A 98,257-nucleotide genomic window follows, 5' to 3' on the forward strand; every position below is an offset into this window, starting at 1 on the left:
TGGGTTCCGGTAACCCAGAAGAAGGTGAACTGCGTCCCCAATTGCTCGATCGCTTCGGAATGCACGCCGAAATACGCACAGTGAAAGAACCCGCTTTACGGGTAAAAATTGTCGAGGAACGCTCAGGATTTGACCAAAATCCTCAAACCTATTTGGAACAACATGAAGAAGAACAACAGGCGTTACAACAAAAGCTGATTGATGCTCAAACCCTGTTACCTTCGGTGAATTTGGATTATGAAATGCGCGTCCAAATTTCCCAGGTTTGTTCTGAGTTGGATGTGGATGGGTTGCGCGGAGATATTGTCACCAACCGCGCTGCCAAGGCGATCGCTGCTTTAGAAGGTCGCACCGAAGTCACCCTAGATGATATTAGCCGAGTGATTACCCTTTGTCTCCGTCACCGCCTCCGCAAAGACCCCTTAGAATCCATTGATAGTGGTTATAAGGTTAAAAAAGTCTTTAGTAGTGTGTTTGGTGTAGAAATGCCAACCGAAGGTTAAATTGGTGTAGTGGCGCTAGGGTAAAGTTTATCAAAAAACCCCTCAAGCGCCTCTACATCCACCCGTTATGGAAAAGCGAATTTTAGGATTAGATCCCGGTTTAGCTACTTTAGGATTTGGGGCGATCGCGGCTCAAACTGGAGGAACTGGCAGAAGTCGTAGCGAGACCGTTTCTCTGCTCGATTTTGGCATTATTCAAACTCCCGCCAAAACTGACCTCGGTCAGCGGTTATGTACAATTTATGAAGATATGCACGCCCTCATTGAGCAGTTTAAACCCGACTTAGTGGCGGCAGAAAAATTGTTCTTTTATCGCATGGGAAATACCATTTTAGTCGCCCAAGCCCGAGGGGTGATTTTATTGGTGGTAGCGCAACATCAATTACCCTTGGTTGAATATACTCCCGCCCAAATTAAACAAGGCATTACCGGCTATGGCAATGCGGATAAATATGATGTGCAACAAGCGGTAGCCAGAGAGTTGAATTTAGAGACAATTCCCAAACCTGATGATGCAGCCGATGCCTTAGCTGTCGCCTTAACCGCCTGGTTTCAACTGGAGAAATAAAAGGCCAAACTCTCACAACATGAGATAAAAAATTAGGAGACATGGCGAGAATCCCGGTCACATCGGCTAACAGGGAGGGCATCGGGTCAGGTGTGGCACGTCCGTATCACCTCAATGCTATCACAATACAGCGTTATCACACAAAAGGTAGTTTTACTAAATTTTGTATATTTAAAACCCCATAAAACAAGAATCCATCGGGGTCATTCTCCCGGATTCCTGAGATCACTTCCAGGTAAAGAACGAATCAGCGCCATTGGTAGGGCTTCCGGTGGCATGGCAATCAAGTTGCTGACGGGGGATAACGCTGCCGTCATCCGATCCCCTGCACCACTCTCCCTTCGGTGTCCCCTTAATCCGCATAAGTGGACATCAAAACGCTATTAGCAGAGTCCAGGGATGTGCCACACCAGGGACAACCAAAATCGAGGAGTTTATAATGAGAAATCTTCTGACAATTCGGACATTTTAAACCATAGGTGGGAAGCGGTTTGCGCGGAAGGCGGCGGCGTAGGGGTTGACTGATAGAGGCTTCGGGAGTATCATCCTCTGGGGTAGAAACAGCGACAGTCCGGGAGAACCTAGGGTCAATCCCAATGACTTTGAGTTTGACTTGTCCCAAACAAATGATGCTTCCTGGGGTTAACATTGTCTCACCCTGGGCCAAAATTTGCCCATCCACTTTAGAAGGATTGCTGGGTCGAAGATTTCTCAGATAAAAATGACTTTTCTGCGGGTCATAAAAGATTTCCACGTGCAACCCAGAGACAGTCGGATGGAGCAACACGATATCGCAGCGCGTCGGATCGCGACCGATCCGGACGGTCCCCGGATTTTTGCTCGGTTGCTTATCCCATAAGGTTTGAGTTCTGCACTCACCGGCTTCAATCCACTTTAGGGTTAGTTCATGCATAGCGATCGCAAGTTTCCATAGTAGCAGCACCTGTTTTCCGCCCCTGACGCGGGAAGATTTCTTGATTATCTAGCTTTTTTTACTCCAGCGGCAAGTATAGAAGCACACCATTCTGGGAGTCCCTTCTCCCTTGTCCTTTTCCGGGAAAGGGTGGGGGAGTTGACCGCTATTTCGAGTTTTGTCCAAAACCGATTGAGTTTAAGCCTTCCCCTGCTCTCTACCGGCTCCCGATGTTGTTATCTGGTTGCCGGTTGATCGGTTCTGTTGAAACTTTACCGGGTTCCTTCCCTCAATGGACTGGGTTTAACGAATCTTCATAATCTTCAGACTTAGATCGCCTCCAGTTCCTCTTTGAGCAATGGAAAATTACCCAGATTTCCCTAGGGGACGGTCTCACTCAACTCCTCCCATAGGCTGTTCATCTTGGCAAAAGCATCTTCTAAGGAAATTTTTCCACCCGTTGCCAAACTGCTGAGGATACTGACGCGATTACTAAATTTTTGCAAATTTTGATGAAAAATCAGTTGTTCTGCGTCCCGATTTCCGTGAGCATGATTGGGGGAATCAATAAATTGGAAATGAGCTGTCATGGCAGAACCCTCCCATCGCATTTTATTAACTGCGATCGCTTCTTGAATATGATAATTATCTCCTAGAAACGCCAAGAGCACAGCGATCGCCTAAACCTTCCAGGTGCGATCGCCATCAAATGTTGCTGTGACCCAAATCGGGCCGCAGTGCGATCGCGATCGCATCTGGATGATTGCCTAACTCGAAGCGAGGCGATCGCTAATCCGCGTCGTTTCCGGGAGTCGGTATTTGGGAGTGCAACGCATCACATAGTCCAAGGCAGTGGGTAAACTAATGCGATGACCAATGGAAATATAAAGGGGATTGACATGACTGCGCGATCGCAGGACCGCCCCCACGGTTTCCCCGCGATCGCGCAACGGTTGCCAACTGCCGCGTTCCGGGGGTAAGGCATCATGAGTGCCAATCAATCGAGACTTCGCGACCCCAATGGTCGGCAGGTTCGTCAGTACCCCCAAATGACAAGCAATTCCCAACCGCCGGGGATGGGCCAATCCCTGACCATCACAGAGTAGTAAATCTGGCACAATGGTCAACTGTTCCAGGGCCTCCAAAACCGCCGGAATTTCCCGAAACGAGAGGAATCCGGGAATGTAGGGGAAGTGAGTCGGACAACGGGCGATCGCCTGATCGCACAGTTGCAACTCAGGAAAACTTAACACCGCCACTGCCGCCTGAGTCAAATTATTCTGTTCGGGATATCCTGCATCCACCCCCGCCACATATCTCACCGTTGGCAAGTCATCTTCCCGAATGACCTGTCGCCGTAATTCTTCCTGAATGGCTTTCGCCTCCTCTACCGTCTGTGGCCAACTTTGGGGCTTTTCAATTTTCATAACATTTTATTACTTTTGGGACAATCTTCTTGATTCCGGTTTACCATTTTAATAGTCACTCAATTTGTATCAAGCTTTGGGGGACAGAACTAGCCAACAAGTCCCTGGCAGCCTCAAGGTCAACCCTAGACCCATCTGGACTTAAATGCTTAAAAACTTAAGAAAAATTTCATAAAGGTTCGGGATGGGGTGTTTGCTATAAACCGCCAATTTCAACCTCATTAAAGGTCAATCCAAATGCCAGCTAAAATCAGTTATTCTTACGACTCTAAGACCCTTGTCTGGATTTCCAGTTCCGTGATTGCAGCAATTTTCTTTTTCCTTTTAGCCCCCACTTTAAAGCCTTTTGTGATTATCAACGCCGGAGAACGGGGCGTCCTCATGAAATTTGGAAAAGTCCAGGAAGGCATTCTGGATGAGGGTATCCACGGAATAATACCCTTGGTCAATCGCGTGGAAACCCTCAGCGTTCGGGTCCAAAAAGACGAACTCAAAGCCGATGCTGCTTCTAAAGATTTACAGTATGTTACCATTAACGTCGCCCTGAATTGGCGTGTTGATGCTACCAAAGTCAACAAAGTTTATCAGACCATTGGCAATGAGAGTCAAATTGTCAACTTGATTATTTCCCCCGCCGTTTCTGAAGTGGTTAAAGCGGCTACGGCTAAAAACAATGCCGAAGAAATTATCACCCGACGCCGGGAGTTAAAAGAAGAAATTGATAGAGATATTCGCGAGAGACTTTCCAGCTATGGGGTTTTAGTTGATGATATTTCGTTGGTTAACATCGAATTTTCTCCGGAATTTGCTAAAGCCATTGAAGCCAAACAAATTGCGGAACAAGAAGCCAGACGAGCTTTATTTATTGCCAAAAAAGCTGAACAAGAAGCCGTTGCTGATATTAATCGGGCCAAAGGTCAAGCCGAAGCCCAGCGTTTGTTACGAGAAAACCTAACTCCATCGATTCTTCAAAAAGAAGCAATTGAAAAGTGGAACGGACAGTTTCCAATGGTGATGGGGGGTAACGGAGCCTTGCCTTTTATTAATATTACGCCGCCTGCTTCTACGGCAAATCCCTAACTCTAAAGGAGGGGAGAAATGTCATCAATTTACCTAAAAATATGGAATCAGGTTTCACTTTCCCGCCTTCCAGTGTCAAAATAAAGGCGGAGTAGTTTTGAGACAGACAAACCCATGACTTCCAACGAGACCCGGCGATCGCTTCCCCTCCCTCCCGGAAAATTAGGCTTACCCCTAGTGGGGGAAACCGTGAGCTTTTTGCGCGATCGCGATTTCCAAAAGAAGCGCCGCGAAAAATATGGAACCGTTTATAAAACCCATCTGTTTGGACAACCCACAGTTGTTCTAATTGGCTCCGAAGCAAATCGCTTTTTGTTCACCCATGACAATAGCTATTTTACCGCCACTTGGCCTGAGAGTACACGCATCTTACTAGGTCCTCAATCCCTCGCTATCCAAAGCGGGAATGAACATACCACTAGAAGGCGCTTGATGGCGCAGGCATTTCTTCCCAAGGCGATCGCCGGATACCTTCCCGGCATGGAACAACTCACCCATCGCTATCTAAAACAATGGGAAACCCCAAGAGAAATGACCTGGTATCCCGAACTTAGAACCTATATGTTTGACATTGCCAGTACGTTATTAATTGGCACTGAAACCGGCTCGGAAACCGCCTATCTGGGCCAAATTTTTAAAACCTTTTGTGGGGGATTATTTTCAATTCCCATTAATCTCCCTTGGACCCAATTTGGAAAAGCCCTCCGCTCCCGAACCTTGCTCCTAGAAAAAGTCGAAGAACTTGTCCGCCGCCGTCAACAAGAAACCGAACCGAGAACTGATGCGCTAGGCTTACTTTTAGCCGCCAAAGATGAACAGGGAAATGGATTAACTTTAGACGAAATCAAAGACCAAGTATTGCTCCTCCTCTTTGCCGGTCATGAAACCCTAACCTCCTCCCTTTCTTCCTTCTGTCTCTTGCTGGCACAACATCCCCAAGTCATCACTAAACTGCGAGAGGAGCAGGAACAATTAGGATTTACAGGCTCTCTCACGATGGAGATGCTCAAAGAGATGACCTACTTAGAACAGGTTATCAAAGAAGTGCTCCGATTAATCCCCCCGGTTGGTGGTGGATTTCGACGAGTGGTCAAATCTTGTGAATTTAGCGACTATCAAATCCCCGAAGGTTGGATGGCTTTGTATCAGATTACTCAAACCCATCAAGATAGTTCAATTTATCCGAATCCCAAAGAATTTGACCCGGATCGCTTCAGTTTAAACCGCACGGAAGAGAAGCAAAAAGCCTTTGGATTCATCCCCTTTGGCGGAGGTGCGCGAGAATGCGTGGGTAAGGCATTTGCGATGTTAGTCTTGCGGGTATTCGGAACCCATTTAGTCCACGGTTATGACTGGGAATTACTACCCGACCAAAATTTAGAATTAGTCACCGTACCCACCCCCTCTCCTCGGGATGGATTGCGCGTCAAGTTTAGCCGACGAGGGTAGAAAAAGAGGGAGTTAAGAACGTTTCCGTATAGCTGCACCCTAATGTAGAGTTGATTCGCGAATCAACTCTACCTTGAGCGTTTAATAGTAGTAAATATTGCCTAATTCCTACAGAAATATGGCTGTTATATCGCATCCCATAACCTCTTGACAATTAGGGTAAGATTAGGTAGTATGATAAAGTAATGCTACCAACCCCCAAAAGTTAGACTATGAGCAAAAAAGTTAGCATCACCCTAGATGATGAAGTTTTAAAATTTGTAGACACAATCGCACCCGGACATAACCGTAGCCGGTTTATTAATGAGATTCTTTTAAAAGAAAAACACCAGCGTTTAATTACAGAGCTTGCCGATGCTTATCGAGAACAAAGTAATGACCCAGAATTTCAACAAGAGGTCTTAGCTTGGGACGTTACTGTGAGCGATGGTTTAAATGCCTAACGGAATTTTAAATTATAAACGAGGCGAAATCTGGTGGGTGGATCTTCAGCCAGTTGTTGGGAGTGAAACTGATAAACAGCGTCCTTGTTTGATTTTGCAAAATGATATGGGTAATCAACATGGCTCGACTACAATTGTTGCTCCCTTATTGCCAGGAAGTAAAAAATATCCTTTTGTGGTTAATGTCAAGCCAACTCGACAAAATGGATTGGATGGCGATCGCTATATCAATTTAAGCCAAATCAGAGCAGTAGATGCTCAACGGATCAAGAAAAAGCAGGGAGTTTTAGAGGATGAATATTGGAGTGAAATTGAAAAAGCAATAACAATTGAGCTGGGTTTCTATAAAGAATAGTTCTGAGGTTCTATGGTACTTTGGAGCGGTTATCCTCATCTTTGACTCTTCATCAGCTTGCCGCCACAGCTTTTTATGCAGGAAATTTTGCCAGTTACTATAGTCTAGGCAGTGATCTGATTTCAAATTGTCAATCATAGATTTAAGGAGCGCTAAAAAGAGCGAACCCAAAAATAAAAGAGTTTACAACTTGCTCTAAGCTGTAAACTCTTACTCATAATAGAGTGCGGACGGGGAGACTCGAACTCCCACATCAAAGACACTAGAACCTAAATCTAGCGCGTCTACCAATTCCGCCACGTCCGCATAAGTTCATCTTAGCAGAGGTTGCCTTCTTGCACAAGCATTTTGTGCCAACTCGCCAAAATCTGAACTCCTACCCCTTCATCCCCATCAGGGTGACTTCCCAGACGAGGCGGGGACTGGCGTAACTGAGGAGATAACGCCTTGCGCGATCGAGGAGATGGAGGGGGTTAGGGTTGAAGGTTCCACGCTGTTGGGACGATAACCAGTACGCCTGTTGCAGATATTCAATGAGCCAGAGTTGCGACTCGGTGTCGAGACTGCGATCGATTTCTTTAGCAATTTCTAAGGCTTGTTTGGTGGAGAGGGAGGGTTTTAGGGGTTTTTCCCGAAGTTCGGCAGGGATTTCCTGGAGTTTTTCCCAGCAGGCGATCGCCGTTCCCGGAGACCCCTGCGCCATTGCCAATACTGCCGGATTCTCCAAAATCTGCGGGTATCCCACGGTTGCCAAAACTTCCCCCATCTGTGCATCGGTGAGGCGATAAAAAGGAATGCGCTGACACCGGGAAACTAAGGTGGGGAGGAGAGAATCAATTCCCGGCGCAATTAAAATAATACTTGCGCGTCCCGGTTCTTCCAGGGTTTTGAGCAATCCATTGGCAGCACTTTCTTTCATGGTTTGTGCTTCTTCTAGGACGACAACCTTGCGCAGTGCCTCTAAGGGATGGCGTCCCAAAAATTCCCCGATTTGACGGATTTGTTCCAGGCGAATTTGCGGGGGGGATTTGCGCTTAAATCCGGTTGCTGCCGCTTCGGTGGCGGTGAGCATTTTGCCTTTATCGAGATAGGTGGGTTCTATCCAGAGTAAATCTGGGTGATTTTCCAGTTTGCGAGTAGAGGCAGGGGTTGCGCCAAGATTTCTGGCGGTGAGGAGGAGTTCGAGGAAATACCGCGCTGCCAAACTGCGTCCCACACCGGGAGCACCGGCAAAGAGATAGGCGGGTGCAATGCGATCGCGATACACTGCCTGATTCAGCAGTTCAACAGCCTGGGGTTGTCCGATAAGTTTAGCAAAAACGGTCATAAATTTTAGTTTTTAAAATTTAGATGGGAGAGTGCAAAGATAGTAAGAGATGTCCTAGGGTTCAACCGTTCTATCATGTCAGCGATCGCCCAAACTTTATCGAGTATTCTTGGTTCCGATGGTGTTATCGAGTGGGATAGTCTGGATTCGCCTACTCAACAGCGTCTCCGTCTGGCTTTTCCTGCGTCTTCCCTGCCACATTGCATTGCCTATCCCTCAACTCAAGCTCAATTAACGGAGGCGATCGCCGCTGTTGCTGGTAGTCGGTGTGCCTGGGTCCCTGCTGGGTCCTTGAGTAAAATCGAGTGGGGTGGTGTTCCCTCGGGGGTGCAAGTGATTCTGAGTACCGCACGTCTGAATCGCCTGATTGAACACGCTGTCAATGATTTAACAGTGACGATGGAAGCGGGGATGAGTTTAGCTTCGTTACAATCGATTCTCGCAGATGCGGGGCAGTTTTTGGCTTTAGATCCGGCGTATGGCGATCGCGCTACTTTGGGAGGAATTGTTGCCACGGGAGATGCGGGAAGCTGGCGACAACGGTATGGGGGAGTGCGAGATCAACTTTTGGGAGTTTCTTTCGTGCGATCCGATGGTGAGTTGGCGAAGGCAGGGGGTCGCGTTGTCAAGAATGTGGCGGGATATGACTTGATGAAATTATTTACCGGGTCTTACGGCACATTAGGGATGATTTGTCAAGTCACATTTCGAGTTTATCCGCAAGCGGAGGCATCGGGAACGGTGATGTTATCCGGGGATACAGCAGCGATCGCCTCTGCGAGTCAAACTTTATTGGGTTCGGCCCTCACGCCAACGGCAGCGGATTTGTTGTCTCCCGGATTGGTGAAACAATTGGGGAGAGGGGACGAGATGGGACTGCTAGTGCGCTTTCAAAGTGTAGCAGAAAGTGTGCAAGAACAATCGGTGCGGCTGATGGCGGTGGGGGAAACGTTAGGATTAAAGGGGACTTGTCATACGCAGAAAGACGAGGCGGATTTATGGCAAGGATTGAGAGAACGAATGCAACCGGATGGCACAGAAGGGGCGATCGCCTGCAAAATAGGAGTACGTCCCGCAGAAGCGGTGGCAGCTTTATCCAAATTTGCGGCAATTTCTGATGGCAGCGGGTTGGGTCAAATTCATGTCAGTAGTGGCTTAGGTTGGTTGCGCTTTGCTGAGGAAACGGTGCAGGAGTCGGTTTTATCCCTGCGGCAATTCTGTCAATCTTCTGGAGGCTTTTTAAGTTTAATGGTTGCACCGATTTCCGTTAAAAATCAGCTTGATGTTTGGGGTTATCCGGGAAATAGTGTTGAGGTGATGCGAAAGATTAAGCAGCAGTTTGATTCAGATAATATGTTAAGTCCTCATCGATTTGTTGGGGGAATTTAATAGTTGGGGTTTCCCTATTCGTCCGGAGGAGGTTTGTTGTTTTTTAGTTGGGTGTGATTTAAGGCAGGAATGAGATTTTTAATAGGGATAAGAGGGGATTAAACTGATACAAAATCGGGACATAACAACTTATTTTTCTCTCTATAGCCCGCGCAGGCGGGCTTGGTCCCTGTAGATCCACCCTTTAGGGTGCGTGCCAAAAGCTGTACAAACCGAATTTACCATAAATTCGTGATACCGAACATTGGAGAATATATTGAGTTGATGAGTATTAAACCTGTGGAATCTACTATTGCAGCTAAATCTAGTAACTTTTTGGGTCAAAATCCGCATTTGAATGAGTTAAGCGAGTCGGAAGCATTGCCCGGATTTGATGCCAAACATCCACCGGATCCGAAACTGATTGATACTTGTGTTCATTGTGGCTTTTGTTTGTCTACTTGTCCCAGTTATCGGGTGATTGGGAAGGAAATGGATTCGCCGCGAGGGCGGATTTATTTAATGGATGCGATCGCCAATGGGGAAGCACCTCTGGCAGAGGGAACGGTGGAACATTTCGATACTTGTTTGGGATGTTTAGCTTGTGTCAGCACTTGTCCCTCGGGGGTACAATATGATAAATTGCTGGCGGCAACTCGTCCTCAAGTTGAGCGCAATTATGAACGGTCCCTAGGCGATCGCGTGATTCGCAGTCTCATTTTTAACCTATTCCCCTATCCCAATCGTCTGCGTCCTTTATTGGTTCCCCTTTATGTTTACCAAAAGTTAGGAATTCCCAAATTAGTGCGCCAGACGGGTTTATTAAAGAAACTCTCCCCGCGATTGGCAGCAATGGAGTCAATTTTACCCAATATTACCGGGGAATTTTTCAAGGGTAACTATCCCGATGTGATTGCGGCACAAGGAGAGAAACGGTATCGGGTGGGGATGTTACTCGGATGTGTACAGCGGTTATTTTTTAATCCCGTAAATGAGGCAACGGTAAGGGTTTTAACCGCCAATGGCTGTGAGGTAGTGATTCCGAAAGGACAGGGATGTTGTGCGGCTTTACCGGCACACCAAGGACAAGAAGAACAGGCTATTGCGATCGCCCGTCAGATGATTGATAGTTTTGAAGGCACTGAGGTTGATTTTATCATTATTAATGCCGCCGGATGTGGTCATACTCTCAAAGAATATGGTCACATTCTCCAGGATGACCCCAATTATCGCGACAAAGCTCAAGCCTTTGCCAATCAGGTAAAAGATGTCCAAGAATTCCTAGCAATGGTGGGATTAACCGCTCCACTTTCTCCTTTAACGGAAGGGAAATTAACCGTAGTGTATCAGGATGCTTGTCATCTCTTGCATGGTCAAAAAATTAGTCAGCAACCGCGCCAAATTCTCAAACAAATTCCTGGAGTTGAACTGAAAGAAGCGCTTGATGCGGCGTTATGTTGTGGCAGTGCGGGGGTTTATAATATGCTCCAGCCGGAGGTATCGGAAGAGTTGGGGCAGCAAAAAGTGCAGAATTTGCTCAATACCGGGGCCGAATTAATTGCCTCTCCTAATCCCGGTTGTGCGTTGCAAATTCAAAAGCATTTGCAGTTACAGGGAAAAGATATACCGCTGATGCACCCGATGGAATTATTAGATTTATCAATTCGGGGGGTGCGGCTGAAATAGGAGTGGGGGTGCGTCAGAACATTGAAGTCCTGATGGTTGGAATGAGTGAGATTCTGAGGGGATATCTGACCGTTGGACCCTCATCCCCCAACCCCTTCTCCCTTTCAAGGGAGAAGGGGTTGGGGGATTCAAAGTCCCTCTCCCTTTGAAGGGCCGCCATCGATTTAGGGTGAGGGATGCACTCGATTCTGACCCCCCCATGAGGGCTAAAAAACCAGCAAACGGATAAAAAGTAGACACATTTTGGATGGAGTGGGGGAAATCGGGTTAACTCAAATCTTGGATCAGTTTTTCCAACTCGTTGCGGAGTTGGCGTGTATTGGGGGCAGGTTCGATTTCCAGGGACTTATCAAAGGCGAGGAGGGCTTGTTGCAGCAGGGGAATGGCTTCGTTAGGACTGGGTTTTTCTCCAGCAAAGAGGATGAGGGACCCGCCAAAATTCAGCCAGCCACTGGCTTCGGTTCTTTCTCCCCAGTTGCCATCGCCGGTGAGTGCACGGCGACAGGATTCTACGGCGTCTTGATAGCGATCGAGTTGCAGGAGAGCGACGCAGCGGTTGGTTAACCCAAGGGAATAGTCAGGTTTGAGGGTAATCGCCCGATCGCAAGCGGCGATCGCTTCACTGAAGCGCTGTTGCTCCACCAAATTGCTACATTCGTTCCCCCAGGCGTCATAGGTGTTTTCTGCGGTTTGGGCGATTTGAATACTGGCATTCACCGCCAACTCGGCGTCAAGTTCCGAATAAGCGGCAGTAGTCGCGAAGACTGGCATTTCCAGACACAGACAGGCTGCTGCTGTGAGGAGTCCAGATCCAAGGAGATGGGGTTTCATTGTTACGATTTGTGAACGGAGGAGTTTACTTTGACTATGAAACCACAACTGTTACCTAAAATGTCAAGTTTAATGTTAAAATTTTAGCCCATTTTTCTCTGATTAGAGAAAGTTATAGATAGGAGTGAGGATCACTTATATAGCGTGTCTAAATCATGCTGACCCTAAAAGTTAAGGAAGGGGAGCCAGATGCTCCCTTTTATGGAGACTCGCACTCTTAAAATGACCCCATTTTGGCAATGTTATCCAGTCAGTAGCAGCTAAACCGGAAAGTGCCCCTACTCAGGATCGGGGGAAATGGGACCCGATCCTGGACCCTGAGCGGAAAAAATAACGACTGTATCAGTCGCTATTCCGTGGAGTGAGATAAAAAAGTTTCGATCGCCCGGTAAACAGAGGCGGATCACAGTGGCGATCGCCCTTTCAAGAGATCCGGCGAGGAATCAGCGAGATTCCGCTGGGAATAGCTTACGCGCACACTTTGAGCCATCCGCGACGGACAGCATAAAACAAGCGATGGACGAGCAACGCATCATCCCGACTCAGGGCGTTATTCAGTAACGCAATCTCAAGGGTATGCTGTTCGATCGCAGATAGTTTCCCAGAAAACCAGGCTTGCGCGAACAGATCAGTGAGGTTATCTTCCAGATTCAGAGTAGGTGCTGGCATAAGTTCGGATTCAACTCTACTGCGCTTCTAGTTTGCAGTACCCGGTCCCGGTGAGCGGTGATTTGAGTATTACCCACCCCTTGGATTAATCACCAGCACTTGTGATTCAAATCGCAGCACATTGCGATCGCCTGTAGTTATCTCCAGGGGTTAGGAACAAGAAACCCCCAGTTTTAACCCTCTGACCCTCTGTGCGCATCACTCCGGTAGCATTTCCAAACACAGTTGCCGGAAATGATCCCCCCGTTGCTCAAAGTTTTGATATTGATCGAAACTGGCACAAGCCGGAGACAACAGGACCACCTTTGCCTCCAGTTCTTCTGCTAATTCGGCCCCCCGAATCACCGCCCGTTCCATGCCATAGACGATTTCATAGCGCTCATTCCCCACTTGTTCTAAGCGTTTGGCAAAGGCATCGGCAGCATCGCCAATCAGCAGCACTTGGGCAACTTTCGCCTCAATGGTTTGCAACCAGCTAGTATCATCCCCTTCTTTCGCTTCACCCCCAGCAATTAAAATCACCGGCGCAGCAACAGAAGCTAATCCCACTTGTGCGGCATCGTAGTTGGTGGCTTTACTATCATTAATAAAGTCAATTCCGTGCCAAGTGCGGATCAGTTCCAAACGGTGAGCAACCCCGGGGAAGTTGGCAACAGCATCAGCGATCGCCCCTTTATCAATTCCTGCCAAGCGCGCCACACCCACCGCCATGAGTAGATTGGTGAGGTTATGTTCCCCGGGCATTTTCAAGGCATCAATCGGCACCACTGCCTCGCCCATTGCCACCGCCCAACCGTCTTCAATATAGACGCCCTTATCAGGATTTCCTAATAACTCACTTTTACCTTTAATGCTCGTCCAACAGGCATTCGGCCAGCGATCACTTAAACTTTTTCTTAAGTAAGGGTCATCCCCATTTAAAACTGTTTGCTGCGATCGCTCTAACAAAGACGCCTTAATATTAAAATAATTTTCTAACGTACGATGACGGCTCAAATGATCCGGCGTAAAGGTCGTCCAAACCCCAATTTGCGGCGCAACTGTTTCTGATGCCTCGATTTGATAGCTACTAATTTCCGCAATCACCCAATCGGGATAACCGGGGGTTGCCTGCTCCTCGCCAAACCCTTTTAACGCCAACTCCGTCGCCGCATATCCGATATTGCCACAAGCCGGTGCATTGAGTCCGGCAGCTTGAAAAATTGCAGCAATTAAAGCAGTAGTCGTCGTTTTCCCATTGGTTCCTGTAATCCCCACCCAGGGACAAGCATTGAGATTGCGCCAAGCTAATTCCATTTCCCCCAGGGTGGTAATTCCCATCTGCCGCGCATTTACCAAGGCGGGAATATCCCAGGGAACCCCGGGACTGACGACTATCCAATCCAAAGACTTCTCAGGTTCAAAGGACTGATTTAGGTGTACCTCGATGCCATCAGCAGCCAACAGTTGTTGTTGTTGTCGCAAGGAGTCATTCTCCGAGCGATCGCTCAAGGTGACATCCCATCCTTGCTTTTTTAACAACCGCGCTGCGGCAACCCCTGACCGTCCTAGTCCAATAATATGAGCCTTTGGCATACTTTTATGGATCGCATTTTTTCAAAATCTAACTTTCATCTTACCGTTTGTTGCTGCGTCTAACGGGGGTTTTCTCTGCAAAAAGATTTCACCCAACAACGGACGGGGGTTTAAAGTCCCGTCCGTTGTTGTCACGGTTCCTGGTCCTACTGGGGCTTGACAATGGGGCCGAAATCCGCCAAAACCCGAGCGTGATTTCGCAGTAAACCGATGGAGTTGAGGCGGTTGCGCCGGATTTCTGGAGCTGGATCCATGACCAGTACGCTGTCCTCCCCATCAAAAAACTGGCTGACAATCGGGGTAATTTCAGCTAAGGCATCCACCAACTGCTGATAGTTCCGCTGCGATCGCGCCGCTTGGGTAGTCGGCATTAACCGGATCAAGGCATCATAAAACCCTTGTTCTGAGGATTTTTGGAACAATTCCGGTTTCAGCACTTGAGTCGGATCCAAAACCGAGGTTTCTAAATCCCCCTGTTTCGCCAATCTTGCGGACCGATTCACGGTTTCATAGATGGTATCCAAGCTGCCATTTTTGCGGATGGATTGGAGGAATAAAGCGCGATCGCGAACATCCAAAACATCCTCTAAAGCACGTTGGCTATATTCCTCGTCCTCTTCCCCCAAAACCGCATTCACCAAGTCATAATCTATTCCCCGTTCCTCTTGCAACAGCGTGCGAATTCGTTGTAAGAAAAACTCCTGTAATTGCAAGAGCAACTCCGGGGACGTTTTCGGATGGCTGGCGGTAAATTCAGCCACAATCTTTCCTAATAATTCCCCTAAGTTTAAGGGTAAATTTGCCGTCCAAGTTAGATTAATCACCGCATTGGCGGCCCGTCGCAAGGCAAAGGGGTCCGAGGAACCTGTGGGAATCATCCCCAAGCCAAAAATACTGACTAAGGTATCTAATTTGTCAGCTAATCCCACCACTTGACCCACCGGAGTTTGCGGTAAGTTATCTCCCGCATTCCGAGGTAAATAATGTTCGTAAATTGCAGTAGCAACGGCTTCCGATTCCCCACAGGCCCGGGCATATTTTTCGCCCATCACCCCTTGGAGTTCGGGGAATTCATAGACCATTTGCGTAACTAAATCGGCTTTGCAAAGTAAGGTAGCCCGTGCAATTTCCTCTTTTGGTTCGCCCTGAATTTGCAATTGTTCCGTAATCAAAGCGGCGACCTGGGAGAGGCGATCAACCTTCTGGCGCATTGAGCCTAAATCTTCTTGGAACGTGACTTCTTCTAATTTAGGCAGGTAGGCTTCTAAGGGTTTTGCCCGGTCGGTTTCATAGAAAAATTGACCATCGGCTAATCGGGCGCGGATGACTCGTTCGTTTCCGAGGCCAATTAGGTCCGATTTGGCCGGATCACCGTTAGAAATGGTGATGAAATAAGGGAGAAGTTCGGGAGTTTTGCCGGAGGTTTCGGCGGATTTTAAAACAGGGAAATACCGCTGGTGGCTGACCATGACTGTGGTAATCACTTCAGCGGGTAAAATCAGAAATTCTTCATCAAATTTCCCTAAAACAGCCGTAGGCCATTCTACCAAATTGGTGACTTCTTGCAGTAAATCCGGGGAAATATCGGCGGTTCCTCCAACTTTTTGGGCTGTTGCTTTTACTTGGTCTTGAATAATAGCTTGACGGCGGTCCGGATCTACGGAAACAAATGCCTTTTCTAGGGATTTGACGTAATCTGAGGCAGTGGCAATTTCCACAGGTTGGGGATGTAAGACGCGATGACCCGAGGAAATGCGATCGCTGGTGAGACTTTCGGACCCGTTGTCCAGTTGAATCGGTAAAATATCCTGGTCAAACAGGGCCACCAACCAGCGCAGGGGGCGAGAAAACCGCATTTCTCCATTCCCCCAGCGCATTAAGCGTTTGCCTTCGAGTTTGCTAATCCATTGCGGGACCAACTCCTGCAGCAGGTCCGTAGTGAGACGTCCGGTGATGGTTTTCCGCAGGAAGACAAAATCCCCTTTATCCGTGGGGCGAATTTCTAAGGCATCGAGTTCCACCCCTTGTTTTTTGGCAAATCCTTCTGCCGCTTTGGTGGGTTTGCCGTCTTTATAGGCAGCGGAAGCGGGAGGGCCTTTAATTTCTTCCTCGCGATCGCCTTGTTGAACCGGCAACCCTTCTATCACCACCGCTAACCGACGAGGCGTGCCATATACATAAACTGCGGTATTTGTCAAGTAATTTTCAGCCAGGGAATCGGGAATGCGCGATCGCCACTGGGTAATAGCGCTCTCAAGAAACCCTGCGGGTAATTCTTCTGTACCGACTTCTAATAGAAAGGTAGCCATATCGGATTGTACTCTAAAGGACTAGAGGTCACTTGTGCCTTCCAACTGAAGCCAACAGCCAACCCCATTCAACAACTCTTTCCAGAATACGCCAAGAAAGCCCCTGGATTCCACCCACCCTTCCCACTCCAGGCGGGATCCCCCCTAAAGGGGATGTTTGCGTGAAAAGCTTAAAAATGCGGGTTTTTTCTATGCCACTCCCCGGATTGAAAATGTTATTGTAGAACAGATTATCCCAACCGTAGCGATTTTTGAACCCAGTCAGAGAGTCTCAAGGCTCGAAGTTTTTAAAACAGCAGTAATCAGCAGGGTTTTTTTAAGAGCAAATCCGGTTAAATTAGAAAAGACAAACGGTTTTATGGCGGTTCAGTTGAAAGATTTTGGACAAGTTAAAAACGCCCTTTTGGGAATCCAGACCTACCTCCCAGTTGGATTAACTTTACTCGTTGGTTTGTCCCTGTCTGCGATCGCTGCCACGGGAGTTTATGAATGGGAACGAAGATCCGCCCAGGAAACCTTAGCGCAACGCCGGGAAACCGTGACCGTCACCTTACAAAGCGATATAGAAGAATATCTTCAAGTGACCCGATCGCTAGGTGCATTGTATGATATCTCCGGCACGGTGAGCGAGGCAAATTTTCAGCGGTTTTCTCAATCCTTTTTCGAGAATTACCCCGGAATTTTCGGGATGGCATGGCTCGAAAAAGTGCCGAAGTCAGAACGGAGGGCTTTTGAGCAACGGATGCAAGCCCAAGGGAAGGAAAATTACCAGATTCGCGATCGCACCCCTGATGGCAACTTAGTCCCCTCCGGCGATCGCGCCGAATATTTTCCCATTGTCTATGGACAACCCGCCAGTCGCTATACAGGAACACTCTTGGGACTGGATCCCAGTTATCACCCCAGGGTGAGGGCGGCGATCAACCGGGGAAAAAATGCGGGCAAGATCTCGGTAACGCAACGATTTCTCTTAGCAGATGGCAAGACTTATGGGGTAGCGATGTTTCGACCCGTCTACGGGGAAGGCGATCGCCCCGCCGGAATCCGCGATCGCCGTAATACCTTTAGGGGAATGACTTACACCGTCTATAGTCTCTCCAACTTGTTAGAAAAGTCCCTCGGCGGATTAACCCTCCATCACCTCGATTTTTACTTACTCGACCAGGGAGCGGATCCAGATAATCAAGTCCTGATCTTTTATGACTCTAACACTCAACGATTTATTGCGGATAACCGACTGAAACCCCCGGCTCCCCTCTCTCCTAAGTCTTTGTGCTACAAAAATCCGACCCTGTGCACCCAGACCCTTGAGGTTGCCAATCGCGAATGGACCCTTTTACTCCGGCCCACCTCGACCTTTCAAGGATTCATGGCAAACACCATCGCCACCCTGGCGATCGGCTTGCTACTCACCGGACTGATCGCCATTTATTTAGGATTATCCATCCGCCGCACCAGAGATTTAGAAGCCGCGATGCAGCAGTTGCAAACTACCCAAGGTCAACTGATCCAAGCGGAAAAAATGTCCTCCATTGGTCAATTAGTAGCTGGGGTTGCCCATGAAATTAATAACCCCGTCAGTTTCATCTACGGCAATGTTAATCATGCCGATGAATATGTAAAAGACTTACTCTTTTTGCTAGAACTCTATCAACAACACTATCCCGACCCCGTGGCGGAAATTCAAGAAGAAGCCGAAGCCATAGATGTAGATTTTTTGATAGAAGATTTACCCAAAACTATCAAATCCATGAGTGTAGGGGCCGAACGGATTCAAAATATTGTCTTGAGTTTGCGCAATTTTTCCCGCACGGATGAAGCGGAAATCAAGGCTGTAGACATTCATCAAGGTCTGAATAGTACCTTAATGATTTTGCAACATCGACTCAAAGCCACCGCCGGACATCAGGCGATCCAAGTGGTCAAAAAATACGCAGAATTACCCTTAGTCGAGTGTTATCCAGGGCAACTTAATCAGGTATTTATGAATCTTTTGAGCAATGCCATTGATGCCTTAGAAGACACCCTGGCTCAACCCCATTCAAAAGACTATATCCCCACCCTCACCCTCTGTACCGAAGTGGTGCAAAAAGCTCCAGGGGGAACTGAAAGCGAGGGGGGTGCAGTGAACCCCGAGTTCATCGTAATTTGGATTGAGGATAATGGATCGGGGATTCCTCCAGAGGTTCTCCCCAATATTTTTAACCCATTTTTTACCACAAAACCAATCGGAAAAGGCACGGGATTAGGGCTTTCGATTAGCTACCAAATTATTGTGGAAAGACATTTAGGAAAGTTAAACTGTTTTTCAACCGTGGGAAAAGGAACCGAATTCCGGATTCAACTTCCGGTGAGTCAAACCGCGCAAAGTCACCGGGCATAAAAAAAGCGCGATCGCCCGGTTGTCAACAAAGATTTAGGGATTGCGCGATCGCTCTAACAATCGTTCCGCATTCATCGCACGTTCCGTATTTCCCTCCAAAGTATAAAGGTCTCGGGCATATTGCAAGACTCGTTGAGCCTCGGTGAAATTCCCCTGACGTAGAAACACTAACCCCGCCCCATAATAGGCATTAGCATAATTAGCATTCCCTTCAGCCGCCCGCCGAAACGAGTCTAAAGCCGCATTCAAATCCCCTTGATTGTAAGCAATAAACCCCAGATGATAGTGAGCCGCAGCATGAGTTGGGGTAATCCCCACTGCCCGGTTAAATGCTGATTTAGCCTCCTCCAGTTTCCCTTGTTCCAGATAAACCAATCCGAGATGATAGGGGGGTTCTGGAGTTGTGGGACTATACTGCATCGCCTGTTGAAATGAAGCAGCAGCAGCATCCCATAACTGCTGTTGTTCCAGGACCAGACCCAGATTATAATGAGCTAATCCCATTTGGGGGTCCAAGGCGATCGCCCGTTGTAAATAATCCCGGGCGCGATCGAGATTATTCCCTTCAATCAGGGCCGCCCCCAAATTAGCAAAAGCGAGAGTAAAGCTCGGATCCGCTTGCGTCGCTTGGTAGAACGAATCCGCCGCCCCTTGTAATTCCCCGGATTGTCGCAGAGCCAAGCCCAGATTATAATGAGCCACAGCCAGGGTCGGGTCTAGTTGAGCCGCTTGCCGAAACGCGGCGATCGCCTCAGATACCTTACCCGCTTGAATCGAGCCTAGTCCCCGGTTTACCCAATCCAGGGCCGCTTGGGAATTCCCCTGGGCGAGAGCGCGCATTCCTGCCCCATCCCACGACATCCACAGCAACGGCATCATCCAAATCCCCACCGTCACGCCCACGATTCCTGACCTTATGTTCCGTTGTAATTGCATCGCCCCTCCTGGTTGCGAGTCGATGTGGTTTAACCTGGTTTTACCCTAAAATCCCTGCCTCTGACTAGAGTTGGGCAGAATTTTAGAGCCAACACTCACCCGCCACGATAATTTTCTAGGGATAACACTTCTTTAAAATTCAAAAAAAAAGGATTAAGTTTAGAAAAAAAAGTCCCTCAATCGGTAATTCTTTGGTTCAAAAATACGGTAATCTAAAATACATCAAGACCCATCCGAGAAGTGCTGATGCTGATCGCCTTGTTTCCAATAGAGTCAGGATAAGGATTTTACTTTAAATAGGCTATCCCCTTGGACCCCTTAAAATTTTTTTAATCTTTACTAACTAACTCACGGGAGTGAATCATGACCGAAAACGTTGTCTCCGACGTGCGAAACGTCGCTATTGTAGGCCCATATCTGAGTGGAAAAACCACCTTACTCGAAAGCCTGTTGTTTGTAACAGGTGCAATTAGTCGTAAAGGGAACGTCAAAGAAGGGACAACCGTGGGCGATAGTTCCGCCGAAGCGCGCGATCGCCAAATGAGTGTGGAGATATCCGCCGCCACCACGGAATACAAAAATGTCCGCTTCACCTTCGTAGACTGCCCGGGTTCCATAGAATTTATCCAAGAAACCTACAACGCCCTCAAAGGAACCGGCGCCGCCGTTGTCGTCTGCGAACCCGAAGTCAGCCGGGTGCTCACCTTAGCCCCCCTATTTAAGTTCTTAGATGACTGGGAAATCCCCCATATCGTCTTTGTCAACAAAATGGATCGCGCCAAAGATAGCTTTATGGACGTACTCCACGCCCTCAAAGCCGTCTCCACCCGACCCTTAGTCCCCCATCAATATCCCATTCTCAAAGGCTCAGACCCCGTAGGATTTATTGATCTAGTCACGGAACAAGCCTATCACTACCACGGAGGCAGCGACCCCGACCCCGTTCCCATCCCCGAGGAACTCAAACAAGAAGAACATGAAGCCCGTCAAGAAATGTTAGAACAGTTGGCTAACTTTGACGATCGCCTCCTTGAAGAACTCCTCGAAGAGATCGAACCCTCCCAAGATGAAATCGTCGCCGACCTCAAAATGGAATTAGGGGCCGATTTAATCGTCCCCGTCTTTATGGGCGTAGCGGATTCAGATTATGGCGTCAGACCCTTGCTCGATGCCCTGATTCGGGAAGCCCCGGAACCCAGCACCACCGCCGATCGCCGGGGAATTCCCTTGCATTCTGGTGCACCCTTAGCCCAAGTGATTAAAACTTACTACACCCCGCAAGGAGGCAAGATGTCCCTCGTCCGGGTGTGGAAAGGGGAAATCACCGATAACATGACCCTCAACGGCGTTCGTATTGGCGGAATGTATCGGATGAAGGGACAGCAAACTGAAACCATTCAGAAGGCAGTTGAGGGAGATATTGTCGCCCTCTCGCGCATGGAAGGGATTCAGACGGGAGATACCCTTACCACTGGCGAAGGCAAGCTCAAATCGGAATTACCCAAAGCCGAGCAACTGCCCCCCGTTTTCGCCCTGGCGATCGCCCCAGAACGACGCAGCGACGAAGTGAAAATCAGCGCCGCCTTGACCAAAATCCTGGAAGAGGACCCCGCCCTCGCCTGGGAACAAAATCCCGATACCCACGAGATTATCCTCTGGGGTCAAGGTGAAATTCACATCAAAGTCACCTTGGATCGGCTGCGGCGCAAGTACAACCTGCCCATGATCACCCAAATCCCCCATGTGCCCTACAAGGAAACCATTCGCAAAGCAGCGCCCCGGGTTCATGGGCGCTACAAGCACCAAAGTGGGGGTCACGGTCAATTTGGCGATGTTTACCTGGAAATCAAACCCATGCCTCGGGGGGAAGGGTATCACTTCAACGATAAAATCGTCGGCGGCGTTGTCCCGAAACAGTATATTCCTGGGGTAGAAATGGGGGTGCGCGAGTACCTGAATCAGGGACCCTTGGGATTCCCCGTGGTGGATATAGCCGTCACCCTCACCGATGGGTCCTATCACTCCGTGGATAGTTCAGAACAGTCCTTTAAACAGGCGGCACGTTTGGCAATGCAAGAGGGGTTGGCGCAATGTGAACCCACCCTGCTTGAGCCGATCGCCTCGGTGGAGATCTGTGCACCGACAGACTTTACCTCGAATATGATGCAACTGATCAGCGGACGACGGGGCCAAATTTTAGGCTATGAACCTTTGGAAAACTGGAAATCATGGGATAAGGTCTTGGCCTATTTACCCCAGGCTGAAATGCAGGATTTGATTGTGGAGTTGCGATCGCTGACAATGGGAGTCGGGTTCTTCCGGTGGAAGTACGATCACCTCCAGGAAGTCCCAGATAAACTCACCGATCGCCTCTTAGCTGCCGCCGCCAATGGCAACGGGAATTCTAAATAATCGGTGAATTCCAAACAGGCAAAAGGGCTGAGTTTTTCCTCGCCCTTTTGCCTGTTTTTTTTGTGGACGGGGCGCTACTAGGACCTCCGTACCGTTTTAGCGCCCCAGCACAACCAACCCAGTTTGGTGAAAAAATCTCTGCTTGCTTTCCCACAAATCTGTTCCAGAAACCCGGTTGTCTTCCCTTTCCTGTACCGACGCTCTAAAACTTGCCCCTTTGGGAATCGGGGCTGATTCTTATTCCTAAGTCTTCCTCCCTCCTCTCAACCCCCGCTTGTTTCTCCCGGCTTCAAGGGCAGCAAATCCCCTCATCAATCCAAAGCTGTGATAAAATCAGAAGTGAAGTCAAGACGGGAAATCCAGTTGTTAGTCTCGGGAGTCGTCTAGTTCAAATTCTGGGGAAAATTCTACTAAAAATTTAACGTTTAGACACTTTATAGCAGCTTTCTGGCAAATGTTGCGCCTCAGAGAAATTAAATCCCCCTGTTTTAAGTCAAACTCAGGGTTCGGGAGGGAATCGATGCACCTCATTTCCATCAAAATTGCTATTTTCCCTTACCGCTACAACAACAGATTAAGTTTTGAGTTAAAATCCACCCCTCTGTAGAAATAGCAGGCGAGGAGTCCCCATGTTATTTAATTTAAAGTTAAAAGCGCGAATTCTCTTAGGCTATTCCCTCCCTTTAATATTTTCCATTAGTTCTGCTGGCTTAGTTTTTGTGAGTAGCCAGCAAGTTCAGAAAGAAGTCACCAATTTAGAAAAAGGGGCGGCTATAGTCCGGGAGTCTGACCGGCTGGCTTTAAGGGTCATGTCCATCCAACGGTCTGCAAGAGGTTACATTATCGACCGGGAAGAAGTTATTCCCAATGCGATTGAGGCCGACATCCAACACCTAGAAAATTCTGCCGAATTTTTACAGATTCATGTGGAAGAGGCCGCACAACAAAAAAAATTAGAGCAAATTTTAGCCCTGAGTAGAAGAACCATTGAATTTAATAAAAATCTGGTTAATTTAGTCCAACAAAACCGAGTACCCGACGCTATCAAAGCTTATACCTCCCGGGAACGCGAACAATTGAATCGGGAACTCGAAACGCTACTGGCAGAGTTTAATCAACGGGAAGATGAGCTTCAGAAGGAAAAAAGCGATCGCACCAATCATGTCCTCAACTTATTGAGTGTCTTGGTGTTATTGAGTACCGCCATCACCGCGATCGTCGCCTGGGCATTAGGATGGGCGATCGCCAGCCGGATTACCGACACCCTCAGCGAGACCACCAATACCATCGCCTCTTCCTCCTCCGAAATCGCTGCAATGACCGAACAACAAGAGCGCGTTGCCAACCAACAAGCCAGTGCAGTCCATGAAACCACTAGCACAATGGAACAACTGGGCCTCTCCTCTCAAGAGTCCTCCGAACGCGCCGAAGCCACCACCGTTCAAGTCGAACAAATTGCCAATCAAATTTTGCATCTAAGTGAGCAAGTTAACCAGATCGACAAAATTGCGGGATTAGTCAGCGATATTGCCAATCAAACCAATATGTTAGCGCTCAATGCTGCCGTGGAAGCGGTCCGGGCAGGAGAGCAAGGCAAAGGCTTTGGCGTTGTTGCTTCGGAAATTCGGAAACTGGCCGATCGCAGCAAACAATCTGCCGAGAAAATTAGCGACCTAGTAACCGATATTGAACGGGCGACCAATTCAGCAGTAATGATCACCAAAGACGGAACTCGCAGCGTAGAAAGCGTGGTTTCAGCCGTCAATCACATCGCCGTCAACGCCCAACAAATTTCCTTCAGTGCCAAACAACAAGCCCTGGCTATCCAACAAACCCTGGAGGCCATGAATAGTCTGACTCAAAGCGCTCAAGAAACCGCCAGCGGGATTGCTCAAACCAAAATCAGCATTCAACAACTCAATCAAGTCGCCCTCAAGTTACAACGGGAAATTTAGGCGTGAGAATCCCTCAAGGGTATTGTCACCCTGAGTTAGACTCGCTATATCACACCCCAAAAGCCGTAAGTCCGGTCGAGATTTCCAGGTAAGGAATGTAGAGGGGCTGTTTTGCAGGGGAAAGCCCCCAACTTTAGCCCGGATGCGTAAGTCTTCAGTTAAGATAAGCTGCAAGCGGGAACAACAATATAACCGATGGGACAGTCAATCCTCAGAATCTATCGATTCTGAGTTTACGCACCTCCCTTGGGAAAATCTCATCATAATTGAGGTAAGCCACTCAGGGCTGCAATAAACCCGGTTTAAATCGGTGGATTGAGGTCAAATTTAAGGAGTCATCATCTAAATTATGTTGGACAGCTTAAAACTGAGGGGACGAATTCTTGCCTGCATTATTATCCCATTGTTAGTGTCAGGTGTCCTGGCTACCCTGATTGTTTCAACGGTTAGAAAAGCCGAGCAACTTGATGAACAGATTGGGGTTTCTTCAGAAGTCATTGATCATTTAGCCGAAGCCACCCTGCAAGTGATTCGCATGGAACGGTCAACCCGAGGATATTTGGTGAAGGCCAGCGATCGCCATCGCCAAGGATTTGAAGCCGGAAGCGAGTCCTATAGCCGGGTGATTAATAGCTTAGAGCCAAAAATTGCGCAACTGGAGGACCCCGTACAACGGCAGCGGTTTGAGGAGTACATTCAGTTGGGAAATCAACTGCGACAAGTTGATCAGCAAATGCTCCAACTGGCACAAACGGGTCAGATGGAGGCGGCGGTAGCCTTATTTTCCACGGACCAAAGTAGCAATATCGTCCGGGAAATCGAGTCGCTTTATAGTGCCTTTGTCCAACAAGAACGAGAGACCTTGGCGGCTAGAAAATTAGAAGCCCAAGAAGCGTTACATTTGTCCCTGGCTATTGCCGGGTGGGGAAGTGCCCTCGTAGGTTTGGTAACGATCGCCATTGGCGCAAAACTAGCCTCTAGCATCCGCGATCGCATCGAACGTGCCATCCATGAAGTGGCGACCTCCTCTACGGAATTTGCTGCCACCTTCAGTCACCAGGAAACTTCCACTAACGCTCAAGCGATTTCCGTCAGCCAAACAACAACCTCAATGGAGGAGTTGAACGCCTCCTCCAAAGCCACCGCTGAACAAGCCGAATCGGCTGCGGCTAACGCGATTCTGGTCTTAAACTTAGTGGATTCCTCCAACCATCATGAACTGCCGGTGCATCTGTCCTACACTTTTGGTTCCAACCACACCACCATTCCGTCTCGTAATCGCCAGATGGGACACCAAAATACCAGCTTAAAAGAAACCGTCCATCAGATTGCCAGTCGCATCGAACAACTTACCCAGCAACTGTCGCAAATTGATGGAATTGCCAGTAACGTTAGCAATATCGCCAATCAAACTAATATGTTAGCGCTCAATGCTTCTGTGGAAGCAGTTCGGGCCGGTGACGCCGGGAAAGGATTTGGCGTGGTTGCCACAGAAATTCGCAAACTGGCGGACCACAGTGGCCGATGTGCCGATCGCATTAATTCTCTGGTCAAAGAAATTCAATTGGCAACTTCCATGACGGTTCAGGTCACAGAAGAAGGGACAAAAACTGTCGAAGTGGTGGTGGATGCGATTGATGAAATTGTTAATAATACCCAACAAATTTCATTAACCGCGCAACAACAGGCGATCGCCATTCAGCAGGTTTTTGAAGCCATGAATTCCCTGAACAGAATTGCCTCAGAAACCGTTAACAGCATTTCTCAGGCCAAAATGGGGACTGAAAAACTCAATCAAGCCGCCCTCGACCTCAAAGAAATGGTCTGAGCATTCTTTCTATTCGGGTTCGGGGAGATTCACCAGCCCGGGGCCTTTCTCTTCCAGGGAAAGCTCATAGAAATCAGTCAGGTAGGCATCTGGAATTCCCGCTGAATTATCCCGATTCCGGTTATTTTTGCGGAAATTAGGCATCGATCAGGGGTGCTTTCCCTTGCCTTTGTTCCCAAATTATGCGAAAATTGCAACAGGCCAAAATATCGCAGCCGTTTGGGTTAGGCCCAGAGATGGAGAGAGTCCCCGGCCCCAGATTTGGGGCTGAGAAAGAGCCGGAAAGTGGAGGAATTAAGCCCCACTCTCCCAAGATTCAGGGATGGGAAACTCCTGTAGGTTGGGTTTCCGGTCTCAGCGGCGAGTGTCCATCGAGGAACCTGTTCAGGAATTCCGCCTGCGATCGCCTCGGGGTCTCGTTCCTCACTGCTCCTCACTGGAGGTCTCTCCTCAACAAGCAGTTAAGCGACCATAAAATCAGGGTGGAAACAAGAGTGTGAACGGCCACGTTCACCGTCAGTTCAGGAAACAAACCGGGGATGAGATGAGCCAAAAAATTGCCGATTTTGCCCCTTTACAGATTAGCCGGTAGGAATTCGCCCAAACCGCAGATGAGCTGATGAAAACCCGAATAAATCCCGAGAGTTTTGGGCAAGGATTTTAAAGATTTAAACCCGTCCAAAACCGAGTCGATCAAGCAAGGAAGCAGGCAGAGCAGAAAAGCGGGAAATTTAAGTAAAAAAGGGGAATCTTCAAGGTAGGGGAAATGGTCCCCGGGAAATCCCTAAGATCTGACTTTGGAGGAGCTAAAACCATGATGATCGACGATGAAGAACTCAGAATTACATTTAAAGTAGCCAGTGAAGAGCACGTGCAGAAACTCAACGAAGGGTTATTGCACCTAGAACAGCAGCCAGATGACTTGGGGAAACTCGAAGAATTGATGCGAGAAGCCCATAGTCTGAAAGGGGATGCGGGAATGTTGGGGGTGAAAGATATTGCGACCCTGGCGCATCAGTGGGAACATCTGTTGGGAACGGTGAAGCGGAAAGAAACCCCTTTAACCCCAGAGTTGTGCGATCGCCTTTATCATGGCTTAGATGCGATCGCAAAACTCGTTGCGCAATCCGTCACCGGCGAAGATGCTGGAGTCAATACCTTTTACGTCCTCGCCTATTTGATGGGCGCTTCCTCCGACACCAAGGAGAGCGAAACGGCACCTGCGCCACCACAACCCCAGGAAGCCCAAAACTCCCCCCCCACAGAAAAGCTCACCCCAGAACAGAGGGACAGTCCCCCAGAAACCTTAGACCCCATAGAGGCGGTAACGGAAACAGAAACCAGGGAAACCTTCCCGGAAGCCTCAGAACAGAGCGACCTCGACCGGGAGAAAGCCCCAGAGGAAGACCGCTTTGAACTGCTAGAAGTCATCTCCCCAGTAGAACTCGCCGCCACTTCCCCAGCCCGAGTCAGCGCCTCAGCCAATGGACATACTTTAGCTCAAAAACATCCGATTCCGGAGATTTCTAAACCCCTGGGCAGTAGCCCACCCCCGCCACCCCCAGGGGGCGATCGCCGTCGAGATTCCGCACCCTCCAAAACCCCCGCCCTTCCCGTCGTCCCCGTTACCCCGGCGCCAGGAGGCAGTAGTAACTACCGGATCGACACCATTCGGGTGGAAACCCGCAACCTGGATAGTCTGATGACCCAAACCGGGGAACTCACCGTCAGCAAAATCCGGATCGCACATCGTCTCTCGGAAGTCGAAGAAATTGTCACCCTGTGGGAAGAATGGAGTCGCGATAGCTTTGTCAATCGCTTTGCCTTAGAAGAAGTCATGCGGGGCAGCCGCAATGGATCCTTAGAGCGCTTGCAAAGCTTTCATCATCGCACCGAAGAGCGACTCGAACGCCTCGGCCAAATTGTCAGCCGCCTCAGAAATTCAGTTTATGAAGATAACGCCCGCCTAGATACCATTGCCGATGAACTGGAAGAAGGCATCCGCACCTTGCGCCTGCTCCCCTTATCCACCATCTTTACCCTGTTTCCTCGCATGGTGCGGGATTTAGCCAAACAAGAAGGCAAGCAAGTAGAACTGCTAATTGAAGGGGGAGAGACTCGCGCCGACAAGCGCATCCTCGAAGAAATGAAAGACCCCTTGATGCATATCATCCGGAATGCGATCGACCACGGCATCGAAACCCCTGGCGATCGGCAACAAAAAGGCAAACCCCCAAAAGCCACCATTGTCCTCAAAGGCTACCAAACCGCCAACAACATCGTCATCGAAATCCGCGATGATGGGCGCGGACTAGACGTGGAAAAAATCAAACAAACCGCCATCAAGCGGGGAATCTGCCGAGAAGAAGAACTCGCCGCCATGACCCCCCACCAAATCCATAGCCTAATTTTCACCCCGGGATTCTCTACCAGGACCTTTGTCACCGAGGTGTCTGGGCGGGGGGTGGGACTGGATGTGGTTCGCACCAACGTCGAACGGCTCAAAGGTAGTATTCACATTGACTCCACCCCCGGAGTGGGCACAACCCTGCGCTTATCTCTGGGCACCACCCTCGCCACGGCTCATGTTCTGTTGGTCGAGGTGGAGGGCATTGCCTACGCCCTGCCGGTGGAGTTCGTGCAACTGGCTCGTTTGGTCCCAGAGAGCGATATTTTTGCCCTGGAAGGACGGGAAACGATTATTTTAGAGGGGCAACCCGTTTCCGTGGTCAAACTCGCCGATTTGCTGGAACTGCCCCCGAGAGGCATCCTCAATTCTTCCACAACCATCAATAATTCCAGTCTGCCTTGCATTATTTTGCAAGTGGGCGAAGAACGCCTCGGTCTCCTGGTGGATGCTTTGGTGGATGAGCAAGATGTGGTGCTCAAACCCCAAAGCAAACTGCTCAAGCGGGTCCGGAATGTGTCGGGAGCAACGATTTTGGGAACAGGGGAAGTCTGTATGGTGTTAAACCCCCACGACTTGCTCAAGTCGGTGCGCAAGCCGGGAAAATCCATCGCCCCTCCGAAACCGCAGCCTGAGAGCGATCGCAAATTATTAGTGTTGCTTGTGGAAGACTCGATCGCCACCCGCACCCAAGAAAAACGCATTTTGGAAAATGCGGGATATGAGGTAGTTACCGCTGTGGATGGTATGGATGGATACAATAAACTTAGAACTCGGAACTTTGATGCGGTGATCTCCGATGTCCAAATGCCGAATTTGGACGGGTTAGGGTTAGTGACCAAAATTCGTCAGCACAAGGAATATTCAGAATTGCCGATTATTCTGGTAACCTCCCTAGCTAGTGATGATGATAAACGCCGAGGTGCGGAAGCCGGGGCTAATTCCTATATTCCCAAAAGCAGTTTCAATCAACACGTGTTATTAGAAACGCTCAAACGGCTGATTTAGACTCGCTATCGGGGGAGTTCCAGATACCTAACTGAACGGGGTTGGGTGATGGGTTCAAGGGCAAGAAGCAGCCAGAGTAAAGTATGAACAAGAAGCCGATTCGAGTTTTGTTGGTGGAGGATTCTCCCGTGGCGTTGATGATTTTTAAGCGCCTACTGGGAGCAACTCCCGAGATTGAAGTGGTGGGGACGGCAAGGACGGGAATTGAAGGTTTGGAGTTGATTCCCCAGGTTCATCCCCATGTGATTTGTACCGACCTCAATATGCCACAAATGGACGGTTTGGAATTTACCAAAGAGGTGATGGCAAAGTTCCCCTGCCCTATTTTGGTGATTAGTTCTTCGGTACAAGCGGAGGATACTCACACTGTTTTTAATCTGCTCAAGGCAGGGGCGGTAGATGTGTTTCCCAAACCGCGTCAGGGGGTGATGGGGAATTTTGAGGTGATTCGTCATGAACTGATTTCTAAAATTAAGGTGTTATCTGGGGTGACTGTGTTTACGTTGCATCGCCGGGGTACGGCTAATCGGGAGACTCTGCGAGCATCCCCTGGGGTTGTTCCTCCTAGAAATACTGAAAAAGTCCTCATCCCGGAACAGAAGCGGGTAGATCCGGTGATTCAAACGGTGAAAATTCCGTCATCCTATACCCCGACTCCTCGGGTGACTGCTACCCCTGTGACTCCGGATGCGGCGACGGTGGCGGCTTCATTTCACGGGGTAAAAATCGTCGCGATCGGGGCTTCGACGGGAGGACCCCAAGCGTTACATACGATTTTATCTCAACTCCCTCCGAAGTTTCCGGTGCCGGTGATTTGCGTGCAACATATTAGTGAGGGATTTTTAAAAGGGTTGGTGGATTGGTTGGGTTCGGAATGTCAGTTGCCGGTGAAAATTGCCCCTGCCGGAGAAAGACCCGAACCGGGAATTATTTATTTTCCTCCGGAACAAAAGCATTTAGAGTTTGACAGTAATGGTCGGTTTTTGTATTCGATCGCCGGTCCGGTTTCGGGACATCGCCCTTCGGTGACGGTGACGTTTAATGCGGTGGCGAAGTTTTATCGCCAGGGGGCGTTGGGAATTTTGCTCACGGGGATGGGTCGAGATGGGGCGGATGGGATGTTAGAACTATTCAAGCTCGGGGGGATTACGATCGCCCAAAATGAGGCCAGTTCTGTGGTGTTTGGAATGCCCCGAGAGGCGATCGCCTTAAGTGCGGCTCAATATATTCTCCCGATTACTGATATTGCTCCCATGATCCTCCATCGCCTGATGAGCGATCGGCATTAGCCATTCTCACTTAATAGAACGCGATCGGCAGCAATTGTAAAGTGAGAAAGGTCTTTCCGGCTCCCCCTTCCCTCTGAGGGAAGGGGGCTGGGGGGTTAGGTCTCTCGGATTCGCCAAAAACCCCAGATGTTATAGACACCCGATTTTCAAAAGATGTTGTCTTGAGGGCTACCAAAAGCCCGCATCGTAACGCTATAGCGGTCGGTGTCGGGTAGTTTACCTGCTAGAATCTAACTGACTATGCTAAGTCTGGAGGTCGCTATGGAACCGTTACGAATCATTACCAAAGCTATGAATGGTCAACTGGTGATTGACCTCCCCCCTTCATTGATGAGCGATCGCACTTATGAAGTCATCATCCTCCCAGTTATATCGGGGGAATCCGTTGCCACTCCACGACGCCGCCATCCTTCTGAAAAACTAGCGGGTACTGTTTACTTGCTTGACGATTTAACCGCCCCTGCCACCCCTGAATCAGATTGGGACTTATCTTGAATGCTGTTACTGGATACTCATATCTGGATCCGCTGGCACAATCCCCAGCCCAGTAATAGGGTTCTTTCTCAACCTCTAATCGATCTGATTGAAACCGCTGATCGTGTTGCCATTAGTGCCATTTCCTGCTGGGAGCTCGGACAATTGGTGAAACGGCAGCGGGTACAGATTTCTCTTCCGCTTGATGAATGGGTACAAGCTGCATTGGAAGATATTCAGGTTTTACCCATTGATCGCGCAATTGCCCTGAAAGCCTCTCAACTACCAGAGCATCATCGGGATCCCGCTGATCGGATTATCATTGCCACAGCTTTAATCTATGATGCTTCACTCATCAGTCTAGATGAGATTTTTCCCACCTATACGCAGTTACAGGGACGTTTAATTTCCGGTTGAGGAGTAGACTGGGCTTTTTCCCATCCACCCCATCCTCCCCTGCTTAAGCCGGAAAGAGTGACGCGCAGTCGGCGATCGCCACATAACGGGAGACCCCACCCTAACCCTCCCCAAGACATCGGGGAGGGGACCGGAGAATGACCAAGGACAAATGACCAATGACCATCACCGCTGCTTCATCACCACCAAAGTAATATCATCAAACACCTTCTGTTCCCCAATAAACTCCCGCACATCCTGAATCACCCCGGAACGAATCGCCTCTGCCGACTCCTGCCAATACTGCGACACCACCGCACACAATCGGTCCATCCCATAAAACTCTCCCGCCATATTTTCCGCCTCCGGTATCCCATCGGTATAAAGCACCACCCCATCCCCAGGATTTAACTCTACTTCTGCCTGAGTAATAAAATCAGAAATATCTAACTCTAACCCCACAGGAAATCCTAAATCAATCGTATCAATCCGCTCAATTTCTCCCGTTCCACGAACAACTAAAACCTCCTCATGTTGTCCCGTAATCCGCAACACGCGATCGGCATAATCCAGCAACGCTAAAGTCAGATTCTTATCCGTCCGCATCCGGGCTACGTTGTCATGAATCATCCGGTTAATCGTATTTAAAAACTTCACGTAATCCCTTTCATCGTTCACCAACAAAGTCCGCACAGCCGTTTGGACCATCACCATCACCATTCCCGCTTCTAATCCATGTCCCGTGACATCCCCAATCCCGATTTTGATATGTCCCTCATGGTTGAGCACATCATAATAATCTCCCCCAATTTCATCGGCGGGCTCCATAAATCCCGCAATTTCTAACCCAGGAATCGCCTGCAATTCTTCATAGCGAGGCAGCATTTTTTGTTGCAGTTGGCGGGTGACATCCAGTTCCGCACTCATCCGCAGGTTGTCGGATTTGAGCAGTTCATTGAGGGCGCTGATTTCTTCGTTGGCTTCCGCGAGTTGGGCGGTACGTTCGATGACTTTATCTTCTAAGGTGCGATAGAGTTGGGCATTTTCTAGGGAAATTGCTGCTTGGGCGGAGATGACTTGTAACAGTTCGATGCGTTCTTTTGTAAATGCCCCAGTTGCTAAGTTATTTTCTAGGTAGATAATGCCTGTGAGTTGTCCTTGATTGAGGATAGGCGCACATAAAACTGACTTAGGTTGATTCTGAACAATATAAGAATCGGTGGTAAAAGTGCCATCATTCGCCGCATCATTTAAGATGACGCTGGACTGAGTGCGGGCCACATAGTGGACGATCGCACTCGACAGTTCCAGACTCTCTTCGATTGGCACCGACTGCACAGCGATCGCCTCTGAACCATTGACAATTCCCGTAGCTTCAATCGATAATTTTCCGGCGACGGGCAAAATCAGAAACCCTTTTTGAGCCCCGGCATTCTCAATCGTCAGCCGCATCAATTTATCCAGCAATTGATCTAAAACAATTTCGCTGGCAATGGCTTGGGAGGCTTTAACAACCGTTTCGATATCTAACCCTTTGCCATCCCGACCCGTTGTCGTCACGGGTAGCGTCCCGGTTTCTCCACGGCGCTGGGTGACTTTAACTAGAAGGTTGGGATAAGTTTCTGATAGGCATTTGAGTTTGGCCGTTGCTCCCCAGCTTGCATAACAAGCGTAGGCATTTTTAAGGTAAAACTGCCCAATTTCTTCTCGGTCCAGAGTCAAATAATATTCAGCCGCTCGTTCGTAGGCTAATCCTTCTTCATGAATAAACCCTTGTTTCCTGGCTCCTTGAATCGCTTTTTCGTACAGGGTTTGAGCGTCCAAATAGTTGCCAGAGATGCGCGCCAGTTCCGCTTCTACCAAGTCGTATTTGTTTTGATAATTCTCCGGCGCATATTTCGCCCATTCTTTCATTAATTCTTGATTTGAACGGGCTTTTTCCAGAAATTCTGCTTTTTTGAGGGTGGGGATAGATTCGCTATGACAAACCGATACAAGAGCTAAAGAGTAATAAAATCTATGCTGGGGAAAGACAACATACGAAGAAGAACTCTCTCCATATAGTTCGGCTTTTTGAGCAGCTTCTAATGCGCTATCAAACTGATTTAAGTAGTAAAAAACGAAAGCTTTCGATAAGTAAGCTATACAGAGTAAGAATGTAGCATTCATCTCCACCCACTCTGCTAATATCTGTTCCTCTTCTTCCCAAGACTTACCAACAGTTAAGCCATAATACTCAAAATCTTCTTTGAGTAAGTTTAAAGGAATACCCTGCAACGCTCGGTTCCAATAAACAGAATAGATTTGCTTTAATTTAATGATTAATTGTGTGTATTGCTCATGCTTTGGCAAAAATTCTAGTAAATTGACACCAGCAAATATTGAATAACAGCAATAATCCAGTGCATTATAACAAGCATTTTCAAAATTGCCGGTTTCTATGCCCACTTGAATCCCTTCTTGCATCTGTGCGAGTGGTATGTCACGAAATGACTCTTTCCAATGCCGAATCCCAATACTGTAATGGATGACTAGGGCTTTGAGGTTTCCTAACTCCATTTTGTCCTTTAACATTAAAGAGAGTTGACAAAACTGATGTCCCCACTCAATATTTTTGAGAACGCCGCACAAAAGTTGAGCATAAAAAATGTAGGCTCCTGCTGCCAAAGGTGAATTGCCATTTTGGATGCAAAACTTAACGGATACCATCGTCACCAAAGGACATAATAAGGGATCCGTAATAATTGTGGCTGATGTGACAGTCAGTAAAATCCTTAGCGCTGCAAGCTGATAGGGGTCGGTCATTTCCGGCAGATTGGCTAAATCCTCAATCTTTCGGTCACCCAATAGCTCTTTTATCAGATTCTCTTCTGCTTCAATCTGTTCCGGGGTAGGAGTTCGAGGCAGCACCACACCCAAGGGTTCCAAAATTTCTAAAGCAGTATCAATCACCGACTGTAACTGAAATTGCGCGTACTGGGATTGAATTTTTAGCTCATAAATTTTGACCCGCTCAAGTAGAGATTGAGCTTCTTGCAAAACCACAGCCCCTAATTGTTCCGCATCTTCAAACCGCGTATTCAGATAATACACTTCTACAGTTTCTACATGAAGTGCCAGAGTAAACTCATATTCAGTTTGCCAGCTATCTGGAGGCAGAAGTGCTAACCCCGCTTCTAAATATTGGAGAGCGGGTTCATACGCGGTAGAATCCTTGGCTTTTTTTCCGGCTTTCAAATTCAAACGAGCCAGTTGATTTTTCTCAGAATCCGTCGCAATTAATTCCGCCCCCTTATTGAGTTGGTTGACAATATCAAAGATATTCTCTTCCAAGCTATCGGATGGGGTGTTCTGTAGGAATAACCGCCCAATATTGAGGTGGAATTCTTTTTTCTGGGCTTCGGGAATCAAAGAATAGGCCGCTTGCTGAACCCGGTCATGCAAAAATTTGTACGGAATATAAGCGGGATAACTGGCAAACAATTCTACTGATGAATCAGGACTTTCTAACATGAGCGCCTCTCGATCCCACAGCATCGGAGTTTTGTAGGCATCGGTCAAGGGAACAATCAACCCTTCCTGAAGTGCGGATAACAAATCGTTCGCGGTTGCTGAAATAGATTTAGCATTGACCACGGACAAGGTTTCTAAATCAAATCGGTTTCCAATACAAGCTGCAAGTTTCAGGACGTTCTGGCTACTGGCATGGAGCTTGCCAATTTTATTGACCATTAACTCCACCACATTATCGGTGATTCCGACTTGTTGGATAGAGTCCATATTCCATTCCCAATTCCCAGAATTGTAGTTAAAAGAGAGAAACTTTTCCTGATATAAATATTCCAGTAATTGAGTCAAGAAAAATGGATTGCCCCCAGTCTTACTGAAAACCAGTTCAGTTAACGCCTCAGATTCCGCAGTGGAAACATTCAAAGTATCCCCAATTAATTGGCTAACTTGTTCAATCAATAAAGCCTGAAGCTGAATCGCATCCACTTGAGTCCCCGCTTTTTGAATCCGCTCTACGGTTAAGATAAACGGATGAGTAGGACTCACTTCATTGTCTCGATAAGCGCCAATGGTTAGCAGGTATTGGTTGTCCGCATCACTCAGGAGTTGTTCCAGCAACTTCAATGAGGCAGAATCGGCCCACTGGAGATCATCGATAAACATCACTACAGGATGTTCGGCTTGGGCAAAAACACTTACAAATTGTTGAAAGACTAAGTTAAAACGATTCTGAGCCTCGGTTGGTCCCAACTGGGGAACGGGAGGCTGTTTACCAATAATCAGTTCTAATTCAGGCATCACTTCAATGATTACCTGACTGTTATTTCCCAACGCATTTAATAGCTTTTGCTTCCAGATTTCCAGTTGACCTTCACTTTCCGTGAGCAACTGGCGGATTAATTCTTGAAAGGCTTGAATCAGGGAACTATAGGGAATATTTCGTTTAAATTGGTCAAACTTACCGGAGATGAAATATCCTCGGGATTTGACTAGAGGTTTTTGAACTTCATTAACTAAGGCTGACTTACCCACACCGGAATAACCCGCTACTAATATCAGGACGGGAGTTCCTTGACCGAGACTATCCCAACTGTTTAAGAGTTGTTGAACTTCCTGTTCTCTTCCGTAGAGTTTCTGGGGAATTTGGAATTTATCGGATTGGTCCTGAGTTGCTAAAGGAAATGCGGAAATTTCGCCGTTGGTCTGTAATTGATGTAAACAAGTTTCTAAGTCTAATTTTAACCCTCGGGCACTTTGATATCGCTCCTCGGCAGTTTTTGCCATCAGTTTCATGACCAAATCAGAAACAACCTGGGGAATCTTGGGGTCAATTTGAGCCGGTGGCACAGGCTGTCTGGCGATGTGAGAGTGAACCAGTTCTAAGGGTTCCGTGGCTGTAAAAGGAAGTTGATGGGTCAGTAGTTCGTAGAACGTCACTCCTAACGAATAAAAATCCGTGCGGTAATCGATCGCCCGGTTCATGCGTCCGGTTTGTTCTGGGGAAATATAAGCTAAGGTTCCTTCCAGGCGATCGGGGTTGAGAATCGTCGGATTTTCCCGAGACAAAACGCTGGAGATGCCAAAATCGATGATTTTAACTTCCCCAGCTTCTGGGTTATAGACAATATTCGAGGGGTTAATATCCTTGTGAATGATATTAGCGGCATGGATTTCTCCTAAACTTTCGGCGATGGCGATCGCCAGAGTCAGAAATTCCCCCAGGGGAAACGGGCGTTCCGTCATCCAACCCTTTAAAGATTTACCGCCAAAATCTTCTAAAGTCATCACCAGACTGTTCTGGTATCGGTGCAAATCGTAGACTTGAACGACCCCCTTCCCCGCCAAGGACCGGGTAATTTCATATTCCTGCTTGTAGCGGGTGAGTTCAGAGGGGTTCGGATAATCTTGTTTAAGAACTTTCAAAATTATCCGTTGATTGTCCCGTTCTCGAATCCCCCGATAAACTAATGAATTGGCACTTTCATAAATAGGGCTGAGGATTTGGTAACCAGTTAAATCAGTCATTTTTAAACTCTCCGGAAATGATATTGAGTCGGTGAAGCTGGAGCAGCACCCCATCCCCCAAATTTTGAACCCTACAGGTTAAAACCGCCATATTACTGGGCGTTGATTGATTCCAACCCATAAAAACGAACCGCGTTATCCCAAAGAATCTTTTGGACAAGTGTGGGGGAGAGTCGCTCTGCCAGAGCCACGGCTTCCCCCACAATATTAGGTTTATGATCCATGTGGGGATAGTCTGAACCAAAAATTAAATTATCAGCGCCAATATAATCAATCATCTGCCCTAAATACGGCTCACCTGGCTCGATTTCGATAAAGCATTGACGGCGAAAATACTCCGACGGCTTCATCTTCACCCGGTCTTTAACCTCCCAGTAAAGGTTCTCATACTCTTCATCCAGTCGCCATAGCCAATAAGGGAGCCAACCACAGCCAGACTCCAGAAAACCAACTCTTAGCTGAGGGTGGCGCTCTAATACCCCTCCTTCAATCAATGCCAACAACGCCATCATCTGTTCCGTGGGATGAGAGCAAGCGTGCAGGGCAAAGCGAGTGTTAAAGCGATCCGCACCAGTGGTTGGCAATCGGCTGTGAGTCCCTTCATGGAGTCCCACCGCCATGTTTAATTCCTCGCATTGGTTCCAAAATGGCTCATAAGCCGGGTCGCTTAAGATTCTCCCCTTGACTGGGTTGGGGCGCAAATATACCGCTTTCCAGCCAAACTCTGCTATCCGGTGCAATTCTATCACCATTTCCTCGGGGGCGTGGCAGTTAATCGCTCCCACACCTTTGAGCTTTTGTGGTGCATAGCTGCAAAAATCTCGCAGCCAATTATTATAAGCGCGAGTAAAGGCCCCTGCCAGCCGGGGTTCCATGTTATCAATCGCTAACAGCCACAGTCCATGAGTTGGATAAATGAACGCGATATCAATCCCCATCTGCTGCATCGCCCGGACATGGGACTCGGCATCAAAGCCACTCAATACAGACATGGGGTGAGCCTGTTGGATTTGTTTAGCCCCCTCGCGACTGACTTGCTGGGAGATTTTATGAGTCACGGGCTCCCCCTTGATTTTAAAATCCGGTGATGGAGCAAAACTTTTAAAGGCCAGTTCTAAATACTTTTCCCACATATCAGGCGGTTCAAATACATGGGAATCCGCATCTATAATTTGATATCCGTTCAGCATTCGTCTGGGTTATGAATGGGATAATAGCTTAAGCCATTATCTCAAAGAGAGGGTCAGTATTTGCAAGTAATTTACCCCAAGTTACATCCACATGGGAAATGGGTTCAATTCATGTTCTGAAGTCGGTTCTTTTACCCAACCCAATTTAACCGGAATCTCATACAGTCGGCCCTCTCCCAGCCGTTTCCAAAAATGGCGCATTCCTGGAACAATCACTTTAACAGCTTTCAATCCGATATCAACTCGGGACCGATCCAAAACCAGCATTTCCATACCCTGTTGCTGGACAATCTGCTGGCAAGTCCTAATATCTTCTAACAGGTCGTCACTCCACCGTTGAGGATAATCCGCAACTACTTTGAGGGGGACGCTTCCATCGGGAACCAGGTAGGGCTGATTTTCTAGGGTAGCAGTTTTCCACCAGTTTATAGCAAGTGGGTCATAGGATCGATATTCGGTGGTCCCATCGGCATGGGCTGATAACACCGCAGGAAGGATTTGATTCACCTCAGTTAAAGCTCTTTGGATTGCCAGTTTGGGATCAAAATGAGTACCATAACCCAGCACGATGTCTTCTACTGGGCGATCGGTCCGGCGAGTCACTGCGGCAAATGTGGGAATATTCAGATCGCTGGTCAGATCCAGAGCCCAGACTTCTCGATGCAGGGTTTGATAATAATCTTTCAGGGCTTGAAAATAGGGTTCATCAAAACTTTCTAATTCTACTCTGGGTCGCTTCACGCGATTGTACCACCACAAGGCCACACAATCCCGTTCTACCAATTCCAAAAAGCCCTGCAAAATTGCTTCTTCTAGGCTATTCCCCGCAGCGCCTCCATTGGTATCTGCCCAACAGTCTGGCATGACGGGTTTGGGATAGCCATGATAGCAATAAGCCGTGGGGAGATACTTAAACTCTTCGTGGGTTAACGACCAAACCGGCGTCCAATCAATTGCTCTCTCCTCATCAAAGGGTTCAGGAACCCTCTGAAAAAAGCTCGGACAACTCGCATTCCATTCCGCCCGATTGTTGTATTGGTCTGGGCTGAAATTCATGCACCAATTCGGATGTATTGCCTTTTCTCCCAAGGCTTGATAACTACTTTTATGGCGAATTTCATCCTCTTGAAACACGCCAGAATAGCGTTCCACTGCCTCCCCCAATGCGCTGGCTCTTGCTTGAGCGTCCGTCCTTCCTTTCCCCGCACTTCTGCCCATGAGATTTTGCCGCAAGGAGTGCAAATCATCAAACATTGAAGCAAAATGATGTCGAGCTGCATAAATATGGAGTAACTGATTAGAATCGGGTGAAACATTTATCAGTTCTCGAACTACGCCAGTAATCGGGCTAATCTGATGTTGATATTTTTTGAGGGTTTCTTCCGGTGACAAGCAACGGTGTCCCCCATCAGCCGTAAAAACTTTTTTCCGATGTCCTAAAACAATAGGAATCGGTACACTGTTTAACCCGTTTTGAATTTCTCCACAGACTGGACATTGAGGACGCTTAACTAAAATATGATTTTGAGTCTCTAAAGACAGGGTATCGTAGGTAACCAGAATTCCTTCTAGCCGTTTATTCTCACCTCGAACAACCCATTTAAATACTTCTGTAGCCGCCATGCCTAACGCAGTTTGCAGCGTCGAGGGAAGGGTCACCTGTGGAATAGATAAAGGGGTAGAAATATCTGACTGTCTTCGGATAAACTCTTCAATGGGTCTGTTGCCTCGCAACCGTTGCGCTAGACATTCCCAACACCCAGTCTTTTGAGGGGAAAATATAGGTCCTAGCCAAACAACGGTTCCCACAGGTTTTACCAGCATCCAAGGGCGCTGGTTTTGTAAAGCCTGTTTGTTGACCTCTTCCAATTCTTCTTGGAGATAATCCTCAGTGAGGACAATTTCGATATCTCCTTCATCACAGACTTGTATCCCCAAGGTTTCAAGAGTAGCAATAAATTCTGAAGGAGAAAGCGCACCATAAGCCTTGACTGCAACTTTAGTGGTTTGCAATCGATGGTTAGCATCCTGAGCATCAATATTTAACGTATCGCAAAAAGCCGCTAAATTAGAGGGTAGGGAATTATTGCATTCCACAATATAACCCTGTCGTTGCATTTCCACCAAAGCAGAAAAAGCTTGAACTCCCGCTGCAATAAAATCTTGGATACTCGGGTTTTCTGGAAGTAAATCCGGAATAATTTCTTCAACAATTTCATCAACTGTCCGATTGCCGTCGATATAAGAGGCTAATAACTTGTGAGTCGGATTGCTAATTTCAACGAAGCCTCTTTCTGACAGTAAAAAAACTGCTTGTTTGTCGATATGTTGGCAATGAATTTGAAGTTTAAAACAAGGCTGATTAAGCATAAATAAATTTTTTTAATATTTTTTATCTAAGATTTGACCAATAAATTAGTATGTTTATTCAAATTAAATTTTGAAAATTCCAAATTAATTCACACAAAAACACAATTATCATACAGGGTAATATGAGTAAGGTTAAATGTTAGCATTTTTTATAATTACAAGGTTTCCCCGACTTATAAGACCTATGTTTTTAAATAGTGGATATCTTAAATCACTAGCTATAAAAACGATTGATTCCTTACCCATCGACGAAACCTTATACAGGCTTTTTTCTAAGTAAGTGCCTTTTTTAACAAGCGAGAGTGACAGGTTTTAGCAGGTAGTAGCTAAGGGAATATAAGGATTAGGCGGTAAAGGAAATGGATGCTCAGGATTTTCATACTTCGCCTCTTTCAACCAAACATTACAACGCTCAATCCACACTTGTAATTCTGCTTCCGTCACTCCGGTTTGAGGCCAAGGTGCATAAGGAATTTTTAAAATCATCTCCAGCCCGCCTTCATTACCTGGTTTGCTCCACATCCCCGCTTCACTCATTTGAATTGAACCCAGAAAACTATCGGGATCTAGCTCTGCAATAAACCATTCAGCAGGGAAAAAAATGTGTTGATTTTCCAGAGCTTGATGTAAGCCCAATGTCATGATTTCTTCTTTGAAAATTTTACCTGGCTCTTCATCTAGCCAAACTTGAACCAGAAGTTTTGAGAGTTCGACAATAGTCTTCCGAAAATTGGGAAGCCCTAAATCCTGATATCGACTTAAGCGCATTTCTTTTGACATTGGCTCGGACATTTGTTTTTCCCCTGTGTTCGTTGATAAGGTGCTAATTAGCACCTGAATATCTCAATTTCAATACAAATCGTTCTGATTATATTAGATTTTTTCCCGAAGGGAGAATTTCGCCATAAAAATTTACATTACTCAGTTGGCATATTGAATCCAGACTGGAGCAGATCAGGTGAGAGAGTTTCCCATTAAATTCAGGTTCCCCCGAATACTACGAAATTAAGAACCGTCTTGCTCTCGGGAATTATAATTCGTTCCGAGGACTTCCCCACCCCATCCCCCCATCAACCAAGGACATAAGACATAAGACATAAGACTCCCGATCGCCCCTCGCAGATGATAAAATTAGGTGAACGGTTCACGAGGTCAGCATGGGCGATCGCCAACTTAACAGTTACACCCTTCCTTCCCCTGATTTAGCACCGGAGAACGGTCTGTCCTATCCCTTTACCGTAGATCAGACTACCCGAACTCAGCAATCTCCCACTCAGAAACGGGTTACCCAAACTTTCTTCCAGCTTTTAATCCAGCACCTGCGCGGCACGAATGCGATCGTTTCTGTTCATCCGAGGCCGGTTTATATTGAAGCCGCATCGGCTTACTGTTATCCTGATTTAATGGTCACCCATGACCCTCGGGATTTAGATCGCCGCCACCGACTCGATGGGGTGATTCAATATCCCTGTTTAATTATCGATGTGATATCTCACCCCTGTCCCGCCAGTGAGAAACTCAGTCAATTTGACCATTATCGGCAAATTGAAACCTTGCAGGAATATGTTTGGCTTGATCCAACTCAACCCAAACTGAACTGTTTGCGTCAAATTGAACCGGGAGTTTGGGAAGCGTATCTGTATGAGCCAGGGGATGATGTGTATTTGGATAGCCTGAGCTTTTTAATCGAAATTGAGGCCATTTATAACCGGACGCTGACGCCAGCAGGTCGGTCCTAAAACCCGTCTCAATCCAAAAGTTTATCTAAGTTCAGATAGAAGGCGACTGTACCGGCATCGGTGGTAATAATTTTTTCCACTGCTGCCGGTGCAGCATTTTTGCCTTCCCTACCTTGTCGATAGGAGGCGGGAATTTCTGCAAATTGATCTTCAGGGACGTCTAAAATTGCGGGTAAATCTTGGAGGGGAATGCCAATGCGATCGCCATTGGTGAGGGTGCAGACAATCAAATAAGAATGCTGCTCTTGAGAAGGGTTTGGGGTGAAAAATAGCCTGGATAGATCCAAAAGAATAATCAAATCTGCATCAAGTTTAATTAAGCTCCGTCCATCTTCGAGGGTCCCTTGGGTGGTAAATTCGGTGAGAACACGCTGCACCCGTTCGATGGCGATCGCGTATGTTTCCCCCGCAACTTCAAAAATAACTAGCTTGCGCATCGGGGTGCGCTGAATGGCGGCCTTTTTATTGTGAAACCGGCGGCTGTACTTAGAGGGGGAGAACATGGTAGGGATGCTCCATTAAGGGGGAGGAAATTCAAAACAATTGTCTAACCTTTAGGGAATTCTGCGATTTTTTTATCCAAATTTTAAGGATGAAAACCGGATCAGGTCGCTCCCAGTAATTGAGCGATCGCCTCTAATAACTGACGTTCATTATAGGGCTTGGTGAAATATTTAACGGCCCCCAAATCCATTGCCCGTTGCCGATGTTTAGCACCGCTGCGGGAAGTCAACATCGCCACCGGAATAGGAGAAAATTGGGGATTTTCTTTGACTGCCGCCAGGAATTCAAATCCATCCATCCGGGGCATTTCAATATCAGCAATAATCAAAGCACATTTTAATCCATGATGCAATTGTTCCAAAGCATCTTGACCATCTTTGGCTTGAGCAACGCGGTATCGCGCACGGGTGAGGGTTAACGAGAGCATTTGGCGAATCGTATAAGAGTCATCAATCACTAAAATTTGGGGTTGAGAGGGCAGGGGAGGCAACAGGGGGACCGGAGAACGAATGCCTGGGGGGAGAAGGGTATTGCGTCCGGGACTATCAGTCTGGATCACGACCGCTTTTTGCACGTGAGGATGAAGTTGTCCGATTAAGTCATCTACATCGAGAATGCTGACGACTTCGCCATCGCCGAGAATGGTGCAACCGAGGATGCCGGTGGGTTTGGATAAGGGTTGGGGGAGGGGTTTGACGACGAGTTCCTGTTGTCCGACGAGGCGATCGACGACGATCGCCAGAATCCCTTCACTTGAGCTTAAAACTAGCACCGGCATATAATCTTCTCCAACGGGTATCGGAGAAGGCAGATCCCGCGAGGACTCGTTGTAATGGAGTAAATGATTCAAGGGAACTAACCGAATATACTCGTCGCGCCACCGTAACATCGGTTGATGCATGGCCATCTGGATTTCACTGGCGTTAACGTGCAGAATCTCTTCCACGGCATCGAGGGGTAAGGCGAGGGTCTGATGTTCGATGCGGACTAATAATGCATCGGAAATCGAGAGCATCAGGGGGAGTTTAATGATAAAGGTGGTTCCCCGACCGATGCGAGAGTCTACTTTGACGGTACCTCGCACTTGGCGCAAGTTATTTCGCACAATATCTAAGCCGACCCCACGTCCAGACAAGTCATTTACCTCACGTTGGGTACTAAATCCCGACCAAAACAGGAAGTCGTAGAGTTCGTTGAGAGAGAGTTCTAAAGCTTGTTCTTCGGAGACGAGATTTAATTCAACCAGACGGGAACGAATGGTTTCCGGGTCGATGCCTTGGCCGTCATCAGAGATGGTGATGATGGTTTGTCCCCCTTGATGCCGCGCTTCGATTTCGATTTGGCCGTTGGGGGGTTTCCCTGCTGCTTTGCGGTCTTCGGGGGATTCGATGCCGTGGTCGAAGGCATTTCGCACTAAATGTACCAGGGGGTCGCGCAAGGCGTGTAATAAGCTTTCATCAATTTTGGTATCTCGTCCGATGAGGAGGAGGTTGACATCTTTATCATAAGTGCGAGACATATCACGGATGGCGCGAGGTAGGTGGTCTACGGCACGACTGAAACTGACGACGCGCAACTGCATCACCTGAGAGCGGAGGCGATCGCAGATTCGTCGGAGGCGATCGGTACTCCGGTCCAGATTGAGCGCTACTTCGTCGATTTTGGCACTGGAGTGGGCGATCGCCTGGGTGGTTTCGATGGTTTCTCGGGCCGTATCATGGAACTCCGTATAATGATCCATTTCTAGGGCGTCGAAACCCAGGGGATGAGCGGGACTTCGACCCTGATGGCTTTTTTCTCCGGCAAGGCGGTCATATTCTTCCCGCAGTTGTACCCCAAATTGATTCAAATCGCGGATGTGCCGTCGCAGACGTTTGACTTCCCCGCGCAGTTGGGTTTCCTGGACTTCTAAATGGGTGCGACTAATTACTAATTCTCCCACAAGGTCCACCAGTTCCGTGAGGCGATCGAGTTCGACTCGGATGGTGGGTTTGACTCCGGATTCCCCTGGGGAGGCAGTGGGGAGTAGGGAGGGGTCGGGAGGGGTCGCACTTGGAGGCGGGTCCGAAGGCCGGAGTGGAGGGGGAGAAGGCACTGGAGAAATGGCCACATCCCGGTGCGGAGGAGGGAGTTCCATCGGTTGTAAGACGATGGGTAATTCTTGTAAGACTTGTTCCCGGACGGTTTCTAAATTTTGGGCGATGATCCAGCCCAATTTTTTCAGGTCTTCGACGGATACATTGGGTGTATCCACAGCGGTCCGCAGCGCTTCGGCAATTTCTCCGAGTTCCGGGACTTCTAACATCCCGGCTAAACCGGAAAGCTGATAATAAATTTCATTAAAAACCCGACAAGAGTCCTCGGCTGTCTCCTCTTGTAGTTGGGAAAGTTCGGTTTCTAAACGGTTAAAGATCGGGGGTAAATCTTGTTTGAAAATGGACTGAATTACCCCGGTATTGGCGGGATGTTTTTGCATCCAGTCTGCCGGGTGTTTTAATTCACCGCATTCAGTTTCTAATTCTTGTTTGATGCGGGCGATCGCCTCCAAATCCGCCTGGAAATCTTTGGGGTTTTCTTCTTGCTTTTCCCTAACGAGGGCCGTAGATTGGGCCGTGAGTTTTTTTAATAAATCAACCCCTTGGAGGAGTTGAGTAATAGAACGGCTACTCAGGGGAGTATCTTCGGGGCGATCGCGCAAAATTGCAAAACAATCTTCTATCCGGTGTGCCGCAGTTGAAAGGGATTGAAAACCAAACATTAAGGCCGAACCCTTAATAGAGTGCGCCGCCCGAAACATTTCCTTAATGGTGCTTTTTCGAGCTTCTGCGGTCTCAATTTGTTCCATTGCCAACAACTGAGTTTCTAAGCTCTGTAAAAACTCGTCGGTTTCGGCAATAAATGCCCCCAGCAGTTCTTGAATATCGTTAAAGTCCATTAATGATGACATGATGGTTCAGAGTAGAAGTTTCAGTGACAAAAGGCGATGAAACCCCAGGCGGGTTCAACTATTTTTGTTGAGAGATGCGGTGACTAGAAAATTAGTAGATGCACCTCCTAAGCTCTCTGATTTGGCCCTCTCCTAAAAGGAGAGGGAGGAAGAACCTCTCCCCGACCCTCTCCTAAAAAAAGAGGGACAATAAGGAATAAATATCATTGCCGGAAGACCTTTCTTTCCGGTTGCCCCTTCCCTTTGAGGGAAGGGGTTTGGGGGGTTGGGTTTCCTAATTCCCCAACAAAGTCTTACCCAGAGGAGGGGACAGAAATTGATGAAGGATTGGAGCTTTGAATCTACATTTAACTGCGGAAATTAGAAACCGAGTCTTGAAGCTGAGTGACAGCGATCGCCAGTCCATCTAAAGACTGCCGAACTTGCACAGATTTTTCGGCGGTTGTGGTAGAAATCGAGCTAACTTTTTGCATGACTGCGGCAATTTCCGAAGCATTTTCGGTTTGATTAGTCGCTGCCCGCGTGATATTTTGAACCAGGGCATTCATCTGCCGACTGACTTCAATAATGGCGACTAAATGCTGTTTCGCTTCAGCGGCTAATTTAGTCCCCGCGACTACCTCCTGAGTGCCTGCTTCCATTGCTTCAGTAACCCGTCCGATTTCGCTTCTAATTTGTTCGACAATTTCGGAAATTTCCTCCGTAGCTGAACCGGAGCGATCGGCTAATTTGCGGATTTCTTCGGCAACTACGGCAAACCCTAACCCCTGTTCTCCGGCCCGGGCCGCTTCAATGGTAGCATTCAGGGCTAATAGGTTAGTCTGAGCGGCAATTTGAGAAATTGACGTCACAATTTTACCAATTTGTTGCGAGCTTTCTCCCAACCGTTTAATCATTTTTCCGGTTTGGGAAATGGTTTGGCGCAGTTCGTTAATGCCTTCAGCGGCCCGGTCTACCGATTGGCCTCCCACTTCGGCAGTTTCGGCGGCTTTATGGGCGACATTTTCCGCTTTTTGAGCCACGGTACAGATATCTTGAATCGAGTTAGCCATGCGCTCAATTTGGCGCAAGGAAAACTCAACTTGTTGAGCTTGTTCTCCTGCCCGTTCCGTTAAATCTTGGGTATTGGCGATGGATTCCCCGGTGGCGCTGCGGACTTCTGTGGCCAGTTCTTGAATCCCGGTTACAACTTTTTTGAGGGAAGAAACAAGGAAATTAAAGGAGTCAGCTAAAGCCCCGAGAACATTATTGTTGACTTCAGCCCGCACGGTTAAATCTCCTTTAGCAGCCCCTTTAATTTCCATTAAAAGTTTAAGAACCTGTTGAGTCAGTTCATCGGCTTCAGCTTTGCGGTCTTGGGCAAATTTTTCCAACTCTTGGGCGACTTTTTTTCGCTCGGTGATATCAAACCGGATGCCAATATATTTAATAATTTTGCCCTGAGCATCAAAAATGGGAGAAATGGTGGTATCTACCCAATAATATGTGCCATTTTTGCACTGGTTTCTGAGTTCTCCTTTCCAGACGCGACCGGCGGTGATGGTTTTCCACATTTCCTCAAAGAGGGATGGGGGATGATATCCGGAGTTAATCATCCGATGATTTTCGCCCATGAGTTCGCGGTGAGAGTATCCGGAGATTTCGCAGAATTTATCATTAACAAAGGTAATGTTGCCCTCGCTGTCGGTTTCACTGACGATCGCCGCTTCATCGAGGGCATTTTGGCGAGTTTTGAGTTCTTGAAGCAGTTGGGCTTGTTCTGCCGCCAGGACTCGAAATTGTTCTTCGGTTTGTTTGAGCGGGGTAATATCATGAGCAACGGCATAAAGCAGTTGCTGTTCTACGGAAGGATTGGAACTCCAAGCTAACCATTTATAGGAACCATCTTTACAGCGATAGCGATTTTCAAAATAGAGGGTTTCTATGCCGGTTGCCAGTTTTTTGGTTTCCTCAATGGTGGCTTCGATGTCATCGGGATGAACAAAGTCGAGAAAAGATTTACCCAGGAGTTCCTGTTCACTGTAGCCCAGGAGGGTGGTCCAAGCGGGATTTATCCGCTGGAACGAGGCGTCAAAACTGAAGATACTCAGTAAATCGAGGGAAATGGTAAAGAACCGATCGCAGGTGACTTGGGCTAATTTGCGATCGCTAATATCGGCATGAACCCCTAACCATTCCCGAATACTGCCATCGGTGGTGTTGAGAATGGGGACGGCACGAACACTCATATATCGATACTCGCCATCGTGACGGCGCAGGCGGTGTTCGACTTCATAAAGCCCCCGATTTTTGACCGCCTCGGACCAAGCTTGGGCCGTCTGTTGACGTTCCTCGGGATGAACAGCATTCAGCCATCCTCGCCCCTTGAGTTGGTCGAAGGTTTGGCCGGTGAAGCTACTCCAAGCGGGTTGTTCCGTGACAAATTCGCCATCGGCAGCGGTATTCCAAATGATTTGAGAGGTGGCTTCAATCAAGGAACGGAAGCGCGCTTCGGAAGCTTGTAGTGCTTTTTCGGCTTGTTTGCGATCGCTGATGTCGATGCCCATTTCCAGGACCAGCCGTTTCCCATCCACATCGTTACAGGGGTAATCATAAATTTGGTACGTGCGCCCGGTGTTAGGGTCTTGCCATTCCCACTGCTGCGGCTGTTTGGTTTCAAAGACTTGGGTGCGAACCTCGGAGTAGAGTTTGCCACCGGGGTTCAAAAGGGTGGCAGCAGAACCCGGGTTACCAAAGAACTCGACAAATTGACGGTTGGCTAACTGGACTGTGTTGCTGCGATCGACGAGGTAGAGGAAGGCAGGAATCCCATCAAACAGGGTGGTGAGTCGCTGGCGTTCTGCTTCTAATGCCTTCTCAATGGCTTTGCGATCGCTGATATCCCGGACTAAAGCTAACAGGAGGGTTTCTCCCTGGCGGGAAAATTTGCCTAGGCGGATTTCTACAGGGAAGGTAGTCCCATCGGCGCGTCGGTGGAGACTTTCCAGGGTGAGGGCTTCGCTGGGGCGTAACTGGGCCACGGCTAGGGTGCGTTCCTCGCTGTGAAAGCGCGGTTCGATCGCCTCTAAATTCAAGGCCAGGAGTTGATTCTGACTATATCCTAAGCTCTCGCAGGCCCGCTGATTCACCGCTAAGATTTTGCCATCCAAGCTGGTCAAAAAGAAGGCATCCGCAGCATTTTCCACCAACTGCCGGAACCGTTCTTCACTCTCGCTGAGGGCGTTTTCTTGTTGTTGGCGATCGCTAATATCCCGAATCACCGTAGAAATACAATCAATTTCTCCATTGTCTTCTTTGTGGACCAGGATCACTTGGGAGGCGGGAAAAAATTCCCCATTGCGGCGTTTGATCACGGTTTCCCCAGTCCAAACCCCCTGGGTGAGGGTGGAGGCGATCGCCTCTTCTAATCGCTGGCGATCGGGTCCGTCTTTAACAAAATCAAACGGGGTGAAATCCGAGGCGGGTTGATCCGGGGAAATCCCCGTCATTTTGCGCGAGGCGGGATTCAGGTAAATAGCTTTCCCCTGACTGTCGCAGATGCCGACAAAATCAGGCGTATTTTCAATAATCCGCGCCAGTCGTTTCAGGGCCGCTTCCGCTTGTTGGCGTTCTTTAATTTCCCCTTGCAGGGCTTGATTAGCCTCCTCTAGTGCGGCTTTCGCACTGGGTAGGGCCAGGGCGGCAGGCAGGGTCGGGACCATTTCTAGGGCGGTTACCAGGGAAATGCCAGCGGTAAGGGCTTTGATACTCCCGGAAATCCAATAGTCTGGACGCCAAAGGGTCCAGACTTCCATCACATGGGTGAATCCACAAGTAATAATAAAGGCCGCAAATAACAGAAAAATCCGACTAAAGGGTAAATCTGGGCGTTGAAAGACGAAATAAATCAACATCGCCACAATCGAAAAATAGGCCAAGGCGATCGCGAAGTCCGATCCGGCGTGCAGCCAAACTAGAACCGGATTCCACAGGTAGCAATGACCGTGGGGAATAAAATTTACCGTGAGGAGGATGGATAAGGGTTCTAACATACAGGGTGCGTCAATCAGTAACGGCGTTTAGGGGGGTCACAATTAGGGAAAGAAGACCGATGAGGGGCAGTTGAGCTATAGCAATTTTCCCATTCATGCCCCCCCAGCCCTAGGAAAATCATCTTTTTGAAGAGAAAAAGCATACCAAACCGAAAACCCTACCCGGTTGAGTGTTGCTCTACTCCTCGGCTAACTTCGGAAATGGGCCACAGATTGCTGAAGACTCTCTACTGAAATTGCCAAGCCGTCTAGGGAATTCTGAACCTGGACTGATTTTTCTGCCGTATTCCCAGAAATGGCACTGACGGCACGAATCATACTCACAATCTCCGTAGCACTATTTGTCTGCTTTGTTGCTGCGAGGGTAATATTTTCCACCAGGGCATTCATTTCCCCACTGACTTGGATGATATCAATTAAATGGGTCTTGGCTTCTGCGGCCAGTTTGGTGCCGATCGCTACTTCCTGAGTGCCTGCCTCCATCGCTACAATCGCCCGTCCAATTTCACTCCTGATCTGTTCGACGATTTCGGAAATTTCCTCCGTTGCTAATCCCGAGCGATCGGCTAACTTGCGGATTTCTTCAGCGACCACAGCAAAACCCAGCCCTTGTTCTCCGGCTCTAGCCGCTTCAATCGTAGCATTAAGTGCCAATAAATTGGTTTGAGCCGCAATTTGGGAAATGGAAGTGACAATTTTGCCAATCTGCCCGGAACTCTCCCCTAACCGTTCGATGGTTTTCCCCGTTTGAGAAAGGGTTTGCCGCAGTTCGTTAATCGCCGCCACTGCCCGATCCACCGACTCCCCTCCAACTTGCGCTTTTTCGGCAGCTTGTTGCGCCACATTTTCCGCTTGTTGAGACAGGGTAAACACTTCTTCAATCGAGTTGACAATCTTCTGAATTTTCTGGATTGTCTCCTCAATCTTTTGGGCTTGTTCTTGGGCTTGGTGGGCCAATTCTTGAGTATTGGAAATCGATTCCCCGGTGGCAGTATTGGCTTCTGTTGCCAGTTTTTGAACTCCCTTAACCACTTTACGGAGGGAGGAAATCAAAAAGTTAAACGAGTCAGCTAAAGCCCCGAGAATGTCGTTCGTGACTGCCGCCCGCACGGTTAAATCTCCCTTCGCGGCTCCTTTAATTTGTTCCAACATTTTGATCACCTGTTGCGTCAGGGAATCCATCTCCGCTTGCCGTTGAGCCGACATAATTTCCAGGTCCGCGATTAATTGGGTTTTTTCCATTTCTGCACCGATGCGATCGCCCACTTCTTGTTGCAGTTTCTCATTGATTTCCTGCAACTCTTGGGTGCGTTGGCTCACCCGATTTTCTAAGTCTGCGGCTAACTGTTCTAGGGCTTCTTGATTCCGCCGCTGTTCCGTCACATCTCGGGTAATCTTAGAGAACCCCTGCAACTCTCCTTCCGCATCCCGTAAGGGAGTAATAATCACATTCGCCCAAAATTTACTCCCATCTTTTTTGACCCGATACCCTTCATCTTCAAACCGTCCCTCGGTTTGAGCAGTCTTGAGTTCGGCTTCCGGTTTGCCACTGGCGCGGTCCTCTAGGGTATAAAACCGCTGAAAAGGTTGACCTAGAATTTCTGGAGCCCGATACCCTTTAATTCTTTGCGCTCCCATATTCCAACTTGCTACCCGACCCACTACATCCAGTCGAATAATGGCATAATCCTTGACACTCTCTACCAAAGAACGAAACCCTTCTTCACTTTCTCGGCGTGCTTCTTCCGCTTGTTTGCGTTCGGTAATATCTAAGCCGGAGGCAATATACCCAAAAAAATTGCCCTGGCTATCAAACCGAGGTAATCCACTCATCCAACTCCAGCAATACTCCCCGTCCCACCGTTTAAGTCGCACTTCAAATTGGAAGGGTTGCCGCTCTTCAAAGGCAGTTTGATAACCATTAATACATCGGTCTTTATCGTCGGGATGCAAATTTTGCGTCCAACCATAACCGAGGTCTTTTTCTAAGGGTCGCCCAGTAAATTCGACCCACCGCTTGTTAAAATAAGTCACCTGTTTATCAGGACCAGCAATCCAAATGATGGCCGGAACTGTATCCGCCATCAACCGAAATTGTTGTTCACTTTCTTGTAAAGCGCGTTCGGCTTGTTTGCGTTCGGTGATGTCCAAGGCGATCGCCACACAGGAGAGTTTAGGAGTCTGCTGGGCGATTTGAAGATACATCTCAATCGGATAGATACTCCCATCAGCACGGCGATGCATTGCTTCAAACCGCATTCTCTGTTGGTGGCCCTCTAATAAGGGAGCCAAGGCGGTTTTAGCCTCCGCCAAAGTCACTACGGCGGGATTGATATCCATTGCTGTTTTTTCGAGGATTTCCTCCTGGGAATACCCCAAATTAATACAGGCTCCTTTGTTCACATATTCAAAGCGCAGGGTATCCACATCAAAAATATAAATCTCGTTGAGACTAGACTCGACGAGATTAAACAACCGCATCCGTTCTTGTTCAGCTTGGATGCGATCGGTAACCACTTCTGTCAGCAGCATAATGCCGCCAATTTCTCCGCTGCGATCGCGCCAGGGATACATCTCCCATTTTACCCAATCGATGCTGCCATCCACTCGGGTATAACCTTCGGCATCACAGCTAAAGGATTCTCCCCCTAAGACGCGTTGTAGCATATCTTTCACATGATCAGGCAGTTCCGGGAATAGCTCGTGGTGCGATCGCCCGATAATGTTTTTCACACTCTGGAAGTCTTCTCTTTTATCTAGTTTATAATCTTTCACCCACCGTTGGGAGGCGACGACATAGCACATCTGGCGATCGAGCATGGCAACCGCTGCCGGAAGATGTTCCAGAAATAATTTGAGTTCTTCTTCCCGGTGGTGTAGTTCGCTTTCCAGCTTCAGGCAATTGCTGATGTCTCGCACACTCACCCAAATTACCTCACGATTGTCTAAAAGGGTGAGGGGTTTGCCGGAGATTTCCACATCCAATAGGTTACCCCCTTTCGGTTTGAGGGCTTTCCATCTTAACGTGCCTCCCTTGCTCACTACGCCTTCAAAATCCACCTGAGATTGCCCGAAACTGGATAAGTGGTTAAAAAAGTTTTTGCCTCGGAGTTGGGTTCGTTCAATGCCGTACAATTGACTGGCTTTTTCATTGGCATCTAAAATTGTGCCATCTCTGTGCTGAATCAAAATTCCCTCATCCATTTGATTCATCAACTCTATGAAGTTCGAGGCAATTGCTTCCATATAGCCGGGAATTTTTTCGTAAGTTGAGATGATTCCTACGGCGTTTCCCTGGGGATTTTTTACGGGCCAGTGATTAATTTTCCAGAGCCATTCTGGGGAGTCCCCCGGGGGGGAATTCGGCACTGGGACTAACAGGGTTTTGGTATCTTTTGGGTTGATTTTTACCCCATTTTGTAAAATACCCCCCCAAGAGAGTGCGCCGTCGGTTTTCCCGATGACTTGTGCGGGGGATGCGACGCCGACTTGTTCGGCAAAGCGCTGATTTCCCCCCAGGTAAACTCCTTGGGAGTCTTGCCAAGATACTGCCCAAGGTAAGCAGTCGAGGGCCATTTGCAGGAATGAACCACTAGAAAAGATGCCACTTCCAAGGGTTTCCCGGATGCCTTGACGGTAGGTGAATAGGGCAATCATCATGGCGATCGCACTCCCGCTTTCCAATGCATAGCTGAGGGTTTCCCATGCGGTTGAAAAAGAGGAGGTGGGGGTGGAAAACAAATGGAAGAAACGACTCCCAGTGGCGACTGCCAAAAAAGCACTCACTACCCATAAAAAACGGCAATGCAGACGAGCTCCGGTGATTTGCAGGAGGATTAAAGTCATCCCCAAATAAGATAGCGCTATTGCCCATTCGGCCCCGTTTTGTATCCCGACCCAATCCGTATCGCTCCCGATGGCGAAATACAGTTGAGAACCTATCCCGTTTATTAGCATAATTCAGTCCCCAAGTAAAGCGAAATTTGCTAGAGGTTTTAAACGGTTTACCACCCTTCAGACTGGGCGATCGCCTCTACATCTAAAATCATCACTAAGCGTCCCGTCCAATCGTATAATCCCCTTAAAAAAGGTGCGAGTTCTTCCCCCACATCCATGCTAGAAACCATGCGATCCAGATGAACCGAAATCACCCCTTGCACCCGAGAAACGGCCAAACCCATTCGCATCATCACCAAGTTTCCATCTCGCGGATCTGGGGCTTCTAAAATTAAAATTCGACTATGCACCGAATGACTATCCACCCCCTCAGTCCGCAAAAACCGACCGAAATCTGCCACTGCTAAAATTTCTCCCCTCAAATTCGTCAATCCTAAGACAAAATGACGGGTATTCGGAACAGGGGCGATCGGTTGCTGTCCCAAAAATAGCACCTCCCGTACTGACAGCAAATCTACCGCAAAGAGGCTCTCTCTTTGACCAAACAACAGAAATTGCTTGAGGTTCCCTGCATTCGGGGAACCGGGCAACTCACTCATCCCCGAACTGAGGGTCAATTTTCCAGCCATAGCGTCTTAAATTTGGAAAAAACACAGCCTTTAAATCTTAGAGGCTTTCGGTTGAATTGCCGGAATTATTTGAAGGAATTAAGCGGTAAAGAATTAAGGGAGGATCTACCAATTATTCTTTTTAAAAATTAATTAACGGGTCATGGCATTACAATATCCCGCCTCATTCTTTCCGCTGAACCTTTCACAATAAGCGCTCGACAATATTAAGCAATTGCTCAGGGTCAACAGGTTTGGTAATATAGGCATCGGCTCCCAAATCCATGCCCCAAGTCTTATCAATCTCTGTATTTTTTTGACTGCAAAACACCACAGGTAATTTGGACGTCTTGCGATCGCCTCGTAACTCTCGGATCACCTCAAATCCATTCATCCGAGGCATCACCACATCCAGGATGACCAGATCCGGTGCACTCTCTTGAATCCGGGCGATCGCCTCCTCCCCATTCGTTGCCACCACCACCTCCATCCCGGCTTTTTTTAAAATCCGGCCAATCATCTCCAGTTCACTCGGCACATCATCTACCACTAAGATTTTGCTCATCTGGCCTTTCCCGTGCTTTGCATAAGTATTCAAATCTTATTTTAGCGTGAGAGTTAGCAATTTCCCTGCCCTCTCCCCAACTTTAACCTCATCCATTTTTACCCCCCACGAGAGCCAGGGCCAAGTCCTGCTTAAATCCGATTCTTTATATAATCACTCCACTTCAATCCCCATGAACCGATGCCAAACCGAACTCAACCCCGGAACACAGCTAAAGCCGTGTCCCGCCAAATTGGCAGCTCTGCCTCCTCACAACCTCCTCATAAAATCATCTCAATTCAAGCCCAATTAACCCAGGCCAAACCCACTTAAAGCCACCTCTAAACTCTTTATATAAAATCACCAACCCCTAGGCAAACCTAACTCCTTGATAAAAAGTAGAAATCCCCTAACAAACCCAGTCTTCTCCCCTCTACTTTAACCACATTTGAGGGCAAACTAAAAGTTACAGATTCCTGAGTTGAGTGCCCCCAAACCCCAGAGCTTTGCGGGAGGGTTTAAATCCCGGGGACAAAACAGTGGGTTACTGGCCCTAATTGGCTACAAAGCAGGCAGAGAACTCCTCAACAAACCCTGTTGTCTTCCGGCTGGACATCCCGCAGACCCCGGCGAATTGTAAAGATTTTTAAGCCAAATCACTCTTCTCTACAAACAGTGATAGAATCCGAAATTGAGCTAGGGGTGTCCGAGCAAAGGGCTGAGAACAAACCCTTAGAACCTGAGTCCGGGTAATACCGGCGGAGGGAAGCTGTTATTTGAGGACTTCAAAATGCGAAAAGAATGGGTTGCCAAACGTCAGGGCCAGAGTAATGTTACTCAAATGAACTATGCCCGACAAGGCATCATTACCGAAGAAATGGACTTTGTGGCAAAACGGGAAAACCTCCCCGTTGAGCTGATTCGGGACGAAGTGGCACGAGGACGGATGATTATCCCCGCCAACATTAACCACCTCAACCTGGAACCGATGTGCATCGGTATCGCCTCCAAATGTAAAGTGAATGCCAATATCGGGGCCTCCCCTAATTCTTCTGATATTAACGAAGAATTAGACAAACTCAAACTATCCGTTAAATATGGTGCCGATACCGTCATGGACCTGTCTACAGGTGGCGGAAACCTTGACGAAATTCGCACCGCCATTATTAATTCCTCCCCGGTTCCAATCGGCACTGTCCCCATTTATCAGGCATTAGAAAGCGTGCATGGTAACATGGAAAATCTTACCCCTAATGATTTTCTCCACATCATTGAAAAACACGCCCAACAAGGTGTGGATTACATGACCATTCACGCGGGGATTTTAATTGAACATCTGCCCTTAGTGAGAAACCGAATTACCGGCATTGTATCTCGTGGCGGCGGAATTTTGGCCCGGTGGATGTTGCATCACCACAAACAGAATCCGCTTTATACCCATTTCGATGACATTATCGAAATCTTCAAAAAATACGATGTGTCCTTTAGTTTAGGCGATTCCCTCCGTCCCGGTTGTCAACATGATGCCTCTGACGAAGCACAACTCGCTGAACTGAAAACCCTGGGACAACTCACTCGCCGCGCCTGGGAACATAACGTGCAGGTGATGGTTGAAGGTCCGGGTCATGTGCCAATGGATCAAATTGAATTTAACGTCAAAAAGCAAATGGAAGAGTGTTCCGAAGCACCTTTCTATGTTCTCGGTCCTCTCGTCACCGATATTGCTCCAGGATATGACCATATTACCTCGGCGATCGGGGCCGCGATGGCGGGATGGTACGGAACGGCGATGTTATGTTACGTCACCCCGAAAGAGCATTTGGGATTACCAAATGCCGAAGATGTGCGAAATGGGCTAATCGCCTATAAAATCGCCGCCCATGCTGCGGATATCGCACGGCATCGCATTGGAGCACGCGATCGCGATGACGAACTATCTCACGCCCGGTATAACTTCGACTGGAACCGCCAGTTTGAGCTTTCCCTCGACCCAGAACGGGCGCGAGAATATCACGACGAAACCCTCCCGGCAGACATCTACAAAACTGCCGAATTCTGCTCCATGTGCGGGCCTAAATTCTGCCCAATGCAAACCAAAGTAGACGCCGACGCCTTAACCGAATTAGAGAAGTTCTTAGCGAAAGAACCTGTGACTCAAGGTTAAGAGTAGAATAGTAAGGTGGGCAATGCCCACCTTATAAAATCCTTTATTCAGCGATTCATCATGGATAATTCCCCCTTACAACGCATCACCATTGATCCAGAAATTTGTCATGGTAAACCCTGTATTCGAGGGTTGCGCTATCCGGTGGAATTTTTACTAGAACTTCTCAGTTCCGGCATGACCCATGCTGAGATTTTAGCCGATTATGAAGACTTGGAAGAAGCCGATATTTTATCCGCCTTACTTTTTGCGGCGCGTTTAAGTCAGATTAAGCGAGTTTATACCCTAGCATCATGAAATTTCTAGTTGATGCTCAACTCCCCCTTCAGTTGGCTCGTTTTCTCCAAAGTGCCGGTTATGATGCCATTCATACCAGCGATTTACCCCAGAACAATTCTACCCCTGACTCTGACTTGAACACCTTGTCACTTCAAGAACAGCGAATTTTAATTAGTAAAGATGCGGATTTTGTTGAGTCATTCTTGCTCCAAAAACAGCCGTATAAACTTTTATTGATTTCTACTGGAAATATTAAAAATAGTGAATTAAAGAATTTATTTCAAAACAACCTGGAACAAATTACGACTCTTTTAGAAAATCACAGCTATATCGAAATTAGTCGAGATGCCCTCATCATTCATCAATAAGCTATCCGAAAAACAACGGTTGATGAAAAAAGAGTGTTTAATTAATTATTGAAAATAAGGCTATAAATTCAACTTTCCATTTATTGCTTAAATACCTATGTCCCCCATCCCTCCGGTGAAATGGTTGTTTAACCGCCGTCGGTTCCTTCAGTTGAGTTTGTTTGCTAGTACCCTGGGTTTGAGTTTAGCTTGTTCTGAAAATCAGGTTCAATCTTCACCGCAAAAAGTGTTAGTGATTGGGGCCGGAATTGCGGGTTTAGCGGCAGCGCGAGAACTTCAGGGACAGGGGTTTCAAGTAACGGTGTTGGAAGGACGCGATCGCATTGGTGGCCGAATTCACACCAGTCGCACCCTGGGGTTTCCGGTGGATTTGGGGGCATCCTGGATTCATGGAATTACGGGCAATCCCATTACGACTCTAGCACAAGAATGGCAAATTCCCATCTTACCCACGGATTTTGATAATATTATACTATACAACAGCCAGGGAAATCCGATTAGCGATCGCGATTTGGAGGTCAGTTACGCAGTCTACGAACAAATTCGCGATCAAGCTGCATCTCTAGCGGAAAACTCCGAACAGGACCTTTCTATTGCCTCCGCATTACAACAAGTTTTAGCCGCCCAAACCCTTACCCCTCAACAATCTCAACTGATTGAATGGGCATTCAATTCTGAATTTGTAACGGAATTTGGAGCAGATTTAGAGAGTCTCTCCAGTTGGTATGTAGATGAGGGAGAAGAATTTGACGGGGAAGATTATCTTTTTCCTCAAGGATATGACAAAATTATCACGGGATTAGCGAATAATCTGGAGATTCAGTTGCAACAAAAAGTGACTGAAATCCGTTACACCGATTCCGGTGTTTCTGTCACGACGGAACGGGAAACATTTACGGCAGATGCGGCGATCGTGACCTTACCCCTGGGGGTTTTGAAATCCGGCTCTATCAAATTTTCCCCGGAATTACCGGAAAATAAACAAGCGGCTATCAATCGCTTGACTATGGGAGTTTTAAATAAAGTAATCTTAAAATTTTCGGAACAATTTTGGCCTGAAGACTATCAGAATTTGGACTATCTCCATGAAAAGCCTCCAGATTTTTCTGAATTTTTAAATTTGGCATTTTATACTCAAAAACCCGCATTAATGGCTTTGACGGGGGGTAGTTTTGCTCGGCAGATTGAACAACTTTCTGAGGGAGAAATTCGCTCACGACTGATGGGGGTGTTGCGACGGAGTTATGGCGATCGCATTCCTGAACCCGAAAGCATGATCGTGACGCGATGGAGTCAGGATCCGTTTACCTTTGGCTCTTACTCTCATATTGCCGTCGGGGGAGAGAGTGGCGATCGCGATATCTTGGCTGAACCTATCGGCGATCGCCTCTTCTTCGCTGGAGAAGCCACCTCTAGCGACTATCCCGCCACCGTACATGGCGCTTACCTCTCCGGCATTCGGGAGGCAAAACGCGTGATTAATCCCTAAATACCTCTTGAATACCCCTCAACTCTCAACGCGATCGGGTAAGATCTAACCAGTACCGACAGCTAAAATAGCCAAGCGGTTACTGAGTCAAGCGTGAAAAACAGCCAAAAATGTCAACCCCCCATCGGCGTCAGGAAAATCAGCGAAGAGAGAGAAAAAAATCTGGTTTCAAAATTCTCAAAACAATCATGAAGTGGAGCGTCGCCTTCCTGCCGTTAAAATTTTTTATCCCCAAGTTTAAGCGGGCTTTGGACCCGCGTTCCATGCAACCGGCAGGGTTACCCGATAATGAAGAAGAACGCTTACAAGCTCTCTACCGCTATAGCATTTTAGATAGTGATGCTGAAGACTCATTCGATGACTTAACCGCCTTAGCTGCTTCAATTTGCGGGACTCCCATTGCCTTAGTCAGTTTGATTGATGCCAATCGTCAATGGTTTAAATCCAAAGTAGGTTTAGATGCTTCCGAAACCCCCAGAAATCTGGCCTTTTGCGCTCATGCGATTCTCAATCCCAATGATATTCTCGTAGTTCCAAATGCGTTAGAAGATGAGAGGTTTGTCGGAAATCCCCTGGTTACTTCTAATCCGAATATCCGCTTTTATGCGGGAACGCCGGTTGTTACCCCCGATGGATTTCCTTTGGGAACCCTGTGTGTCATTGATACCATTCCGCGCCATCTCACCTCAGAACAATTGGAAGGACTACGATTGTTAGGACGACAGGCGATCGCCCAAATGGAATTACGACTCCAAGTTAAACGCTTAGAACGTCAAATTGACCGAGAAAAAGACGCCAAAGCCAAACTTCGGGCCACCGATGCCCAAATTGTCGATTTGCTGGAAAATATGACCGATGCTTTTTTCGCAGTTGATCGCCAATGGCGGTTTAGTTATGCTAATCAAAAAGTTGGAGAAATTTTGCAGCGAGAACCTGAAAAGTTGCTGGGGAAAATTATCTGGGAAGAATTGCCCGAAACTGTGGGTTCTAAGTTTGAACGAGAGTATCGAAAATCCGCAGCGCAACAAGTCAGCGTCACCTTTGAAGACTGTTCTCCCATCACCAGGCGCTGCTTTGAAGTTCGGGTTTTTCCATCTTATGAGGGACTCTCTGTATTTTTTCATGACATTACCCAACGAAAAGAAACTGAAGATGCACTTTGCCGGGAACAAGAAAAAGTCCAAGAATTACTCTTAAATATTTTACCACCCACCATTGCCAAACAGCTTCAGGAACAACCCGGGCTAATTGCGGAAAAATTTGACGCGGTTACTATTTTATTTGCAGATTTAGTTAAATTTACGGAACTCTCAACCCAGGTTTCTCCCCAAGAATTGGTGACTCTTCTCAACACCATTGTTTCCACTTTCGATCGCCTCACGGAAAAACATGGATTAGAGAAAATTAAAACCATTGGGGATGCCTACCTGGTAGTCGGTGGCGTTCCCCTCTCTCGACCCGATCATGCCGAAGCGATCGCAGAAATGGCCTTGGATATGCAAGAGGCGATCGGGCAGTTCAACGCCGAATATCTCACAAATTTAAGCCTGCGAATTGGGATTAACACCGGACCCGTAGTAGCTGGTGTCATAGGCATTAAAAAATTCACCTACGACCTTTGGGGAGATGCCGTCAACACCGCTTCCCGCATGGAATCCCACGGAATAACGGGAAAAATTCAAATCTCTGAAACCACCTATCAGTTGTTGCAAGATAAGTATAAGTTTGAGGAACGCGGTGTCATTGATATTAAAGGGAAAGGAGAAATGAAAACCTATTTTCTCACAGGTAGAAATGGGTCTACTCTTTAAACGGTTCTCCATCAGGTTCGCGATCGCCTCTAACACCCCCAACTACAGCTTGCCTATTGTACCACACAAAGCGATCACCCTTTTTCTTAGAAATGTGATCGCCTATTTGGCTACAGGCGCTCGCCTCTTTTTTCCCACAGTTTCCTCCCCTTTGTCGGCAGGAGGGCGATTGTAGATTATAATAGGCACAGATTGACTTTTGGCTAACCCTGATAAAAATCAACTTGCCCCCAAAAATGCTGACTCAATACATCCAAAGTGCTATGCACCGGGCCACTTATGAGTTGCTTGAAGATGATACGTTTTACGGCGAAATTCCGGGGTTTCCTGGGGTCTATGCTAATGCCGAAACCCTGGAATCCTGTAGAGACTTATTGCAGGAGGTCTTGGAAGGTTGGATTATCTTAGGATTGCGATTACAGCATAACCTCCCATCTATTGAGGGCATTGATCTAACTCCACCACAAGAGGTCGCTTAAGGCCGCCATTTGGACCTATTCAACTTTTAAACATAACATTGGACAATTCACTGACGTTTTGTGGAAACAATCGGGTTGTGATACTCCAGGCGATCGCCCCAAATCTCAGAAATGCGATCGCCTCTTAACCACAGATCCGTATTTCTCATGGAGCAACATTAACAACTTCACTGTATTGCTCAAGTTCTTCCTCTGTAACATGGATGCCATTTTGCCACAGTTCATATTCACTGATATCAATCTCGTCATTCCACACCAGTCCATAACCCCCCAAATCTACTCTGAAATTTTTGAAAAATCCTGGATTGCTTAATGGTACAAACATTGGTTTTTCCAATAAAGGAGTGATGTCATATTTTCGCCATTCTTGATTAGTAAATTGAACCAGTAAGAGGCGATCACCAATAGCTTTAGCAGAAAAAATCCGAAAAATGTTCATAACAATTCATCCTTATTTTAATGGAGGAAGTTTCCTAAATTGTTGGCTATCCCACATAGCCAAAAGTTCTTCTTTATACAAAATTGCCCATTCTAATACCATCTTTTCAGCCCGATTCGGTAAATCTCCTTCAATAACTTGTAAAGATTCAATACCGACCAAAGCATTGTACTCGCTGTAAACTGCGTGAAAATGAGGAGGTGGGTGATCTCCAAAGAAAATTTTGATGATGATTTCGTAAAATCGGGTAACTTCTGGCATAAAGGTTTTCTCAAGGACGAGATAAAGATTGTTGTACCCAAATCAAAGGGTATCATGACATTCGAGCAGAACCCATTTTTGACCGATCGCCTTTCTCAGGGGTTCTGGAAACAGCGACTTTTCTCTCAGCAAGACAATCCTTCTCGACACCCGCAACTAGCGATCGCCCCAAATCCTACGGCCAATCCCTCACAATGGCAAAAACTGGCAAAAACTGCCATAATCGAGTCAGAAAGTTTATGAACTGACAGTGATGAAAAGTATTAACATTTCTTTACCTGACTCGATGCGAGCGTATGTGGAAGAGATTGTGGCAACGGAGGGATATAGCACCCTGAGCGAGTATTTCCGGGAGTTGGTACGGCAAGACCAAAAGCGCAAAGCCACCGAACGGCTGGAAACTCTGTTGTTGGAAGGTCTCGAATCCGGAACTGCAACGGCGATCGCACCGCAAGATTGGCAAGATATTCGCGCAGCAGTACGGGAGAGATTAGCCAAACGGTCTAACCCAACTCAGGAGTGATGAGCAACGTTAGTAAACGCCCGCAAGTCATCCGGGATTTAATAGATTTGGCTACCTACATCGCCGAAGATAGCTTGGATGCGTCCGATCGCTTTCTAGCGGCGGCAGAAAGTACCTTTCAGCAACTGGGAAAAATGCCCGGGATGGGAAAAATCTGCCAATTTTCTAATTCTCGTTTGGCAGATGTTCGGCAGCAAGCAATTAAAGGCTTTAAGAACTATTTGGTTTTTTACCGAGTTACCGATACTGGCGTGGAAATTATCCGGGTGATTCATGGTGCAAGGGATATTGAGGCTATTTTAGATGATGAAGAGCAGGAGGACTGAAGCTTTTGACAATATCCAAGGCTAAATTGGTTTCGGGGTTTTGAGAAATGCGATCGCCTTTTTCTAGACAGAGCGATCGCCTATTGTTCTACAGGCGATCGCCTCATTCACTTCTAATTCAAAGTTACTTCAAATCCCCGCTCCTCTCTCACTTATAATCCTAACTCCTGATAGCGAGCTTGAATCTGGGCGATGGTAAAGACGGCGCGAAACTTTAATCCCTCTTTTTGATACAATTCTGCTCCGCCTTGTTCGCGATCGACTAGGGAAATCACTTCCTCTACTTTGTACCCGGCGTCGCGCAAACGGTGAACCGCTTTCATGGCCGAGGCCCCAGTAGTGACCACATCTTCTAGGACCACAACCTGGGTCCCCGGACTCAGTTCGGGTCCCTCGATATAGGCTTGGGTGCCATGTCCCTTGGCTTCTTTGCGAACAATTAGGGCCGGAATCGGTCTGTTTTCGTAGGCCGAGACGACGCTAACAGCGGTTACAATCGGGTCAGCGCCCAAGGTTAACCCTGCCACGCCTAGGGTTTCTGGGGAGAGCATGGAGAATAGCACCTGACCCGTGAGGAGTGCACCGATGGGGTGTAGAGTGACTTGTTTGCCATTGATATAGTAGCGGCTGCTCTGGCCGGAGGATAGGGTAAAGTCCCCCTCGCGATAGGCTAACTGGCAGAGTAAGTCCAGAAGCTGTTGGCGTTGGTCGTTTAAATCGGTAGGGTGAACTGAGACCGATGTCTCATCCAATCCTTGAGTAATCTCGGTCATGGTTAATTGTAGTGACAGGAGGAAAATTTCAGCCGATAATTATCTTATCGTGGAAGTTGAGCTAATATCGAGCCAAAAGGTGAGGAGAAAATTTATGAGACTCCAGTTAAAAACCGCGATCGGGGTGTTGGCACTCCTAGGCGCGTCTGTGGTGGGGACGCCCGAGGCAGTCGCCCAAAGTCAACCGGGAAGCATTGCTGAACAATTTGAGCGGGCTTTCTTTCGTAGTTCTGATACGTTTTACCAGAATCGCTCAATTTTTGACCAAATCGGCACTTATCTGCTGCCGATGACTTACCCGGAACGGGATGCGGAACGGGATGCGGAACGGGTACACAAGCTCTATGAGTCGGTCCTGCAAGTCCAAACCTCTAGCGATCCGATTATTAGAACCCGGGATTTGACGAACCCGTTTAACGAGTCTTTGCAGACGATGCCCAGTTATACCCCAAGTGGGATCCCTTTTAATCCTCAAAATGAAATCCTGCCCCTGCGGTAAGTAAAAATTTGGGGCAGTTGATGTACTGCCCCGAGAAAGGGGGGAACTCGTGAAATTGACGTGAGTTGGGAATTTCTTCTGGGCGATCGCCCAGAAGAGGTGGGGTTCGTTTCTGATTCCCGTTATCTTGTTTAATCGGCAGTGCAGGAGTTGAACCTGCCTAAGGCGAATTAGTTGCCTGAACTTAGGAGTTACCTTCTAAGCTCGGCTGCCAAACCGGACTTACACCTTTCAATGTATCCGGCTTTAAGCTAGGTGGGGAGTTCCTTTGGGACTGGCCCCGCATCATGTTATGGATTTCATCGTGGCAGTGCAGGTGCACCAATGTTTTATTGGTCTTTTTATTATTTTCCCTGTTGCCGTCGATGTGATGGACCTCTATTGGGTCTTCTACATAAAACGGAAGCCCACAGTGTGAACATTTCCATTCTTGGCTTTTTAATCCCCTTTTTATGTCTTTTGGACATAAAGGGTGGCTCCCTCTGCGTTTTGCCCAGAACACCCAATCTCCGTCGTAGGGGCTTCTTGTCCCTTGTACTTTGATGTGCTGCTCATAGTCAAACTCGTATAGAGTTACCGCCAAGTGTAGATGATTACCTTCCTTCCATCCGAAATTCCAGGCTGAAGTTTTAGATTTATGAAAAATCTTGCTTGCAATGTAACCGTTTCCTCTTTGAGCGAACTTTTTCTGTCCCCAATTTAAGTAGACTGGGTACAAATCATGTTGCAGCTTTCTGAAGATTTCGCCTGAACTGTCGCCTGTTTTAAAGTAGTTTGCCCATCCTCTTACGAACCAGTTGTGCCTTTTTAGCATTTCTGCTGGGGGCATACTCTGTCCCGTTTTTAGTATGGTTTTTACCTGTTTGCGGAATTTTTCTATGGATTCTTCTGACGGTTGAACCCTTGTTCGCTGCATCAGGTTCTTTCCATGTGAGTTAGTTCCGCATTTATGTTTTCCTACCTCATAACTTCGGATGTTGAACCCTAGAAAATCGAATCCTGGTTTCTGACCTTCAACTTCTTTTATGGTGTGCGCTATTCGGGTTTTATTCTCATTGAGTTTTAACCCTATTGTTGCTAACCATTTTTCTGTTTCGGATTTGGCTTCCTGGATTACTTCTAGTTTTTCATGAAGGATTACGAAGTCGTCTGCGTACCTTATTGTTCTAGCTTCACTCCATTCTTTCATTTTCCCTTTTTCTTGCCCTTTGCGGGTGCGGAATGTCGGGAATTTGTCTGCTATGTGTGTCTCAAGCCCGTGGAGAGCTATGTTGGCTAGTAAGGGTGAAATGACGCCTCCTTGTGGGGTCCCTGATTCGGTTTTGTAAAATACGTCTCCTTTCATGATTCCAGATTTGAGCCATGCTCTTACCTGGTTTTCCATGATCGGAAAGGTATTTAACTTACCTATTAGCGCCTCATGGTCGATGTTATCAAAACAACCTTTAAGCTCAGCATCCAGTATGTATTTACTTTGACGTCTGACTTGCAGTTCGATTGCGATTATGGCATCGTGGCAGCTTCTTCCGGGCCTAAATCCGTATGAGTTAGGCTCGAATTTGGCTTCCCATTCAGGTTCTAGGGCTAATTTGGCTAGAGCCTGCTTCGCCCTGTCCTCTATGGTGGGAATACCTAAAGGTCGCGTCTCCTTCTGGCCCGGTTTGGGGATTTCTACCCTTAAAAGGGGAGTAGCCTTACCATCCAGGCTTAAGGTTTCTGCCAGTTTTAGGCGTTCTGATGGGTCAAGATTCTTGATTCCATCTACGCCTGCTGTGGCTTTTCCCTTGTTTTCCTGTGTTACTCTTCTGACTGCTAAGAGTCGGGCCGAGTAAGAGGTTATTAGGGTTTTCTGCAACCTTACCTTGAAGGCGGTGTTTCCATCTTTTGATGCTTCATAGATTCGAGTTTGTAGTTTCGCCACTTTCGTTTGGACTGTCGCCCAATCTATTTGTGACCATTCCGTTTTCACCTTGGACATAACTACTCATCTGGTCTACTTTTCCTAGCTACCTACCTTTCTGCATATCCCAGGCGTTACTCTGGGCTTTGGCTTTTTGTAGGTTCCTTCACCTGTCCTTCCGTTCCTTAGCTGGAACCCCTTGATTAGGGTCGGAGGAATTAGCAGGTTTCCCGCTTATCTCTCTTCACATCTTGACAACTTAGGGGCCTCCTTTAGCCGGGAGAGTGTTTTAGGGCCATCTCTGAGCTACTCACGGCTCAGTTTCCTTACTCTCTTGTTCTTTTGAACCCAGGGGGTGCATACCCTTACCCTGGTGCATCTGACCAGCTTTTATGCGGAGGTTCACTTTCGTTCCCCATATTGCCTCCCTCTCCCGTTCTTTCCCGGGGGTCTCCGGTACTAGGTGGGATTTATACCCTGGCTTGTTAATCCCTGAGTTTGCTAGTCTCAGGAACCGGGTATTGGAGTCTCCCGATGGACTGGGAGGAAGGATTTTCACCTTCATGTGTAGCAAGCGTCGCGTCGCACTGAGTTCGCTGCCTCATCCGCTCGGCCAACTGCCGTCTTTTTTTACTGATTGTAGCAGACTCATGGCAGAGTCGTGGGAAAATTTTGCGTTCAGAATGAATCCGAAAAGTCGGAATTCTGGAGCAAGCAACAGACTCTGACTGACGATTCTAACCCCTAGGGGTGTAACCTGTCTAGGGGGGAAGGGTAACGGGAGAAAAAATCAGTGGGAGGCAAGCGGGGAACGGATTGGCTCAGAACGTGATGGAATAAAAAAAATAGGGATTAAAATCGAGATGCCTGGGCTTGTCAAGGGCTGGTGTCATTTTCCCCCCGGGAAAGGCGAGGTACTCTTGAAGCTAGAACAATGAGTCGGTATTGCGGCGATCGCATAAGAGAAAGAAAAAGCATTATGAAAGTCAACCCCACTGTCATCCTCACGTTTTTGCTGTTATCCATGATGTTTGGCGCGGGTGCCTTGAGTGCCTCCCTGGGATTAGAGTTAGGCAAAGCTGCGCTCAAGGAAGTAACTCAGCCTGATGTTCGTCCGAATACCTCGGGAGAGTCCAAAACCCCGGCGACAGGTAAGGGCCAAGGGCTGAAGCTGTTGAAGGAAGACGAAGTAATCAAAACCGTCAAGGCGAGAATCTCGGGCAAACAAGTGGAACCGGAATCCGCTGAAACGAAAGCGGCAAAACCGGAAGCCAAGGAGTCTGAAGAAGCCAAAGCTGCCGAAGAACCGAAGAAAGACGAGCGGTTTCCCATCGCCACCAAGGACCAGGATGTCAGTTTGGAAGTCACCGGGGTGCGGCGAGAAGGGTCCTCGCTGGTGCTGGATGTTAGTTTAAAGAATGAGAGTTCGCGATCGGTACAGTTTCTTTACAGTTTCTTGAATGTGACTGATGATAAGGGCCGATCGCTCAGTGCCACAACGGAAGGATTGCCGGGAGATTTGTCCCCCAGCGAGGAGAGCTATTCGGGGACCGTCAGCATTCCCACAGCGTTGTTAGACAATGCACAGAAGCTGTCGTTAACCCTGACGGATTATCCGGATCAGGAGCTTGAGCTCAAAATGTCCGACATTCCGGTGCAATAAACGGGAGACTCATGTGCGGATACAGAGCAACTAACCAACCCTAGCATCGGGTTTAAGTTAGGGGGATGTTCTGGCATCGGGACCCCGAGTAATTTCTCGGAGTTCAAGTTCCGGTGCCAAGCGCTCAACGTTAAAATGGGTAATCCAAATGTTTCAAGATGAGTTGCAGTGGTGCGTTCTTTAAGCTATTTTTCTGCGGTGGGTGGAATGGTGACCCTGGGAGTCGTGGGATGGCACTCAAGCCGTGCGATCGCCAATGATGTAGCGGTGGTGGTCCCGGGGAGTTCCCTTCACACCGGGCAAGATATCGTACTGCGCTTGCTTGCGGTATTTGGACTGATCGCCATTAATGCTTTTTTCGTGACTACGGAATTTGCGATCGTTTCCGTACGGCGATCGCGGATTAATCATTTGGCCGATAATGGCGACCTTCAAGCCAAAATTGTCCAGCATCTCCATCGCAATATTGAGCGGCTGCTCTCAACGACTCAGTTAGGGATTACCCTCTCCAGTCTAGCCCTGGGCTGGATTGGGGAAAATACGATGGCGGTTTTAGTGGCCGAATGGATCGTCGGGTTGCCGATTAGGCCGGATATTGCACAGGTGATCGCTCATGGACTGGCAATCCCCCTCGCTTTTTTAATCGTGGCTTATTTGCAAATTGTCCTGGGGGAATTATGTCCCAAAACCTTGGCTTTGCTCTATTCTGAGCAACTGGCGCGACTCCTGGGTCCCCCGAGTTTGGCGATCGCCCGATTTTTTCACCCCTTTATCTGGATCTTAGACCGCTCCACCCGCTGGCTACTCAGTCTAGCGGGTATTCGCTTTAACGCTCAGGCTTGGTCTAATCGCATCACTCCCGAAGAATTACAGCTCATTATCGCCACAGAACGCGAATCCACAGGATTAGAAGCCGAGGAGCGAGAACTGCTCAATAATGTGTTTGAATTTGGGGAAGTCTGTGCTCGGGAAGTAATGGTGCCTCGGACGAGCATTCATGGGATCTCTTATGATGCCACCTTTCAAATGTTGCTCAATGAGGTGGTGACTACGGGTCACTCCCGCTATCCGGTGATCGGGGAATCCTTAGACGACGTTCGCGGCATCGTCTATTTTAAAGAATTGGCCGGACCTTTAGCTCAGGGACTCCTGACCCCAGATACTCCCCTAGTACCCTGGATTCGTCCGGCGCGGTTCGTTGCCGAATATACTCCTTTAAGCGAGTTGTTGCCGATCGTTCAGCGATCGCAACGACCGATGGTCATGGTCGTGGATGAATTTGGCGGGACTGCCGGTTTAGTGACCATTAGTGATTTAGTTGCTCAAATTATTGGCCAGGGCCCCGAACTCTCCGATTCTGAAGAGTTAACCATCCAAATGATCGATGAGCAAACTTGGATGGTCCAAGCTCAAATGAACTTGGAAGAAGTCAATGAATTGCTCAATTTTGATTTACCCCTCACGGACGAATACCAAACCCTGGGTGGTTTCCTCCTCTATCAGTTCCAAAAAATCCCAGCGGAGGGGGAAACCCTCCTCTACGATAATTTGGAATTTACGGTGGTCTCTACGGAAGGCCCTCGTTTGAACCAAATTCGGATTTATCGTCCAGAACTGACGAACTCTATCTCCTCTAACCTCGATTCGTTTGACTCCTTACCCCCAGATTTAGAGCTGAATACCCCTGAGCAGGAGTCTTCTTCGTCAGGAGCGGATTTCCATCTCCATGAGTCTGAGCAACAATCCTCCTCTGCATCCCGCGATTTCGATTTGGAGGAGGACGAATTGCTCCTGTCTTCTTCACAGAATTTCGATTTCTATGACGATGAGAATCAGGATGAGGATGAGGAGGCACTCCCCTCTTCCTCACCCGATTTAGATCTTGATGCTCATTAGAAGTCGTTTTTAAGCGCCTGATCCAATTCAAGATGTTATCTTTCTGAAAATCTTCTGCTCGGACAGAAATTTTCATTCCACCATTGCTGGCGTGGGAACTTCATCTAATAATCCATCTGAACCTTTTTTTGGTTTAGGCATTCGTTTAATGTAGTCTCGAATTACTTCTGACATTGAAAGTTCACGCCGTTCAGCTTCTGCTTTCAGGCGGTCTAATTCTTGAGTATTTAACCGAATCCGAAGCATATAATCTCTAGCCATGTCGTTCCTATCGTTGCTACAATAATTATAGGTTAACAATTAGGCTGAGAATATGACAACAAACCAGAGGAAGATGATAATTTAAAAAAAAGTTAGAGTGGAAAGAGTAGATTATGATTCTCCAGATAGAGGAAGCTCTGTCTCAGGGGTCCATAACCCTATAAAACTCTCCTTTTTGAGGTGGCTTTTCAGGCCAACCGATTCAAGCGGATAACCAAGCGGGCAGTGCATTTCAGAAAGGTGAGGGCTCGGACCAACCGGGTCTGGGCTTTCCTACCTAATTCAGGCTTTAGACTTTAATATTTTAGATCCTTTGACAAAGGCAACCCTCTATCTTAAGGAATGGTTTTCCTCTTTTGCCATTGCAGCAGATTGCCTAGCTCGGGCTATGTTTTTCCAGATTCCCTCGGGGGTTTGTCTCGTTCAACATTTTCAAGCGGTGGGAAGGAATACTATTTCTTCAAAGCGGCTTTTTTAAGCGGGAGATGAGTTCCCCTTGAAAATTGAAGTCAAAAACCCGGTTTCTGGGTGCTTTCTTTGTAGGGGTTGGATTGCTTTAAAGTCGAGTCGGGAGACTATCAGTACCGGATTCCGGATGAGTAGCTATGAGGGGGGGACCCCACCCTAACCCGGACCCAGAGCCAGGGGAGGGGACCATCAGGTGGTTTTTATACCCAATCCGGTTGTCAAGGCAGAGCGATCGCCTTTTAAAACCCCTCAATATTGGCCAGATTCAGGGTGAGTTTAGTTCACGAACCCTGTTGAAGGTAGGGAAGGGGATCCGTTAATCCTAATTCTGCAAATGCGGCTAATCTTAGGTGACAAGAGTCACAGACGCCACAAGGGCGATCGCCTCCGGCATAACAAGACCAGGTTTTTTCCCAGGGGACCCCTAAGCGATTCCCCAGTTGGATGATTTCGGTTTTTTTCAGCTCAATCAGCGGGGTGACAATCTCCGTTGTCTCCGATTCTCTTCCCTGTTTCGTCCCGAGTCGAAAGACATTCTGCATCGCTTGGATGTAGTCAAGACGGCAGTCGGGATAGCCCGAATAGTCGATCGCATTCACCCCAATGTAAACCCGACTGGCATTGGTGGCTTCGGCGTAGGCAAGAGCAAAGCTCAAAAAGATGGTATTTCGAGCAGGAACGTAGGTGATGGGAATACTCTGCCCCATTTCCTCCAAGGAGCGATCGCAGGGGAGTTCGATATTGTCGTCGGTGAGGGCGGACCCTCCCCACTGCCGCAAGTCAAAGGAGACAATTTGATGTTCGGCGACCCCAGCGGATTGGGCGATCGCCCTTGCCGCTTCCAGTTCGCGGCGATGCCGTTGTTGGTAATCAAAAGACATTGCATAACAGGTGCAGCCATCGGCTTTGGCTTGGTAGAGCACCGTGGAGGAGTCCAATCCTCCGGATAATAAAATAACTGCTTTCACGCTTTTTTCTAGGTTAGCCTTTTGTACTATTCTGGCAGGGAGTGGAATGCGATCGCTCCTGCACCTCCCTCCCGGTCCGAGGACCCCTCTCCTCCTTACCAAAGGCGGAGTGGACCCCACCCTAACCCTCCCCTGATTCTTGGAGAGGGGACCATCAGGTGCAGTTAATGTAATGACCCTGAACGGAAAACACCTACTCTTGTCAGCCCCAGTCCTCCCCCCGGTTGGACCGCCTGCAATAAATGTTTACATTTTTTTGGGTAATTCCCTTCATTTTAGTAACATTTTGTATCGTTTTGAAATGTTACTTTATGGATTTTCCTTTGCTGATTCGTTAAGCTAAAAACAAAGACGGAGCGGTAGAGGAAATTTTATGGCAACTAATCCGACGGTTACAAACAAACAACCGATGTGGCAAACCATTGTTTTATTAAGCCTGGGGTTTTGGCTGAGTGCCTGCCTTTTGCTGGATCTGGTCATTCTGCCGAGTATGTATGCCGCAGGAATGATGAAAGCAGCCGGGTTTGCTTCCGCCGGTTATCTGCTATTTGGGATGTTTAATCGGATTGAATTATTATGTGCCGCGTTAGTTTTGACGGGAATTCTCACGGTGGTTAAACGGCATCAATTTAACCCTAAGTGGACTATTCCTGCTATTATCCTATCCGTTATTCTGCTATTCGTCGTGTTGATTGATACCTATAGCTTGACTCCGCAGATGAGCGCTTTAGCGATGCAACTGAATGTATTTGAGCCGGTCCAAGGGATTCCCTCGGGCATGAATCAAATGCAGCAAGGGTATTGGCTGCTGGAACTGTTCAAGCTGGGCAGCAGTGGCATTTTGCTGAGTTGGATGTATCGCAATCAACAACAACACCTCGCTTCATAAGGGTTTTGGAATAGGAATTTTAAGTTAGCAAAAAGCCCCCAGGTATCTGGGGGCTTTTTGCGTATGCTGGGGTTGAGGCAAAACTTACGCCGATTTAATCGGGGTCTGAGAGGGCAATTGCGGGGGTTTCGGTTTCGGAGGAAGAGTCTTCTTCGTCCTCTTCTTGTTTGGCGAACAGCAGACGCAGGGCAATGATGGCAAAACCCAGGGCGGCGATCGCCTTGAGGAGATGAGCCGGAAGGAGGTGGGCTGCCCCTTCTCCGGCTAAAACGCCTAATAAACTCGCTAAAAGAAGTGCGCCAGCGGTTCCGAAAAATACTGATTTGGGGAATTTGGAGCTACCACCCAGGGCGATCGCCGCGACTTGGCTTTTGTCTCCTAATTCCGCTAAAAAGATGGTGATAAAACTTACGCCGAAAAGTTGCCAGTCCATTGTCTGCTATCCTGCTTGATGTTTAAAAGGGTCTGGAAAAAAGAAACGAGGAAAAGGGTGGGGCTTTTCTGAAGAGTTAATTTTAATGAAGAATATCCCACACCAGCATTGCAGAGACAAACAGCAGGACCACTGCCGCTGATTTTTCGAGAGTTCTAGGGGAGATGCGAGTGGCTAACCAGCGACCGAGGAGGACCCCTAATAAGCTGGTAGCTACCAATGCCGAACCGGCACCGGCAAAGACAATCCAGGGAGATTGGGATTCAGCGGTCATTAACAGGGTGGCGACTTGAGTTTTGTCCCCTAATTCAGCTAGGAAAATGGTGACGAAGGTGGAAACGAAAACACTCCAGCCTCCCTTACGGGTTTTAGGGGTTCGGGTTTTGGGTGCAGTCTGGAGTGAGGGGGTGGGGGGGAGTTCTAGGGAAGGGGGGAGGCTTAGAGCGCGTTCTAGGCAGGCTTCCGCATCGGAGGGGACGGGAGACAAGGGGGTAAGGGTCTCGGTCGCATCGCTGACAGAAGAAGTGTTTGCTGGCATGGAGGGTAACCGCTGTATTTTTTTCATTGTTCTTTCATTATTCCCGACTCTCCTCCCAAAAATCAACCGAAAGGTAGAGGAGAAGGTCCCTAGAGTCCTGGCCTCTACCCAGAGGAATAGGAGGGAGGAGATAGAAATCGGGCAAACAGAGAACGGGCTTAATCTAGGGGGGGCAGTTCCAGTAGGGAAACCCCAACGGCTTGATTAAACCGGAGCATTTCCAAGCTGCGATCGCCGTGAACCGCCTCGATTTGCTGCTGACAGCATTCGATGGCAAACTCGTCTAATTCCTCGGGTTCAATGCCGTACATTTCCTCAAATACATCGGGGAGAACCCGACAGAAACGGGGGCGATCGTCATAGATCGTACATTCCCGGTTAAGCTGATCCAGATGAATGCACCATCCATCGGGTCCAACCATACTCAGATATAAGGCCAACTCTTCCGGGGATAGATACTCGGCTAACTCCGGACGTTCCTCGGGATCCAGATGACAGCACGCTCCACACTGCTTGACACAACGCCAACTCGCCACGGTTAAACACCCCATATAAAACCCTCGTGCCTTTTCACAATAGCGCTTTTTACTCCCCGATCGCAGGGGAGTCTCCATCCCGGGGTCACAGAAAAACCCGGTCTAGGTTCATCTTTTTTCAGATTTTTGTAAACTTCCTTAAAAACATGAGCCATTCACTTGTAAGATTGTATGCGGATTTTGATTTACAGTGCGGCCAATCCCCTCTCCCATTGGGAGTAGGGTAAAGCGCTGTTGGTTTTAGATATCTACTCAGGACAGGCACCGTTGGGAGGAGAAATGGATTTTTTAAGTAATTTTGCAAGTAACCTCAATCTGGAAGTAATTCTTCAACTCACTTTCGTGGGATTGATCTTGATTGCGGGTCCAGTTGTGATCTTTTTGCTGGCATTTCGCGGCGGCGATATGTAACAAAATTGGCTCGAATCGCCGCTGCATGAACTTTGTAGCGCTTGCTGGTTCGGGCTTTTTTGTCACAATCCCAGCTTAGATAAGGGCGATCGCCAATGAAGTGGGGATTTTTGTGTCAAACCCTGCGCCTTGCAGTGTTTTGTCCTTGAGCTTCGGCGTCCCCTTGAGAGGTTCTCCCTCTGGAGTCCCGTCTAGGACCCTTGATTCCCAAGGCAGCGCCTAGAAACTCACCCCTGCACAAACATCCTGGGAGAATGGCTCCAGTAAGACTCCGGTGGAGTCTTGCTTTGTGCTCACTCCCAGGGCTTACTGTAGGGTTCTGGAAATCCTTGTTTGGGATAACAATTTCCCCAAGGGCGATCGCTCAATTGAGTTTTCAATCTATCCTCTAACCCAAGCCAGCAGACTCGGCTTGCTCATGCTCCAGCCCCCTCTACCCGGTGTTCACGGAAATAGCTCCAGAAATCCGGTTTGAACGGCTTAAAGGATGGGAAAACTATCAAGAGGAGATCTGGCTCAATAGCCCTGATTCTTCCATCAACTGCTTCAACCTCAAGTATGCCTCTTCTGCCGTCAGGGGTTCCGAGTCGCTCTCAGTGGGTAAAAAAAATTGACGCTGTTGACCCTGATAGCGAACCATAAAACCAGAAATCACCCCCAGCGAAACAGTGGTTTCTGCCAGTTCTTCTACTGCATCGGATAAGCTATCTTGTTCAGCAAACCATTTTTGGCTCATATTCGCCTTCTTTTGCTACAATCGCTCTTGACGGACACAGGGGACTGTAAAAACTGGTCATTCTGTGCATTTTCTTTTGTTGACTTAACACCAGTGGGAAAGCGGCCCCTTTCATCTGGTCCCCTCTCCAAATGACTACTTTGAGAATTCCCGAATTTACGACAATTGGATCAACCCTTACACTTCATTTTACCCCGAATTAGAACCTTAATTCTGAATCAAACTGTTCCGCAAGCGCAGCGATCGGCCTTTTGCTTTCACAGTTTCGGGGAGTTCTATCAGCGGATGGTGACCCTTACCGGAACCTCTTTGTGATAAGTGCAAAGAGGTTTGGTTTCACAACCCGAAACAGACTTCATAAGTTGATCTGGGGTTTGATAGAACATTAGCCAAGTGAGTCCAGTGCAAGACTGTCTCACTCCGATGGGAATCTTGATGATTCATTAAGAAGTAGTCTGCTGGAGGCAATTCATCAATTTCCTGGACCCTCGGGGACTGGATGAGCTAGAAGTTGAAGCCAACATGGGTTGAGACTCACTCTAGGATTAAATTTATCCGGACTACCCTGTTTTTTAGATTAACGGCTTTTGGATCCTAATATTTCTATCTGGAGACAGGACTGAATGTAACGCACTAAAGTAGTGACTGATACGCCGGAGTTTTTCGCGATCGGTCTGATTTGTGTTAAAGTCGTAAACCTGGATTACCCGAGTTCATGAATAATTGTGCCTGTTTGGGAGCCTGAAAAATCAATTGATTAATTAGACTTGAACTCGGGGCTTAATTATATACTTTTATTTATCTTGAAAAGACGGTCGGCTAGTGTTAAAGATATAATTATAATAATAAATTTATATCAGCCTTTTAACAGCATTATTCCACTTTTAGGATTATCAATTAGATAATCTTTGCCTTCATCGAAACTATAACCGAGAGAAAGTTTGACCCCGGTTTTTGGGGCAGTAGTCTTAATTTTAAAGAAAAGATGGCCCGTTCGTTCGAGGCGCTTGGTCAATCAGCGCTGAGACCTACTGCCGGACTGAATCCCCAACAAAACTGGCCCCAAATTCAAAACAGAATGGCCCTATTTTCTTAGACTAAAGAGGGAACCCTCCGTTCTGGGCGATCGCTCAACTGCCACCGAGCCGATCGCCAGCCTGAACCCCCAGGACAACTGTCCCCGACCCAAAACAGCATAGTCCGGTTGTCCAGGGAAAAGAATGGCTCTCTTGATTTGGCCCGAAACTCATAGAAATCGCTACCGGGTTCAGCTTCATCTTCTAAAACTAGCGGCTGTCCCTCAGAATTTGGGGTGGCAACGGGTGCTGAGTTAAGCTGTTTGGGACGCAGAAGCGGAACTGAATAATTAAAAAAGGTAATATCGGACACTCTTTAAATTTACAATTAGTTGCTTAGGTACTATCTCAACGGCAATCGCTCTAATTGCCATCTGTCAATCGGAGTAATCTAGTTAAATTTATTATAGGTCGGCAGTAATAGTTACTACAGCGCAGCCGGTAAAACAGGAATAGAAATTTCACAATTTGATAAAATAGCTCTTGGGATAGATGGCGGCCCTATTAGTTATTAGATACTTTTAGAATAGTCAACTTTAATACAGAATTTATGCTCACTTTATCCCATGCCCTAAAACAGGTATTCCACTGCCCGGAAGAATCAAATTTTTACGCGCACTGCTTGGAAAGTTTAGTGTTAAATGCCAGCGATAATTCTCAACTTATCGTAGAGTTGGGTTCAGGAGAGGGAAGTCCAGTTATTAAGTCTTTGCTAAGAACGGATTTTGACGGGAAGATACAGGGATTTGAGCTAAATAAAGTAGCGTGGAAAATTGCTCAGTCTCAAATTAAGGAATATGAACTGAGCGACCGATACACGGTCAACAATTGCTCTTTTTTTGATTCGCCTTTATACGAGTCGGCGGATTGTGTCATCTCAAATCCGCCTTACTTGCCAGCGGTGGATGATAAGATTTACCAGCCACTGTTGCACGGTGGGAGTGATGGTTGTAAAATTGCTAAAAAACTTTTATCTCTCGGCTGCGACGAAGTTTTGCTGATGGTTTCTAGCTATTCTAATCCGGTGGGTTTGATCGATTATGCTTGGGATCGAGGCTACTCGGTGGCGAATTTTGAGATTACACCTTTAAATTTTGGCTATTATAGCTCGGAACCCAAGGTGAAAAGAGCGATCGCCACTCTGCGAGAACAGGGAATGGCTTTTTATTCGGAAAATATCTATCTGCTGGCTGGAGTTTTGTTTAAGAAGCAGCAAAAAGCGCAAAGAGATTTGTCGAACGAGCTAATTAAGTTAATGACAGCATTTTAAGTTATATCCTAGGGTGGGTCACAGACTGACGCACCCTAGGATATAGCTGTTAAGTGTGTTCTGTGGCTTGGATCGATCGCACTACAGCAGCCGCAGCCCGATCGCCGATCGACTTCTCCTGATCGTACCCCAACACCAGCTCCCACGCCTCCTGCGGGTATCTATCAACCAGCGGGATCGCCACTTCATCCAACATCCAGCGACCGTGACGCTCATCTTCTTTGATGTGCAGTTCCCAATAACCCATCGCAGCCTGGGAGAGGCCCAGACGCTGGGCGGCGGCTAGATAATTGCGGTAAGCCACAGGCCCCGCCACCTCAAAATAAGTGAGTCCGCCGTTGTAGCGCAGAAAATGGCGCTTGCGTTCCGTAAGCAGGAAGTTGTGATTAATGCCTGCGAGCACTTCCCAAGGCACTAAATCAAAGTACGCTTCCGGTTCCGTACTCATATCGAATTCAGCCAGCATTTGAGCAAAAAAGGTCGAGTGCTTGCGGGGTAGGCGACCGCCGCCGTATTCTTCCATCAGCACTCGGGTAAGGGTGCACTGAATTTCGTTGCCAGCGCCGCCGAGGATGCGAGAAAGGCGGCTGGCTTCAACTAAACCGTCGAAAGAGGCGATCGCCAGCAGGTGTCTGTATCCGGCTGCGGTCATCTGTTCGCGCAAATAGCGATCGCTCGGGTTCAAAGGAGGATCGACATCGGCGGCGGCGCGATCGCTCAGCGCTTGCTTGACCGACGGCAATTTTTGCAGCGCTGCAACGTCGATTTGCGCGATTTCCCACTGCTGCCAAGGTTCCTCAATGCGATCGCGCACAGAACGCAAATAGTGCGATCGTTCGTTGTTGTAGCGGCGTAAATCGTCGTACCAAAACAAGTTGAGGCGGTTGATGCGGTAAAGCACGCGCTGCAAGAAGCGGTGAGCCGCCTCCTCGCCCGGTTCCTGTTGGTAAGCGCCTTCAATTGCATAGGCGATCGCGCTTTCAAAATCGCTGACAACTGACGGTTTTGTCGTCACCGTCTTGTCTAAATCCTCGACTTCTAGCAAATCGACAAATTGCCGCTCGGCTGCTTCATAATTGGGGACTACGGATTGCTTTTTAGAAAGACTCGGCGATTGTAAAAAAGGAAGTATCTCTATCGTGTTTGGCATGGAATCAAGTTATGCTAACTCTAATTATTGTGCTGCCTACCCAAACAGCCAACCATTCCAGATTGCTGAGGATTATGGCTAATTCATTTCACCATACCCAACCAGTCAGCCGCATACACCCTTCCATTGATAGAGATTTGATCGCTACCGTCTCATACCAGGGCTATTTGATTCTAATGGAGGATTCGATATAATGACCGAGTAATAAAAGCGAGGAGTCGCAGCCAGATGTCCCAGGGAGCTATTGTTGAAGCATTTGCGGCTCTGGACGATTGCCGTCGTCCAGCGGGAATGCGCCATCAACAAAGCCTCTGTCTCGCCTTATTTACCCGGGCCGTTGCGGCAGGAAATCGGGGTTTTATAGCGATTGGAGATTGCTTAAAAGCCTACCCTGATGAACTTTGGGAATTGTTCAAACCTGAGAAAAAACCCTTACCCTCCTACAGTACGCTCAGACGAACGTTATTACGAATTGCTCAACAACGCTACTCAGCCTGTTTATCCGTTTTTTTTGAATTGACCCAATAGAGAGCGAAACCATTGCAGTGGAGGGCAAAGTTTTACCAGGGTCTTATGAAGCGATTAATGACAACTTGCATTTGCTAAAATTAATGATATAGCGGTTGGGGCAGCTCATGAACTCCGAAATATCCCCCTAAATCCCCCTTGACAAGGGGGACTTTGACCCTTATAGCGGACCTCAATCGCTTGAGAAACGCTATAAATAAATTAATTTTAAAAATTTCTATGAACCGCGCTGAATTTTGTTTCCATGCGGAACTGAACGACTTTCTACCCCGGGAAAGCAAAAAGGTGACCCTGACGCATCAGTTCAATAACCATCCCTCGATTAAAGATTCCATAGAATCGTTTGGGATTCCACATCCGGAAGTTGAGACGATCGCAGTTAATGGCAAAGCGGTGGATTTTTCTTATCCGGTGCAAGATGGCGATCGCTGCGATATTTACCCGATTTCCCAATCTGTGGAACTTTCGCCTCGGGTGAGTTTGCGTCCCCAACCAGAACCGCGTTTTGTGTTGGATATCCACCTGGGAAAACTGGCGGGATTTTTGCGAATGTTGGGGTTTGATACCCTCTATCGCAACGACTATCCCGATGAAGAGTTAGCGCGGGTTTCCAGTACGGAAAATCGGATTTTGCTGACGCGGGATATCGGTTTGCTCAAGCGGGGAATTGTCACTCAGGGTTATTGGGTGCGCTCTACTAATCCTCATGAGCGTCTTGAAGAAGTTTTGCGCCGGTTTCAGTTGTTGGATGCCATCACGCCGTTTAGTCGCTGCATTCACTGCAATGGGTTATTGGAAACCGTGACTAAAAACAGCATTTTAGAGCGCTTGGAACCGAGAACACGAGAAAATTATGAGGAATTTCGACGCTGTAATTCTTGCGATAAAATCTACTGGAAAGGTTCCCATTATGAAAAGATGCAGGAATTCATTCAGGGGGTGATACGGAATCCGGTTGTCAAACATCTATGAAAACCCACAGCGTCCAGCCCGGAGGCTACACGGACAAAGCCCGCCTGCGCGGGCTAAGAAAAAAAACGACTTTTGATACCCGGATTTGGTATGAGGGGGGATATGTGACTTGAATGAATCAACAAAAAAAGTAAGGTTAGCAGGGCCAACCTTACTCTTAATCTCGGGTAAATGGACAGTTTATTTAACTAAAACCCCGGGTTCTTTTTGTCGGGGGACAATCTCTAAAATATCGGTTTGGGAACAGTATTTTAGATCTTCATGACAGTTGAGGCGGAGCAGGCGTTGACCGTGACTGGCGTGATGCATTAACCCTAACAAATCGTCTTGCCAGTGACGATAGAGGGCTAAGGCAGCGATCGCCTCGTCATTTCCAGCGAGTTCCTTGGGTGAGAGACTGCTACTGGCGAGTAACCCATCAACGATCGCCCCGGCACAGACGCTATCTTCTAGGGAATAGCTACCTTCCCAACCGGAACTGACAATCCAAACAGTTTCTGGATTGGTTTCTAGCAGATAGTTCACCACCGCTTGGCGATTAATTAACGCCGCTGCGAGTACGGAGGGGGCTGCTTCAATTCGTTGCAGCGCCCGGGTGCCGTTGGTGGTACTGATGAACAAACGACAGTCCTTGACTCGTTCAGGGGTGCAATCTAAGGGGGAGTTTCCCAAGTCGCATCCTTCAACTTTGGCCCCCCCGCGTTCTCCTGCACGCAGGCGTTTTTCAGCGGGCCAATCTTCGCTCAGTTGCATGAGCTGATCCATATCACTAAACACTTGCACAGCTTCCGCACCGGCATGGAGTACCGTGGCGATCGTGCTGGTGGCGCGTAAAACGTCAACAGCGATCGCGCAATCGGGCACGCTATCGGTGGGGGTCAGTTCGGGAGTGTGGTAGACAAAGAGCTTCACTGCTTGAAAACACCTGCTTGTTAAACTGCCGAGTTCTTATTTTATGGGTTTGGGGGGTATTCTTGATAAATATTCTTAAAAATTGAAGTTAAGGGCGATTTCACCCCGGTGGATATCCCTGATATATCTCCCCCCCTGGGGATTGGGGCATAGTTGCCCCACCCCTTCCCATCGTGACTCTGCTGGAACGGAGTATTTTTCAGAAAAAGTCTGCCGAGTCTGTGCGGATGTCCCCTCAAAACACCATCATCGATAAATGTTGGGGATGTTCAATCATTTCTTGCGCCAATAAAAATGCAGAGATCGTCCAGGTTTGATATTTTCGGGCTTCTTTCCCGATGAGTCTGGCGGTTGTCCCGTCATAATATTCCGGCCACTCATCTTTCTGTAAGCGTTTTGCGGCAATTTGAATCGCTTTGCGGGCAATCTCTGGTTTTTCCGTATGCAGGGCCGCTGCGGTTAACATCCACAGCAAGACGGGCCAATTTCCCCCATTATGATAGGACCAAGCGCGATTTTTGGGGTCGCATCCGGTCATCATTTCCCAATCCCGTCCTTCTAAAGCGGGAAAACAAATTTTCATGGGCATTTGTCCCACTAGATTTTCCCATCGCTTTTCAATCAGGGTCATGATTTCTAGGGATTGTTCTGGGGTAGTTAAGCCGGATAAAATTGCCATTAAATTACCCAGGGCAAAAAACCGGCAATCGAGTTGAGAGGGTCCGAGGTTTCCGGCGAGATATCCTCCGCCTTCGGGCAACCAGCGACTCAGGCGATCGTAGGGAATTGAGTCGGAGTAAATATTAAATTGATTAAGGGCGGTTTCTCCATATTCTTCCCCTTTGTAGCGGTAAATGGCATTGACGCGATCGAGGTCAAGCCAATAATGTTGGCGCAAATGAATTTTGAGCGATTCTAATCGTTTCTCAACCGCTTGATTAATGTAGGAATTCTCTACATTGTTGAGCAGGAGTTCTTGGGCCGATCGCAAAGCATAGTAAAATAAAGATTGAATTTCCAACGGATGACCGTTAATGCCCATCCGGCGGTCAATCATGCAAGCACCATCAGGAACTAAGAGGGTGGGGTACATATCGAAGCGAGCCACCAAACACAATTCCATAATTAACCGGATGCCTTTTTGAAAATCCGGTTGATGGGCGATCGACAATTCGCCCGTGGTTTTGATATAATTCCGCAAGACGAAAATCCACCACAAACAAGAATCAACCGGCGTGACTCGCCCGATCGCATGGTTGCCAAAGTCGGCAAGTAAATATTCTTCATGTTTGCCGTGGACTACTTTGAAACTAGCGGGCATTAATCCTCGACCCGCTTCCAGAAAATCTAGTTGTCTTTCTTTGATTTGTAACTTTAAGGTTTGGACCAGAAAATTGCGGACAATTTCTGTCTTGCCTCTCATTAAAAAGACCAGTGCACAGGAGACAAAATCCCGGATAAAACACTGATCGTAATTGAGTGCTTCAGCACTGGGATCTGAAGCTGCAACGGTGCCGACGGGATGACCGTTATAATAAATAATCGATTTTTCAAGAACCTGCCATGCTTCATCGAGGATAGTGCTGTCCGTACCCATTAATTCCCTGAGTGTCCTGCTTTCATAAACAGTTTATTATAGCATCCATGCTTCGCAATCCCCGGATTCTGGAAACCGGGTTTTTGCCCAGTTTCCAGAAATTCTGGGTCACCCTTCAAAAAACTTGGGTTCTCGTCAGCACTGATGGCAGCATCTCAGTCTACCAATTGTCCCCAGCACCCCCACCGCCACTGTCCCCGCCGCCAAAGTCACTGCTATCGCTACTACTACTGCTACTACTGCTACTATCGCTACTGCTGTAGCTACTGCTACTATCGCTACTACTGCTACTATCGCTACTGTAACTATAAACCGGAGGTGGGGGAGGCAAGGCAGGAAGGATGATAGATTGGATACTTTCGTTGCCGCAACAGTGGCAGCGATCGCGAATCTCCTGACTGCCGGTACTATAGATTGTCGGTTGCTGAATCAATTGTTCGGTGCGAGTGACAGTTAATTCCTGACAGATGGTACATTCCAAAATGCCGGAGTTTTGAATATAACCGCGAATGTGAACCTGGTGATTGCCGGATTGGGGGTAACAATTAGTACATTGCCACCCGATAAATTTGACGCTATCGAGGGTTTGAGCGGTGGTTTCCGCTGGGGTGAGTAAGGATTGCAAGGGGTAACCCTGGATTTGGTTTAGGGGATAGCGGCAAACCAAACAATGAGCAGGGCGATCGCACTCGCGAGTTCCCCCGATGTTCGGTTGGTCCTGAACCCGCGATCGCCCGGTGGGTTGGAGGAATACGGCATCGGCGGGAGGTTCCACAGGGGGAATATCTTCGAGGAGTTCTTCGTGGCGATCGCAACAGTGGCAATCCTCGGTGATCCATTGTTTCCCGGGTTTATTCCAGGTGGGTTGTTCCACTATTTTTGTCACTTGGCGGGTGACAGTTAATTCTTGACAAGTGGGACAATGGGTGACATTAGATAACTGAGTTTCATAACTAAGAATTTGAACCCCACCTATGGGGTGACTGGGATAGCAGGTTGCACAAAATACCCCTTTAAATTGAACACTTCCTAATTGTTGGGCGACTCGTTCCGGTGGGGTTAAATGGGAGTCAATTTCCGGTTCTTCTAGGGTTTTTAGAGGATGTTTACACTGATTGCAATAAAGGCGTTGCGGGTTTTGAAACAGTTTTTGTGAACGCGATCGTCCAGTGGGTTCGATGAAAATTCGCTGTTTTTGCCGATAGATTGTTCCTCCGGCGATCGCCGCTAATCCGCCCCCTCCCACTAACAGCAAAGGTATCCAATCCCTGGGAATAGCTTCGGTTTCCACCTCACTCATTAAGGGTGGGGGTTCCGCTGCGATTACACCGATTAATGCCTGGGTTCCTGCTACAATCCCTCCCTCAAAATCTCCCTCGCGGAATCGAGGAGTCACTTGAGTTTTAAGAATAGTCCCAACTTCAGCATCTGGCAGCACGCTCTCCATTGCATATCCGGTTTCAACTTCTACCCGGCGCTCACCCACAGCGGTTAAAAATAACAGTCCATTATCGGCTCCATCTTTGCCAATTCCCCAGTGATTAAACAGGTCCGTTGTAAATGCCTTGGGACTAGAGGAAGGAGCCGTAGTAGGCACGGTCACTACGGCAATTTCTGCCCCTGTAGTTGCCTCTAATTGCGATATCATCTGGTTTAATTGATTTTCGGTCTCACTGCTGAGAATATTTGCCATATCGCTCACCCATCCCCCATCTTGTTGCCGGGGATTGGGAACTTCTTGCACGGTTAAAGCATGACTGAAAAGGGGAAATATTATTAAACAAAATCCGAACCAAATTCCCCAAAGCGTTCGCTTCATTCGATTGATTTTTGTAAACATAAGTTAATTTTTTACTCCCGTTTGCAAATTTAATGTTAGGGTAATTCACTTCTGAAAAGGTAGCACATATTAAGAGAAGGGGTGACTAGAATACCCGTTAAAAATCCCCTCCAGCACCGCCTCCACCACTGCTACCACCGCCAAAATCACCACCGCCACCGCCACTGCTACCACCGCTATAACCACCCCCATAACTACTGCTCGTGTTGTGGGTTAAGCGAGGAATTTTTTGCTGGTTATCCTCGCGATAATTGCAAGATTGACATTCATAAAAAAGCTGAAGAATTCCTTCTGTTTCATAGGTTGCTTGTTGCAGCGTTTTTTGTTCCACGACAATCATCGTGAATTCTTGACAATGGGGACATTCACTAAAGCGATGCTGATTGAGTAAATAGCGCCTGAGATGAAAGTTAGATGAATCATCGGGATAGCATTGGGAACAATGCCACCCTTCAAATCGGGTACTGCCTAATTGTTGGGCGACTTGCTGCGGGGGAGTGAAGCGATCGCACAGAATGTCTGGATTGAGCTTAATTAAGGGAGTTTGACATTTCTGGCATTTCACCGGCAGTTTGGCTCGAAATCGGGCGATAATCCAAGGAGAAACAATATAACTCACTGCGATAGAAACTAACACCCAGATGAATAAGAATAATCCGGTCACTTCTGCGAAACTAGACAAGGGGAGGGAAATAGTGTAGCTGATTCCATAATATATAGGTTCTGCAATAGAAATAATTAATAGAGACCAAAAAGAAAGAAAAATGAAAGTTAGAACAATTGCAATTGTTTTTGAGTGAAAAAATGGCGTGTTTACTAAGACATTAGTGGTGACGTAATGATAGATCGCCCGCCATAGATTGACTACAAAAAATAAGGAACCTACTCCTAGGGAAATGATGGCGAATCCACGCCACAGCATCCCCGATGGATCAGCGATGAGGGTAAGCAAAATTAGGGCGAAGGAGAGACTAAAGACAGCACAATAAATCCACCCATAAACTCCTGTTGTGAGGCGGTTGTCGGACTTGCCGATAACCAGCGATCGCCCTTTCGGTTCTAGGGATAGCGGTTGCTGTGTCATGGATTGGACTTTTTTATAGCCACCGAAAGACAAGACAAAGGCAACCAGGGAAGTAATCCCCAAGAAGGGGGTGGGAGAGGAGGGTTCGGCTAACTCCGGTTCTGAGGGAATTCCTGATAACTGGGTTACTAAGGCTTGAGTTCCCGCTAATATGCCTCCATCCCAATCTCCTCCTCGCAGTTTTGGGGTGATTTCCGTGGTAATAATGTTACCAACCTCGGCATCGGGTAAAAGTCCTTCCACTCCGTATCCGGTTTCGATTTCAACTCTTCTATCTCCGACTGAGGTCAAAAATAAGACGCCATTATCTACGCCTTCTTTGCCAACTTTCCACTCATTAAACAGTTCCGTGGTAAACTCTTTCGGAGTGGGCGAGGGGGCGGTTTCCGGGACCGTTACCACGGCAATTTCTGCACCCGTGCTTGCCTCCAATTCGGATATCATCTGATTGAGTTGAGCTTCCGTACTCTCGCTGAGGATATTCGCCATATCGCTCACCCATCCCCCCGATTGTTGCCGGGGATTCGGCACATCTTGCACACTTAGGGCGTGACTGATAAGGGGAAAACCAATCATAGATAAACAGAGTAAAATAGTCCAGATTATTCTTCCTGGAGTGACTTTTATCCCAAAATTTGTCCGGATTATTTTGAGCAAGGGCGTCATAATTGCGAGCCTCAAATTTTTATCAACGGCTTGAAATATCCTGAAATTAAAGGATATCAATTCATAAATCAGAAAAATGGAGAGAATTTTTAGACTAAACTTGACTCGGGACCCAAAAACCCAGTCATCATATTAGGCTGGAATTATCAAAAATAGTGGGACTTAGCCCTCCTCTAGCTCAAGGAGACTTCTGGCATCACTCCTGGACTCATGAGGGAGAGTTGCATTACCTCGCTACATCCTGGCATTGATTGAGATAAATTAGAAGAGAATTTAACATTTTGTTATGAATTGGGTAGAGGGGGAACGATGAAGGATTCTAATTCTCAAATTCCTGAAGATATGGCCCAAGAAGTGCTAGAACTGGCTTCACGCTACTATTCTGGGTCTCAAAATAGCTATTCTCAGGAGCAATTGCAAGAGGCGGGGGCGGATGTACAGATTCCCCCAGAGTTTATAAATAAAGCGATTCAAGAGGTGCGGGAAAAACGCCGGATTGAGGCGCAAGGGCAACAAGGGGCACAGGAACGGCAAAAAACGGTGAAAAAGGTGGCGGCAGGGGTGGCGGCTGCGATCGCCCTCTGGGGAATTTTTACCTATAATTCTTTGTCAAGCAGTGCCTCTGATGTGGAGGCAAGTTGGGCGCAAGTGGAAAATCAATTCCAACGGCGGGCGGATTTAATTCCGAATCTGATTAGTGTGGCAAAGGCACAAACTGCCGCTGAACAAGAAACGATCGCCCTGTTGATGCGATCGCGAGAAAATTATCTCCAAGCGCAAAATTTACCGGAAAAACAAGCAGCGATCGCCGAAATTAATGTGGCAATTAATCAATTTAATCAATCTTTCGCGACGAACCCTCAATTGCAATCCTCTCAAGCATTCCAAAATCTGAGTTATGAACTCGCCGGAACCGAAAATCGCATTGCCGTGGAGCGAATGCGTTACAATGAAGCGGTGCAAGCCTACAATCAAAAGGTGAGGGCTTTTCCCAATTCCCTGATTGCTGGCTTAACCGGATTTAGTCCAAAACCATTTTTTGCCGCAGAGAATAAAGAGGTTCCGAGACTGGATTAATTTATGAAATTAGGCAACTTCATTAAACTAGGCACTTGCTCTCTGGGCATTATTTTAGCCTGTACCCTATCGGTCCAAGGGGGAGAAATCAACCCTCGAAGTCCGGGGGTTGAGAGTTTATTTTCCCGAGTCTTACCCCAACCCCAAATTTTGCAAGAATTGCGGGAAGCCAATGTAATTTATTTAGGGGAAACTCACGATAGCGCAGCGGATCATCAAGCGCAATTGCAGATTATCCAAGAACTGCATCGGAACAATCCCAACCTAGCGATCGCAATGGAAATGTTCCAGCGTCCCTTTCAAGGGGCGATCGACCGCTATTTACAAGGAGAAATTACGGAAACTGAACTGATTGCCGAAACAGAATACGAGCAACGCTGGGGATTTCCTTGGGAGTATTATGCGGAAATTGTGCGCTTTGCTAAAGACAATCAGTTGCCCATTTTAGCCTTAAATGCACCGACGGAAGTCATCCGAAAAGTAGCACGGGATGGGTTAGAAGGGTTAAGCGAACAGGAGCGAGAATATATCCCACCCTTTGCCGAAATTAAGACGGATAATCTGGATTATCAGCAGATGGTGCGTGAGGTGTTTGAACAGCATCAAGCAGCAGCGCATGGGTCGAGTTTGAAGTTTGAGAATTTCTTTTTAGCGCAAGTGCTGTGGGATGAAACAATGGCTGAGACGATCGCCAATTTTGTGAGGGAAAATCCTCAGACTCAGGTGGTGGTTTTAGCGGGACAAGGGCATATTGTGTATGGGTATGGGATTCCCAGTCGGGTGGAGAGACGAGTGGGCGATCGCCTGGGAATGGAACCCTTTGTCCAGCGCTCTTTATTATTTAATCTTCCCGAAGAACTGCACTCAACGGGCGATCGACCCATTGCGGACTATTTTTGGGAGCACTGAGGATGGGGGGATGGGGGGATGGGGAGGATGGGGAGGATGGGGAGGATGGGGAGGATGGGGAGGATTAAGAATTTTGTAGTAACGACTTGCTGTGGTTTCCACCTCATCTCCCCTATCTCCCGGATCTCCCCTATCTCCCCCATCTCCCCCACCCTCCCCATCTCCCCCATCTCCCGGATCTCCCCTATCTCCCCTATCTCCCCTATCTCCCCTATCTCCCGGATCTCCCCCATCTCCCCCACCCTCCCCATCTCCCCCATCTCCCCCACCCTCCCCATCTCCCCCATCTCCCCCACCCTCCCCATCTCCCCCATCCCCTACCCCAATGATTTAACAAAGGGTTCAAATACAGGCAGGAGTTCCGGTTGTGCGGTGACGAGAGTGGGGAAGGAGCGATCGCCGTAATTGGTGCCGGGGGTTAGGGGGAAAATGGGTCCGGGTTCTAGGGGACGCCAGACGGCACCAGCAGCTTGGATGATGGGCAAAACTCCGGCAATGTCCCAGATTTTGGGCGTTGCTTCGACACCTCCGAGGGTAATTCCAGCAGCGACGGTGAGGAAATTGTAGCTGGCGACGCCTAACATCCGAATTTTGCAGGGGAAATCAGGTTGATAGTTGCCGATACTGCGGGAACAGAAGCTAAAAAATTGGTTAGCATCCAGTGGATCGGAACTGCTGTGAATCCGGCGGCGATCGAGAAAGGCTCCTTGGGGTAATTTCAGTCCCGTTGTGCCGGACCAGAACCCGTGGAACGATTGATGGAGGGGGGGTAAATGGACATATCCAAAGACGGGGATACCGCGATACAGCAGGCCAAGAGAAACCCCCCATATCGGGATACGGCGGGCGAAATTGGTGGTGCCGTCGAGGGGGTCGATAATCCAACACCATTCGGTATCGGGAAAGATATGTGCGGATTCTTCGCTGAGGACCCCATGTTCGGGGAAGCGATTGGCGATCGCATCGCACAGCTCGCGATCGGCCCATTTGTCCGATTGCGTGACTAAGCTGCCATCGGCTTTTTCTACTGCCTGCACTTGGCCGAAATCAGCCATTAGCTCTTTACCGACCTTATTCGCGGTCGTCTCCGCAAAGTGTAGAACTTGATCCCAAAAATCAGTCATTGGTTTTTGATAAATTGCGAATGTACAGTTGCTAATAGCCGATTGAATCAAGGGAAATGAGCGGATCGGGTCTTAATTCCCAGGTGCTTCAGTCTAATTCACCGGCCATCACTGCCGCGATCGCATCTTTGGCATTCTGGCGGAACTCGTGAATATTGACTCGTCGCAGGAGGAAAACCGCTAGAATCATCCCCGCAGCTTGGGTGGCAAACACGAGAGCATAGGACAAAACAGGTGTCCCAAATAGGAAGCGACCCACATCCAAAACCGCACCACCGGAAACCGTAGACAGTCCTCGGGCGATCGCCTGAGCTAATCCCCAGGCCCCGATAAAGGTCCCGGCTGTTTCTGCGGCAGTTAGATCCAGCATCAAACTAATGGCACCCGTGGTAATAATACCCGATGCCAAACCGTATAAGAGTAAGGATCCCATCAACATTTCTGGTTTTTCCGTAAATCCGGCCAGGATAATCAGTCCCAAACAGACTGCAGCACAAATACAGCCTAATTTGGTGGTATTTTGCTTACCCAAGCGCGGAACCACTAAAAAACCTGTGGCGGCAATCCCCATCAGCGTCCCCATTCCAAAGAAGGCATTCAGTTGAGTTGTTTCTGAGATTGGCATTCCGAAGACTTCCCCACCGTAGGGTTCCATGACGGCATCTTGCATAAACAGACTGATGCTCATTACCAGCAGAAAGGTAAAAAATATCCCCGTTTGGCGACTGGCAGTCAAGACGCGCAGGGCCTCACCCAAGCCAATTTGGTCGTCTCGGTCTCCAATATTTGACCGGGTACCAAAGCGGGAATATTTTTTCTCCACTCCCACAGTGGCAATCCCGCACAGGACAAGTACGATCGCCGGGACAATCACAAACAAACGGTTGACGGATGCCTGTAGCTGTTCGATGGGGGTATCTAGGGTGATTTGCTTGAGTAAACCACTGCTAATGATCGCCCCAACGATAATCCCTACCATCAGCATGGACCAGACGATACTCACCAGTTTAGGGCGATTATCCTCATCGGAGACATCCACCAGGAGGGCCGCAAAGGGGGTGGAACTCAGACTCAGGGCCAGACCGTAGACCCCAAAGGCTAGGGCCAGAACTCCCGCCCAGAGGTAAGTTGTCGGACTCCAGCCGGTTGCCTTCAAACTGCTGCCGAGTTGCCACACAATTTGGACCGCTATGAAGGAAATAGCGGTAAATAGGGCGGCGCCTATCCAGACATAGCCGCTGCGATGGTGACCCCATAAGGGTTTGGAGTCGGACATTTGACCAAACCAGATGCGAGTGGGACTGACAAACTGGTGCATGGCGATCGCCCCAGCGGCAATCAACGCGGGGACTCTGAGTTCTTCGATCATCACCCGGTTTAGCACCCCTAGGGTTAGCAGGGACATGATACCCAGACCCATTTGAAATAAACCCAGGCGAAACATGGTTGCTAGGTCAATTCTGGGCTTAAGGGTTTCCTGATCTGGGGCGGATGTGGAATGGGAGATATTGCCAGTTGCCATAACGAATTGCAGGATTATCTAACAACAGCTTACGCTTTCATAATGTTAGGATAATTCCTGCTGGAGAGATAGAGGGCGAATTCTGCCCTAAAATAAGGTTAAGATTTGATGCGCGAGGACTTGACTTTTAGCCGAATTTCTGATAATTATTGGGCCGCTTCCAGGGTGGGAGAGCAAGCGATCGCAACCCTCTCCCATTCCCTGAATTGACTCAACCGGCTAGATACTCATAGGACCCGATATCGATGAGTCCATTGACGATGCGATCGTACCCGTCTCCCCGTTGGTCAAAGGGAAGGGGTGATATATACGGTGAGGGAAAAGTTGCATCACCGGCATTAATGGCGGGACTCCCAAGTTGTAATCGGTGAGTGGGAGTTGTTCCCCCGTAATTGGCTAAGGGGTCTAGCAGGGGATTGACATCCAGGATATCCGTTGTTGGTGCAAATCCACTACCTCCGGTTGGATCACCAATTAGGTTATATCCTCCCGAGGTTAAAATCCCGGAAAAATCGGGGTAGTTTGCATTGGACCGCTGATTCCCTGCAATAATACTATTTTTCGCATAAACTGTACCTGCCTCATTCGCAATTCCTCCCCCGCTACTGGGAAATTCGGCGGGGGAAGAAATGAGATTGTCTGATACCGTTGTACTGGATAAAGTGGCAGTTCCATTATTATTATAAATCCCCCCACCTCCATAAGTTGTAGCAGTATAAGCTGTGTTACCCGAAATCGTACTATTGGTGATATTGAGGGTTCCGCTATTCCAGATCCCCCCACCTTCCAGGGGCGAGAAATTATTAGAAATTGTGCTAGATACGATGTTGAGTTGACCTCCGAAATTGAAGATTCCTCCCCCACTGCCACCCCCCGAATTATTATTAACGACACTGTTGGTTAACTGGACCAAACCTCCGTTATTATAAATGCCACCCCCGGGCTCACCTACACTTCTACCATTCGCGATCGTCAAGTCATGAAAGCTTGCCGAAGCACCATTGTTGACATAGAAAACTCGATAAAGATTATTTCCGCTAATCGTTAGCAGATTGGCACCAGGTCCGGTAAATGTAATAGAACTATTGATTGCAGGTAAAGGGGAACCCAAGATAATCTCTCCATTGACTAAGTTCATCGCAATCACCGGGGATCCGCCCTGGGTATTGGCATTGGTAATAGCTTGTCTTAATGAGCCATATCCGCTATCGTTGGTATTTAATACAAGGGCATCATCATCAAGGATGAGAGACGTACCTCTATCTGAAGTACCAATATTATAAGCACCATTGGTTAGAGTAATGTCCACGGTTTCATTGGGTTCAATGGATGTTTCGAGTCGAGGAGTCAGAGATAGACTTGCCGTTGGAGAACCTGGTGCAAAGGTTATGGTTCCTGTTGTATTAAACATATCTGCACCCGCTTGAGTATAATCCCCTGTCCCATCCATCATAAATGTGGCGCTTCCGCCAATGTTGAATGAGGCGACTAAAGGGCTACTTAAGGGGACATTCACGCTATCAGTGCGGGTAAAAGTATAGGTTATCGCTGTTCCACTATCTTCATATACGCGATCGGGCGATACTCCCAGGGTTACTGTAGGAGTGAGGGATAGGGGGGACGTGACAGTGAAACTGCCCAGATTTGAAGCAGGAACAGTGTTGCCACTGGTATCGAATACCTGATTTCCCACGAGGGCGATCGCATAAGTGCCATTATCCCCACTATCCCAAGTACCACCGGGCGTCGTCACCTCATAAGTAACGGTGCGTGGTGTACCATTTTGACTGCTATTGACACTCACTAAAGTCGCTAAAGTGTTGAATCCATTGGGTCCCGTAACTTGGATATCCGAACTATCTAAACTACTAATATCAAGCGCCACATTATCCGCATAATCCACCGTAAAACTGTGAGTCGTTCCGCCACTGGTATTTACATCCGTAACCCCCAAATTACTTGCTGTAGGTGCGAGGGTATCCAGATTCACATTAAAACTGCCGAGAGTCGCATTGGGAATGGTATTACCACTGGTATCCGTCACTTGATTAGATTGTAACAGGACGGTATAATTGCCATTATCTGCCGTATCCCAACTGCCTCCGGGTGCAGCAATTTGATAAGTTACAGTGCGCGGTGTGCCTTCGCCGAGGGGATTTACACTCACTAATGTAGCTGGAACTTGGGACCCATCCGGTTGAGTGACCCGAATATCAGAATTATCTAAACTACTAATATTGATTGCCACATTATCCGCATAATCAATGGTAAAGGTGTGACTTGTTCCTCCAGGGATTGTAATATTTTCAGCGATGAAATTAGACGCGGTGGGAATATTAATCCCGCCATCATCATTAACCAGGGTATAAATCGTGGTGCTTTGAGTTCCCAATCTTGTACCATTGGAGGGATTGACTAATTGCAAGGGGATGGTTTCATTCGGTTCATTCACCAAATCTCCGACAATCGCTATCACGACATCGCGATCGCCACTTTCCCCATCGGCAAAGGTCACCGAAATCGGAAAGGTTGTCGTATAATCTTCCCCTGGAGTCGCCGTCCCCACCGGATTATCTAACACCACCTGTACCGTGACTTCCCCATCACTGCCGCCACTGCGTCGGATTTTACCCACAACCGTATTTGCTGTAGTGCCACTGTTGCCTTCTAATCCACTAGAACTGGCGCTGATGAATTCTAACAGTCCCGGTTCATGGTCTAAAACTTCTAAAGTTGCCGTTGCAGTTTCCCCTAATACTGCCCCATTAGAAGGATTAGAAAGCGCAACTTGCACGGTCTTGGTTCCCTCTAATAAGTCATCATTTAAAATAGGAATGGCCAGGTTTTTTGTAGTTTCCCCTGGATTAAAAGTCAGAGTTCCTTGGGTGGGAATATAATCCGCATCTGCCGTCGCCGGATTAGTGGTATTGGGAGGTTGGGTCGCATAATTAACGCTGACTGTCCCGATCGCACTGTCACGAGTAACGGTAATTGTCGCGCTTCCTCCATCTTCCCGGATGCTATAGGTGGATGTGCTAAATTGAATTTTTGAAGGGCGATCGTTATCGAGTAGGGTTAATGTGGCTGTATTTTCACTCCCTAATGATGCGCCTCCTGTGGGATTAAATAAGGTTAAATTAACTGTTTCATCCCCTTCTATTACCGCATCATCCACAATCGAAACTTCAATGGTTTTAGGGTTGGTATCCCCATCGCCAAAGTTCACTAAAATAGGTGTATTATCATAGTCATCGGGAGCAGTTGCCGTACCATCGGTGAGGGGAATAGTTGCACCTACTGCACCCGCACTCCCTTCTATCCGTTCTACAGTGATGGTGATGACGGGATTACCATCTTCGTTCACTGCAAATTGACTCGCCGTAAATTGCAGCTTTCCTGGAATAGTTTCATCTGGTGGAATCGGATTATCCGGGGTATTAGGATTATCCGGGATATTAGGATTATCTGTTGGAGTTCCAGGTTGGGCAATCCATGAAATGACCCGTTCAGGACGGGCAAAGATAATGAGGGGTTGTTCCGTTGCCTCTGCTGTGGGAATTTCGGTTTCTTCTACTGGAGTTTCTGCGATCGCCTCTGGGACAAAACTAGGCGTTGCCACATTCAGCAAAATAGCTAAATATCGCCCAGTATTCCGGTCCTGGATAATCGTATCTTTGGCATAATTTTCCGTTCCTTGAAAGATATTTAACCCTTCAAAGGTGAGTCCCCCAGTGAGTTCCAGTTTATCTTCTAAGGGATTAAAATCCGTAATAATCGCTGCTTCTGGTAAAGTGCCACCGCCTAGAGTTGGAAACAGAATAAAGGTATCTTTGTCCTTGCCTCCGGTGACGGTATCTGCACCCCATTCCAGATAAAAGCTGTCGAATCCTGCATCTCCAAATAGGCGATCGCCTCCCAATCCTCCAATTAAAACATCCTCCCCCTGTCCACCATAGAGGATATCATTGCCATTGCTGCCATCTAAGACATCATTGCCTTGACTTCCGGCAACCAAGTCATTGCCATTCCCGCCAGTTAGACTATCATTTCCTTCATCCCCGTAGAGGATATCATCCCCATCTGCACTATTGAGGAAATCATTCCCTTGCCACCCATACAGAAAATCATTGCCCAGAGTTCCGAGTAAGGTATCATCGAACGGTGTGCCTTGAATGACTGTCATAATGTTTGAGTTGCCCTTGTTAACTGGAAAAAATGTGCTAGTCAATTAGTTGGCGATCGCCTGGATCAAGTTCCATCCCTGAAAGAATGAAAATCCAACCCTGACTCCTACTTTCTCTGTTATGCGCGATCGCCCCCTCGAATGTCATCCGTATTGTTATGTATTTAGATTCCGAATTGGGGGAGTAGTTCAAACTGGCGATGGTATCCTGGAGGGTGATTTCGATTAAGTGAGGCAAAGAAGAAGATTCCCAGAACGGTGCTAGAGTCAAAAAAATGCGATCGCCTCGGTGAGAAAGTAGAGGGCGATCGCAGTTTCATTCTAGGATAGGTGAGTCAGGGATAGAGAACCCAGAGAGGCGATCGGGGATAACGCCTTTAGATGACATTGACATTAAAAGTTGTAGCCCCCAACACCCCACCGATGCCATCGGATACCGTAAACATCAAGCTATCACTCATCGATGTCCCCGCCATCGGAGAGAAATATATCTCGTTGTCTGTGCCATCAGAGCCGTACCAAACCACGTTAGACCCGGATATTTGGGGATTGGAGTCATCAGTGCTATTATTCGTCAGTTGGGTGGTGCTAGTTCCATCGTAAAAGTAGATCTCGTTGTCTGTGCCATCAAAGCCGTACCAAACAACGTTAGACCCTGATATTTGGGGATACCAGTCAGTAATGCTATTATTTGTTAGTTGGGTGGTGGTGGCGTTATTTCCATCGTAAAAATATATTTCCTCGTCTGTGCCATCATAGTGATACCAAACTACGTTAGAACCTGATATTTGAGGGTTAAAATTCTCCGTGCTATTATTATTCGTCACTTGGGCGGTGGTGGCATTATTTCCATCGTGAAAGTATATATCAACGTCTATGCCATCATAGTTCTGCCAAACCACGTTAGACCCTGATATTTGGGGATTGTAGTCATCAGTGCTATTATTCGTCAGTTGAATGGTGCTATTTCCATCGTAAAAGTAGATCTCGTTGTCTGTGCCATCAAAGCTCTGCCAAACCACGTTAGACCCTGATATTTGGGGATTGGAGTCATCAGTGCTATTATTCGTCAGTTGAATGGTGCTAGTTCCATTGTAAAAGTAGATCTCGTTGTCTGTGCCATCAAAGCCGTACCAAACCACGTTAGACCCTGATATTTGGTTACTGTAGTCATCAGTGCTATTATTCGTCAGTTGAATGGTGCTAGTTCCATCGGAAAAATAGATCTCGTTGTCTGTGCCATCAAAGCCGAACCAAACCACGTTAGACCCTGATATTTGGGGATTGTAGTCATCAGTGCTATTATTCGTCAGTTGGGTGGTGCTAGTTCCATCGTAAAAGTAGACTTCGTTGTCTGTGCCTTCAGAGCCGGACCAAACCACGCTAGACCCTGATATTTGGGGATTGTAGTCATCATTGCTATTATTCGATAGTTGAATTAAGCCGTGAGTGTACCTCATGGGGGTGCTGTCAATGTCAGCTTGGGTAAAAGTATCATTGACAAACAGGGGGGTACTCTCCAACCTAAGCTGTCCGTTGGCCGGTGCATTGACCAGAGTATAAGTGAGCTGTCCTGGGGTGTTATCTTGGTCAGTGACTTGGAGTAGACTATTCGTAATCCCAACTATCCCCCCTTGAGTCACACTCAGGGGTGAGTTCCTGACCAATACTGGCGGGTCATTGACATTATTCAGGGTAATGACAAAGTTTTTATCAATGCTGAGACCCCCCGCATCGGTACTGCGGAGGATAATCGGATGACTGGTTCCCGTTTCATAGTCTAATAACGTACCATTGGCAACGGTTAGCTGATTTCCTGATATCCCAAACCGTCCTCCGGCATTATCCACCAGGGAATAAGTGTAAGTGTCTGCGGTATCCGGGTCGGTGGTGGTAAGATTCGCGATCGCCGTCCCATTGCTACTATTCTCATTCACCACCGTGTTGGATACCCCCATATCCGTTGGCATTTCATTCAGATTCGTCACCGATAGGGTAAAGGTTTTATCAAAGGTTAAACCTCCCGCATCCGTAGTCCGAACCGTGATAGGGTGGCTGTTTCCCGTTTCATAATCTAATAACGTACCATCGGCAAGGGTTATCTGACTTCCCGAAATCGCAAACCGTCCTCCGGCATTATCCACTAACGAGTAGCTGTGGGTATCTGCTGCATCCGGGTCAACCGTTGCTAAATCTCCCAATATCGTGCCATTGGAACTATTTTCAGCAAGTGTAATATTGCTAACAGAAATATCGGTGGGTGCGTTGTTAGGAATCGTTTCGTTAACATTGCTAACGGTGACGGTGAACGCTTTATCGAAATTATTTCCCCCTGCATCAGTGGTACGAAGGGTGATGTTATGGATGGTAGCAGTTTCGTAGTCGAGTAAGCTACCATTGGCAACGGTTAACTGATTTTTAGATATCGCAAACCGGCCCCCCGCATTATCCAGTAAGGTGTAAGTATGGGTATCGGTGGTATCCGGGTCGGTGGGAGTAATGGTGCCAATTAAACTGCCGTTGGCGCTATTTTCGGCAACGATTAGATTAGAAACCGCCAAATCTGTCGGCACTTCATTGACATTATTGACCGTGACGGCTAAGGTTTTGTTAAAGGTTTGACCCGCAGCATCAGTAGTTCGCACCACAATATTATAAGTGTTGGCTGTCTCGAAATCCAATAACGCACCATTGGCGACGGTGAGTTGATTTCCAGCGATCGCAAATCTGCCGCCTGCATTATCTACTAAGGAGTAGCTGTGGATATCCCCGGCATCGGGGTCAGCGGTGGTGAGGGTGCCGATTGCCGTTCCATTAGCACGATTTTCATCAATGACACTATTAGATAAAGCGATATCTGTCGGCGCATTATTGGGAGTTTCTTCATTAACGTCGGTGACGCTAATGGTAAAGGGTTTATCAAAGGTATTCCCCTCCGAATCGGTTGTTTGCAGGATAATCCCATGACTCGCGGTAGTCTCGAAATCGAGTAAGGTCCCGTTAGCAACAGCTAATTGATTGCCACTGAGGGTAAACCGTCCCCCAGCGTTATCGATTAAGGTATAAGTATGGGGATCTCCAGCATCAGGATCCACCGTTGATAAGGCCGCAATTATTGCGCCGTTGGCACTGTTTTCGGCAATGCTGGTATTAGAGAGGATAATATTAGTCGGGGCCTGATTGCCTGGGAGGGTATCGTCAGGTTGATTGCCTGGGAGGGTATCGTCAGGTTGATTGCCTGGGAGGGTATCGTCAGGTTGATTGCCTGGGAGGGTATCGTC

Annotated in this window: 78 protein-coding genes, 1 tRNA gene and 1 riboswitch (1 of these 80 running past the window's edge); of the genes, 36 read left to right on the top strand and 43 right to left on the bottom strand. The window is 47.8% G+C overall.

Translation table 11 applies throughout. From position 1 onward, the window contains the following. Together bchI and ruvC are read left to right on the top strand one after the other, a co-directional pair. A protein-coding gene (bchI, locus tag NG792_RS04815) for a magnesium chelatase ATPase subunit I (RefSeq protein ID WP_261234723.1) crosses the window boundary here: on the top strand, nt 1-503 show its end. The gene continues 589 nt to the left of window position 1, outside the view; 503 of the gene's 1,092 nt are visible here — the last part of the coding sequence; its start codon lies off the left edge, out of view; its stop codon occupies nt 501-503. A gap of 67 nt (nt 504-570) precedes the next feature. Beyond that, nucleotides 571-1,071: a crossover junction endodeoxyribonuclease RuvC gene (gene ruvC / locus NG792_RS04820; RefSeq protein ID WP_261234724.1), complete on the top strand. Its 501-nt coding sequence runs from the start codon at nt 571-573 to the stop codon at nt 1,069-1,071. Nucleotides 1,072-1,423: 352 nt separating this feature from the next. Here ruvC and NG792_RS04825 read toward each other — a convergent pair whose 3' ends face one another. From NG792_RS04825 to nfi, 3 genes are all read right to left on the bottom strand, one after another. Next, nucleotides 1,424-2,014 (bottom strand): FHA domain-containing protein, encoded by a 591-nt coding sequence (locus NG792_RS04825; protein ID WP_261197356.1) that lies wholly within the window; start codon nt 2,012-2,014, stop codon nt 1,424-1,426. A gap of 350 nt (nt 2,015-2,364) precedes the next feature. Further along, entirely contained in the window at nt 2,365-2,655 is a 291-nt protein-coding gene (locus NG792_RS04830; RefSeq protein WP_261234725.1) for a DUF7219 family protein, read from the bottom strand. Between the two features lie 96 nt (nt 2,656-2,751). Beyond that, nucleotides 2,752-3,411 carry a deoxyribonuclease V gene (gene nfi / locus NG792_RS04835; RefSeq protein ID WP_261234726.1) on the bottom strand — a complete coding sequence of 220 codons (660 nt, stop codon included), beginning with the start codon at nt 3,409-3,411 and terminating at the stop codon, nt 2,752-2,754. 237 nt (nt 3,412-3,648) lie between these two features. On the opposite strand from nfi, the gene NG792_RS04840 reads away from it, so the two are divergent. From NG792_RS04840 to NG792_RS04855, 4 genes are all read left to right on the top strand, one after another. Beyond that, nucleotides 3,649-4,491: a prohibitin family protein gene (locus NG792_RS04840; protein ID WP_261234727.1), complete on the top strand. Its 843-nt coding sequence runs from the start codon at nt 3,649-3,651 to the stop codon at nt 4,489-4,491. 114 nt (nt 4,492-4,605) lie between these two features. Continuing rightward, nucleotides 4,606-5,940 (top strand): cytochrome P450, encoded by a 1,335-nt coding sequence (locus tag NG792_RS04845; RefSeq protein WP_261234728.1) that lies wholly within the window; start codon nt 4,606-4,608, stop codon nt 5,938-5,940. Nucleotides 5,941-6,152: 212 nt separating this feature from the next. Then, nucleotides 6,153-6,383: a type II toxin-antitoxin system MazE family antitoxin gene (gene mazE, locus NG792_RS04850; RefSeq protein WP_261197361.1), complete on the top strand. Its 231-nt coding sequence runs from the start codon at nt 6,153-6,155 to the stop codon at nt 6,381-6,383. Continuing rightward, nucleotides 6,376-6,738, top strand: a complete 363-nt coding sequence (locus NG792_RS04855) for a type II toxin-antitoxin system PemK/MazF family toxin (RefSeq protein ID WP_261234729.1) — start codon at nt 6,376-6,378, stop codon at nt 6,736-6,738. Before mazE ends, NG792_RS04855 begins: the two co-directional genes overlap by 8 nt. Nucleotides 6,739-6,963: 225 nt before the next feature. On the opposite strand, the gene NG792_RS04860 is transcribed toward NG792_RS04855, so the two are convergent. Together NG792_RS04860 and NG792_RS04865 are read right to left on the bottom strand one after the other, a co-directional pair. Next, a tRNA-Leu gene (locus NG792_RS04860) sits at nt 6,964-7,044 on the bottom strand. A gap of 70 nt (nt 7,045-7,114) precedes the next feature. Beyond that, the gene (locus NG792_RS04865) at nt 7,115-8,065 is read right to left on the bottom strand and encodes a DNA polymerase III subunit delta' (protein WP_261234730.1); all 951 of its coding nucleotides are present in this window, start codon (nt 8,063-8,065) and stop codon (nt 7,115-7,117) included. Nucleotides 8,066-8,140: 75 nt separating this feature from the next. Between NG792_RS04865 and NG792_RS04870 the strand changes: the two genes are divergently transcribed. Both NG792_RS04870 and NG792_RS04875 read left to right on the top strand, forming a co-directional pair. Further along, nucleotides 8,141-9,454 carry an FAD-binding oxidoreductase gene (locus NG792_RS04870; RefSeq protein WP_261234731.1) on the top strand — a complete coding sequence of 438 codons (1,314 nt, stop codon included), beginning with the start codon at nt 8,141-8,143 and terminating at the stop codon, nt 9,452-9,454. A gap of 264 nt (nt 9,455-9,718) precedes the next feature. Next, nucleotides 9,719-11,119 (top strand): (Fe-S)-binding protein, encoded by a 1,401-nt coding sequence (locus NG792_RS04875; RefSeq protein ID WP_261197498.1) that lies wholly within the window; start codon nt 9,719-9,721, stop codon nt 11,117-11,119. A gap of 267 nt (nt 11,120-11,386) precedes the next feature. Here NG792_RS04875 and NG792_RS04880 read toward each other — a convergent pair whose 3' ends face one another. The 4 genes from NG792_RS04880 to glyS form a co-directional block, all read right to left on the bottom strand. After that, nucleotides 11,387-11,950, bottom strand: a complete 564-nt coding sequence (locus NG792_RS04880; protein ID WP_261234732.1) for a tetratricopeptide repeat protein — start codon at nt 11,948-11,950, stop codon at nt 11,387-11,389. A 468-nt stretch (nt 11,951-12,418) separates the two neighbouring features. After that, nucleotides 12,419-12,619: a hypothetical protein gene (locus NG792_RS04885; protein WP_261197366.1), complete on the bottom strand. Its 201-nt coding sequence runs from the start codon at nt 12,617-12,619 to the stop codon at nt 12,419-12,421. Nucleotides 12,620-12,817: 198 nt separating this feature from the next. Further along, nucleotides 12,818-14,194 carry a UDP-N-acetylmuramoyl-L-alanine--D-glutamate ligase gene (gene murD, locus NG792_RS04890; RefSeq protein WP_261234733.1) on the bottom strand — a complete coding sequence of 459 codons (1,377 nt, stop codon included), beginning with the start codon at nt 14,192-14,194 and terminating at the stop codon, nt 12,818-12,820. Nucleotides 14,195-14,340: 146 nt separating this feature from the next. Then, nucleotides 14,341-16,503, bottom strand: a complete 2,163-nt coding sequence (glyS, locus tag NG792_RS04895) for a glycine--tRNA ligase subunit beta (protein ID WP_261234734.1) — start codon at nt 16,501-16,503, stop codon at nt 14,341-14,343. 358 nt (nt 16,504-16,861) lie between these two features. Here glyS and NG792_RS04900 point away from each other — a divergent pair, with 358 nt between their 5' ends. Further along, nucleotides 16,862-18,886: a CHASE domain-containing protein gene (locus NG792_RS04900; protein ID WP_261234735.1), complete on the top strand. Its 2,025-nt coding sequence runs from the start codon at nt 16,862-16,864 to the stop codon at nt 18,884-18,886. A gap of 33 nt (nt 18,887-18,919) precedes the next feature. Here the strand turns inward: NG792_RS04900 and NG792_RS04905 are convergent, their stop codons facing one another. Further along, complete coding sequence (locus NG792_RS04905) at nt 18,920-19,822, bottom strand: tetratricopeptide repeat protein (RefSeq protein WP_261234736.1); 903 nt, start codon at nt 19,820-19,822, stop codon at nt 18,920-18,922. Nucleotides 19,823-20,185: 363 nt separating this feature from the next. On the opposite strand from NG792_RS04905, the gene NG792_RS04910 reads away from it, so the two are divergent. The 3 genes from NG792_RS04910 to NG792_RS04920 all read left to right on the top strand — a co-directional run bounded on the left by NG792_RS04910 (nt 20,186) and on the right by NG792_RS04920 (nt 26,017). Further along, nucleotides 20,186-22,234 (top strand): elongation factor G, encoded by a 2,049-nt coding sequence (locus NG792_RS04910; protein WP_261234737.1) that lies wholly within the window; start codon nt 20,186-20,188, stop codon nt 22,232-22,234. Between the two features lie 629 nt (nt 22,235-22,863). After that, on the top strand, nt 22,864-24,189 hold the full coding sequence (locus tag NG792_RS04915; RefSeq protein WP_261234738.1) for a methyl-accepting chemotaxis protein: 1,326 nt from the start codon (nt 22,864-22,866) through the stop codon (nt 24,187-24,189). Nucleotides 24,190-24,598: 409 nt separating this feature from the next. Next, nucleotides 24,599-26,017 carry a methyl-accepting chemotaxis protein gene (locus tag NG792_RS04920; protein ID WP_435387563.1) on the top strand — a complete coding sequence of 473 codons (1,419 nt, stop codon included), beginning with the start codon at nt 24,599-24,601 and terminating at the stop codon, nt 26,015-26,017. 9 nt (nt 26,018-26,026) lie between these two features. Here the strand turns inward: NG792_RS04920 and NG792_RS04925 are convergent, their stop codons facing one another. Further along, nucleotides 26,027-26,161 carry a hypothetical protein gene (locus NG792_RS04925; RefSeq protein ID WP_261234739.1) on the bottom strand — a complete coding sequence of 45 codons (135 nt, stop codon included), beginning with the start codon at nt 26,159-26,161 and terminating at the stop codon, nt 26,027-26,029. Between the two features lie 673 nt (nt 26,162-26,834). Here NG792_RS04925 and NG792_RS04930 point away from each other — a divergent pair. The 4 genes from NG792_RS04930 (at nt 26,835) to NG792_RS04945 (ending at nt 31,612) form a co-directional block, all read left to right on the top strand. Then, nucleotides 26,835-29,432 carry a hybrid sensor histidine kinase/response regulator gene (locus tag NG792_RS04930; protein ID WP_261234805.1) on the top strand — a complete coding sequence of 866 codons (2,598 nt, stop codon included), beginning with the start codon at nt 26,835-26,837 and terminating at the stop codon, nt 29,430-29,432. 83 nt (nt 29,433-29,515) lie between these two features. Then, nucleotides 29,516-30,721 carry a chemotaxis-specific protein-glutamate methyltransferase CheB gene (cheB, locus tag NG792_RS04935; protein WP_261197375.1) on the top strand — a complete coding sequence of 402 codons (1,206 nt, stop codon included), beginning with the start codon at nt 29,516-29,518 and terminating at the stop codon, nt 30,719-30,721. 240 nt (nt 30,722-30,961) lie between these two features. Then, complete coding sequence (locus tag NG792_RS04940) at nt 30,962-31,216, top strand: hypothetical protein (protein ID WP_232251466.1); 255 nt, start codon at nt 30,962-30,964, stop codon at nt 31,214-31,216. Continuing rightward, nucleotides 31,217-31,612 carry a type II toxin-antitoxin system VapC family toxin gene (locus tag NG792_RS04945; protein ID WP_261234740.1) on the top strand — a complete coding sequence of 132 codons (396 nt, stop codon included), beginning with the start codon at nt 31,217-31,219 and terminating at the stop codon, nt 31,610-31,612. Nucleotides 31,613-31,777: 165 nt separating this feature from the next. Here NG792_RS04945 and NG792_RS04950 read toward each other — a convergent pair whose 3' ends face one another. The 4 genes from NG792_RS04950 to NG792_RS04965 form a co-directional block, all read right to left on the bottom strand. Continuing rightward, the gene (locus NG792_RS04950) at nt 31,778-37,126 is read right to left on the bottom strand and encodes an AAA family ATPase (RefSeq protein ID WP_261234741.1); all 5,349 of its coding nucleotides are present in this window, start codon (nt 37,124-37,126) and stop codon (nt 31,778-31,780) included. 92 nt (nt 37,127-37,218) lie between these two features. After that, nucleotides 37,219-38,316: an amidohydrolase family protein gene (locus NG792_RS04955; protein ID WP_261234742.1), complete on the bottom strand. Its 1,098-nt coding sequence runs from the start codon at nt 38,314-38,316 to the stop codon at nt 37,219-37,221. A gap of 81 nt (nt 38,317-38,397) precedes the next feature. After that, nucleotides 38,398-40,686: a TOMM precursor leader peptide-binding protein gene (locus NG792_RS04960; protein ID WP_261234743.1), complete on the bottom strand. Its 2,289-nt coding sequence runs from the start codon at nt 40,684-40,686 to the stop codon at nt 38,398-38,400. Between the two features lie 312 nt (nt 40,687-40,998). Then, entirely contained in the window at nt 40,999-41,466 is a 468-nt protein-coding gene (locus NG792_RS04965; protein WP_261234744.1) for a hypothetical protein, read from the bottom strand. Between the two features lie 377 nt (nt 41,467-41,843). Between NG792_RS04965 and NG792_RS04970 the strand changes: the two genes are divergently transcribed. Continuing rightward, a complete protein-coding gene (locus NG792_RS04970) occupies nt 41,844-42,425 on the top strand; it encodes a Uma2 family endonuclease (protein WP_261234745.1) in 582 nt (193 codons plus the stop codon). Between the two features lie 8 nt (nt 42,426-42,433). Here the strand turns inward: NG792_RS04970 and NG792_RS04975 are convergent, their stop codons facing one another. The 6 genes from NG792_RS04975 to NG792_RS05000 form a co-directional block, all read right to left on the bottom strand. Continuing rightward, a complete protein-coding gene (locus tag NG792_RS04975) occupies nt 42,434-42,928 on the bottom strand; it encodes a chemotaxis protein CheW (RefSeq protein ID WP_261234746.1) in 495 nt (164 codons plus the stop codon). Nucleotides 42,929-43,029: 101 nt separating this feature from the next. Further along, entirely contained in the window at nt 43,030-45,876 is a 2,847-nt protein-coding gene (locus tag NG792_RS04980) for a hybrid sensor histidine kinase/response regulator (protein WP_261234747.1), read from the bottom strand. A 347-nt stretch (nt 45,877-46,223) separates the two neighbouring features. Beyond that, a complete protein-coding gene (locus NG792_RS04985; protein WP_261234748.1) occupies nt 46,224-49,907 on the bottom strand; it encodes a PAS domain S-box protein in 3,684 nt (1,227 codons plus the stop codon). A gap of 189 nt (nt 49,908-50,096) precedes the next feature. Continuing rightward, the gene (locus NG792_RS04990) at nt 50,097-53,864 is read right to left on the bottom strand and encodes a methyl-accepting chemotaxis protein (protein WP_261234749.1); all 3,768 of its coding nucleotides are present in this window, start codon (nt 53,862-53,864) and stop codon (nt 50,097-50,099) included. A gap of 47 nt (nt 53,865-53,911) precedes the next feature. Continuing rightward, nucleotides 53,912-54,433, bottom strand: a complete 522-nt coding sequence (locus NG792_RS04995; protein WP_261197384.1) for a chemotaxis protein CheW — start codon at nt 54,431-54,433, stop codon at nt 53,912-53,914. 184 nt (nt 54,434-54,617) lie between these two features. Then, on the bottom strand, nt 54,618-54,977 hold the full coding sequence (locus tag NG792_RS05000) for a response regulator transcription factor (RefSeq protein WP_261197385.1): 360 nt from the start codon (nt 54,975-54,977) through the stop codon (nt 54,618-54,620). A gap of 667 nt (nt 54,978-55,644) precedes the next feature. After that, nucleotides 55,645-55,740: riboswitch (TPP riboswitch) on the top strand. 6 nt (nt 55,741-55,746) lie between these two features. Here NG792_RS05000 and thiC point away from each other — a divergent pair. The 6 genes from thiC to NG792_RS05030 all read left to right on the top strand — a co-directional run bounded on the left by thiC (nt 55,747) and on the right by NG792_RS05030 (nt 61,546). Beyond that, nucleotides 55,747-57,120 (top strand): phosphomethylpyrimidine synthase, encoded by a 1,374-nt coding sequence (gene thiC / locus NG792_RS05005; protein ID WP_261197386.1) that lies wholly within the window; start codon nt 55,747-55,749, stop codon nt 57,118-57,120. 60 nt (nt 57,121-57,180) lie between these two features. Beyond that, nucleotides 57,181-57,417, top strand: a complete 237-nt coding sequence (locus tag NG792_RS05010; RefSeq protein WP_261197387.1) for a DUF433 domain-containing protein — start codon at nt 57,181-57,183, stop codon at nt 57,415-57,417. After that, a complete protein-coding gene (locus NG792_RS05015) occupies nt 57,414-57,767 on the top strand; it encodes a DUF5615 family PIN-like protein (protein WP_261197388.1) in 354 nt (117 codons plus the stop codon). Before NG792_RS05010 ends, NG792_RS05015 begins: the two co-directional genes overlap by 4 nt. 97 nt (nt 57,768-57,864) lie before the next feature. Then, nucleotides 57,865-59,256: an FAD-dependent oxidoreductase gene (locus NG792_RS05020; RefSeq protein ID WP_261234750.1), complete on the top strand. Its 1,392-nt coding sequence runs from the start codon at nt 57,865-57,867 to the stop codon at nt 59,254-59,256. A gap of 263 nt (nt 59,257-59,519) precedes the next feature. Further along, the gene (locus tag NG792_RS05025; RefSeq protein WP_261197500.1) at nt 59,520-61,067 is read left to right on the top strand and encodes an adenylate/guanylate cyclase domain-containing protein; all 1,548 of its coding nucleotides are present in this window, start codon (nt 59,520-59,522) and stop codon (nt 61,065-61,067) included. A gap of 236 nt (nt 61,068-61,303) precedes the next feature. Then, nucleotides 61,304-61,546: a type II toxin-antitoxin system HicB family antitoxin gene (locus NG792_RS05030; RefSeq protein WP_261197390.1), complete on the top strand. Its 243-nt coding sequence runs from the start codon at nt 61,304-61,306 to the stop codon at nt 61,544-61,546. A gap of 145 nt (nt 61,547-61,691) precedes the next feature. Here NG792_RS05030 and NG792_RS05035 read toward each other — a convergent pair whose 3' ends face one another. Both NG792_RS05035 and NG792_RS05040 read right to left on the bottom strand, forming a co-directional pair. Next, entirely contained in the window at nt 61,692-61,985 is a 294-nt protein-coding gene (locus tag NG792_RS05035) for a DUF2442 domain-containing protein (protein WP_261234751.1), read from the bottom strand. Nucleotides 61,986-61,997: 12 nt separating this feature from the next. Continuing rightward, complete coding sequence (locus tag NG792_RS05040; RefSeq protein WP_261234752.1) at nt 61,998-62,246, bottom strand: DUF4160 domain-containing protein; 249 nt, start codon at nt 62,244-62,246, stop codon at nt 61,998-62,000. Nucleotides 62,247-62,300: 54 nt separating this feature from the next. On the opposite strand from NG792_RS05040, the gene NG792_RS05045 reads away from it, so the two are divergent. Genes NG792_RS05045 through NG792_RS05055 form a run of 3 tightly spaced genes read left to right on the top strand, consistent with a single transcriptional unit; the run spans nt 62,301 to nt 63,095 of the window. Then, on the top strand, nt 62,301-62,489 hold the full coding sequence (locus NG792_RS05045) for a hypothetical protein (protein WP_261234753.1): 189 nt from the start codon (nt 62,301-62,303) through the stop codon (nt 62,487-62,489). 10 nt (nt 62,490-62,499) lie between these two features. Further along, entirely contained in the window at nt 62,500-62,769 is a 270-nt protein-coding gene (locus tag NG792_RS05050; RefSeq protein ID WP_261234754.1) for a ribbon-helix-helix domain-containing protein, read from the top strand. Continuing rightward, nucleotides 62,769-63,095, top strand: a complete 327-nt coding sequence (locus NG792_RS05055; protein WP_261234755.1) for a type II toxin-antitoxin system RelE/ParE family toxin — start codon at nt 62,769-62,771, stop codon at nt 63,093-63,095. Before NG792_RS05050 ends, NG792_RS05055 begins: the two co-directional genes overlap by 1 nt. A gap of 152 nt (nt 63,096-63,247) precedes the next feature. Here NG792_RS05055 and pyrE read toward each other — a convergent pair whose 3' ends face one another. Beyond that, nucleotides 63,248-63,868 carry an orotate phosphoribosyltransferase gene (gene pyrE, locus NG792_RS05060; protein WP_261197395.1) on the bottom strand — a complete coding sequence of 207 codons (621 nt, stop codon included), beginning with the start codon at nt 63,866-63,868 and terminating at the stop codon, nt 63,248-63,250. 94 nt (nt 63,869-63,962) lie between these two features. On the opposite strand from pyrE, the gene NG792_RS05065 reads away from it, so the two are divergent. Then, nucleotides 63,963-64,367, top strand: coding sequence for a hypothetical protein (locus NG792_RS05065; protein WP_261197396.1), 405 nt, complete (start codon nt 63,963-63,965; stop codon nt 64,365-64,367). Nucleotides 64,368-64,551: 184 nt separating this feature from the next. On the opposite strand, the gene ltrA is transcribed toward NG792_RS05065, so the two are convergent. Further along, complete coding sequence (gene ltrA / locus NG792_RS05070) at nt 64,552-66,345, bottom strand: group II intron reverse transcriptase/maturase (RefSeq protein WP_261234756.1); 1,794 nt, start codon at nt 66,343-66,345, stop codon at nt 64,552-64,554. 856 nt (nt 66,346-67,201) lie between these two features. Between ltrA and NG792_RS05075 the strand changes: the two genes are divergently transcribed. Both NG792_RS05075 and NG792_RS05080 read left to right on the top strand, forming a co-directional pair. Then, nucleotides 67,202-67,930 (top strand): hypothetical protein, encoded by a 729-nt coding sequence (locus tag NG792_RS05075; protein WP_317619493.1) that lies wholly within the window; start codon nt 67,202-67,204, stop codon nt 67,928-67,930. 168 nt (nt 67,931-68,098) lie between these two features. Then, on the top strand, nt 68,099-69,826 hold the full coding sequence (locus NG792_RS05080; protein ID WP_261234757.1) for a hemolysin family protein: 1,728 nt from the start codon (nt 68,099-68,101) through the stop codon (nt 69,824-69,826). A 72-nt stretch (nt 69,827-69,898) separates the two neighbouring features. Here the strand turns inward: NG792_RS05080 and NG792_RS05085 are convergent, their stop codons facing one another. Both NG792_RS05085 and queC read right to left on the bottom strand, forming a co-directional pair. After that, nucleotides 69,899-70,087: a ribbon-helix-helix protein, CopG family gene (locus NG792_RS05085; RefSeq protein WP_261197399.1), complete on the bottom strand. Its 189-nt coding sequence runs from the start codon at nt 70,085-70,087 to the stop codon at nt 69,899-69,901. 749 nt (nt 70,088-70,836) lie between these two features. Beyond that, nucleotides 70,837-71,553 (bottom strand): 7-cyano-7-deazaguanine synthase QueC, encoded by a 717-nt coding sequence (gene queC / locus NG792_RS05090; RefSeq protein ID WP_261234807.1) that lies wholly within the window; start codon nt 71,551-71,553, stop codon nt 70,837-70,839. 343 nt (nt 71,554-71,896) lie between these two features. On the opposite strand from queC, the gene NG792_RS05095 reads away from it, so the two are divergent. Then, entirely contained in the window at nt 71,897-72,412 is a 516-nt protein-coding gene (locus NG792_RS05095) for a DUF4149 domain-containing protein (protein WP_261234758.1), read from the top strand. 94 nt (nt 72,413-72,506) lie between these two features. Here NG792_RS05095 and NG792_RS05100 read toward each other — a convergent pair whose 3' ends face one another. The 3 genes from NG792_RS05100 to NG792_RS05110 form a co-directional block, all read right to left on the bottom strand. Then, nucleotides 72,507-72,845 (bottom strand): TMEM165/GDT1 family protein, encoded by a 339-nt coding sequence (locus NG792_RS05100; RefSeq protein ID WP_261197401.1) that lies wholly within the window; start codon nt 72,843-72,845, stop codon nt 72,507-72,509. A gap of 82 nt (nt 72,846-72,927) precedes the next feature. After that, nucleotides 72,928-73,410: a TMEM165/GDT1 family protein gene (locus NG792_RS05105; RefSeq protein WP_261234759.1), complete on the bottom strand. Its 483-nt coding sequence runs from the start codon at nt 73,408-73,410 to the stop codon at nt 72,928-72,930. A 131-nt stretch (nt 73,411-73,541) separates the two neighbouring features. After that, nucleotides 73,542-73,919: a YkgJ family cysteine cluster protein gene (locus tag NG792_RS05110; protein ID WP_044196983.1), complete on the bottom strand. Its 378-nt coding sequence runs from the start codon at nt 73,917-73,919 to the stop codon at nt 73,542-73,544. A gap of 234 nt (nt 73,920-74,153) precedes the next feature. Between NG792_RS05110 and psb30 the strand changes: the two genes are divergently transcribed. Further along, nucleotides 74,154-74,330 carry a photosystem II reaction center protein Ycf12/Psb30 gene (gene psb30, locus NG792_RS05115; protein ID WP_435387564.1) on the top strand — a complete coding sequence of 59 codons (177 nt, stop codon included), beginning with the start codon at nt 74,154-74,156 and terminating at the stop codon, nt 74,328-74,330. Between the two features lie 499 nt (nt 74,331-74,829). Here the strand turns inward: psb30 and NG792_RS05120 are convergent, their stop codons facing one another. After that, nucleotides 74,830-75,066, bottom strand: coding sequence for a hypothetical protein (locus NG792_RS05120; protein WP_261197403.1), 237 nt, complete (start codon nt 75,064-75,066; stop codon nt 74,830-74,832). A 1,092-nt stretch (nt 75,067-76,158) separates the two neighbouring features. Beyond that, complete coding sequence (locus tag NG792_RS05125) at nt 76,159-76,455, bottom strand: hypothetical protein (protein ID WP_261234760.1); 297 nt, start codon at nt 76,453-76,455, stop codon at nt 76,159-76,161. 237 nt (nt 76,456-76,692) lie between these two features. Between NG792_RS05125 and NG792_RS05130 the strand changes: the two genes are divergently transcribed. Further along, nucleotides 76,693-77,412 (top strand): class I SAM-dependent methyltransferase, encoded by a 720-nt coding sequence (locus tag NG792_RS05130; protein ID WP_261234761.1) that lies wholly within the window; start codon nt 76,693-76,695, stop codon nt 77,410-77,412. Between the two features lie 49 nt (nt 77,413-77,461). On the opposite strand, the gene NG792_RS05135 is transcribed toward NG792_RS05130, so the two are convergent. Beyond that, on the bottom strand, nt 77,462-78,562 hold the full coding sequence (locus NG792_RS05135) for an iron-containing redox enzyme family protein (protein ID WP_261197406.1): 1,101 nt from the start codon (nt 78,560-78,562) through the stop codon (nt 77,462-77,464). Nucleotides 78,563-78,790: 228 nt separating this feature from the next. Between NG792_RS05135 and NG792_RS05140 the strand changes: the two genes are divergently transcribed. Both NG792_RS05140 and NG792_RS05145 read left to right on the top strand, forming a co-directional pair. After that, nucleotides 78,791-79,090, top strand: coding sequence for a transposase family protein (locus NG792_RS05140; protein WP_261197407.1), 300 nt, complete (start codon nt 78,791-78,793; stop codon nt 79,088-79,090). A 219-nt stretch (nt 79,091-79,309) separates the two neighbouring features. Next, on the top strand, nt 79,310-80,062 hold the full coding sequence (locus NG792_RS05145) for a Mut7-C ubiquitin/RNAse domain-containing protein (RefSeq protein ID WP_261197408.1): 753 nt from the start codon (nt 79,310-79,312) through the stop codon (nt 80,060-80,062). Nucleotides 80,063-80,242: 180 nt separating this feature from the next. On the opposite strand, the gene NG792_RS05150 is transcribed toward NG792_RS05145, so the two are convergent. From NG792_RS05150 to NG792_RS05165, 4 genes are all read right to left on the bottom strand, one after another. Beyond that, on the bottom strand, nt 80,243-80,974 hold the full coding sequence (locus NG792_RS05150) for a 2-phosphosulfolactate phosphatase family protein (protein WP_261197409.1): 732 nt from the start codon (nt 80,972-80,974) through the stop codon (nt 80,243-80,245). 235 nt (nt 80,975-81,209) lie between these two features. Continuing rightward, the gene (locus NG792_RS05155; RefSeq protein ID WP_261197410.1) at nt 81,210-82,571 is read right to left on the bottom strand and encodes a glycoside hydrolase 100 family protein; all 1,362 of its coding nucleotides are present in this window, start codon (nt 82,569-82,571) and stop codon (nt 81,210-81,212) included. Between the two features lie 160 nt (nt 82,572-82,731). Continuing rightward, complete coding sequence (locus NG792_RS05160) at nt 82,732-84,390, bottom strand: TPM domain-containing protein (RefSeq protein WP_261234762.1); 1,659 nt, start codon at nt 84,388-84,390, stop codon at nt 82,732-82,734. 118 nt (nt 84,391-84,508) lie between these two features. Next, nucleotides 84,509-86,071 carry a TPM domain-containing protein gene (locus NG792_RS05165; RefSeq protein ID WP_261234763.1) on the bottom strand — a complete coding sequence of 521 codons (1,563 nt, stop codon included), beginning with the start codon at nt 86,069-86,071 and terminating at the stop codon, nt 84,509-84,511. Nucleotides 86,072-86,470: 399 nt separating this feature from the next. Here NG792_RS05165 and NG792_RS05170 point away from each other — a divergent pair, with 399 nt between their 5' ends. Beyond that, nucleotides 86,471-87,238, top strand: coding sequence for a LemA family protein (locus NG792_RS05170; protein ID WP_261234764.1), 768 nt, complete (start codon nt 86,471-86,473; stop codon nt 87,236-87,238). A gap of 3 nt (nt 87,239-87,241) precedes the next feature. Beyond that, nucleotides 87,242-88,147 carry a ChaN family lipoprotein gene (locus NG792_RS05175; protein ID WP_261234765.1) on the top strand — a complete coding sequence of 302 codons (906 nt, stop codon included), beginning with the start codon at nt 87,242-87,244 and terminating at the stop codon, nt 88,145-88,147. On the opposite strand, the gene NG792_RS05180 is transcribed toward NG792_RS05175, so the two are convergent. From NG792_RS05180 to NG792_RS05205, 6 genes are all read right to left on the bottom strand, one after another. Continuing rightward, nucleotides 88,129-88,461, bottom strand: a complete 333-nt coding sequence (locus NG792_RS05180) for a hypothetical protein (protein ID WP_261234766.1) — start codon at nt 88,459-88,461, stop codon at nt 88,129-88,131. The two genes, NG792_RS05175 and NG792_RS05180, sit on opposite strands and share 19 nt — an antisense overlap. Before the next feature lie 3 nt (nt 88,462-88,464). Beyond that, on the bottom strand, nt 88,465-89,271 hold the full coding sequence (locus NG792_RS05185) for an inositol monophosphatase family protein (protein WP_261197416.1): 807 nt from the start codon (nt 89,269-89,271) through the stop codon (nt 88,465-88,467). Between the two features lie 88 nt (nt 89,272-89,359). After that, nucleotides 89,360-90,793 carry a BCD family MFS transporter gene (locus NG792_RS05190; protein ID WP_261197417.1) on the bottom strand — a complete coding sequence of 478 codons (1,434 nt, stop codon included), beginning with the start codon at nt 90,791-90,793 and terminating at the stop codon, nt 89,360-89,362. Nucleotides 90,794-91,004: 211 nt separating this feature from the next. Then, nucleotides 91,005-94,976 (bottom strand): Calx-beta domain-containing protein, encoded by a 3,972-nt coding sequence (locus NG792_RS05195; protein ID WP_261234767.1) that lies wholly within the window; start codon nt 94,974-94,976, stop codon nt 91,005-91,007. 37 nt (nt 94,977-95,013) lie between these two features. After that, nucleotides 95,014-95,214, bottom strand: coding sequence for a hypothetical protein (locus NG792_RS05200; protein WP_261197419.1), 201 nt, complete (start codon nt 95,212-95,214; stop codon nt 95,014-95,016). A gap of 139 nt (nt 95,215-95,353) precedes the next feature. Continuing rightward, the coding region (locus tag NG792_RS05205; RefSeq protein ID WP_261234768.1) for a cadherin domain-containing protein at nt 95,354-98,257 on the bottom strand (2,904 nt) is incomplete at its 5' end.

It is taken from the genome of Laspinema olomoucense D3b, assembly GCF_025370785.1.
GTDB classification, from domain to species: domain Bacteria; phylum Cyanobacteriota; class Cyanobacteriia; order Cyanobacteriales; family Laspinemataceae; genus Laspinema; species Laspinema olomoucense.

Excerpts from the sequence above, each read along its gene's own strand:
- NG792_RS05075 (WP_317619493.1), top strand. The coding sequence starts at position 67,202 with ATGAGTCGGTATTGCGGCGATCGCATAAGAGAAAGAAAAAGCATTATG.
- NG792_RS05030 (WP_261197390.1), top strand. The coding sequence starts at position 61,304 with ATGCTGACTCAATACATCCAAAGTGCTATGCACCGGGCCACTTATGAG.
- NG792_RS04945 (WP_261234740.1), top strand. The coding sequence starts at position 31,217 with ATGCTGTTACTGGATACTCATATCTGGATCCGCTGGCACAATCCCCAG.
- NG792_RS05085 (WP_261197399.1), bottom strand. The coding sequence starts at position 70,087 with ATGGCTAGAGATTATATGCTTCGGATTCGGTTAAATACTCAAGAATTA.
- NG792_RS05095 (WP_261234758.1), top strand. The coding sequence starts at position 71,897 with ATGGCAACTAATCCGACGGTTACAAACAAACAACCGATGTGGCAAACC.
- NG792_RS05065 (WP_261197396.1), top strand. The coding sequence starts at position 63,963 with ATGAGACTCCAGTTAAAAACCGCGATCGGGGTGTTGGCACTCCTAGGC.
- NG792_RS05000 (WP_261197385.1), bottom strand. The coding sequence starts at position 54,977 with ATGAGCAAAATCTTAGTGGTAGATGATGTGCCGAGTGAACTGGAGATG.
- NG792_RS04930 (WP_261234805.1), top strand. The coding sequence starts at position 26,835 with ATGATCGACGATGAAGAACTCAGAATTACATTTAAAGTAGCCAGTGAA.
- NG792_RS04900 (WP_261234735.1), top strand. The coding sequence starts at position 16,862 with ATGGCGGTTCAGTTGAAAGATTTTGGACAAGTTAAAAACGCCCTTTTG.
- NG792_RS04965 (WP_261234744.1), bottom strand. The coding sequence starts at position 41,466 with ATGTCAAAAGAAATGCGCTTAAGTCGATATCAGGATTTAGGGCTTCCC.
- NG792_RS05100 (WP_261197401.1), bottom strand. The coding sequence starts at position 72,845 with ATGGACTGGCAACTTTTCGGCGTAAGTTTTATCACCATCTTTTTAGCG.
- glyS (WP_261234734.1), bottom strand. The coding sequence starts at position 16,503 with ATGGCTACCTTTCTATTAGAAGTCGGTACAGAAGAATTACCCGCAGGG.
- NG792_RS05135 (WP_261197406.1), bottom strand. The coding sequence starts at position 78,562 with ATGCCAAACACGATAGAGATACTTCCTTTTTTACAATCGCCGAGTCTT.
- NG792_RS05175 (WP_261234765.1), top strand. The coding sequence starts at position 87,242 with ATGAAATTAGGCAACTTCATTAAACTAGGCACTTGCTCTCTGGGCATT.
- NG792_RS04865 (WP_261234730.1), bottom strand. The coding sequence starts at position 8,065 with ATGACCGTTTTTGCTAAACTTATCGGACAACCCCAGGCTGTTGAACTG.
- NG792_RS04980 (WP_261234747.1), bottom strand. The coding sequence starts at position 45,876 with ATGTCATCATTAATGGACTTTAACGATATTCAAGAACTGCTGGGGGCA.
- NG792_RS04985 (WP_261234748.1), bottom strand. The coding sequence starts at position 49,907 with ATGTTAGAACCCTTATCCATCCTCCTCACGGTAAATTTTATTCCCCAC.
- NG792_RS04875 (WP_261197498.1), top strand. The coding sequence starts at position 9,719 with ATGAGTATTAAACCTGTGGAATCTACTATTGCAGCTAAATCTAGTAAC.
- NG792_RS04925 (WP_261234739.1), bottom strand. The coding sequence starts at position 26,161 with ATGCCTAATTTCCGCAAAAATAACCGGAATCGGGATAATTCAGCGGGA.
- NG792_RS04950 (WP_261234741.1), bottom strand. The coding sequence starts at position 37,126 with ATGACTGATTTAACTGGTTACCAAATCCTCAGCCCTATTTATGAAAGT.
- NG792_RS05195 (WP_261234767.1), bottom strand. The coding sequence starts at position 94,976 with ATGACAGTCATTCAAGGCACACCGTTCGATGATACCTTACTCGGAACT.
- NG792_RS04915 (WP_261234738.1), top strand. The coding sequence starts at position 22,864 with ATGTTATTTAATTTAAAGTTAAAAGCGCGAATTCTCTTAGGCTATTCC.
- NG792_RS05155 (WP_261197410.1), bottom strand. The coding sequence starts at position 82,571 with ATGGGTACGGACAGCACTATCCTCGATGAAGCATGGCAGGTTCTTGAA.
- NG792_RS05165 (WP_261234763.1), bottom strand. The coding sequence starts at position 86,071 with ATGATTGGTTTTCCCCTTATCAGTCACGCCCTAAGTGTGCAAGATGTG.
- NG792_RS05170 (WP_261234764.1), top strand. The coding sequence starts at position 86,471 with ATGAAGGATTCTAATTCTCAAATTCCTGAAGATATGGCCCAAGAAGTG.
- NG792_RS04990 (WP_261234749.1), bottom strand. The coding sequence starts at position 53,864 with ATGCTAATAAACGGGATAGGTTCTCAACTGTATTTCGCCATCGGGAGC.
- thiC (WP_261197386.1), top strand. The coding sequence starts at position 55,747 with ATGCGAAAAGAATGGGTTGCCAAACGTCAGGGCCAGAGTAATGTTACT.
- nfi (WP_261234726.1), bottom strand. The coding sequence starts at position 3,411 with ATGAAAATTGAAAAGCCCCAAAGTTGGCCACAGACGGTAGAGGAGGCG.
- NG792_RS04960 (WP_261234743.1), bottom strand. The coding sequence starts at position 40,686 with ATGCTTAATCAGCCTTGTTTTAAACTTCAAATTCATTGCCAACATATC.
- NG792_RS04885 (WP_261197366.1), bottom strand. The coding sequence starts at position 12,619 with ATGCCAGCACCTACTCTGAATCTGGAAGATAACCTCACTGATCTGTTC.
- NG792_RS05120 (WP_261197403.1), bottom strand. The coding sequence starts at position 75,066 with ATGAGCCAAAAATGGTTTGCTGAACAAGATAGCTTATCCGATGCAGTA.
- NG792_RS05035 (WP_261234751.1), bottom strand. The coding sequence starts at position 61,985 with ATGAACATTTTTCGGATTTTTTCTGCTAAAGCTATTGGTGATCGCCTC.
- NG792_RS05045 (WP_261234753.1), top strand. The coding sequence starts at position 62,301 with ATGACATTCGAGCAGAACCCATTTTTGACCGATCGCCTTTCTCAGGGG.
- murD (WP_261234733.1), bottom strand. The coding sequence starts at position 14,194 with ATGCCAAAGGCTCATATTATTGGACTAGGACGGTCAGGGGTTGCCGCA.
- NG792_RS05010 (WP_261197387.1), top strand. The coding sequence starts at position 57,181 with ATGGATAATTCCCCCTTACAACGCATCACCATTGATCCAGAAATTTGT.
- NG792_RS05025 (WP_261197500.1), top strand. The coding sequence starts at position 59,520 with ATGCAACCGGCAGGGTTACCCGATAATGAAGAAGAACGCTTACAAGCT.
- NG792_RS04880 (WP_261234732.1), bottom strand. The coding sequence starts at position 11,950 with ATGAAACCCCATCTCCTTGGATCTGGACTCCTCACAGCAGCAGCCTGT.
- NG792_RS05185 (WP_261197416.1), bottom strand. The coding sequence starts at position 89,271 with ATGACTGATTTTTGGGATCAAGTTCTACACTTTGCGGAGACGACCGCG.
- NG792_RS04940 (WP_232251466.1), top strand. The coding sequence starts at position 30,962 with ATGCTAAGTCTGGAGGTCGCTATGGAACCGTTACGAATCATTACCAAA.
- NG792_RS05145 (WP_261197408.1), top strand. The coding sequence starts at position 79,310 with ATGAACCGCGCTGAATTTTGTTTCCATGCGGAACTGAACGACTTTCTA.
- NG792_RS05020 (WP_261234750.1), top strand. The coding sequence starts at position 57,865 with ATGTCCCCCATCCCTCCGGTGAAATGGTTGTTTAACCGCCGTCGGTTC.
- NG792_RS05105 (WP_261234759.1), bottom strand. The coding sequence starts at position 73,410 with ATGAAAAAAATACAGCGGTTACCCTCCATGCCAGCAAACACTTCTTCT.
- NG792_RS04855 (WP_261234729.1), top strand. The coding sequence starts at position 6,376 with ATGCCTAACGGAATTTTAAATTATAAACGAGGCGAAATCTGGTGGGTG.
- NG792_RS04870 (WP_261234731.1), top strand. The coding sequence starts at position 8,141 with ATGTCAGCGATCGCCCAAACTTTATCGAGTATTCTTGGTTCCGATGGT.
- NG792_RS04975 (WP_261234746.1), bottom strand. The coding sequence starts at position 42,928 with ATGTTCTCCCCCTCTAAGTACAGCCGCCGGTTTCACAATAAAAAGGCC.
- NG792_RS04840 (WP_261234727.1), top strand. The coding sequence starts at position 3,649 with ATGCCAGCTAAAATCAGTTATTCTTACGACTCTAAGACCCTTGTCTGG.
- cheB (WP_261197375.1), top strand. The coding sequence starts at position 29,516 with ATGAACAAGAAGCCGATTCGAGTTTTGTTGGTGGAGGATTCTCCCGTG.
- NG792_RS05130 (WP_261234761.1), top strand. The coding sequence starts at position 76,693 with ATGCTCACTTTATCCCATGCCCTAAAACAGGTATTCCACTGCCCGGAA.
- pyrE (WP_261197395.1), bottom strand. The coding sequence starts at position 63,868 with ATGACCGAGATTACTCAAGGATTGGATGAGACATCGGTCTCAGTTCAC.
- NG792_RS05050 (WP_261234754.1), top strand. The coding sequence starts at position 62,500 with ATGAAAAGTATTAACATTTCTTTACCTGACTCGATGCGAGCGTATGTG.
- NG792_RS05040 (WP_261234752.1), bottom strand. The coding sequence starts at position 62,246 with ATGCCAGAAGTTACCCGATTTTACGAAATCATCATCAAAATTTTCTTT.
- NG792_RS05055 (WP_261234755.1), top strand. The coding sequence starts at position 62,769 with ATGAGCAACGTTAGTAAACGCCCGCAAGTCATCCGGGATTTAATAGAT.
- ruvC (WP_261234724.1), top strand. The coding sequence starts at position 571 with ATGGAAAAGCGAATTTTAGGATTAGATCCCGGTTTAGCTACTTTAGGA.
- NG792_RS04955 (WP_261234742.1), bottom strand. The coding sequence starts at position 38,316 with ATGCTGAACGGATATCAAATTATAGATGCGGATTCCCATGTATTTGAA.
- mazE (WP_261197361.1), top strand. The coding sequence starts at position 6,153 with ATGAGCAAAAAAGTTAGCATCACCCTAGATGATGAAGTTTTAAAATTT.
- NG792_RS04995 (WP_261197384.1), bottom strand. The coding sequence starts at position 54,433 with ATGGCTGGAAAATTGACCCTCAGTTCGGGGATGAGTGAGTTGCCCGGT.
- NG792_RS05140 (WP_261197407.1), top strand. The coding sequence starts at position 78,791 with ATGTCCCAGGGAGCTATTGTTGAAGCATTTGCGGCTCTGGACGATTGC.
- ltrA (WP_261234756.1), bottom strand. The coding sequence starts at position 66,345 with ATGTCCAAGGTGAAAACGGAATGGTCACAAATAGATTGGGCGACAGTC.
- NG792_RS04905 (WP_261234736.1), bottom strand. The coding sequence starts at position 19,822 with ATGCAATTACAACGGAACATAAGGTCAGGAATCGTGGGCGTGACGGTG.
- NG792_RS04845 (WP_261234728.1), top strand. The coding sequence starts at position 4,606 with ATGACTTCCAACGAGACCCGGCGATCGCTTCCCCTCCCTCCCGGAAAA.
- NG792_RS05160 (WP_261234762.1), bottom strand. The coding sequence starts at position 84,390 with ATGAAGCGAACGCTTTGGGGAATTTGGTTCGGATTTTGTTTAATAATA.
- NG792_RS05180 (WP_261234766.1), bottom strand. The coding sequence starts at position 88,461 with ATGGGGGAGATGGGGAGGGTGGGGGAGATGGGGGAGATGGGGAGGGTG.
- NG792_RS05015 (WP_261197388.1), top strand. The coding sequence starts at position 57,414 with ATGAAATTTCTAGTTGATGCTCAACTCCCCCTTCAGTTGGCTCGTTTT.
- NG792_RS05190 (WP_261197417.1), bottom strand. The coding sequence starts at position 90,793 with ATGGCAACTGGCAATATCTCCCATTCCACATCCGCCCCAGATCAGGAA.
- NG792_RS04970 (WP_261234745.1), top strand. The coding sequence starts at position 41,844 with ATGGGCGATCGCCAACTTAACAGTTACACCCTTCCTTCCCCTGATTTA.
- NG792_RS04910 (WP_261234737.1), top strand. The coding sequence starts at position 20,186 with ATGACCGAAAACGTTGTCTCCGACGTGCGAAACGTCGCTATTGTAGGC.